Here is a 112,547-nt window from a genome sequence, read left to right on the forward strand (position 1 = left end):
CCTCAGAAAACCCCCAATGAAGCACATGGGTGGCAAGGCACTCTTCAAAGGGAGGGATTTGATGAAACTCAGTAGGGAAGAGGCTAGGAAAATCCAATACACCCAACTCTCAATAATCCCCCAATACGCAATGAACGCACTAAACCCAACAAAGAAGATTAAGGACATAGTCTGGGACTTGGCAAGAGAACACGGTTACGAGGATAGGGAAGAAGTCGAAAAACTCCTAAGAGAGAGGCTCGCAATGGTCAAGCTGAGTCCAAAAGTTGCTGACATGTATCCTGTGGAATTAAGTGGTGGCATGAGGCAGAGGGCCACAATGGTAGTCTCAACTCTCCTCAACCCAGACCTCCTCATTGCTGATGAAATCACCTCAGCCCTCGACGTGACTACCCAGAGGGTTGTTATTGAACTACTCCACCACTTCATGGAAGAGGGTATCGTCAAGTCGATAATCTTCGTGACTCATGACTTGGCATTGCTTAAGCAGATTGCTGACACGGTAATGGTCATGTATGCGGGGAAGGTTGTGGAAATTGGCCCAATGGAGGATGTCATTAACGACCCAGCCCACCCGTACACGCAAATGCTCTTGAACTCCCTCCCGAGAATGGGCGTGCATTATAAGAGGCAGAAGCTTCACGGGATTTCTGGTTATCCAATCAGCCTCCTCAATCCGCCCAAGGGTTGTCGCTTCTACACTCGTTGTCCTTATGCAATGGATATCTGCCCAGAAGTTGAGCCTAGGATGGTTGAGGTTAATAGGAATCACTTCGCGGCTTGTCATATGCTTGGGGGTGAGTGATGATGCCTGGAGGGGAGTTGCTTAAGGTTGAGCATCTTACGAAGGTATTCACCTCGGGATTGATTGGGGGGTTTGAAATTAGGGCTGTTGATGATGTTAGCTTCACAGTGAATGAGGGTGAGATTGTCTCGTTGGTTGGGGAGAGTGGTAGTGGTAAGACTACTGTTGGGAAGTTGATTCTTAGGCTTTTGACGCCGACTTCGGGGAGGATTCTCTTCAAGGGAGAAGACATCATGGAATTCAAGAAGGATAGGTTGAAGAATTATTATTATAGGCAGGTTCAGGCAGTGTTCCAGGATCCTTTTGCTTCTTTCAATCCGCTTCACAAGATTGATAGGGCTTTTGATCTGGTCTTCAGGACGTTCCTTAAGGATGTTTCGGAAGAGGAGAGGGGGGAGCTAGTGGAGAAAGCCTTGGAGAGTGTTGGTTTGAATCCTAGGGAGGTTCTTGGGAAGTTTCCTCATCAGTTGTCTGGGGGGCAGTTGCAGAGGGTTTTGATTGCTAGGGCTCTCTTAGTTAAGCCCTCCTTGTTGATTGCTGATGAGGCTGTGTCAATGCTTGATGCATCGACTAGGATTGATATTCTTAACCTTCTGGGAGAGTTTAGGGACAAGTATGGGACTTCAGTTATTTTCGTGACTCATGATTTGGCCCTCGGGTACTACATTAGTGATAAGACAATAATAATGTATAGGGGAACCATTGTTGAGTGGGGTGATACTGAAAAGGTGTTCCGTAATCCTCTCCATCCTTATACTCAGATGTTGCTTGAGAGTGTCCCCGATCTCAATGTAAAATGGGAGTTTAAGGGCATTGAGCCTGAGAGGGAGGAGGGGAGGGTTTATGGGATTACTGGATGTAGGTACGCGCCAAGATGTGAAAGAGCAATGGATAAGTGTTGGAAGGTTAGGCCACCATTGATTGAGGTTGAAAAAGATCACTGGGTAGCATGCTGGCTCTATTCCAAAGCTTAAATAAGGGGGGTTTGAAATGCACGCAACGTTAAATGAGATTAGGAGAACTCCCGAAGGAATATTAAAGGCTCAGGAAGCATTTGAAAAAGTGAAAGATGTAAAGCTCCCAAGGAAGATCTTGTATACAGGTTGTGGATCTTCTCACTTCCTTTCTCAATTATTGGCAATGGCCACGAACAAACTGGGAGGAAGAGGGTTTGCCCTCCCCTGCTCTGAGCTGATGTATGCAAGGGACTATTATCCGATAGAGCAACCTGGACTTCTAGTTGCAATATCGAGATCCGGAGAAACAACCGAGGTTCTCAAGGCAATGGATATGCTCGATGTTAGAAAGATGGGTATAACTGCATATGAAAGCAGCCTCTCCAAGAAAGCTGACTATGCCTTGGTGGTTGAAACTCCTGAGGACAGCGTTGTAATGACTCATTCTTTCCAGGCGTTTTATTTTGCCTACATACAGCTCCTTCGAAAGTCCTATGATCTTGAGACCTTTAATGCAGAGCATGTTTCAGAATTAACGAAGGATGTTCTTGGGAATGAAAGCTATATCAGAGACATCATCGAGGAGTTTGAATTTTCGAATGTAATATTCCTTGGCTCCGGAATTTTATATCCAGTAGCATTAGAAGCGATGCTGAAGATGAAAGAGATGGCCATTTTCTGGAGCGAGGCTTATCCGATGTTCGAAGTTAGGCACGGATTCAAGTCAATAGCAGATTCAAACTCACTTGTTGTGATGTTTGTTCCCTCTCCATTTGACTGGCACGAAAAACTTGTTAAGGAATTTCAGGGCCAGGGTGCTAAGGTATTCGTGATTGGGAAGGAGGAGCTTGGGGCAGATTATTTCATAAAGTTGCTAGAAGTTGATGAACTGTTGCAACCGGTGATAGTGCTCCCTCTAATTCAGCTCTTGGCATACTATAAGGCGGTAAAGAGGGGAATGAATCCAGACAATCCTAGATTCTTGGACAAAGTGGTTAGGTGGTGAGAATATGAGGGTTACTCACAATGGAAAGGTATACGTTATTGATGGCGAGGAAGTTGTCATCTATGGGGGAACTCTTCAATTCTTTAGAGTTCCCAGGGATGTTTGGAAGGATAGATTAGAGAAAATGAAGTCACATGGCCTAAATACCGTTGATACGTATGTAGCATGGAACTGGCATGAACCTGAAGAGGGCAACTTCGACTTCACAGGTGAAACGCATCCTCAGAGAGATCTAGTAGGGTTCCTTGAACTGGCACAGGAATTGGGGTTATACGTAATAATAAGGCCTGGGCCATATATATGTGGTGAATGGAAAAATGGAGGCATTCCTCAGTGGCTGATCAACAAACATCCAGAAATACTCGCCAAAGGTCCTGAAGGTTCTCTGCCCAACGATATATACTATCCACCTATAACGTATCTCCATCCTACCTATCTCGAATATGTAATGAGATGGTACGATAGGGTTTTCCCAATAATAAAGGATTACCTCTACACGAATGGGGGGCCGATAATAAATATTACAATTGATGACGAGCCATCATATTGGGAAACGATATTTCAGGCTTTCCTAACTGACTATAATGACATTATAGTTAAGGAAAATGGCGTTTGGCATCAGTGGCTTAGGGAGAACTTCAGCATAGATCAGCTTGAGGACAGGTACAAGGTTAAAATTTCAGACTATGTTGAAGTTGAACCTCCCAAGAGCTTCTCAGAACCTCTACCGAAAATAATCGATTGGCACCACTTTAAGGTATGGATGATAAATGAATATGTTAAGAGACTTTATGAGAAAATTAGGGAGTACGTTGATGTACCAATCAGTATACTTGATCCTTACCTCCTCCTAGCTGCCTGGAGGCACTTCTACAACTATGTGAAGAAGAACTCCTTGGACATCCATCTCTGGACCGAGTTCTGGTACTCATTCTACAGGAGCTTTGACTTTAAAGAGGACAGACTTGGTCATATCTACTACAAAACAGGAATATACAGGAACTACATAAGGAAACTTAGGACTCCTCCTTTGAGCATTGAAACTCAAACATCTCTGGCCAACGTGATAGAGCCTGATGAGGCTGAGTTATTATATGGCCTGTTGCCTTCCCTCGGAATACATAATATAAATTATTATCTATACGTTGGTGGAGAGAATCCAAGGGGTTATGAGTCACATAATGGAGTAACCTGGGATGTGTACTCACCGATAAGCTTAGATGGAAAGGAGAGGCAGCATGTTGAGCCTATAAAGTGGATTGGAGAGTTCCTTAAGAGCAACAAAGAGTTCGTTTACGCCCCGTTCCAGGCAGAAGTTGCCTTTGGAACTTATGAACCCTATGAACCGCTGAACCTTTGGGGGTATAGGCCAGAAAACTTCAAGGAAACCGTTAACTTGGACGAGTACCTTTATGGAGAAAGGGGGCTCTTGACGTTACTAGCTATGAGCAATGTTGTATTTGACGTGATAGACCTTGAAAATGCGACAGTTGAGGAAATGCTTAACTACAAGCAACTTTGGGTTTACAGCCTAGACTTCATGGCCAGGGAAGTTCAGGACAAGCTCGTGGAGTACGTGGAAAGAGGTGGGAACCTAGTCATAATGCCCATGCTTCCTTACTTAGATGAGAACATGAATGAGTACAGAAGGCTTGAGGAGTTCCTAGGAGTCAAAGTAGAAGAGAAATCTGCCAGAGATAATTTCAGGCTGATACCCTTCGTAAGCATCGATGCTGAGGGAATTGACAGGATGATAACTAGGAATGTTGCGAGAGAGGTGCGTGGTGGAACTCCAATTGCTTGGGCCAATGGGAAGCCAGTTGCTGCTCTAGTCAGGAAGGGTAAGGGCTCGGCAATAATCCTTGGCTTCAGGCTTCAGTACTTTTCAAGCTATCATGATATGCACAGAAAGTTTGTTGATAAGTTGCTTAAGCTTCAGGGAGTTGAGAGGAGATTTGAGGTCACGGATAGGGATATGATAGTCATTCCGAGGGGTAATTATCTTGCATTGATAAATCCAAGGGGCCACAGAGTCTTTGGGAAGATAAAGTACAGGGGAATAGAAATGCCAAAGCTACTTGAGGGCATTGAGATGAAGACTAGAGGAGTTCTATTCCTGCCAGTGGGTGTAAGGTATGGACGCTTTGAAGTCGTTTACTCAACGGCAACTGTTGTGGGAAGTGATGGGGATAGCATAAGCTTTAGGAACCACCTGAGCAACAAGAGCGAGGTTGCCCTAAGAGGTGTTAACTCGGTTGAGATTAAGGGAGGCAGAATAATCGAGGAGAAGATCGATGGAGATACTAGGATAATTGCAGTTGAACACGGAGACAAGGAGTTCACTCTTCTCCTTCGCTAGTCTCTTTTCTTCCTATTAGCCATGCCTCGTAGAATCTTTTCCACTCCTCTTCAAAGTCCCTTTTAACTCCCCATCTCCTCCTGAATGCATTTAGCAGGACTGTTATGTCTCTTTTCAAAAGATTTAGGCTCTCCGGATTCGCACAGCTTAGGTACTGGGCCCAATCAATTATTAGAATGTCATTTTTATCGGTAAGCACTATGTTGAACTCGCTCATATCTCCATGAACTATTCCAAACTTGACTATTTTCTCATACTCATCGAGAACCTTTCCGAGTATCTCCTCCGCCTCCTCTTTTGTTAAATCAGTGTCCCTAAGCTCGGCAAGCTCTACCCCGCTTATGAACTCCATGACTATAGCGTGTCTGTTCCATGCTATTGGCTTTGGAACCTTTGCGAATGGGCTTAATAAAACTAAAGCTTCATGTTCTTTCTTGGCTATCAGCCTAGAAACGTAAAGCCAGCTCTTGTGATGCTTATCTGCAAAGACGTCGCTGTGGTAGCCGGCCCTTCTTGCGCTTGTTCTCTCACCTATCCTGTTGAACTTAACTGCAACCTTCTCGCCAGATGGAGTCAGCGCAACGTAAACGTCTGCATCCTTTCCAACGCCAATTTGAGTTGTTGAAATTGCCTCTATGATTCCTTTCTTTGCAAAGGCCCTTATGGCAAGTGCGTCGTAACCATGAATTGTTAATTGGTATCCTATATACCCCATGTCGCTCCTCCTTATAACAAGCCCCCAGTTGTCCAGTCTTCCAAGTCTATGACTTGCGCTTTCCACGTCCATTCTAGCAAATTTTGCTATTTCCTCAAGCGGAACCCATTTATAGTACCTCATGTTAAGCTCTACAGCCCTGAGTAGCCTGAAGTCTATGTCCTTGAGCTTTGGATAGGCTTCCAGTGCTAGTAATTTGCTGACCATCGATAAGAGGTTGGGTCACTAATATTTAATCTTAATTGATTAGCACAAAATGCGTGGTAGAAACAAATAATAATTCTTATATTGCAATATTTGATTAGTAATCTTCTAGAATCCTATCAAAAATTGTGTATAGGGTGGTAGTATGGATGCCCTAACATTGGCTAGAATAATGACCCTGGTGGTAAAGCTTGTGGGCTTCTCCTGGTTGTTAATGCTATACGTTAAAGTTCGAAGGAAATCCGCCTTAGTCCTTAGCTTAGCGGTTCTCGCTTACTCCTTCCACACCCTCAGCGACATACTCAGTAACGTTCTAATGAACGAAATTGCCATTGCTATAACCTCTACACTCTTCATGCTGACCGCTAGTATTCTTGTGATTGAGGAAGAAGGAAAAGTTCCATCGATGTTTGTTTATGTTCTTTTCTCATTGACGCCTCTAATTCTCGTCCTATACACGATCGCAATTGGTCACCTTTTTTCATCAAAAGCTTGGGTAATTCTTGGAGTTGTTTATGGGATTTCTGGATTTTTCATAGCGTTTTCTGGGGTTATGATACAGGAACTCAGGGAAGTTTTTGGAAGAAAAACGCTTTGGTTGTCCCTATCGCTTATCTTCATAGGGCTACACCAAATGGACTATCCTTTTCTTAGGCCAGTAAAATGGTTTGCTCCGATTGGCTTTACAATAGCTTCGTTCCTTACTTTGACGTTGCTCTATGGAATAGTGCTCGTCTTTAAGAGCGAGGCCTACTTTAGATATAAGCCCCACGTTGCCTCAGAGCTTAAACCCGGTACAATGATAGTCTCCCTAGAAGACTTCAAGAGGAACATTTATCCAAAGCTTGAGGACTTTCCGGTCTTAGCGTTTGTAAGGAACATCCAGACCCCTGAAACATGGTATAGGTATTTCATAACAAGGGCTATAACGAACTATGAGAGGGATATTAGTCCAACGGATCTCCCCAGGATGCTTGAGCTTTCGAAAAGGTATCTACAGGCTTCAGAGGGAGGTGTCATAGTGATAGACTGTCCTGAGTACCTTTCCTTGTACAATGGTTTTGATGCCGTTATAAAGTTCTTTGCGACGCTTAGGGACATGGTTATACTGAGCAAAGGAACGTTAATCGTGATAACGGAGAAGAGCGTTTGGGATGAGAAGCAATGGATACTCCTCAATAGAATACTCAAAGGAGAGGCTTGATTATTTTCTTTACTTCCTCTCTTAAGTCCTCCAACCCCTTCTCGTTCACAATTACGAAGTCGGCGAACTCTTTTAGCTTAGAAGTTTTGTACAGCCTCTCCTCCCACTCGTCGAACTTGATTAAATCTTCAATTGTTTTTATCCCCCTGTCCTTGCCTGCGTTCCTTGCCTTCAGTCTCTCGAACCTTATCCTTGGGTTTGCCTCCACGTAAATCACGATTCCACCCATGTCCTTTATTGCCTTGGCTTCTCCAAGGGATCTTACGCCATCTATGGCGATGTTTTTGCAATTCCTTCTCTTATCAATGGCCAGCCTTATTAGAATATCCTCCCCGTACCTTTCCTTTAAGATTCTTCCGAGCTCTATTAGGTTTTCTCTGGTTGGTTCCCCTTCAAACTCGACATCGGGGATCCAGGAGTATTCTTCAGTGTTGCCGGTGAGAATGTCCACTAGTGGCTCGCTACAGCTTATCCTACAGAATCCAAACTCTTCCTCAAGGAATTTAGCTACAGTAGTCTTTCCTGCAGCTATTTTTCCCGATATTCCAACTATCACCTTTTCCACCCCCACCTTATAATCCTCGCCCCATCCGTGGCTTCCATCAGCCCTTCGCCAACCATCTCTACAACGTAATCTAAGAGGTCATGCTTGTTGAATACGGCGGGCCTCGACTCGCCAAAGAGGTACTTCAGTTCGAAGTATCCTATCCTGAGGAATCTTATTGGATTCAGCATCACGACGTCATCATACTTTGCGGGAAACTCGAATTCTGACAGCACTATTTCGGTGCCAGATTCCTTTGCCAACCTTTTTAGAAAATCTTCATTTGGAAAGAATATTTCCCTCCAGGGCCTATCGAGTGGGTTAAAGGGTAGCTTTGGGAAGGAGTATCTAACACCGTAGGCCTCAGCATTAATCCCGAAAGCCTTGGCAAATTCAAGAAGTGCAACTGCATTGAACGTTAGAAAAACTATACCCTCCCTATTTCCAGGAACTTTGGGCCACTTCCTTGGTGGAAAGTTGAGCTCTGCCTCTATTATTGGAATGAGGAATTCTAAGCCGTGCTCCTCTGCAAACTCCAGGCTTTTTTCTAGTTGCATCCTTTTTAGTTCCAGATCAAGCTTCGTGTAGACGCTGACCAACTTTACGCCAAGCATCTCTTTTAGCTTCCCTATAACTAAGCTACTCCCAATGATAACGCTCTTGTCCGTCCTATCGTGGGCTATGATGAACAGCTTTTCCTCCTCTTCGTCGAATCTGATCTCATCTATCTCAAAAGGTGAAATTGGGAGCCCGTGCTCCTTCCTGATCTCTATGACAAGTTCTTTGACTTCCTCTGGAGTTATCATCGCATCACCTCACGGGACTGGAAGGTTAAGGGCCTTGAGTATCATCCTGAATGCTAAGATGACCATTACAACTGCGAAAGCGTTCTTTAAGCTTTTGGCCCTTGTTTTCTTTGCGATTTTGGCACCTATTTGGGCTCCTATTATAAGCCCTGGCACAAGTAACGGCAACCACTGCACCTCAACGTTGCCGAGTAAGTAGTGCTTTATTGCACTACTTGTTGAGGTAAATACTATTGCAAAACTTGAGGTTGCAACGGCGTAGTGAATTGGCATTCCCAGCCAGGTGAGGAGGGGAACGTTGATTATTCCACCACCAACTCCCAGCAATCCGCTTGCAATTCCTGAGAAAAATCCTCCGAGTGGGACTATTTTTTCATTTACCTTGACGTCCTCAAGCTTTATCTCAGTTGGCTCCACGGGCTTTTTCTTGTAGATTCTGTAGGCCACGAATATCAAAGTTATTCCGAAGATTATTTTTAGCTCCCTGGCTGGGATATAGGAAGTCATCCATGCCCCTATGTAAGCCCCGACTATGGCAGTGCTCGCGAGGAGGAGGCCGACTCTGTAGTGTATTCTCCTTTGCCTATGGTAGGCATAGGAAGAGCTTAGTGCCGTGAACACTATGCTTGCACTTGATGTCCCAACTGCGTGGTGAATTTCAACTCCTACTATGTTGAGCACTGGTACAAGGAGAAACCCTCCCCCAAGGCCGAAAAGCGCCGCCAGTGTGCCAACAATTATTCCAACGAAAAATGATTGGATAAAGGAGAGCATTTTATCCCTCCTTAAAGCTCAAAGGTTATGGCCTCTATAAGCCTTACTAGCTTTTCTAAGTCTCTCAAATGCAGCATTTCAACCTCGCTGTGAAGGTACTTTATTGGAACGCTCAGTGCGAGAACCTTTGACTTGTGCTGAAATGCTGAAGCATCGGTTCCTCCTCCTGTCACACCAACCTGAATCGGGATGTTATTCCTCTCAGCTACCCCAAGAACTCTTTTGGCCAGGTCCCTAGAGTAAATTGCTGAGTTGTCAACTGCCCTAATGACGGGGCCTTCTCCAAGCTTTACGTCTCCTGTTAACTCATTGCAGCATGCGAAAGAATCTATAGCAAACGCGTATTTTGGAGTGTATGTGTTTGCTAAGAACTTTGCTCCCTTGAGTCCTATCTCCTCTTGAACTGTGAATGCGAACACTACCTTTCTGTCGAGATCGTGGTCAACTAGAGCCTTTATCGCCTCAATCAGCGCGGCAACTCCGAACCTATCGTCGAGGCTCCTTGTGCTCACATACTTGCCATTCAATACCGCGAAGTGCTTCTTGAAGACGGCATAGTCGAGTACCTTTATTCCCAGTTCCTCTACTTCCTCCCTGCTATCTGCACCAACATCGATTACAAGAGAGTGCCAGGGAACTACTGAGCTTTCTCCCTTTATGTTCAAATGTGGGGGTATCGCTCCAATTACACCATCCACCTTCTCTTCTTCAGTAATTACATCAACGTGTCTTCCGTAGAGTAACCTATCATCGATTCCACCAACTTTTCTGAATCTCAACTTCCCGTCTTTCGTTATCCCTGTTATTATCATACCTATCTCGTCCATGTGTGCCATGAACAGTATCTCCTCCTTCCCCTCTCCCAGCTCGACTATTAGGTTTCCGATGGCATCAATCTTATAATCTACGAAATCCTTGATCTCCTCGATTACCACGTTTCTAATTTTCTCTTCGTATCCAGAAATTCCAGGGGTCTGCGTCAGTTTTCTTAAAAGATCCTTCATCACTCACCCCTCCAGCATTTTAACCTCGTCGATTGGCCTAACTTTCAAAACCTCCTTGTTGACTAAATCTTCAGGAATTTCACCTCTAAAGACCTTTAGCAGGTTTTCAACTGCCCTGAATCCCATATCTTCGAGGGCCTCTTTAGCGAGGCCTGCATAATGGGGAGTTAAAACGGTTTCCCACTCAAGCTGGAAGAGCTCGTGCTCTTTAATGGGCTCTTCCTCGAAGACGTCCGTTGCATAACCCTTAATTTTCCCCTCTTTTAGGGCCTTAGTGAGTGCTTTCTCATCTACCAAGGCACCCCTTCCGATGTTGACTAGGTACTTCCCTTCGAGTCTTCTCACCCTCTCCTCGTTTATTATGTGGTACGTTTCCTTTGTGAGGGGGAGTGCTAGAATTACCACGTCCGAGTTCTCTATGAGGTCATCAATGTCCATGAACTTGGCACCAGTAGCTCTCTCTATATCCTCCTTCCTGTGTCTTGACCAGTAGTAGAGCTTCACTCCAAAGGGTAGAAGTCTCTTGGCGATGGCCTTTCCTATAGCTCCCATGCCGATAATTCCAACTTTCTTTCCGTAGAGAGTTTCTATTTCCTTAAAACCGCTCCATACAGTTCTGTGGCTCTCCCATTTTCCCTCCCTTATGAACTTGTCGGCATAGTGTATTTTTCTCATGAGGTTTATGAGTAACCCTATCGTGAACTCCGCAACGGCTTCGCTCAGAACACCAGAGACTTTCGTCACGTATATCCCCCTTTTGGTGGCTTCCTCCACGTCAACGTTGTCGTAACCTGCCGAATGGCAGCTTATAACCTTCAGCTTCTTCGCGTTTTCAAGGACTTTCTTCGTTATCTTGTTGAGGGGTGAAACTATCACTCCGTCAAATTCCCCGATTTTACTGGCAAGTTCTTCTTCGCTTGGATACAAGATAACTTCAACGTCAGCAAACTTTTTGAGTTCCTCTAGGGGTTTGCTTTTCATTTTAAAGAGCACCGCGACCCTTGGTCGCATTGGATCACCGTTCAGATGATTATCGAAAAGAGATATAATAACCTTTCCATGAATGATTTCTGGGGTGAGTTCATGGGTGTGGAGGAACACAAGAAGGAGGCTCCTAGAACGTTTAAGTTCGGGGTGATAACAGTAAGCGATAAGGGCTCGAAAGGAGAAAGAAAGGACGAGGCTGGTCCCCTCATAGTTGAAGAGCTCTCAAAGTTGGGCGAAAACGTGTACTACAAGATAGTTCCGGATGATAAGCTTGAGATTCTCCTATCCCTCTTCGACGCTGTGAAGGCCGGGGCAGATGTCATTGTGACGACGGGTGGTACGGGAATAACCTCTAGGGACGTAACCATCGAAAGCCTGAGACCCTTATTTGATAAGGAGCTAAGCTTTGGGGAGGTTTTCAGAGTTAAGAGTTATGAGGAGGTAGGATACGCTGCTATACTAACGAGAGCAACGGCTGGGGTTATTAGAGGTAGAGAAAGAGTGGTTGTAGTATTTTCCCTCCCTGGGAGCGTCAACGCCGTGAAAACTGGGGTTGAGATAATAAAGAGTGAGGTCTTTCATGTCCTCAAGCATGCTAGGGAATAGCGAAAGGTCAATATACTCATTAGGTTGACCTAACTCTAGGGGTGAGGAAATGAGGAGGTTAATCCCACTACTTCTCATTGTACTCCTCCTTCATCCGGTGGCCGCCCAAGAGAAAAAACCCCTAGTAGTTACGAGTCTCCCCCCACTAGCTTCGATAATAAAGGAAGCCCTTGGAGATTATGTTCAAGTAGTTTATCTAGTCCCCCCAGGAGTTGAGCCCCATCAGTACCAGCTTTCTCCTGACCAGATAAGGGTTCTAAAGGAGGCCGATGTAATAGTCACTACAGGACACCTACCGGCTGAGATGAAGATAATTGAGCTAAAGAAGGAAGGAGAAATAGCCGGAACAGTCCTGACGATAGATGACTACAGGAAGTACGGGTTTAGGTATTTGCCGGAAAGGTGGTATACGGGGAAGAACAACCCTCACGGTATATGGCTTGATCCGACCAATGCAGTAGCGATAGCTGAAGCAACCGCTGAGGCCATTGCAGAGAGAAACCCGGGGATAAGATCTGGAGTTGAGGAGAGCGTTTCAAAGTTTAAGGAGAGGGTAAACTCCATAGTGCTAGCGTACTCTGGAGTCCTTAAGGGAAAGAAAGCTGTAATCGAGTTGCCTTCTCAACAGTATGCCCTTGAATGGCTTGGAGTTGAGGTTGTGGCATCTATAAAGCCCGAAGCAGAGGTTCCGGCAAAGAGCGTTGATGAGCTCTCTAATGTCAATGCCGACGTCATAGTGTATGACGAAGGAACTCCTCAGACATTGAAGAATGCTGCTATAAAGCTTTCCCAGAGGCTCGGAATTCCGGTTGCAAATATAACAGTCCTTTGGACTGAAAAGCCCTATACTAAGGTTCTCCTTGACAACACTAGATCCATTATATCCTCACTAACGAAGGAGAGGAAGGTTGTCATTAAGGAGGGAGGGTTTGGATACCAGTACTCCATATTGGCCCTAATAATAGGGCTAGTAGTGGGAATTTCAATCGGCGTGGTCATAAGGAGGTGTCCCGTTCTTTAGAAGCCTTTATATTTCTTCACTTCCATGCCCCTAGGGGGTTAAAATGGAGATAGGTGTTGTGGGAAAGCCAAACGTTGGGAAATCAACTTTCTTTTCAGCCGCAACCCTGGTTGATGTTGACATAGCGAACTATCCCTTCACGACGATAGACGCGAATGTAGGCGTTACCTATGCCATAGCCGAACATCCCTGCAAGGAGCTCGGTTGCACACCAAACCCTCAGAACTATGAGTATAGGAATGGATTGGCCCTGATCCCAGTGAAGATGATAGATGTTGCTGGGCTCGTTCCCGGGGCTCATGAGGGAAGAGGATTGGGAAATAAGTTCCTTGATGATCTCAGGATGGCCTCGGCGTTGATTCACGTCGTTGATGCCACTGGAAAGACGGATGCAGAGGGTCAGCCAACTGAATTCCACGACCCAATTGAGGATATAGAATTCTTGGAGAAGGAGATAGACTACTGGATATATGGAATACTAAGCAAGGGATGGGACAAGTTCGCCAAGAGGATAAAATTGCAAAGGATGAAGCTTGAGCTCGCGATAGCCGAGCACCTCAGCGGAATTGGAGTAACTGAGAACGACGTGTGGGAGGCTATGCACAGGCTTGGTCTTCCGGATGATCCAACGAAGTGGAGCGATGAGGATTTGTTGACCTTTGCCTCTGAGATAAGAAAGATAAACAAGCCGATGATAATAGCGGCGAACAAGGCGGATGCCACAACGGATGAGCAAATTGAAAGGCTTAAGAAGGAGGGGGAAAAGAGAGGTTATATCGTCATACCTACGAGTGCCGCCGCCGAGCTGACATTGAGAAAGGCTGCAAAAGCTGGCTTTATAGACTACATACCTGGGGCTGGGGATTTCAAAATACTGAAGGACATGAGTGAGAAGCAGAAAAGGGCCTTGATGATAATCAAAGAGAGGGTTTTGGATAGGTTTGGCTCTACTGGGGTTCAGGAGGTCATAAACAGGGCGGTCTTTGAGTTGCTGAACTTAATCCCAGTGTATCCGATCCAGGATGAGAATAAGATGACGGATCAGTTTGGCAATGTTCTCCCGCATGTTTATCTGATGAAAAAAGGATCGACGCCCAGGGATCTCGCCTACAAAGTTCATACGGATCTCGGTGAGGGTTTCTTGTATGCAGTTAATGCTAAAACCAAGAGAAGGGTTGGTGAGGACTACGAGTTGCAGTTCAATGATATAATCAAAATAGTGGCCGTGACGAGGGGTTGATGCCAAATTTTAGAAAAAGGCTGGGGATTCACTTCTTAAGTTGGAAGCTCATTGCCTGCTTTTTCTGAATTTCTTGTGCCTTCTTTGCCACCTCACCGACCTTCTTCTCTATCTCTGCTAGAGCTTCTTGGGTCTTTTTAATGGCCTCGTCATACTCTTTAAGCCTCTCCTCGAGAAACGCTATTGCCTCATTAATGTTCTTCTCAACCGCGTAACCCGAGCCCACGCTCACTATTGCATTCTCCTTATCCACTATAACCCCCTTCAAGAATGAGCCCGCACCTATTGGGACGAGGATTTCTGGTTTTTCCTCCTCAACTTTTTTAAGATTCTCGAGCGTCTCCTTAACGGTCTGAACTTCTGCCCTGGCAAGGTTTAACAGCTCGAGGTTTTGGGCCAAAAGTTGTGCCTGTGCCTGCAGAACCTGATACTCATAAGCGAGTTTTTCCAACTCCTTCTCCGCCATTTATACCACCAAAAAATAAATTTTAGAGCTCGAGGCTGAGCCTCCTAACGATTACGTCCTCCGCTTCCTCGGGCTTTATCTCCTTGATTTCCTTGATGAATATCTTGTTCCTTTTAACCTTATGCTTGCTTCCTATCTCTGAGTAAACAAGTTCCTTTACGTGCTCTTCCTTTACAGCCCTGTACTCCTTGGTGAACTTGAACTTCTTCCCACCCTTTTCGAAGTACCCAAGGACGCGAAAGACCTTTACGTTCATGGGCTCACCCCCTTCATATTAATCCAAGGGCTTCTTCAATCTTAACTATCTCAGGACCAGTAGTAAGGCTTCCAACAACAACTCCATTAGAGTTCGCCAACATGCATGAACCTACGTATGGAACTCCCATATTAGCTGTTCCAACATAAACATCAACCTTAAAGAGCTCGCTCAACCACTTGAGCTCTTCGTCGCTAGTTTCTGGATGTACTAAGCCTCCCTTATTTGTAACGACTCCCGCACTCCCCACGGCATGGAGACCAGCTATGACACCCCTCTCGACTTCTACTCCTAGGATATCTCCTATTTTCCTGGCCTCTTCCCTTGAAAACTTTGTGCTCACTAGTGCTGCCCTGTCATTTGCCAATATTAGGTTCCCAAGTGCTGTGTACTTGGTTTCAAACGGCACTATCTCTGTTTCTATCCCTAGCTCTTTGAATTTCCTCTCTATGCTCTCAAGCTCTGTGTCCCATATGTACCAGGGGACTATTATTGCGTTCGAATTTCCAGCGGCGAGAATGCCTATTATCCTTGATTTCATTATGCTTGCCTCTACAACGGGAACCTTGAGGACTTCCCTAATAACCTCTAACTTCTTTGCCTGGAGGCCTTCTCTAACCAGGACAACTTTATCTGTGGCTACTCCAAACACACCCAAATATGGTGAGTTCTCAAAGTCGAGCCTCTCTATGTGCATTCCTTCCCCTCCAAATTAAAGAGGGGAATCAGGCAAGGGTTACGTAGGCTATCCTAACCTTGCCTTCCTCCCTCTCCTCCTCTTCGACCTTCACCTTTACCCTGAGCCTGCTTGGGGGCTTTTCAATACCCCTTTCCCATATCTTCTCGTTAACCTTTGGGTCTATTATTACTTCCTGAGCCTTTGCGTGCCTTGCCACGAACTCCCTAACGAACTTAACTGCCCTGGGAGCCCTCTTCCACCTTGGGACTATCTTCTTTATCTTCCTTATTGGGATTGTGAATATAACCTCGCTTCCGGGCTCGATTGGCATTTACATCACCTCACTCCTTAAGCTTGGTTCTCCTCCAGAATCTCCTCTTGGGGTGCGTCATAACCCTTCTATTCGTTTTAACTATAACCCAAACAGGAACCCTTCTGTTCTGCTTAAGGGCCTTTGCAAGCCTGAGCTTCTTTGCAAGGGGCTTGTTCCTCGCCATTTTTAATCCCTCCCTGAGGATTTAGCTTAATGAGAATGTCTGTTCACCTTAGCGGTGGGCTACTTAAAAGTATTTCGCCAAAGTGATTAGCGTTTTAAAGTGAAGGAGAGAACTCCGATGGGGTCGCTTATGGTTGGAATAATATTCGATATGGACGGTGTGCTTTACAGGGGTAACAAGCCCATTGAAGGGGCGAGAGAATTAGTTGAGCTGCTGAAGTCTAGCGGCGTTCCTTTCCTATTCCTAACCAATAATTCTACCAAAACCCCCAGAATGTATAGGGAGAAGCTCGAAAGGATGGGAATTGATGTTTCAGAAGAGCGCATAGTTACATCGGGACTAGCAACAAGGCTTTATATGGAGAAACACTTCCCTCCGGGCGAGATATTTGTGATAGGTGGCGAGGGGTTAGTGGAGGAAATGGAAAGGCTAGGCTGGGGAGTTGTTGGCGTTGATGAAGCAAGATCGGGAAGATGGAGGGATGTGAAGTACGTTGTTGTTGGCTTGGATCCTGGGCTTACCTACGAGAAGCTGAAGTATGGGACGTTAGCCATAAGGAACGGGGCTAAGTTCATAGGAACTAATCCGGACACGACATTTCCAGGAGAGGAAGGAATTTACCCCGGAGCTGGCTCTATATTGGCTGCCTTAAAAGCGGCAACTGATGTTGAGCCAATGATAATAGGGAAGCCCAATGAACCAATGTTCGAAATAGTCAAGGACAAGATCGGAGAGGAGGAGCTTTGGATGGTGGGGGATAGGTTGGACACCGACATAGCATTTGCCAAGAGGTTTGGCATGAAGGCGGTGATGGTGTTGACTGGGGTTCATTCATTAGATGATGTTGAGAAAATTGGCATAAAGCCAGACCTCGTGTTGCCCAGCGTGAAGGAGCTGATCGAATACTTAAAGGTGAGGGGAGTGATTGAATGAGGGAAGAGTTGGTTGAGTTTGAGAGGAAGCTTTACAACATCTACAAGCTTGGGGAGCTTTATGCTAGGAATGAAAATCCCAAGCTCGTTGACATATTTCAGTTGTTGGCCGAGGAATCTTTGAGGCACGAAAAAACATTGAGAACAGTCAATTTCAAGATTTCCGGAAATATAACCTTCCCAACTATAAAAGATTCCCCCGAATCTCTGGATGAGCTGATAAGAGAGGCAATAGTTGCCGAGGAGATCCTGGCCAAGGTTTACCTCGAGCTGGCCGCGGGCTTAGACGGTTCTGAGAGGGACATCTTAAGGATGATGGGAGAAGAGGCTTTGAAACATGTCTATCGTCTGAAGCTTATATATTCTCGTTAGCAAATGTCCAGTTTGTCCACCCAAACCTTTAATACTTTCACAACTTTTATGGATTTGAAATATAGTCAGGGGTGATTAGCATGGGCGTTGAGAAGGTTCCAAAGTATGATATTCCAGTTAAGAAGGTTGAGTATGTCTTCATAGAGCTTGATAAGATGAAGCCTCATGAGCAACTCGTTCAAAGGGAACTTGAGGACTTCATAGAAAGCGTAACTGGTTCTGGAATATTCTGGAAGCCGATGCTACTAGCGAAGATCCCCGGAACGGATGAGTACCTCATTGTTGACGGCCACCACAGATGGGCCGGGCTTCAAAAGCTCGGCGCCAAGAGGGCTCCCTCAGTCATCCTGGACTACTTCGATGAGGGTGTTAAGGTGTACACATGGTATCCCGCCTTCAAGGGGGACGTCAATAAGGTCATAGAGAGGCTTAAGGCGGAGGGCCTTGAAGTCGTCGAGGATCCAGAGGCCGAGGAAAAGGCTGAAAAAGGAGAGATAGCCTTTGCACTCGTTGGCGAAAAGAGCTATGCGATTCCGGGGAAGCTCGAGGAGCAGAAGAAGGTTAGCAAGGTTCTTGACGAGATGGATCAGGCGGGAGAAATAGAGCTAGTTTACTACGGCCTCAAAGAGGACGCGAAGGCTGATATGGAGAAAGGTGAGATAGATTACGTCTTTATCAGGAAAGCCCCAAGCAAGGAAGAGGTCATGGAGCTAGTTAAGAGAGGAGAAGTGTTCTCACCTAAAACGACGAGACACGTGCTTCCTTTCATCCCAGATAAAATAGACGTTAAGCTCGAGGATCTCTTCTAGCGAAACTTGTATATTCTCCTCAACACTCTTTTTATTTAGGTGATTCGAGTGGTGAAAGTTTCGAAGCTTGCCGTTAAGATACTTGAGAATGAGGGGATTGTTTACTATGACCCAATATACCACGGGAGGACACTGAAAATAATTGGAATTGACGATGATCCCATCGAGGCCATGCAAATTCTCCTTTCCCAGTACAGGGAGAAGGGGTACGATATCGTTGTCTTTGACACTTCTGGGAGGTTTCCTACGGGATTCTTCGAGAGTGTTCTCAGGATAGAAGAGGGAACACCAGCAGGTTTGGATCCTCTAAAAATGGCGAGGGCCGGGATAATAAAGGATCCCTATTCTGCAGTAACAATAGTTCAAACTATATACGAATTGGACTCCGCCTCCACTGATAAGCTTTACTCGGACTTCGTTACCGGGAAAGTTGGATCAATACAGGATGCAATAAGGGCAAAAAAGACGTACAGCGAAATAATAATGGAAAGCTATACTGAGCTCGATGACATGCTGTTCTCGGGAGATCCCCTCAAGGTCCCCGAAAGTGGGCTGATAGATCTGAGCGGCCTCAACAGCGTGACGCTGACTGGAATAGCTTTCTTAATTTTGGCTGCAGTCTTCGAGGACAAGAGAAGGGTTGTCTATGGGCTTCACGACGTTGCCGTTCTGACATTCACGAACGCTGGAAATGCAGCTCTTCCCCTGCTTACGAGGCCAGCAAGGAGGAGGGTTGCAATCCTCGGCACTAGGTATCCACTAGATCAAGTCCTTTCAATCCCCGGACCAACTCTCATGCTTTACAACGATCCAGACATTCAATCAGCAATCTATGAGAGCCAAGGAGTTCCGGCTGGTCTGAGGACTTTCATATATAAGGGAGAGGGAGCCTACATCTGGAGGAGCCCCGAAACAATAAATATAGAGTTTGGAAAGCTTCCCAGGGAGCAAGGTTCTTAAAGTCCCCTCCTGACCTAATGCCGAAAGTAAGGAAGGAGGTGTGGAGATGCAGAACATTCCTCCCCAGGTTCAGGCGATGCTTGGTCAACTCGAAAGCTACCAGCAACAGCTCCAGCTTGTAATCCAGCAGAAGCAAAAGGTTCAGGCTGACTTGAATGAGGCGAAAAAAGCTCTTGAGGAGATTGAAAAGCTCCCGGAGGACGCGGTAATATACAAGACCGTTGGGACGCTGATAGTTAGAACGTCAAGAGAAAAGGCCGTTCAAGAGCTCAGGGAGAAAATAGAAACGCTTGAAGTTAGGCTAAATGCACTCAACAGGCAGGAACAGAAGATAAACGAGAAGGTTAAGGAGCTGACTCAAAAGATTCAGGCAGCTTTGAGGCCTCCAACCGCCGGCTGATCTACTTTATTTTTGGTGGAGGGAAATGAAGAAAGTTGTCCATATAGGCTTACCCAGGCTTAGTGAGGATCAACTTATAGAAGTTGGTAGCATAGCCCAAGAGGTTATTATAGATTACATATTCGACCACCTCGCGAAGAGCGAGGTTAGGGACATGGAGGTCACGGCCAGAATAAACCAGGGAGAGACCCTGGATTTGGAAATTGAGGTTTATCTCGAGGTTCCAATATTCGTTAAGGTTGACGTCGAGGCCTTGATAGATGAAGCCATAGAGAAGGCCTATGATGCCGTGGAGAAGTACTTGAGAAAGCTCTCATCGGGGGAAAAGAATGAAAGGAGAAAGGAAGCTGAAGAAGTTCTTGAGTAGCTTGGACAAGGATGAGGGGATAATCCTTCTCTGCCATCACAATGCTGATCCCGATTCTCTCGGTTCTGCAATAGCGTTTTCAAACCTCCTCTTAAATTTAGGATTCAAAAACGTTAGAATAGGAGTTGCTCAAAGTATTGCAAGCTATTCTAGGAGGCTTTTAAGCTTTTCAAAGGTTCCCGTAGAGAAGAATCCAGAGATAACTGAGAGCGTTATTTTTATACTTGACACATCATCCCTCGAGCAGCTTGAACCGATTCAAATTCCCAATAATTCTTCAATAATTGTAATAGACCACCACGTTGAGAAGGATAATCCTATCCCGGCTGAGATATCCATAGTTGATCCAAGCAGAACCTCTACGGCAGAGATAGTTTGGGAGCTTTTGAAGAAGTTCAAGTTCGTTGATGAAGATTCGGCAAAAGTCCTTCTCGCTGGAATCGTTTCGGACACATCAAACTTTAGATTTGCAAACTCCAAGACATTTAAGACTGTCTATGAAATCATGAACCTCTACAGCTTCTCGATTGGAGAGATAATGCAGCTGGTGGCCCCGGTTACCGATGAGAATACTGAGCAGGCAAAGAGGATGGCAATACTCAAGGCCTGCCAGAGGATGGAGATACACAAAGTTAAGAAGTTCGTAATAGTCACGTCGAAAGTTTCCGCGTACGAAGCGCTGGCCTGCAAGGTGTTCCTTCAGCTCGGTGCCGACGTTGCGATAGTTGGAAGCGAGAAGGGAGGAGTTAGGATTTCAGCTAGAGCAAGAGACTACCTAGTCAGGAAGGGCCTCCACCTTGGCAGGCTGATGGAAAGGGTTGGCCCAATAATCAAGGGCTCGGGAGGAGGCCACGCAGGGGCGGCTGGAGCGAACGGCAGGGAGAACTTAGATAAGGCTATTAAGTTCCTGGTGAAAGAGGTTGAGAAGTTCCTAAAGGGGGTGGAGTGATGGCTAAGTGCCCCGTGTGTGGTGCGCCATTAGATTGGCGGGAGTTAATAGAGCAGATGCTGGATCTGGAGGGGATAGAGGATATATTAAAGGATAAGGATAAGTTTTTGAAAACCCTCGAGGGCTTCTCCTTCAAGTGTAGCAAATGTGGTGAGGAGTTTTATGGAAAGTATCTCCCGAGAGATGAAGCTGAGAAAGTTTTTGAACTGATAAACGACTTCAAGGGCTCTATAGATTGGGAGAGCAAGAGGGTTAGGATAAGGCTTAACCAGCTGCTGGCCTTAGATAAGATGCTCGAGGAGTGGGACAAAAGGGTGAAGAGGGGATTGTGATGTGGGACACTAGTAAGGATTACAGGTTGCTGGTCGCGGAAAAAGCCGTGGAGCTGTTCCTGAGAACGGTTGAAGGGGCGAAATTTAGAGGGCAGTGGGACAAAAAGAAGGCGATAAAGCTGGCTAAGGAGATGATACCTGAGATACAGGCCATGAGGTACAGCTATATTGATCCAGAGGAGTTGGCGGACACTCCCCAAATGAAGGCTCTTAAGGAAAAGGCTAGGGAAATAATACAGGCTCTGGGCGGTGAGGATTGGCATCACAAGTTCCTAAGCCAGGCGGGCAAGGAGGAGAGGGAGAAGGTTGAGGAGCAAGTTGCCAAGGTGAGGTTCTTCCTAAACACGATTCTGGGCCTTGACAGGAGGCTTAAGCTTGGGAAGATAAACGATCCGGTGATAGCCGTTGACATAGTGGTTGGAGAGGTTATGAGCGTTGGAAAGCATCCAAACGCTGATAAGTTGCTAGTTACCAACGTGAACATAGGTGAGAGGGCAGTTACCGTGGTTACAAACGATCTGACCGTAAAGGAGGGCAACAGGGTTGCTGTTGCACTATTGCCTCCAAGGACTTTCTTTGGGATAGTGAGCGAGGGGATGTTCCTTGGGGCCGGTGAGGGTGTTCTGAAAAACGTTAAGGGAGAGATCGGTGGGCTCCCAAAGGGAATTCCCCTGGAAGCCTTGAATGAGACGAGGAACTTAGTTGAGGCATTCCTGAAGGGATGATATATGAAGGCGGAACTTGGCAAGATTATCGACAGGGGGAGCTATTTAAAAATCCCCCTCTTTGAAGGAGAGCTACCTGAGGGTAGCTACGTCCAAATAGTGGAAATAAAGCCCAGGAGCAGGGTGGGAAGGCACTATCACGAGAGACAGTACGAGCTTTTCTATATAATCTCCGGGACTGCCAGGCTTGGAATAGGGGATAACGAATACGAGGCAAGTCCCGGGGACATCTTCTTGGTTAAGCCGAAAACTGTTCATTGGGTTGTGAACGAGAGGGATGAGCCCTTTAAGCTCCTAGTTATAAAGCTGAACTACCTAGGGGAAGATACAGTCTGGCTGGATTAAGTTTTTAACTTTCCCGTTTTTTATTTCCTCGAGCTGAAATGGGGGAAAGTTTAAAGCTAAGGCTCATAAAGAATGCCAGTTGGCTTTTCATTGCTGAGGTTTTAGCGAGAGGGCTCGCCTATTTGCTCGTAGTTCTGATAGGTCGTTACCTAGGCCCTGAGGGGCTTGGTCAATACTCGTTCATATTCTATTACGTGGGCCTTTTTGCGGTTTTCTCGGACTTTGGAGTTAGCTATTACTTTATGAGGGAGGTTGCGAGGGATAGGAGAAACGTGAAATTGTTTCCTTATCTCCTGAGCTTTAAGCTGTTCGTGGCAACCCTCGATTCTCTAATTGCTATTGGAATAGCTTTCCTCCTTTCGAAACCCCTTGCTGTTAAAATCCTCATAGCCCTCGTAGCCCTTGAATCGATACTCTACTGGACATCTTGGATATTTAGGAACGCAATGTATGCGTTTGAAGTTACAAAGTATTCTGCCTTGACTAGAATTGTGGAGAGGGTTTGGGCCTTCACCGTTGGTGGCTTGGTGCTCGCTCTAACGAGATCATTGACTTGGCTCATAGTTGCCCTAGTCGTGGGTTATGTGATCAGGGATGTTATGATGATAACATTTGCCTTAAGGTTTGTGAGGGTAAGTTTTAAGGTATCTGGAAAAGTTTGGATTAACACGCTAAAAAGATCCTTTCCCTTCTGGCTAATTGGTCTATTCTCGACCATTTACTATAGAACCGATGTTGTAATGCTCAACCTACTGACGAACGACTATCAGACTGGCCTTTACAGGGGGGCTCTCATGCTGATTGAAGCTGCAATGTTCATTCCAACAGTGATAGTAAACACCGTGATGGCTCCAATGGCGAGGTTGCATGGGAGTGACAGAAAGTTGCTGAAACTGCTCTTCAACAAGGTCTTCTTTGCCCTTTTTGGTGTCGGCATCCTTGGAGTGATTGGGTACGAGGTGTTCGCAGGCTTTTTGGTTAAGACTTTCTTTGGAAATAAGTTCGTTCCAAGTGCTCCCATTCTCAAGGTTTTAGCCCTTGCAATGCTCCCAATGTTTCTTAATTCTCTCTTTGGTAGCTACCTCAACGCAACCGGGAGGAAGCTTGAGTTCACGAAGATAACGGGCATTACAGCCCTTACTAACGTTGTCCTCAACTTTGTCCTAATATCCTACATGGGTGCCAGGGGGGGCAGCATTGGCGACCGTAATAAGTCAGTACCTTGCCTCCCTACTATCGTTTAGGATAATACCCAACGAAAGTCTTATAAACCCACCAAAATTGACTAAATAACGGCCAGTGCGGTGGTAGTCTAGCCTGGCCTAGGACGCCACCCTGCCAAGGTGGAGACCCGGGTTCAAATCCCGGCCACCGCACCACAACTTTTCTTGTGATGTTTGCATGTTTCTGAAGATTAAGCTTATAAATTCGCCCTGAGATGAATTCTTGGGTTGCCCCGGTGGCCTAGCCTGGATAGGGCGCGAGGCTGCGGACCTCGAGGTCCGGGGTTCAAATCCCCGCCGGGGCGCCACAACTTTTTTAGCTACCGGGGTGTTAGTTAACTACCAGGGTGGTAGTAGTTGTACTTTGATGAGAGGCCGTTTTAAACTGTTTTTATTTTTGTGGTAGTTTGTAGAAAACTATAGAAAAAGAACTCCGGGCGGGAGGAGGAGAATTCCAGAGAGTGAGATCAAGAGGATTCTTGGAAGAAGCTGAAAAAAGAGAACTTGAAGATTCCGTTGTCGCGAGGATCTTAAAATCCCTGGTGAAAGCGTCTTTTGTGGATAAGGTCGTTGAAGGGAGAAATGTTAGGTACAAAATTTCAGACCCAGTCCTTAAATACCTCCTATTATCGCGACGGCTCTAATTGGACTCCCCGATCCTCGCTTAATTTTTAGTGGAAATCCTATAAAGAGGAACTCTTTTCCTAAAAGCTCCTCAAGGTTGGTTAGCCCTTCAAATATTGGAATCTTGGCAGAAAGAAGTATTTTATGGACTTCCTCGTTCCCAATCGTTAGTGAGTCTGTTCCAACGGCCTTAACGTTCTCCCTCACCAACCTTTCAGATGCCTCTTTCGATAACTCTCTTCCGTTCGTGAGAAGGAGGACAATCATTCCTCTAATATTTTTCGGAATCTCCTCTGCCCTTATGTGTCCTTTTCCTCCCCTCACGTCAACTACAACTCCCTCTCCTACGAACTTGTCGAGGGGAAGCCTGTCAATTGTTTCCCCTCCCATGATAAAGTGAGCGGGGGCATCTACGTGAGTCCCCGCGTGTTCGCCCATCTTAAGGATGTTCATGTAGTATCCATCTTCCTCTATCTTAGCCCATGGAGAAATTTCAATTGGCGGATCACCGGGATAAACTTCGGTCTCCTCACTTATCTCCCTAGACAGGTCAATTATCTTCATGAACCACTCTTGTCGTCTAGTCCTTAAAAACTTCTCCGATTCAGAGGTAGTTCAAAACGTTTTTGAGTGAGGATGATCTTATGCAATTGGTGGTCGATGTGGACTGCACCAAGGATTACTGTGTTAAGGACATAGGGCTCGCCCCGGAGGGGTGGAAAAAGATAGACTGGGTTTCAAGGTTTATGCCGGTTCTCCAGCTTATAAGGAAGGATTTTGAGAAGAGGAAGCCGTTTAAGGGGGTTAAGATAGCTGCAACTCTTCACCTTGAGATGAAGACCGCCTTCTTACTGCTAACACTGAAGGCCGCTGGTGCCGAGGTCTCGGCGGCCGCAAGCAATCCTCTCTCGACCCAGGATGACGTTGTTGCAGCCCTGGCCGAAGCTGGGGTCAAGGTTTACGCCATCAGGGGAGAGAGCAGGGAGGAGTACTATGAGAACATGCACAGGGCGCTGGACATAGGGCCGAACATAATAATAGATGACGGAGCGGACATGATAAGCACGGTTCACCGTGAGAGGCAGGAGCTCATAGAGAACATATGGGGGGCAAGTGAGGAGACCACGACTGGAGTGATAAGGCTGAGGGCAATGGAGAGGGATGGCGTCCTCAAGTTCCCGGTGATAGCTGTGAACGACAGCTACACGAAGTACCTCTTCGACAACCGCTACGGCACCGGTCAGTCAACGTGGGATGGGATAATAAGGAGCACCAACCTTCTAATCGCTGGAAAGAACGTTGTTGTCGTTGGTTACGGCTGGTGTGGGAGAGGGATAGCCATGCGTGCTCGCGGTCTTGGTGCTACGGTTATAGTTGTCGAGGTTGACCCCATCAGGGCCTTGGAGGCCAGAATGGACGGGTTCCTTGTCATGGATATGAAGGAAGCAGCAAAGGTTGGGGACATCTTCGTGACTGCGACGGGTAACATCAAGTGCATCCGGAGGGAACACTTCGAGCTGATGAAGGACGGTGCAATAATGGCGAACGCCGGCCACTTCGACGTTGAGATATGGAAGCCAGACCTCGAGGAGCTGGCAGTTGAGATAACGAATCCAAGACCAAACATAACTGAGTACAGGCTCAAGGATGGTCGGAGGCTTTACTTATTGGCCGAGGGCAGGCTTGTGAACTTAGTTGCCGCTGATGGCCATCCAGCCGAAATAATGGACATGAGCTTTGCCCTTCAGGCTAAGGCCGCCGAGTACATAAAGGAAAACCACGAGAGGCTTGAGCCTAAGGTTTACCTTCTCCCGAGGGAGATAGACGAGATGGTTGCTAGGATAAAGCTACAGTCCATGGGAATTAAGGTTGAAGAACTCACAGAGGAGCAGAGAAAGTACCTTGAGAGCTGGGAACACGGAACGTAGGTGTTTTCTATGTTCTCCCTTATTCCCATAGGCTACATAAGGAAGGAAGGGCCGGAAACTTGGATAGAGATACTTCCGGAATTCGAGGAGGGATTGGAGGGCCTCGAGGAAGGTGACTGGATAAAAGTGATAGCCTGGCTTCACGAGAGTGATACCTCAGAGAAGAGGAAGATCCTCAAGGTTCATCACCATGGTGATCTGAGGAATCCCGTGGTGGGTGTTTTCGCTACTCGTTCTCCCGTGAGGCCTAATCCTCTGGCACTATACGCAGTGAGGATAAATAGAATCGAGGGAAGGAAACTGTACATTCCTCCGGTGGATGCATATGATGGGACTCCCGTGGTGGACATTAAGATACTCGTTGACAGGCTTGATTGTCCCAGGGAGGAGATAGAGCTTGATGAAAATAGTGCCAGGAAGGTTGGTGATTTAACTTTGGTCCCGAGGAGGAGCGAGCATATGGACGAGCTTGAGGAGGTTTCACCAGAGGAGTTCGATGCCTTGATCATTAGCGTGAGAGGGAGGAGTACCGTCCTCACAGCTACCGATCTCGTAGAGCTGATAAAGGCCTTAGTTGATCTCTACGAGCTCCTTCCAGTCGAGGTTAGGGATAAGCTTGGAATAAAGTTTATCTACTCCGAGGGAGTATAGAGTGTGATAGCCATGGAGGAGGAGATAGACATAAGGGAGGCACTGGCGAACGGGGAAGACTTGGATAAGATACTGATAATGGCAAAGTACGAGGAGGATGTGCTGAAGAAGCTTATAGAGTTGCTTGACGACGACCTCTGGACGGTGGCCAAGAACGCTTTGGCGATAATAATGGTGATAGCCAAGAGCAGGGATGACCTTTACGAACCGTTGATCAAGAAGCTCTTCGCGATGATAAAGAAGAGCGAGGCCATCCCGCTAACTCAGGAAATAGCTAGGGCCTTTGGCCAGATCGCAAAGGAAAAGCCAGAGCTCATTAGATCCCTCATCCCAGTGCTATTCGCCAACTACAGAATAGGGGACGCTAAGACCAAGATAAACGTTGGGTATGCGATAGAGGAGATAGCTAGGGCAAACCCCGAGCTCATGAAGTCCATAGCTAGGGACTTCGCGGAAATGCTGGTCTCTAAGAGAAAGGAGGACAAACTTGCGGCTCTTAACTTCATAGAGGCCATGGGGGAAAACAACTTCAGGTTCGTTAGCCCCTATCTTCCCAGAATAATAAACCTCCTCCACGACAAGGACGAGGTCGTGAGGGCCAGTGCCGTTGAGGCCTTAGTTCACTTAGCCACGCTAAACGATAAGCTCAGGAAGGTCATAATACGCAGGCTGGAAGAGTTTGATGATCCCAGTGACCTTGTTATGAAGGCCGTCAAGGAGGGCCTCTCGAAGCTCACCCTTCTTGAGAAGTCTCAGCCTCAATGATTCCTTCCTCGACCAGCATCTTTACTGCTTGTGTTATCCTCTCGAGCTCCTTCCTTAGCCTCTCGTTCTCCTTCTTGAGGTCTTCATTCTCCTTCATGAGGGCTTTTACTGTCTTTGCCAGCTCTTCAACCTTGCTCCTTGGGATGTAGTTCCTCTCTATAATCCTTAGGGCCTCCTTCGGGTCATAGCTACCGGTTATCTTCGCGAGCCTTATCCTTATCTCCTTCATCTCCTCCGCGAGCTTCCCGTACTCCTCAACTTTCTTCTCTATCTCCTCAACCTTCTTCGTTCCCTCCTGGAGCTTGTTGAGCTTCTCCCTAAGCTCCTTTATCACCCTCTCCCTAGCCTCGAGCTTCCTCCTGAGCTCCACGTTCTCCCTGACTATGCTGTCGTACCTCTCTATTATCTCCTTCACTAGCTCTGGACTCGCTGAGTTCATCCTTTCCTCAATTTCCCTAACCTTCTCCCCAACTATCTCCTCGACCCTCTCCTCGATCCTCTCCCTCAACCTCTTCTCAATCCTCTCCGCCACCTCCAGCGGGTAAGAGAGCATCTTCTCCTCCATCTCAGTTAGCCTCGGGAGTATTCTCTCTACGTTAGATATGAGGAGTGTCCTCCTATCGAGCTCGTCTAAGATCCCCTTTATGTCACTAATTTCCTTCTCGATCCTCTTGAAGTTGTTCTCAGTGTCTGTCCTCAACCCATCTAGCTTTGAGAAGAGGGAGTATATCTTCTCCCTGAGGTCATCTATGTCCTGGCTGAGTTCCCTCTTGGTCGCGACGAGGGCCGCGAGGGCAAGTATTGAATAATCCCCAAGCCTCTCTGAATCGGCCAGGGCACTCTTCACGCTCTCCCATTCTCTCAGCTCTTTCAGCCCCTCGACCACTTCAGGATAATGTTCCTGAAAGAAGGCCCAAGTGGCCCTCTCCTCCTTTTTGCCGCCGAACATACCACCATCCCATAACATAATCAGCATCGTTCTATTTAAGACTTCCTAGGATAGTTGCTAATCCTCCCGCAAATTGGTGATAAATTTTCCAATTGGAAATTTCACAACACTGTTGCGAAACCTTTATTAATTTTGCAGTCGTTATAATAATTCGGTAGAGATACTACAACAACGGGCACGGTGATGCCCAGTGCCGCCAGTGATAGATCCCCACGTTCTCAGGTCTTTGCACAGGAGCGAGTTGAGGAGGAGGATACTCCAGTATCTTTATGAGATTTACCCTTCTGCAACTTACCTTAGCGAGATAGCTAGGGTTGTTGGTTCTGATCCCTCAAATGTGAGGGGTGCGTTAGTTGGTTTGGGGAACCGTTACAATGGCGAGAGCTCCCTCGTTTATCTCGGCTTAGTTGAGGAGATAGTTAATAACGGCTTCAAGTATTACCGCCTCACGGAGTATGGAAAGAAGGTCGTTGAGATGCTTAAGGACTACCAAGCCTACTACAGGAAGTTCATGTGAGGTGAGAGCATGGGGAGAACCGAGGACCTAATAAGGATCATCGACACGAACATAAAGCACATGATAAGCCTAAGCGTGCTCAACCTAGCCCAGCTCGGGATAAAGTACGGGATATTCAAGACCGTGGCCTCGAGGCCGAGTTACTCCGAGTTGCTCTCGAGGATATCAGTCCCAAACAAGCCCCTTCTCAAGAAGTTGATAGATCATCTTAAGGCCCTCGGGATAATTGAAGAAACTCCAACTAGCCTAATCCTCAACGGCTTCTCCTACGAGCTGAAGTTCCCCAAGGAGGATTACATGTTACTACTCCCCGACTGGATTCCAATGTTCGAGGAAATGTACAAGATGGTTGACTTCGCCCTGATATCTCCAGACCACCCCTATGTACTCATGGACTTCGACAAGGATGCCGACTTCTGGGACATGAGGCTTTCAACATCGTTCCACGAGGCGTACAGAGAACTCATAATAAGGCTGGCGGGACTAGGGAATGGAACCTACGTCCTCGACCTCGGCTGTGGCTCCGTTTCGCCCGCGTACTTCGGAAAGTTCGTGGGTGAAGATGGAAAATATGTAGGCGTCGACTACTCCCCTGCCCTGCTCGAGATAGCCAAGGCAAGGGTAAGCAAGATGAACTTTCCTGTTGAGCTTAAGGAGCTAGATATAGGCCTGATAAAGCCCAGAACCATGTATGACGTTGCGATCATGAGCTTCATCCTCGAGTACGTGACGAACAGGAGGGAGGTTTTGAGGAAGGTTCTGGACGGACTGTCCCCTGGAGGGAAGGTCATAGTCATAGATGCATTCAGGGATGAGTTCGCGAATGTCGAGGCATTGGAGTTCTTCGAGGGGCTTAACGCATCGTTCGTTGGTTATCCATCAAAGGCGGAGATAAGGGAGATTCTACTTGGGGAAGGCTTCGACGTCAAGTTCGAGGACTACGGGAAGTCAATACTCTTGATACAGAAGCTCTGAGCCTTTTTCTTCTTTTTGTATTATGCACCTACATATGCACCTACATAAGCACTTCAATTTTTACAAGCACTTCCACACGCAAAAAATCGCTTTATATCCAACTATTTTTAGAAGATATTGAAAAAGCTCCAAGGGGGTGGCCAGAGGTGGCCAGGCGCGGTGCGGTTGGTATTGGTACCTTGATAGTGTTCATCGCTATGGTGTTAGTGGCTGCAGTCGCTGCAGCAGTACTAATCAACACCAGCGGCTTCCTCCAGCAGAAGGCTTCAAGCACTGGCAGGGAGAGCACTGAGCAAGTCGCCAGCGGAATACAGGTAATACAGGTTACTGGATACTACAACAACACAACCACTCCTAAGGGAATAACTAAGCTCGCTATATACGTCACTCCGAATGCCGGAAGTGCGGGAATAGACCTTAGCAACACCAAGATAATAATTAGCAACGGAAGTGCCCAGGCAATACTCAAGTACAACAGTGACTACTACGACAACACGGGTAACGACGTGTTCTCATCGTCCGCTTGGCCTAGTGGGACGGACAAAACTACCTTCGGAATTATAGTCGTTCAGGATTATGACAATAGTGTGCAGCAGGAATCACCTACCATAAACGCTGGAGACATTGTTATACTTACAGTCAACGTTGAGGCTCTCTTCGGCCCAATACCGGTCAGGACTCACATCACGGGAGAGGTGGTGCCAGAGTTTGGTGCTCCCGGTGTCATAGACTTTACCACCCCGAGCACTTACACATCTGCAATAGTTAACCTGCAGTGAGGAGGTGATTGAAAATGAGGCCCATTAAGAGGAGGGGTGCGGTTGGTATTGGTACCTTGATAGTGTTCATCGCTATGGTGTTAGTGGCTGCAGTCGCTGCAGCAGTACTAATCAACACCAGCGGCTTCCTCCAGCAGAAGGCTTCAAGCACTGGCAGGGAGAGCACTGAGCAAGTCGCCAGCGGAATACAGGTAATACGGGTCACTGGACACGTCTCAGGGGACTATATTGACAAGCTCGTTATATACGTCACTCCGAATGCCGGAAGTGCAGGAATAGACCTCACCAACACCAAGGTCCTGATCGCCAATGACAAAAAGCAGGTCTACCTTGAGTATAGCGGCAGCCTTGATGGAAGGAATGTTACTGATGTTTTCAGCGTTAACTGGACAAAAGCTACTGCTACCACGTATGTTGCACTTGTCGTGCAGGATTATGACGAGTCTGCCATTAAGGGTAGCACACTCAACAAGGGCGACATAGCCGCGCTCTTGGTCGATGTCAAGGCCGCCCTCTACGAGAATAATGGGGGTATTCCCCCCAGGACTCACATAACCGGGAAGGTTATTCCTGAGTTCGGTGCTCCTGGTGTCATAGACTTTACCACCCCGAGCACTTACACAACAACGATCATTAATCTCCAGTGACTTCTAAGCTTCTCCAAATTTTCCCCTTTTGCTCTTTGGCTATTTTTTAGGAGGTGAGCAAGGGTGAAAAAGGGTGCAATAGGCATTGGCACGCTCATAGTATTTATTGCAATGGTCCTGGTTGCGGCAGTAGCGGCAGGTGTAATTATAGGAACAGCAGGATACCTTCAGCAGAAGGCCCAAGCTGCTGGAAGGCAGACAACCCAGGAAGTTGCCAGTGGCATCAGGATAGTAAACATCTACGGTTACATAAACACAACCCCACCAAGCAACGGAACCATAGTGAAGATGGCCATAATCATAACCCCGAATGCGGGTTCGGCAGGCATTGACCTTAGCAACGTCAAGATAGTGCTCAGCGATGGTGTGAAGCTAGCGGTTTACAACTACAGTGGCACCCTTTACACAGGAAAAATACTCGACCTCTTCAACGGAAGCAACGAAGTTAAGAACATCTGGGATAAACTTCAGAACGGAACGTTCGCGATAGCGGTGATAAACGACATAGGTGCCAAGATGGAGGACAACCATCCAACACTGGAATGGGGTGACACGGTGGCATTGTTGTTGAGGACTGACGATGTGTTCAAGTACGAGGGTAGGGATGGAATTGGGCCTTCAACGAAGATCATCGGTAAGGTCATTCCCGACGCTGGTGCCGCGGGAGTCATAGACTTCACGACACCCCCAACGTTCGGGTATAATGTGTTAGAACTGCAGTGAGGTGGTGAAAGATGAGGAGGGGCGCGATAGGTATTGGAACGCTCATAGTGTTCATCGCTATGGTTTTAGTTGCTGCAGTTGCAGCTGGTGTCCTGATAAGCACCAGCGGTTACCTCCAGCAAAAGGCCATGGCCACAGGTAGGCAGACCACCCAAGAAGTAGCAAGTGGAATCAAGGTGCTCAACGTCTATGGGTACATAAACGGAACTCCTCCTGGTGCCCACAACATTACCAGGCTTGTTATCTATGTTTCGCCAAATGCCGGGAGTGGGGGGATAGATCTAGCTCATGTGAAGATAGTCTTAAGCAACGGGAAGCAAATGGCAGTTTACAGGTACTATGATCCAAATGAGGATTCAAACTTAAGTGCAACGTACTTCCACTATGATGGAGATATCCAGAATATATTTGCATATGATACATCAAAGGAACCATATGGATCAGGATCAATAACAACATGGAACAATTCCTCCTCAGTTGCTGCAGTCTGGGAGAACCTGTACCTAGCGTACAAAAACTACAGTAAGATACTATTCGGTATCGCAGTAGTCCAGGATTCAGATGGATCGCTAAAGAGTGAAGAGCACCCAACGCTAAGCTGGGGTGACATTGCAGCGCTGATGCTGTGGTTGATGCCATTCGACAACGATAACACTTTCAGTGATGGAAGCTTTGGCTTTGAACCAGGTACGAAGGTCGTTGGAAAGGTAATCCCAGAGAACGGTGCGGCTGGAGTTATAGACTTCACCACACCATCGACGTACACCAACAATATAATGGAACTTCAGTGAGGTGGGGCCTATGGCCCTTGAGTTCCTTTCATCTTTGTTCAAGAAAAAGAAGAAGGAGGAAACCCCTGCTGAGGAGACATTTGAGGAAGTCACTGTTGAAGAACTCGAGGAGAGGGTTGAGAACAGGGAGCAGGAGGAGCAGATAAGTCAGATAATGGAGAGACTCAACGAGATAGAGAACGACCTCCCAAGGGTGAAGATCAGTATTGACAACATAAAGAAGCAGATTCAAGAGCTCAGGGAAGAGATCGAGAGGCTTGACAAGACGATAAAGGACATAATGATGCTCTACGAGGTTGTCTCCCAAGAGATAAACCCGTTCAAGGAGCAGTTAAGTCAAGAGTCCTCATTGAGCAGTGAGATACAAGAGCTCAAGAAGCAGATAGACGAGCTGAAGATGGAGCTCGCGAAGGTCAAGAACGATATTAAGGTGCTCGCGGGTTATGGTGTTGATATAGACTCCATACTTTACGAAGTGCTCGCGGAGGTGTGAGGCATGGAGGTCGGCTACGTCACCGATGCAGAGATCAATGCCAAGCTCTCAGAGCTCAAGGGCAAGGTGCCAAGCGTTGTCATAGAGGAGCTCAGGGAAAAGCTCATGGCAAAGAAAGACTCTCTAACGCCCCAGCAGCTTGACGAGATAATAAAGAGGGTGCTCGATGCCTATGGAAGTCAAGCAGCAAAATACGAGCAGATAAGCAAGAGGGTCGATGAGCTCGGTAAGAAGCTTAGTGACCTAAGCGCTCAGCTTGCTAGGCTCGTTGAGGCCCTCGAGGAAAAGAAGTTTACCGTTCATGAGAAGAAGGCTGAGGCCGTAGCTGAAAAAGCTGCCGAGGTTAGTGAGAAGATAGAGAAGATTGAGGAGTTGCTTGAAGAGAAGCCTAGGGAGAAAGTTCCGAGGGAGATAACCGAAAAGATCGAGGAGTTACATGAGAAGCTTGAGAAGCTTGAGGAGAAGATAGCTGGGGAGAAGGTGGAGGAAGCTAAAGCTAAGATTGAGGAGCTTGAGGAGAAGCTGGAGAAGGGTGAGGAAATTACTACCGAAGAGGTTGCAGAAGTTGCAGAGAAGGTTGAGGAGCTAGAGGCTGAGGCTGCTAAGCCTGAGGAAGTTGTCGAGGAAAAAGTTGAAGAAGTGGTTGAGGAGAAGCCCGAGGAAGTTGAAGTTGTTGAGGAGGTTAAGCCCGAGATTGAGGAGGTAACTCCCGAGGTTGTTGAGGAGGAAGTTAAGCCTGAAGAAGTTGAGGTTGTTGAGGAGAAGCCTGAGGAAGTTGTTGAAGAAGTTCCCGCTCATGTTGAAGAAGAAAAGGTTGAGGAGGGTGGTGTTATGGCTGAAAAGATGAAAATACCAGAGGACATCGCGAGCATCCTGTTCGAGGAAGAGCCCAAGAAGGCAAGGCTTGAAGAAATACCAGAAGACGTTGTTTCCATAATGATTGCCTTAAAGTGGCTTGGCTTCCTAATTGACAGGGTCGGTATGCAGAACCTCGAGAAGGTTCTTGAGTTTTACTACGAGATAGGGTGGATAAGCGAGAAGGTTCTCAACCAGCTACTAAGGTTTGCTAGGGGAACGAGGCCACACCACAGGGATCCCGAGTGGAAGCCTGCTGAAAAGTTGACTGTTCAAGACCACTTGATAAGCTTACTCTTCATCGAGAGGCTTAGGGGCCTTAGGATAACAAGGGATGTCCTCGACAAGCTGGAAAGGGAAGTCAAGATGCTAGAGAAGACATTAGACGAGTTCTACGGTGTCTAGTGATGGAGGGGACCTTCATTGGGGTTCAGCGTTTCAGCGAGCGCAGCGATAATCTTTATATCCTTTTTAGTGGCAGCAGCAACGCTTTATTCAGCGTGGGACAGTAGTTACAGCGATGTCCAAGATGCTAGAGATTTTTGGTTTTCTTTGCGGATTTCTCAGGCTCATTTTAATATTGGCCAAGTTTCGATTTCCCCTGTCTCGGGTTCAACTACTAATATCACATTAACGTTCCAATATTTGGGCCAAACTCTCTACGGTAACATTGATATCATCCATAATGGGACGTATGTATCATTCCTAAATCTGGGTTGGTTAGTTCCAAATAATAATTACACCGTTACAATAACTAACGGAGCTGACACTAGCGGTAGCTTAAATAATGTCGTTTTGGCATTTGCAAACGGTTGTCAGTTAATTGTTACATATCATTACGACACGACTAATGAAGTTTATGTTGTTGATGGAAAGTCGGTTCAATGTCCAGCGGAGGTGAGCTGAATGGCAGCAGGGGGTCCAGCGAGCGAGCTCATAATGTTCATAGTGGCAGTAATAGTTGCAGGTAGTGTTGCAGGGGCTTTAGCTTATGTCACCAATGACATTGCCAACGGTATGAAGGCCAGGGGGGCTATCCTCGCTGATAACCTTAGAATAGACTTCGCTATCATAAACGATCCAAACAACATTCCAGTTGCTGGAGCTGGACCATATAACTATACATTTTACGTAAAGAACATAGGAAAGGAGGCATTTGCCTTCGATGCGAATTCGGTTCAGGTTTTCATAGACGGTAACCTGATTCCTTCAGCAAATCTAACATTCACTGATGTTAACGGGAATCCAATATCCTCCCTTGACCCTTACGAGGTTGGGGTGATAAAGGTCACCCTTGGAACTCAGTTGAGTGCAGGCACTCACAGGATACAGGTAGTCCTAGAGAATGGGAAGAGAAGGAGCCTCGTGTTTAGGATAAGCTGAAATCAGTTCCAGGGGGTGATCATCTTGGTCGAGGAGCTGCTTAGGATTGACCTAAAGGGCGATGAGCTTCACAGGAGGCTTGGTGGCGGTATTCCCGCTGGGACAATAATGCTCATAGAGGGTGACAGGGGTACAGGGAAGTCAATCCTATCTCAAAGGTTGCTCTATGGTTTTCTGATGAATGGGTACACCGCAAGCTATATTTCATCCCAATACACGACCGTTGAGTACGTTAAGCAGATGATGTCTATTAGTTACGATGTCATCCCTTTCCTAATAAGGAAGAAGCTCGTGTTTGTATCTCTTTACCCTTTACTTAGCGGTGTTAGTGAGGAGAGAAAGTTCCTTAGTAGGTTGCTTGGTGAGCCCCGTCTATGGGAGCAGGATGTTGTTGTTATAGATTCATTCTCATCCGTGCTCTCGCGAGAGCAGGAAGTTAGGAGCGTGAGGAACTTCCTGATGTATATTAAGAGGTTATCGAGCCTTGGCAAGGTTGTGATCCTTACCGCAAACCCTGAAGAGCTTCCTAGGGACATACTGTTCCTCCTCGAGGAAGCCTCAACCTTACTTATGAGGCTCAACGTTAGGGTGTTCGGTGGCGATCTGAAGAATTCCGCGACAATAGTCAAGTACAACAACGCTAAGGGCGTGTTTCAGAAGATAATACCCTTCAGGGTAGAGCCGAAGGTTGGATTGGTAGTTGAGATTGCGGCTGTAGTATGAAGGCGAGAGGGGGTGGTTGGGAATGGCGGAGGCCGTATCCCAAACTCTTGAAGATGCAATGAGAAGAAATCCCCACCTTAGAAAGTACGTTGAGCAGTTTAGGAAGAAGTATGGTAAAATCCCAGAGTTCCATGTTCAGCTAAGTAGAGATATGAAAGACATCCCTTATCCAAATATAATCTACCCAGTGGGGGATCCGATATTCATCCATATTTATGGGGACCCTCAAACGGAGAGACAGTATATAGTGATAGAGCCGAGGATAGAGACGAGAGAAGAGGAAGAGAAGTACAAAATGATAAAGGATAGAATACTTGAGCTTGCCCCGACAAGGGATATTCCAGAGGAGCAAGAGGAGTTTGAAAGGTTTCTTGACTCTCTCTTTGAAGAGGCTGTTCTCTCTCTTGTTAAGGGGAGGAAGGGGATAACTATAACCAAGGAAGAGATGGAGAAGTTTAGGTATTTGATAAAGAGAGACATCATTGGAATTGGTCCCCTCGAGCCCCTTGCTAGAGACCCCTACATCGAGGATATTCACATCATAGGAGCTCACTACGTTTCCCTCGTCCATAAGATATTCGAGCACCTTCCAACGAACATAAAGTGGAAGGACAATGTTGAGCTTGCCGATTACTTCAAGAACCTTTCAGAGAGAATTGGAAGGCCTGTGAGTGACAGAAACCCAATAGTCGATGGTTCCCTCCCAGATGGCTCTCGTATAAACATAATCTACTCCCCCGACATCTCGCTCAAGGGACCAAGTGCTACGATAAGAAAGTTCGCCGCTACTCCACTTAGCATAACTCAACTTGTAGCATGGGGAACGATGAGCGCTGAGGTGGCAGCATATCTCTGGCTAGCGATAGAGTACGGTATGAGTATTTTCGTATGCGGTGAAACTGCATCTGGAAAGACAACCACACTTAACGCTATAATTCCCTTCATAAAGCCCGGTTCTAAAGTCTTTACCGCCGAGGATACTCCTGAAGTCCAAGTTCCCCATCCAACATGGCAGAGGCTCGTTACAAGAGAGAGGGGCCCCGAGGAGAGCAGAGTTACCCTGTTCGACCTGCTTAAGGCGGCCTTGAGATCGAGACCTAACTACATCATAGTCGGTGAGATCAGAGGTGCCGAGGGTGCTATAGCGTTCCAGGCAATGCAGACAGGTCACCCCGTTATGAGCACCTTCCACGCGGGTGACGTTAAGAAGATGATCCAGCGTTTCACGGGTTCTCCAATAAACGTTCCGATAACCTTCATCGACAACCTCAACATAGCTCTCTTCCAGCAAGCCGTTTACGTTAGGGGCAAGTTCCTGAGAAGAGTCGTCACCGTCGTTGAGATCGAGGGCTACTATGAAGAACTTGGTGGCGTTGCAACTAGGAACGTTTTTGAGTGGGATCCAGTGAGTGACAAGCACATATTCAGAGGTATGAACAACTCGTACATCCTCGAGAGGAAGATAGCTGAGATAGCTGGGTATGAGGATCCCAAAGACATTTATGATGAGCTGTTCCTGAGGGCTAGAATAATCCAAAGAATGATTGAGCTTAAGATATTCAACTACTGGGACGTTTACAGGGAGATTAAGGCCTTCTACCAGAGGGGTATCGAAGGCCTCAGCTTCAGGCTCTGAGGTGGTTTTCAATGCCAGAAGAGAAGATCAGCATCTTCGTCAAGGCAGACCTGGATCCAAAGGAGTACATAAGGAAAACCTTGATTCCTGGCCTTATAGGGTCGGGTGTGATCTTCATAGTTGTTAATATATTCAGCAGGATTGTTGCCCTTCCAACTGGACTTAGGCTTTTCATGTACTTAATCCCAATAATCCTCGCCATATATGTCACTGCATACCCTTACCTTATGGCCGATTCAAAGAGGATAAGCATAAACTCAAAGCTCCCCTACTTCATAACATACTTCGCCGTTCTCTCCACGAGTGAGATCGGGAGGAGTGATCTGCTTAAAGTTTTGGCCAGCGACCCAAAGCTAGGGGCCATAGCAACTGAGCTTAAGAAGGTTTACATAATAGTTGACAAGCTCCACAGATCAATGCCGGAAGCCTTCAGGTTCCTGGCTAGAAGAACTCCGAGTAGGGTTTTTGCAGATTTCCTAGACAGGCTTGCTTATTCCCTCGACAGCGGTGTCGAGTTGAAGGATTACCTCTTCCAAGAGCAACAGACGGTTATGGATGACTATCAAACATTCTACGAGGGAGCCCTCTATGATCTCGACATATTCAAGGAGATATACGAGTCCATCATAATCTCAGTCGTGTTCGCGGCAGCATTCATAATTATAGGGCCATTAATTACAGGTCAGAATATAGGGAGGCTCGCCCTCTACCTTATCTTCCTAATCCTCGCCGCTGAAATAGGAACCCTCTTCGTGATAAAGTACAGGATGCCCGAGGATCCAATATGGGCTGAGGCAAAGGTAAAGACTCCAAGGTATGAAAAGATTAGGAAAGCATTGATAATTTCGATAGCATTGATTCCCGTTGTCTTTTTGGCTTACTTAACGCTGATAAGGCCAAGATTCTCAATTCCAACACCCTTCGTTATAGCCCTCGTCTTAACCCCCCTTATATACGTGGGAAATGTCGTCAGGAAGGAGGAAGCATCGATATTTAGGAAAGATGAGAACTTTCCGGCCTTCATAAGAAGCCTTGCATCTTCTCTAGCTGCGAGTGGTGCCTCTTTGCTCCTCGTGCTCAAGTACCTGAGCGCTCACGACTTTGGAACCCTAACTGAGGATATAAGAGCCCTCTATAGGAGGCTCGCCGTTAGGGTTGATACCCAGAGAGCGTGGGACTTCTTCATAGCGGAAACCGGAAGCTGGCTAATTGGTATATTTTCCGAGATATTCAGGGAAAGCCTGAGGCTCGGTGCGGAGCCCGACTATGTTGGAAAGGTCATAAGCAGAAACTTCGAGAGGCTGGTGAGACTTAGGAGGAAAAGACAGCAGAGCGTTTCAAACTTCATAGGTATAATCCTCGGACTCACCGGTGCATTCGCGTTTTCATTGGCAGCCTCGTTCCAAGTAGCGGTCTCGATAAACGACCTCTTCAGCAGACTACAGATACCCACCGAGTACATTGGTGACATAATTCACGTAATTCCCCCAAGTGGAATGCAGCTACTAACGATTTCAATGCTCGTTATGATGGTTGCCCACTCGCTTCTCTCTGCAATGGCGATAAAGATAGCCGACGGTGGCCACATCTTAGGATCACTCTACTACTTCGTGATACTACTCTGGGTCTTTGCCGCTGGAATGTACGTGGGTCAATCGCTCATGGCGAGGTTCATGAGCCTTGGTGGGGGAGAGATGATAATACACCTCCTAGGAGGGTGAGGGTTATGAGGAAGGCAATGCTGCTCCTCGTACTCCTCTTAATGGTTCCCTGGGTCAGCGCATCATCTTACGTTGGCTGGGTGGGGTTAGGTGATTCGATAACGTTTGGAAACTATACTCTTACTATAATGGACTTTGATCCATCCACAAGGAGCGTGTACCTACAGCTAAGCACGGGGGAGGGAACATCTTACTATTCCATACCCCTGGGTGATACACTTACTGTGAAGAACGCCTCCATTAAGGTTGAGAGGGTGTTCTCGGGAAGTGTGGCTAGATTCTACATTAATGCAATGTTCCCCGGGGTTATGGTTGGTGGGGAGGTTAAGGTTGAGAACCTAACCCTTAAAGTTAAGAGCGTTGAGTGGGACTCCTTTGAAGTGCTAGCCACTTATGAAGGAGAGGAGAAGAGCATAAAGGAATCAAAGGCTGTAATAGGCAACTATTCCGTTTTGATAGGCTCAAAGCCCCTAATCTTCAACGGTGAGCTCAAGATAGGTGACAACGTCACCTATGGAGATTACCTTCTCCACATAGATGGGCTAAATATGACGGTGGTTAATAATGAGACATCCAGCGTTCTAGTTGTATCCTACAATGGAAGTAAATATGAAATTGGGGAGGGAGAGGTTGCGGATATTGGGGTTTTCTTAGTGAAGTACAACGGGTTCAGGTGTGTAATGGTCAACAACCTTTGTGATCCAAGGATTTCCCTAACGGTTTACCTAAAGGCCCTAAACATAGCCATCTCTTACAACCCTGCAACAACTTTCACGGTTTATGAGGGCAAAGATCACGCCATTGGTGATTTCATAGTGAGGGTTAATGGAATTAGCGATAATTACGTTTACCTGTCTATCTTGAACTCTTGTGGAGACGTCTTATACTCTCAAGTTCTAAGGGCCAATCCTGTTGTAATTCCATCGATTACGTACGACGGAATATCTATAGGTGTTGCCAACGTATCTGAGGACTCCAATGGAGAGAAGGCTACATTCATAACCTTCTACAACCCAGAAGAAAGGCCGAGGTATCTAGCTCTATTAAACGTGACACTGATGCCAATCAACGTTACTGAGCTCGTTCCCAAGGAAATTCAGGTCAGGATAAAGAACATTGGAAACTGGAAAGTGTATGGAATGGTTGCGAAATTTGAGCCGGGAGATGGTATTGAGGTTCTCGGGGAGGACATGAAGATAATTAAGGAACTTGACGCTGGAAAGGAGGTTACCCTTAAGTTCAAGATCGTCCCCCTCAAAGCCGGAAACACGACATTGGGGAGGGTAGTTATTGAAGGCCCAGTTCCCTATCCCCTGGCCTGTGGTGGATTAAAGGCCCTCAAGTTCTATTCAAATGAGCCGAAAGTGTACGTATCTCCCCTAAACGTCTCTGTTAGTGTGGGATCACCTAAGGAAGTCGTTGTTGGTTCACCCTTTGACATTAACTTCACGATCGATGCTCCGAAGGGCTTCGCGGGGATCTTGATGCTTAAGCTTCCCCCAGGAGTTGGAGTTCTTTCGGAGGGAGAAGTGAGGAGTGGAACGTACATTCTACAGGTGTCTAATGGCACTCATCCTGTGAAGTTAGTTGCCGTAACACCAGGCAACTACACGGTCTCTCTGAGTCTGCAGGCGTTTGGAAAGGAAGTGTACAAGAGTTCGCTTGAAATCCCGGTTGTGAAATCAAATGGTGGAGTCCAAGTTGTGACTGTAACTAAGACCCTAACCATTGGAAATGGAACTGTGATAACGAAGACGGAAACTGTGACAAAGGAAACTACCGTTACTGAAACTAAGAGCGAAGTAAAGACAACCACAAAGACCAGCGTGAGAACACAGGTACTAACGAGGACCGTAACCCAGACGGTAACTGTAAGTGAGAGAAGCTTTGTTGGTACACTACTAACGTTCCTTATTGGAGCTGGGGTTGGGGCGGGCCTTATAATCCTCATTGCCTGGATTCAGGCCCGTCGCGCATAGCCCACCACTCATAAATAACCTGGCCATCTATGACTCCATATATGTCGGCCCCATCTATACGGTAGTGAATTATAGGGACTCCTAGAATCTTTGATATCTTTTTTAAGCTCTTGTCACTATTCACGACGACCCTAGCACTTATCCCCTTTGGCACTCCTTCAATGGCGCTTATCCTTCTTCTGGGCTTTGGCTTCCATAGCACTAGTGCAAGTACTCCTGATATTAAGGCTAATATCGGGAACACCAGCCTTGCAGTTGAGACGCTCATGCCAAGTAGCGTATTGTTTATTGTTATCTTTCTCACGTCGTTGTGCTTCTTCTCTATATCCGTCCCTTTTATGTAGGTAAGTCCACTTACCGGATCGTTCACTATTGGCATCTCTTGCTTGAACTCTCCAAGGGATGTTCTAACCTTGCTTATTACTTTGATATCGTAGGAAATCCGCGGAAGGCTGAGTGCTTCGGCGAGCCTCTTTTTCTCTTCCTCGATCTTTGTTAAGTTAACCTCGAACTTCCTTGAAAATGCCCCATCGGATAGCTTGCCCTTGTAGTTGAATATTGTTTCATTTATTAAGTAAACTTTCTCTTTCCCTTTCGTGACATAATATGAGACCTCACCATAAATCCAGTAGGAGCCTTCCTTTGCTGGAGTTATTGAGTACGAGTAGTTACCATAAATTGCCTCCGTTATCTTTGTAGGATAGTACCTTAAACTAGCAACCCTCCCAAAGACAGTGTCGTTCTTCAAATAGGCCGAGTGCTCTAAGTGCCCTTCCTGTACTACCTGGGAAACTAGTTCTTGCTTTTCATAGCTAGGGCTTTCGGTGTATGCAAATACTGTTAAAACGAAAAACAGAACGAAAAAACCTGCAAATATGTATTCCTTCCTAACATTTTTCATTATGTCCACAACCACAACTTTTAACAATCCTCGCGCTTCCTCCATTCCATTTGGCAGTTACTATGAAAGTGGAACTCCTGCACCCTCTCCTCTTTAAGACAACCTCACTCTCTCCGGGTTGCAGGAAGAAGGTAGTCGTAAAGTTCCCCTTGCTACAGTCCACCTCAACCTTTATTGTTTCATCTAGATTGTTTGTTACCCTTATCCCTCTCCCATGCCTATGCTTATCCTTGCACGTAGAGTTGAGAGTAAAGTTGAGATGGCAGGGGCAATGGTGATAGTTAATGCACTCCACATCTATGAAAGGATCATCCGAAAATCCAACGACAATGCTCCTCGTTGCGCTGTACTCTCTGAAGTGAGAGCTCACGGATACTGAAGCAAATATAAATCCGATGACTATGAATATTATGCCTAAAGCTTTCCTAATCAAATTCTAAACCTCCCTATAACTTCTGGCTCTCCCAGGAGTGGTTTCAGCAGTAGTAGGGCGAAGAACACTATGAGCCCCTCGACAAGCAGGGGTAGGTAAGGGTTTATGTTGTACATGGAGAGGACGAGGTCTTTGGGTAGTATTGGGTAGTAAGAGTGGACGTTAACTGCTTCCGTATATACTCTAGTCTCGAGGGGAACATCTATATTTGCCTTTACGTTTACCTCCTCTCTACCCTTGAGAATCATTACATCCTTGCTCACAATCTTCCCATCCACTACTAGGACCATTGGAATAAGTGCATTGTTCCTTATCGTGATATTCCTCTCAATGATACTACCGGGTAAATACCAACCTTCTCTCTGTCCCCCTGCCATCGTTGAGGCGTATGTTATCTCCACCTTTCCCCAGTTCATTGAACCTACGAATATCATTGAGAGCACTAGGAGAGCGGATAATGCTGTATAAAGATTCGCGCTATCAATGACGATAACTTTTCTCCTCTTTTTCCTCCTCTGCTCTCCACTTGCAAGGAGTAACCCCCCAACAAGTGTGAGGGCTATTGCTCCTATCGGGGAATTTAGGTGCTTTCCAAGTTCAGGTATCTTAAGTGGCTTCCCTCCTATGGTTATTACCTTCCCAATTATTTGATCCTCCTTAATGGGTGGGTTTTTGCCACCTTGCTGATCTGTGGCAACATTGTTGTCTCCCTTGGTTATGTAGCCTTCGCTAGTTATCGCATAAACTCTATGAACCGTCCACTTTCCCGAGAGGTTGAAGACTATTATATCTCCAACGTCCCCCTTGGCTAGCGGGTTTATGAAGAAAACATCCCACCTCTTTAATGTGGGATACATGCTGTCCGAGTAAACATATGACACGAAGACGGGCCTTCCCACAATGAATCCAATTACAGAAGGAATCAACACCGCCATAACGAATGACATCATAATAACTTCGGAGGCCCGCATCTCAATTCACCAAGAAGGAATATAAAAAGGAGCCGAAGCTCCTCACTGCTGGCATGCACCTGCTTCTGCATTTATGTCTATCTGGATTTGTTCTGAGCCCAGATCCATCCCTGTCGTGTTGAAGATCATTCCAACTTTAACCGGATCGTTGTGGTATACTGTAAACTTGATCTGGTCACTTGGTCCTGCAGTTGGGTTGTCGTAGCTTCCAGTAAATAGCTTAACTCCCTCATCGGCCTTAATAGTAACACAGATTGGGTAATCTCCGCCCTCATTTTCCCAAAGCTCGTTGCTTACCTCAAACATTTCCTCAAACACGTAGATCGTGTCAGGGCTGAGGCCAGCTCCATATCCTGGGTAGTCTGGATGGTTGCTTGAGATCTCGACGGTCATCTTTCCATTGTTCAAGTACACATAGGGTTGCAGTGGGGTTAGGTCTATTAACTCGTTGTCATCCGCCACTATGGCGACGTTAACATCTCTACTTGCCTCAAAATACCTGAAGTTGGCTCCAGCGCCAACTGCCAACATAAGCCCTGCAAGGAACAGGGCAATTCCAAACAACTTATTCATTTCTCATACCTCCTTCACGGCTGTCCGCACTTGCCTGCTAGCTCAGCAGGCTCAGTGCCCAGCCTATATGCTTTAATCTCTAAACTTCCAGTCCAGAAGTCTCCTGGACTGTCTCCATTTGCTGAAAGATCAACACCAATCTTCACTGTCTGTCCGTGTGACACCACAAAGCATACCCAATCTCTAGCTGAGTCGCTTGCTGATGCTAGGGTACCATCATATGCTGAATATACGTCTCCATCTGCTCCATACAGCTCTACGTGTGAGTTGGTGGACTTTATCTCAACGACAATGTCCATATCTTCTTCCCAAAGGTGGTTGCTGACTCCAAAAACTTCGTCAAAGTTGTATTCCGCTGCGGGGCTTATTCCGTTCCCGTAGCCTGGGTAGTTGGGGTTGCTTGGAGAGAAGTCTATGACAAGCTTTCCTGTAGTTGTATTTATGTATGCATATGGCTGAAGTGCTACTAGGTCTATTAACTCAGTATCATCACTCACGATATCCCAATGGACACTTCTGCTTGCGTTGTAGTCCCTAAAGTTGGCCCCAGCCCCTAAAACGAGACCAAAGACGGCCAACAAGCCAAGTATGGCAATTCCAAATCTATTCACTTTTTCCATCTCCTAACCTTCGAGGTCCCACGGTTGTGGAACCTAACATGTGTTTGAACCTTCAAGTATATAGGTAGTTTCAAATTAATTCCCAGGGCACTTCTGGTAACCAGTAGTTACCATAGATAAGAAGCAACGTTAAGGAACAAAATTAAGAAACTGAGGTAGCTGAGCCTTATCTTCTTTCAACAATCTTGCTCCAGTGGGCGAGGGCTAGTCCGAGTAATATGAGGGATATTATAACCCCCTCTCCACTCCCCCTAAGTAGGGAGAATATTAGTCCAATACAGGAGAAGCATGCATATATTATTGGCCACATGCTTGATGACTTCTCAATGTCAATGTACTTGTCAACCTCCTTAGGAACATTTACTAGCATTATCCTTCCCCTTTCAACCTTAATTATCCCTTCTCTCTCCATCTTAGGGAGATGAGTTTGGACAAGGCTTACATATATGCTCTTTCTATGTCTCCTGCTTTCATTCCCTTCCATCTTTGCGATGTAATCAACGAGTTGACTTATTTCGGCTGTATTATTGTTTTTTCTTAAAAATTCAACAACCATAAACCTTCTATCGTTGCCAAGAATGATTGAAGATGAGGAATTCTCTAAGAAAAAATGGGGAATTATCAAGTTTATCACCTTAGTTCTTCTTTGTGTTCCTAAACTATATTAAGGTTTTGGAGTCACTTTCAGTTTTTAAAAATTCTCTAATTCCGTTATTTTCATTGAAATTTTTCAAAATAACCGTAAAGCTTAAAAATTCACTCTCTTGACTAAAAATTGAGCCATAGCCCCGTGGTGTAGCGGCCAAGCATGCGGGACTCTGGATCCCGCGACCGGGGTTCGAATCCCCGCGGGGCTACCAAACCCCTAGGTTTCGGCCTTTAATTTCCTTTCTAACACTCTTTAAAAAGTGAACCTACATTTTCTCCTGAAGTTTTTCCATTTGAAACAGATTGGTGGTTAACTATCAGCACATGTTCGGATAAACTTTATAAGCCGGCATTTAGTGTAAAGTCTAATGAACTGAAGCGGGGGTTGCCGAGCCTGGTCAAAGGCGGGGGACTCAAGATCCCCTCCCGTAGGGGTTCCGGGGTTCAAATCCCCGCCCCCGCACCAATTAATTATTTAACTCTTCTGTGGAGTATATTTTGGTGGTTGCATGAACGTTGTCAGGTTTGGTGTTTCCATTCCAGAGGAGCTTCTTGAAAAGTTCGACAAGATAATTGAGGAGAAGGGTTACACGAACAGGAGTGAGGCTATAAGAGATCTGATCAGGGATTTTATTGTTAGGTACGAGTGGGAAGTTGGGAATGAGGAGGTAGCTGGGACGATAACAATGGTTTACAACCACGACGAGGCAGACGTTGTTAAGGAGCTACTAGACCTCCAGCACGAGTACCTCAACGAGATCGTTGCAAGCCTTCACGTTCACATGGATGAGCATAACTGTTTAGAAGTTGTCGTTGTTAAGGGAGAAGCCAGGAAGATAAAGAAGATCGCCGACAGGCTTCTAAGCCTCAAGGGAGTGAAGCACGGCAAACTAGTCATGACGACCACGGGAAGGGAACTCGTTTAGCGAAACTTTTATTAACCTTTTCTTACTAAAATCTGATTGAAGTCAATAGGTTTAAATTAGCCAAAAACCAAAATAATAATTGTCAGGAGGTGGCAAGGAATGGTCGGAATACAAGTGCAGGAAGTTATGACCGACAAGTACGCCAAGATCGATATAAATGCGCCTCTTTCTGAGGCCATTGGAATTATTGAAAAGGAGGATCCCGATTTAATTCTCGTGTTTGATAGGAATGTGTACAAAGGCGTGCTTACTCAGGACTTGATTATAAGGTCCCACCTAAAATGGGATCCCACAAAGGCCAAGGTTAGGGATGTTTACAAGCCCGCTCCGGTTATTAAACCTAACGATGATCTAAGCCATGCTGCTAAGTTAATGCTCGAGACAGATTTGAGATCCCTTCCCGTCGGTGAAAGCAAGGCTGAGATAATAGGTGTAATAAGTGATATGGCCTTGCTTGAGAGGGTAGTTGCGGAGGAGTTTGGTAAGAGGAAGGTCGAGGAGTTCATGACAAAGGATGTCATAACCTTGACACCAGATGACACTGTTGCGAAGGCCCTGGCCACAATGAGAGATCATGCAATTTCAAGGATTCCGGTTGTTGATGAAGAAGGAAAGCTGGAAGGGCTTGTAACACTTCACGACCTGATAATAAGGTTCATCAAGCCAAGGTTCAAGGCACAGAAAGGAGAGGTCGTTGGAGAAAAAATACCTCCATTCAGCATGAAGCTCAGGGAGGCTATGCTTAAGGGAGTTATCACAATCCTTCCAGACGCCACTGTTAGGGAAGCCGTTTCCACAATGAAGGACAACAACATTGATGGCTTGGTTGTAGTTGATGAAAACAACAAAGTCGTTGGGGTTCTCACGGTTAAAGATCTCCTACTGCCAATATCAAGGATGGTAGAGAAGGAGGCGAGGTTCTACCTCCAGCTTGGAGGCGATGCAACTGCCCTCAGTGAGTTCACCAGGGAAAGGATAATAAATGACATCAAGAGGTTCGTTGATGGCTATTCAGATCTCCTCGGAAACGAGGGAATAATATACCTATACATAAGGAGGTTCAACGAGAAATTCAGGGGAGTTCACCTTTACCAGGCCAGGATGAGGGTTGTAACTGACAGAGGAGTTTTCGTGGCAAAAGGTGAAACTTGGGGAGCAATCCAAGCTGTACATGATGCTATCAGGGCAATTGAGAGGCAACTACTTCAGAAAGCTGAACTCGAAAGGGACATACGCTATGCCAAGAGGTTCATTGAGAAACTTGAGCTATGGCGCTGAGCTCTCTCAAACAACTCCTTTGACTTCGCTATTAGCTCCTTATTTCCAATTTTCTTCCCTTCTTCAAGAAGCTCAAATGACAAGAACTTAAGTATCCTTGAAAACTTCTGGGGGTTTGCTTTCTTAACGTCTTCAAAGATATGTTCGACGATCGGAATGGCATCTTCCCTAGGGAGCAAAAGGAGTATTCTGTACGCTAGGAGTACCTTATCTATCGGTCTAATCACCCTTTCAATATCCTGATTCCTTCCGATAAAGAATAGCAACCTTGGCAGAGGGCCACCTTTTCCAATAATCTTTAAGATTTCAACGGCCTTGTCAACCTCCCCTTTCTCAAGGTAGTCTAGGGCCATATGCTCCAAGAAGGACGATTTGAGGGGCTCGGGTAAGTCCTCGGGGGAAATATTCTCAAAGTCGAGCTCTCCAACGTCTGGACTTTTAACCTCCTCAGGTCTTTCCGTTACATCTACAACCTCATTCTTGAAATCCTCAGTTGTCTTAACTATGTTAGCATCTATGAGGAACTTTCCGTCCTCGTACTTAACCCCCTCTGGAAGGGGCTTCAACAACTCAACGTCCGCCTCCTCTAGCCCGAGATCACTCAGCTTAACTTCGAGAATGTTCTTACTTTTTAAAGCCTCAGCAATCGCATTACTTATCCTTCTAAGGGCCTTTTTCTTCGTGTACGAGTCGGGAATCAGCTTTGCACTCTCCACGGCATCTTTGAATCTTTCTCTCTTCGAGAACTCGTAAGATAAATACAGAAGAGCATCACTCTTTAGAGATGTTATCGGAATTGAGCCTGCTATCTTCCTAGCCCTCTCTGGGTTAATAGGAACAAGCTCTTGAGCTATCCATTTGAGGGCATAGGATCTCCAATAATTATCCTGTATTCCATTGGCTATCTTGAGGGCCTTTTCTATGTCCCCATCTTCAAGTGCTTTCCTTACTCTCAAGAGTTCTTCTATCATCGGGATTATTTATCCCCAGAAAGATAAAAATGTTTCACAATCCTGCCCGCAGATGATTTAAAGCTTTCAGTGAAATGGTAACCTGGGGAGGTTGCATGAGGCCGAGGGTGTTCATAACAAGGGAGATACCCGAAAATGGGATAAGGATGCTCGAAAAGGAGTTCGATGTAGAAGTTTGGGGAGAGGAGAAGGAAATTCCTAGGGAAGTTCTCCTTGAGAAGGTTAAGGACGTAGACGCCTTGGTCACGATGCTTAGTGAGAGGATAGATAGGGAAATCTTTGAGAATGCTCCAAGGCTGAGAATAGTAGCTAACTATGCGGTTGGTTATGACAACATAGATGTTGAAGAGGCCACTAGGAGGGGAATATACGTAACCAACACTCCAGATGTTTTAACTGACGCAACGGCGGATTTGGCATTTGCCCTTTTGCTGGCGACGGCGAGACATTTGATTAAGGGTGACAAATTCGTGAGGAGTGGAGAGTGGAAGAGAAAGGGAATAGCCTGGCATCCGAAGTGGTTTCTGGGATTTGACGTGTATGGAAAGACAATAGGGATCATAGGGTTTGGAAGAATAGGACAGGCAATAGCGAGAAGGGCTAGAGGATTTAACATGAGAATCCTGTACTATTCTAGAACGAGAAAGCTTGATGCTGAAAGAGAGTTAAACGCTGAATTCAAGCCTCTAGAAGAGTTGTTAAGGAAAAGCGATTTCGTTGTTCTCGCAGTTCCCCTAACGAAGGAAACTATGTATATGATTAATGAGGACAGGTTGAGGATTATGAAGAGGAGCGCAATCCTAATCAACGTGGCGAGGGGAAAGGTCGTTGATACGAAGGCCCTCATAAAGGCCTTGAAGGAAGGGTGGATAGCAGGGGCGGGGTTGGATGTTTTTGAGGAAGAGCCCTACTATGATGAGGAGCTCTTTTCCCTCGAGAATGTCGTGTTAACTCCGCACATAGGCAGTGCAACGTTTGGTGCCAGGGAGGGAATGGCCGAGCTTGTGGCGAGAAACCTAATAGCATTTAAGAAAGGTGAAATTCCCCCAACTTTGGTTAACAGAGAGGTAATAAAAATAAGGAAGCCAGGGTTTGAAGAGGGGCGATGATGAGCTCCATCCCTGCCTGAGGTGTGATGAATGTAGCGCGCTCTGAGCTACTCTTTCTTTCCTTCTTTTAGTATCTCCTCTATGTTAAAGCCCTCTTCATATCTCTTGAGCTTCCTTTCGAAGAACTCCATGAACAGCTTGTACCTCTTCATTCTGTGCTTTGGACTTCCCGTAATACTATGTCCGTGTGGCCCCCTCTTGAAGATTGCTATATAGACTTCCTTCCCGAGATCCTTGAGGACATGGTAGAACATGAGGCTTTGGTCTAACGGACAGCGGTAGTCTTCTAGGGAATGGATTAGGAGGAGTGGTGCCTTAACATTCTTTGCATAGAATAGCGGACTCAGCTTCTTGTAGTTCTCGTTTTCAAGTGGATTTGGCCCTATAACTTCCTTGTCAAACCATAACCCTATGTCTGAGAACGCATAGCTTGTAAGCCAGTAGCTTATTCCGTTTTCGCTAATTCCAGCCTTAAATAAATCGCTCTGTGTTAGGGCCCAGTTTGTCATATACCCTCCATAACTTATGCCCGTTATCCCTATCCTCTCCCTATCTGCCTGAGGTTCCAGTTTCAAGAACTCTTCTACACCGTTCAGAATGTCTTGGAAGTCCTCAAGTCCCGTTCTCTCCAGTACTCTAAGTGCGAAGTCCTCACTGTAGCCATTACTTCCCCTTGGGTTAACGAACACTATGTAATATCCCTTGTTGGCCATTAGCTGCATCTCGTACTTGAAGTAGTACCCATACATTCCCTTTGGTCCTCCGTGGACGAACACTATAACGGGAGCCTTTTCTCCCTCCTTAATATCTGGTTTTATGTACCATCCGTCAATCTCCAGGTCGATGCTCTTATAGCGGAAGTGTTTGGGTTCATAAGTTTTTAACTTCTTGAAGATCAGGCCGTTGTAGTCTGTCAGTTGCTTCTCCTCGCCATCCCAAACGTAAAGCTCCCTAAGCCTAGTTGCAGTCTCTTTCAGATAAACTACAACTTCATCAACGTCAAATCCCATTATCCAGTGCTTCCCCTTTGAAATTTCCTTGACTTCTCCATTCCACATGTAAAGGTTGACGCTTCCTTCCTCGTAAAGTGTGAAGTAGACATTCCCGTCTTTTATTTTAGCTTGGCCAGCTTCCCTATCTATTTTGTCCATTATAGGAGTAACCTCTTTTCCGTCGTAAATGTAAAGCTTATCATGCTCACTTATGAACTTCTTTTCTGGCTTCCCGTAGAGTAGTATGCTCCTACCATCTGAGTCTATTGCCGAATATGAAACTTTTTCAAACAACCTCTCCTCTTCCCCATCCTTCCAGATGTAAATATCCCAGAATTTGAAGTACTGAGGTATGCCTTCTCTGTGGGGGACGTTGACGACTATTGAGTCACCATGCCATATACCCGATGAAAACCTTGGCTTCTCGAACTGGTCTATAACCTCTTCTGCTTCGCTGTCAACTATCCAGAAGGTTGTTTTTTCTCCGTCGAAGAAGCCTAGCCTGTCAAACCAGGCGGGGACATCATCTTCAAATATGAAGTCCTCATCATCTCTCCTTTTGAAGCCAACTACGAGAAGTCTTCTGGAGTCTTCGTTCCATTCTATTGATCTTATGTTCTTTGCTTCCAAAACTTTCTTTGCGGAGAGAGTTTCTACCTCTGCAATCCAGATTTCGGAAGTTTTTCTCTCTTCATTAGCTCTCATAAATGCTATCTTTCTTTCATCTGGGGAAAGTCTTGGCATTGTTGCGTTTTCTATGTACTTCTTCCACCTCTTTTCCAAGTCCTCGATAACTATGGTGCTTTCATACTTATTTTTCTCGAGATTGGCCTTTGTTAAGGTGTATGCAACGAGCTTTCCCCTTGTTCTAGGATCCCCAATGTATGCGAATTTTGTAAAGGTTTTCTCGTTCCATTCGATATTGCTCATAACGGTATCACCAATACTTAATTGCATCAGTCCTTATTAACTTTTTCTTTGTACAGCTCTATCCATATCGCTGAGAGGATCAAGAGCGCTCCGATGTATCCCTTTGGGGAAAGAATCTCATGCAGGGTTATTAAGGAAAATAAATGGCCAAATACTGGCTCTGCAGAGTAAAGTATTGCCGCTCTGTAGGACTCTACCTTTGGCTGATACTTAACCTGGGCAAAGAATGCCAGTGCAGTTGCGAACACTCCAGTGTATAGGATGGCCAACATTACATCTGGCTTGCCCGGTAATGGTAACCCTTCCTTAAGTAGGGCATAAATGGTGGAGAATACGCTATTCCAAAATACTTGCCAAAAAGCTATTCCTATTCCATATTTGCTGAAATACTCGACTAGAACTATTTGAAACGCAAAGCTTAGTGCTGAGATTACTGTGAGCATATCCCCGTAATTTAACCTCAAAGATGCGCCAGAGATCAGATAGAGCCCAATGACCGCTAAGACAAGGGCTATGGAATCTTCCCTTGTTATGAATCTTTTTAGGATTAGATACGCTGCGAAGGGCGTGAAGACTACGTAGAGAGAAGTTATGAATGCCGAGTTTGAGGCGGTCGTGTATTTTAGGCCAACTATTTGAAACCCATGACCTAAGAAGAGTGTAAATCCAAGCATCATCCCTGGGATTATTTGATCTTTCGTAAGTTTCTTCCTTAGGAAAATCAACATTATTGCAGAAGCTATGAAAAATCTTAGAGCTATGAATGTTATTGGAGGAAAATCTCCAACTGCAGTCTTCATTACTGGAAAAGTTGATCCCCAAATTACCGAGAGTCCCAATAAGATTAGAGAGGCTTTCGTTTTTTCCTCCATTTCACTCCCTAAGCTGTGATACTAATTCTTTCTTAAATTCTTCCCCTTTTATCTTGGGGAGAATAATCTCAGTAACAGCGTCGATCTCTCCAATTTCCAGAAGTCTTTTTCCAATTTTCACCAATCCCATGTCCCTAATCTTTTGATCTTCTATTTTCTCCGCAACTTCGAGGGCTTTGTCAAACATAGCTAAATCAATGAATATCTCAACGACTCTTAGCTTTTCTTTATCGGATAGACTATCAATGCTTATCTCTCCTAGGGCTTTCTCCAATAGCTCAACCTTTTCAGGCATGTTGTTCTTCTTTGCCCATAGGCTTATCTCTAGGAGTCCAATTCCAACGCTCTTTCTTGGGAATTTGGTGTATATCCGGTAGATTGCTTGGTTGAATCTTCCTTCATATACAAGCTTCCTTATTTCTGGATCCTTTAAAAACTTCAGAGTTCTTGCAAGCTCTATCTTCTTCTCAACTATTCCAGCCCTGTGCCCAATTTTCAACTTATCGAATATGTCATGGGCCCTTTCATAAAAGGGGATCGCGACATCTGAAGGTAAATCGTCTCCAGTTCTCTCCATAACGTCTGCGAGCTGGAGTATCAGGTCTGTTTTCTTTGAGATCTCAAGCTCTAGATCCATTATTGTGTCAAAGGCGTACTCAAAGGTTTCCATTGCTACATCATAGAAGCCTGCCTTTGCAAGCTTATTCGCGAGGAACATCGCTGATATTCCAGAGTTAAGGGGGTCTACTTTATCCAACAATGACAATGCTTTGTCAAAATACTCACTCCCCTCGTTCGGAAAGCCAAGATCCATTAAGGCTGATGCTATTTCCCCGTACCCTAGAATCTTCTCAACATTATCCTCAACATACTTTTCGAGGATATACAAAGCGTCATCAATGAAGTCAACATTACCAACTATCTTTCCGATTTCAGCTAGAGCGAGAACCTTGTCGATGGTACTAAGTTTTTCTATTTGCCTTAAGGCTTCATCAATCATGCCCTTTTTCGCAAGGAGAATAATTTCCCTCACGTCCATACGTATCACAAAAGAATAGTGAGGCTTAATGTTTATTAAATAATTTGGCATTCATTCATCGATGCTAACGATAGCCCTCTACAACACTTACGATGTAAGGAGGTTGCACGAGGCACATATAAGGGCAATAGCCAGAGCTGCTCCCGTGGCTTACGCCTTTAATTTTCACCTAGCATTAGTTGGATTTCCATTTGAGAGTGATGATCCCAATGAAGTTGCTACCGATGTTGCCTCAACAACTACTGTTGGGGAAGGGGGGAAGTATCTGCTTGAACTAGCGAAAACGAATAAGTTTCACCTCCTGGACTTTCCTGAGAGAGGTTTTCCTCCACAATTCGGCATTCCTATAGCTACAACCTCAAGGCCTTCCAAGGATAAGGTCATAAAAACGTTGGATGTTGCTGAGATGGCGCTCTCGGGAAGGAGTGTGCTGTTGATAATAGGTCTTGGTAGGCACGGTCTACCCAAGGAAGTACTTAAAATTTCTAAGTACCATTTGGACATAACGGACGGTATGGGAGTTAGCCTTGAAACATGCACAGCAATCGGCATAATTCCCGTGAAAATTAGAACCTTAATGGAGGCGCTAAAATGGATGAAAAGGTCAAGGAAATAGTATCAACCCTGCTAGTGATCATAGTAACGCTCTCGATTTACTTTGGACTCAAAGTTGTTCTCCATACAAGTAGCCCATTGGTAGTCGTGGTGAGTGGCTCCATGGAGCCCGTATTCTACAGGGGCGATATCGTAGTCTTAAAAGGGGTAAGGCCCGAGGAAGTTAAAGTTGGTGACGTTGTGGTTTATAAGAGCCCAATAGCTAGGTATCCGATAATTCATAGGGTGAGGAAGATAGAGGTTGTTAATATCAATGGAAGGAACGAGCTCTGCTTTGTGACGTGGGGTGATCATAATCCTGTTCCTGACATATATCCAACCCCCTACGGAATCCTCGACTGCGTTCCGGCAGATGCCATAGAGGCAAAAGCTTTGCTGGTAATTCCAAAGATAGGGATAATATCCATAAAAGTTAGGGAGCTCTTTGGCGGTGGATGAGGAAAGGGTAGGTAGCTGAACTGTGATGAACTAATCGGCCCCCGACACCGAGCAAAGGTTTAAATTGGTTGAAGATGTATCCCTCGTGGTGATAACTGTGACTGAGTGGGAGGGTCTGTACAAAGGTGCAATTGAGAGAGCAATAAAATCAGTTCCGAAGGTCAAGGGTGTTCTTCTTGGATACAACACCAACATAGATGCCATAAAGTACCTCGAGAGGAAGGATCTTGAAGAGAGAATTGAAAAGGCTGGCAGGGATGAAGTTCTTAAGTATTCCGAAGAACTCCCAGAGAAGATAACCTCAGTCCCCCAGCTTCTAGGCTCAATACTGTGGAGCATAAGAAGGGGCAAAGCCGCTGAGCTCTTCGTTGAAAGCTGTCCAGTAAGATTTTACATGAAGAGATGGGGATGGAACGAGCTTAGAATGGGTGGACAGGTTGGAATAATGGCAAACTTGCTCGGGGGAGTTTATGGAGTTCCAGTTATCGCCCACGTTCCCCAGTTATCAAGACTTCAGGCGAGTCTCTTCCTAGACGGTCCAATATACGTTCCAAAAGTTGAGAACGGTAAGTTAAAGCTCGTTCATCCAAAGGAGTTCCAGGGGGATGAGGAAAGCTGTATACACTTTATATACGAGTTTCCGAGGGGATTCAAAGTCCTTGAATTTGAAGCGCCGAGAGAGAACAGATTCATCGGAGCAGCCGACGATTATAATACCACAGTCTTTATAAGAGACGAGTTTAGGGAGAATTTTGATGAAATAGTAAAAAAGGTTCAGCTTGCGATAATAAGCGGCCTGCAGGCGTTGACCGAAGAGACATACAAGGAACCTATGGAAATTTTGAGGCAACATCTCGAAGTGTTAAATGATTATAATATTCCAGTTCACTTGGAGTTTGCATTTACCCCCGATGAGAAAGTAAGGAAGGAGATACTTTCCGTTCTCGGCAAGTTCTACAGCGTTGGACTAAATGAGGTAGAATTGTCCTCAATTATGGAGGTTATGGGTGAAAAAGAGCTTGCAGAGAAGTTGCTAGCTCACGATCCAGTGGATCCAATAGCAGTAACCCAGGCAATGCTCAAGCTTGCAAAGGAAACGGGAGTTAAAAGAATTCACTTCCACACGTACGGCTACTACTTGGCACTAACTGAATACAGGGGAGAACATGTTAGAGATGCCTTGTTGTTTGCGGCATTGGCTGCTGCTGCCAAGGCTATGAAGGGTAACATAACTAGCCTTGAGGAGATTAGAGATGCTCTCTCTGTTCCTATAAACGAAAAGGCCAGAATGGTGGAAGAAGCTTTGGCCAAGGAATACTCGATGAATAATGGAATTGCAGAAGTTGAAGGTTATCAGCTCGCTTTCATCCCAACGAAGATTGTTGAGAAGCCCAAATCTACTGTTGGGATTGGAGATACAATATCCGGCTCAGCCTTTGTTGGAGAATTTTCCTTTGTGCTATGATTTTTTATTTTTGCTAAATGAATACTTTTGAAAGCTTTCACCCTTTAGAGCGGGGAGGAGATCAGTCTTTAAAAGAGCCCTGTGTGAGGGTGCAATTCTACGGTAGAAAAGTTTATAAAGGAAGAAATTCTACAGTATAGTGGGGAGAGCAATGCTCAGGGTTAAGGTTCATAAGCACATCAAAAGGCAGAAGAAGAAGGGCAAGATCTACAACGTCGAGCAGAGGGTGATTTACATACCCTCAAAGGCAAATGTTGGTGAGGAAGTTTATATCCTAACCAAAGAAGAGCTCAAAGAACTCATCGAGATAATTCCGCCAGAGAAGAGGCCAAACTGGCTGGTGAGGGAATGAAAAACATAATCATGGCACTTGATAGGAGCATAGGAAAGCGTAAAATGTACTCTCTCGTGATAATAAACGAGATTAATCTTCTTCAATTTAACCAAAAAGCCTCTTGGCTCAAACACATTTCAGAACTGCCAAAAAGAGAACGTGCATCATATCTTCGAAAGTTTCCTGAACGATACCAATACCTCAAACCACTTCTCCATAAAGTTGAGCTAACTCCTTTTTCAGCGATATTGCCCCCACTATTGAAAGTTCAATCCATTCAGTAGGCCTTGTGATCATAGATGATGCAGTACTCAACAAGCAATTGAAAGTGTACTCCAACCGGAAGAATATTTTAAGAGAAAGTATTGCAAAGAACAGGAGGAAATTCCGGTTGCTCGTTTTATTAGCTGATAATCTCGCCTATTATGGGAGAGAAGTCTTTGAGAACACAAAAACTCTCACTACATTTAAAAGGGAACTTAGAAGACGAGGCATACTATGAAAAAGACGTCTTGCACGGGCCCCTCTCACGGTGAGTCCCTGGCTTCATGAGCGTCTGCCAGGGCCACCACTCGAAGGGCCCATTTAATACTAGAATAATAACCATATATAAATATTGCCACTAACTTGGCACTACAACACCCTCCAAAACTCTAGCTTTGTTCATTTACCAGTCGTTTTATAAATAACCTGTTAAGAGTTGTTCTCTTTGGAGAGGAGCCTTCTGTAACTGTGAAGCTAATTCTAGAAAAGCGAATAAAGAAGTTTTGGTGCCCCGGCCGGGATTTGAACCCGGGGCGCGGGCTCGAAAGGCCCGCATGTTTGACCGGGCTACACCACCGGGGCAGACCCATTAGCATGTCCCTAAGATCAGATTTAAAAAGTTTTCGAATATACTCCAAAACTTGAGCTGAAAAATGATATTATAATGTGCGTAAGTTGATGTTTGAGACTTTCCAGAAAGAAAATACAAGTGTTAGCGTTTCAAATCAATGCCCTCAGTATCCAAGGAGCTACTCTAATAAGCTTCGCCAATAGCTTTGGGCTCTTTAAGAGGGCTTTTATAGTTCTCACGTGATCATCAAACTCGGCTCTTTCCTCAATTATTCTCCTCGCCTCTTCTGTGGACAGTATCCCAAAAATCTCCTCTATCTTTTCCTGGGAAAGATCCTTGAACACTTTTCTAACCCTGAGGCCAAAGCTTATCTGTTCTCTCACCCAAGAGCAGCCCTTCTCATACATCTGCAGGTTACCTGTGAGTATCGCCTTTGCAAGAACCCTTGCGCAGTATGCTCCGAATACTATCCCCCCTGCTGTTGTGGGTTTTATTTGAAGGGCGGCATCACCAAGTAAAGCAATGTTCCCCTTTACCCATGGTTTCCTCCATCCAAGGATCACTGCTCCACTTTTGAACTCTAGGATGTTGCCTCCCTTAATCCTCCTCAGCTTTAAGAACTTGGCTAGAGCATCTATAGATCCAAAGGTTCCCACCCTTGCCTCTTCTTCGTTTATTGGGGCCACCCAAAAGAAGAACTCTGGGTTGATGTCTTTATTTACCCATACCTCTACCCTTTCTCTTTTGAAGTTCCCGAGAACTTCGAGCTCCCATCCCTTCAACACTTCCCCTTCGGTTTTTGTTCCTATGTTCCGGGCGACTGCGCTGTTAACTCCATCAGCACCCACATATACCTCTGCCTCTATCTCGAACTGAGAATCCAAATGCTGGACGAGTGCTTTTCCATTCTTGAATCTTAGAAAGTTTGTTGCCAGATAATATTCTGCTCCTCTTCTAATTGCTCTTTTGGCAAGTTCCCTTTCTAGAATTTTCCTGTCTACCAAGTAGGCTTGTGGATTTTTTCTACTTATTTCAAACACACTGCCCTTCGATATAAAATACGCTCCATTGTATGCATTCAGAACTGCTTTCTCTGGAAGTCCAAGTGCCTCATACATTTCCGCCCCGATTATTCCCGTGCAGGCTTTTCCGCCGAATGAGCCTTTCCTTTCAACTACGGCGACATCTAGCTTTCCTGAGAGGAGAGAAGCAAGATAATTCCCTACCGGTCCTCCTCCGATTATTAAGACATCGTACTTCATTCTCGCCCCCTCTTTAGTAGTTTTGTCTGTACACACTCCAAGGTTTATTCTGATTATTAACATAAACTATTTTAGCTTTAAACGAGGAAACTAGTAGTCGGGGGAAAATAATGAAGAAGGCTTGTCCCTTACTTGTACTATTAGTCCTGATGATGCCTTTTGCAATGGCTCAAACTGGAGAATTTGAGGTCTCGGGAAAGATAATCGGTTTAACGAATGCCACGACATCTGGAGAGATAAGCTTAGTTAACACGCTTCCTGTTAAATTCTCATATGTCACGATAAAAGATCTGAAGTTTTTTGATGAGAGTGGAGAGGAAGTTAATGGTTTCAAGATAGAGTTCCAAGAGAGTATAATCAAGAGTTGGTCTCCCGGCGAGAAAAAGGTTTTGATGTATACCTTGTCTTCTGGAAACGTAACTCCAGGTTTATACACATTGTACCTCTTTATGTGGGGTTTTACCGAAGACAATAAGCTCTACTTGCTCAGAGCTTATGTCCCCGTTGAGGTTATGGATAGACCAATAATATTCAAAGAGGCTATTTCCTTGATAAAGGATAGACCACACTCAAAAATAGCACTAACTGGGGATTCAATAGTTGTTTATTCACATGTTGTGAACATAGCCAATGAGAAAATAAAGCTTCAGGCTAAGGCTGAACTCATAGATCCAACTGGGGAAACGGTAGTGAGCAGGCAGGAAACAGTGTTCTTGAACCCTGGAGATAACTTAGTGAGGTTTGAGCTTCAAATTCCAGATCCGGCCCCTCAGGGGAGGTATGAAGTGAAGTACACTCTTACGTATGATAGAGGCACATACGAGTATTCTGAATCATATTGGGTTGAACTGGGGATTGGATTAGCAGATTTATCTGTGGAAAAAACAAATGCTTTGCAGGGAGAAAAGAACAAGGCCTATTTGATAGTCTCGTCAGAAAGAGATACCATTCTTAATGTTTCGTGGAAAGTCTACGATGTTAAGGGCGCTTTACTCTCAGAGAACGAAACAGAGGTTAGTGTTGTTCCTGGATCTAATATAATAGGAATTCCCCTTCCAACGGCATATCCAGGCACGAACAAATTCATCGTTAAAGTTTTCTACAAGGGTGTTTTGATAGGAGAAAAGTCTGGTGAGTATTTGGTAGTTGGTTATCCCTCTCTTCTTGCAAGGGCAGAAAACTCAACCCTACATATAACCGTCTTAAATCCGAATTCCTTCCAGCTTCAGGGTTTATTGATCTATAGAATCTCCTGGGAGAATGGGAACCTCGTAAAGGAAACTAGGGAGCTAAAGATTCCCCCAGGGAATATGAGCCTTAAAATAAACCTTAAGGGGGAGGGCAGGTATTCTTATGATATTGTGCTTCAAATTTTAAATAGAGAGTTCCGGGTGAGTGGAGAGGGGTTTGTTCAGCCAAAACCTTCATCTCCTACCCTCACTCAGGAAAAAACTACCACAACACTAACAACGAGCAAGACAGAGGAGCAGCACTGGACTACAACATCAACATTCTCACCAACCACTACTACGTTTAAAGCTGGAACGTTAGGGACAAAGTGGCTGGTTATTGTAGCGATTTTGGCAGTTGTAGTTTTAGCTGGAGTCTCTGTGTACTATGCTTTAGAGAGAAGTCCGAAGAGAAGGAGGAGAGCTAGAAAGAAACCAAAGAGAAAGTCACCTTTAGGGAGGGTGAAGTAGTGTGGAAAGGGTTGAGAGAATAATAGAGTTTGAGATTGCTAGGATAAACTCTCACCTCCCAAGATCTAGAAAAAGCCTTCGAGAGCTATTATCTATGGATAACCCAAGAATAAAGCTGAGGGACGGAAGTGACCATTACTTCAAAAAGGGAGAGCTTGAGTACTTAAGATCACTACTTGATGAGGAAGATACTGAAAGGCTGAAGCTTCCGATAGTCCTTGAGATAAGCACGGTGGATAGGGGGCACTTTATCGTTAGGGGAAAGGTTGAGGTGAAGGTAATTAAGAGGGTTTTAGGTTTTGAGGAAGGTTACGAGGAGGAGAGTATTCTAAAGTTGCCTAGATATTATCTCTCAACTGTGAGAAGGAAATTGCCAACGACAACGGTACATGCCTTTATAGTGGAGTGGTAAGTATGGACAGGGTTTTGCTTAGATATTATGCCCTCACAATACCCCACGTCACGATTTTTGCTGGGGCACTATTCGGGATCCTTCTTCTTATCGGCGTAGACCTTAAGCTGGCCGTTGGGATATTCGCTACTGTCTATGGTTTAATGCTACTGATAATTGCCCTCATAGTTAGGCAGCACTTCTGGGATTCTCAGATTTACAAGCTAAGTCTACTTGCCTATCTCGGGCTTCTAATCGTAGGAATTTTAGTCATGTTTTCGTCAATATTTGCCCATTAGCTAACTATTCTTGAACATATTCTTGTTAACTCCAATTTGGATGTCCATGTTTTGTCTATTGTTTAATGTTCATGGGCAAAGGCTTATATTAGATATATGTTCACTAAATGCAGGCAAATATTAGATAGACATTCAGCGGAGGGTGAAATAAATGAACAGCACTGTAATGATGAACAAGTTTGAGAGAAAGCCCAAGTTTGTACAGTTGATATTTGTTGACATAAACGGTGTTCCGAAGGGAATGGAAATCCCAATAAGCAGGTTGGAAGAGGCCGTTGACACAGGAATATCCTTCGATGGATCCTCGATTCCAGGGTTCCAAGGAATTGAGGACAGTGATTTGATATTCAAGGCAGATCCAGATACTTATGTTGAGGTTCCCTGGGATAACGTTGCTAGGGTATATGGATACATATACAAAGATGACAAGCCCTATTCAGCTGATCCGAGGGGTGTCCTTAAGAACGTCCTTGAAGAACTTGCAAAGAAGGGCTTTAAGGCTTACATAGGGCCCGAGCCTGAGTTCTACCTATTCAAGAAGAACGGAACGTGGGAGCTTGAGATCCCTGACGTTGGAGGATACTTCGACATCCTCACTCTCGACAAGGCCAAGGAGATTAAGAGGGAGATAGCAGAATACATGCCCGCCTTTGGCCTGGTTCCAGAGGTTCTTCACCACGAAGTCGGAAAGGCTCAGCATGAGATTGACTTCCGCTACGATGAAGCCCTTAAGACGGCTGACAACATAATAAGCTTCAAATACGTTGTTAAGGCCGTCGCCGAAATGCACGGCCTTTACGCAACTTTCATGCCAAAGCCAATCTATGGAATGCCAGGGAATGGAATGCACCTTCACATAAGCCTCTGGAAAGGAGAAGAAAACGCGTTCAAAGGTGAGGAGGGCTTAAGTGAGACGGCCCTCCACTTCATAGGTGGAATACTTAAGCATGCAAAAGCTCTCACTGCAATAACAAATCCAACAGTTAACAGCTACAAGAGGCTTGTTCCTGGATATGAGGCGCCAGTCTACATAAGCTGGGGTTACAGGAACAGGAGCGCCCTCATTAGGGTTCCAGCATTCTGGGGTAACGGGGCTAGGATCGAGTACAGGTGCCCAGACCCAAGTGCAAACCCATACTTTGCATTCGCAGCCATACTCAAGGCGGGCCTTGATGGAATCAAGCACAAGATTGAGCCCTTTGCGTACGTCGAGGAGAACGTGTATGAGATGGATGATAAGAAGAGGGAGAATCTTGGCATAGACACTCTCCCAGAGAGCCTTGGAGAGGCCCTAGATGAGCTTGAGAAGGATAAAGTTGTTAAAGAAGCATTAGGCGGGGCTTACAAGAACTTCATTGAGTACAAGAGGGCCGAATGGGAGAGCTATTTAGAGTACTTGGAGAGCAAGCACCTTCCAAAGGACACTAAGAGGGTTACCGAGTGGGAGCTTGAGAGGTACTTCTTCATCTGATTTCCTTATACTTTTAATTTCCTAAGTTCAGGCTAAATCCAGCTACTTTAACTTTTTAACAAACCTCCTTTACAGTACCTATGGTGGAGTAGTTGAGAATTCTCATGGTTGGGCACTACCCCCCACTTAGGGGTGGAGTTGCGAGACACGTAAAGGAGCTTGTAGATTGCCTCAGAGCGAGACACGAAGTTCACGTTTTAACGTATAAGCTTAGAGGGGAAGAATCTCGTGAAGAAAACGTATACTACGTGAGGGTTCCCAACTTATTCGGCCTCAGAGGATTGTCCTTTTCCCTGTTAGCCTCCAAGAAAATTGTTGATTTGGACAAGAAAAACGACTATGACATAATTCATGCACATTATGTCGGAACTACAAGCTATTCTGCCATCCTAGCAAAAAAGAGAATTGGTAAACCAGTAATAGTGACTGCTCACGGAAGCGACCTTGAATTCATGTCAAAGCTACCTCTGGGAGAGTACTTAGTAAAGATGTCACTGAAAAATGCCGATGCAGTGATTACAGTTAGTCATTACCTTGCCAGGAAGGCAATAGCGCTTGGAGCTAACTCCGTAAAAGTCATCCCCAACTGGACGAACTTAAGTGGAGATGCTACGGGGAGGGCTGTGATCTTCATGGGGAGATTAACGAAATACAAGGGCTTAGATGACTTCTTAAAGCTTGCTGAGATGTTTCCTAATGTTGACTTCCTGGTTGCTGGGGATGGTCCTTTGTTTAGTCTCTCGAAAGATGCTCCAAAGAACGTTAAGTTTCTGGGATACGTAAAGGCAGAGAATGTCCTAAAAGAGGCCAAAGTTTTGGTTCTTCCCTCTAAAAGGGAGGGATTCGGGCTCGTCCTTGTTGAGGCGAATTCTTTTGGAGTTCCTGTTTTGGGCAGGAGCGTGGGAGGGATTGGGGAGATAATTAGGGATGGTAAGAATGGATATCTCTTTAGGGATATCGATGAGGCTGCACGATTCTTGGAAGTTCTCATATCTAACGGTAAGATTCACAAAAAGATGGGGCTAATAGGGAGAAAAGTTTCTAAGATATACACTTTGGAGAGGGCATGTAGAGAAGTAGAGAGAATTTATGAGGAGTTTGCTTCTTCACCTTGAGGGAGGAGACTTCCAAGGAGGTGGTGGCATGACGATAATCATCAATATGAGGGATAAAATCGATATTCGGAAGCTGAGAGTGGCTGCAAGCTTAATAAGGGAGGGAAAACTTGTTGCATTTCCCACTGAAACTGTGTACGGTCTTGGGGCGGACGCCCTGAATGAAAGAGCAGTTAGGAGGATATTTGAAGCCAAAGGCAGACCTCCTGACAATCCATTGATAGTTCATATAGCGGACTTTTCACAAGTTTACGAGCTCGCCAAGGAGGTTCCAGAAGAGGCTGAAATGCTTGCAAAAAAGTTCTGGCCTGGGCCTTTGACGATTGTCCTGCCTAGAAAAGAGCTTGTTCCAAAAGTTACCACTGGAGGGCTTGAAACAGTTGCCATAAGGATGCCTGCTCATGAAATAGCCCTGCATCTCATTAAGCTAAGCGGAAGACCTATAGCAGCTCCTTCTGCAAATATAAGCGGAAAACCAAGTCCTACAACGGCCGAGCATGTCATAGATGATTTCTATGGAAGGATAGAGTGCATAATCGATGGAGGGGAGACAAGGGTTGGCGTTGAATCGACTGTTATAGATCTAACAGAGTGGCCTCCAGTCCTTTTAAGACCCGGAGGACTCCCTGTGGAGGAGATAGAGAAAGTAATTGGGGAAGTTAGAATTCATCCAGCCGTTTACGGTAAGAAAGTTGACCTGGCAAAGGCACCTGGAATGAAATACAGGCACTATGCTCCAGAGGCGGAGGTTATAGTTGTTGAAGGTCCAAGGGAGAAAGTTAAAGAAAGGATTAGAGAACTAATAGCTGAGCTAAAGAAGAAAGGAAAGAGGGTGGGTGTTATAGGCTCAGAAAAGTATGAGGCAGATGAGTTCTTCTATCTTGGGAATAGTATTGAGGAAGTTGCAAGAAATCTCTTTAAGGCGTTGAGGTATATGGACAGGGCGAACGTTGATGTTGTCCTTGCAGAGGGAGTAGAGGAGAAGGGACTTGGCCTGGCGGTCATGAATAGGCTCAGAAAGGCCGCTGGGTACAGGATAATTAAGGTTTGATTTTAGCTACTTTATGTAAATTACACAACTGTTTTAAGGGAGCTATTGACTTAGGAATTGGTAAGAGCCATGCCAAGTATTATAGTTGTTGGTGGGCAGTGGGGAGACGAAGGGAAGGGTTCAATAATAGCCTACCTCGCAATGCATGATGAGCCTGAGATAATAGCGAGGGGTGGCGTTGGAACTAATGCTGGGCACAGCGTTGTCATAAATGGTAAGAAGTATGCAGTTAGGCAACTTCCTACCGGCTTCATGCAAAGGAAGGCTAGGCTCCTTGTGGGGGCAGGGGTTTTGGTTGATCCCGAGGTCTTTTTCTATGAGCTTGAGCATCTAAAGGATTTTGATGTTGCAGGTAGAGTGGGCATAGACTATCGCTGTGCAATAATTGAGCCAAGGCATAAAGAGCTTGACAGAAGCAATGGCTATCTTCACGGGAAAATAGGAACAACTGGTTCTGGGTGTGGCCCGGCTAATGCGGATAGAGCTCTCAGGAAGGCCAAACAGGCCAAGGACATTAAAGAGCTTGAGCCCTACCTAACAGACGTTGCTGCTGAGGTTAATGATGCTCTTGATGAGGGAGCTTTGGTTCTGGTAGAAGGAACACAGGGCTTTGGATTGAGCCTGTACTTTGGAACGTATCCATACGTTACCTCAAAAGACACGAGCGCATCTGCAATAGCGAGCGATGTTGGGATAGGGCCAACAAGGGTCGATGACGTGATAGTCGTCTTTAAGAGCTTCCCAACTAGGGTTGGGGCGGGGCCTTTCCCAACTGAAATGCCAATGGAAGAAGCTGATAGATTGGGCCTAGTGGAATACGGAACAGTAACTGGAAGAAGGAGAAGGGTAGGATGGTTCGACTTTGAGATGGCGAGGTATTCAGCAAGAGTTAACGGTGCAACGATGCTCGCCTTAACTATGCTTGATAAATACGACAAGGAAGCTTATGGGATCACAGATTACGACAAACTTCCGAAGAAGGCGAAAGAGTTCGTTGAAGAAATAGAAGAGAGGGTGGGAGTTCCAGTCGCTTTGATAAAAACTGGTCCCGAGCTCGAGCACATAATAGACAGGAGAGACACTATCTGATTTTCTTTTCTTTTTAATTGAAGTTCTGGATTGCTCTTTCTTGGGTATGCTGTTCTTGTATTTTCGTCTAATTTTTAAGTCTGAACACAGTAAATCAAGGTGGTGTGGGAAATGCTCGCTGAGATAATAACAATCGGAGATGAGCTGCTAACGGGAAACACCGTCGATAGCAACTCTGCTTTTATAGCAAAGAGCCTTACCGAGAGGGGTTATTGGGTTAGGAGGATAACGACTGTTGGGGATGATGTTGAGGAAATAAGCTCAGCAATAAGAGAAGCCCTTTCAAGAAGGCCCAACGTTCTTGTAATCTCCGGCGGATTGGGGCCTACACATGATGACGTGACAATGTTAGCGGTTGCAAATGCTCTAGGGAAAAAGTTGAAGCTGTGTGAAGAGTGTTTGAAAGCAATTGAGGATTTTTATAAGAGATTACATGAAAAAGGCCTAATAGATGATCCAACACTGAATGAAGCTAGAAAAAAGATGGCCTATCTACCGGAGGGTTCACTACCCCTTAGGAATACAGAAGGTGCTGCTCCTGGTGCCTATATAGAATTTGAAGGAACAAAAATATTCATTCTTCCAGGAATGCCTAGAGAGATGAAGGCAATGCTTCAAAATGAAGTTCTACCTAGGCTGGGGAGTTCTAAGTTCATTCAGAAGAAGTTTCTAGCTGAGATAACCGATGAGAGCAAGCTCGCTCCAATTCTAAACGAAGCAATTAGAAAGTTTAATATCAAGATTCACTCCTCTCCTAAAGGGTTTGGAAAGTTTATAGGGATAATACTCTTTGCGGAGTCTGAAGAGAAAATTAATGAGGCAGTAAAGTTCATGGAAGAGAAGGGGATAAAATTCAGGGAAGGTTGGTAGCTATGATTCCCGACAGCGTTCTGAGGATTCTTAAAGAGATGGAAGAAGAGAAAATTAAGGGGGCCAGTTGGCTGGCTAAGCGTGGGGCGGAGGCCTTTATAAAGCTGGCAGAGGAAGTTGAAGACTCTCTCCTAGAAGATGCAGTTAGAGAAGTAAGGGAGAGGATAGTTAGAATTAATCCGAGTATGGCACCCCTTTACAACCTGGTCCACTTTATTCCAATAACGAATAACCCCGAAAAGGTCAAGCACAGGGCAGAGGAATTCTTGAGGAGAATTGAAGAATCAAGAAGGGAGCTGGCCTCAATAGGGGCTCAGCTAATAGACTCTGGGGACGTTATTATAACTCACTCTCTCTCCTCGGCCGTCTTAGAGATATTTAAAGTCGCCAAAATGCGGGGAAAGAAGTTTAGAGTTATTCTAACAGAATCCTCCCCCGATTATGAAGGATTAAAGCTGGCTGAAGAGCTAAATAAGATTGGAATTGAGTTTGAGATAGTAACCGACGCGCAGCTTGGCCTGTTTTGTAAGGAATCTTCCCTGGCATTAGTTGGTGCTGACATGATAACCAAAGATGGCTGGGTTGTTAACAAAGCAGGAACATATCTTTTAGCTTTAGCGTGTCATGATAACTCTGTCCCCCTATACGTCGCCGCTGAAACATACAAAATACATCCTAGAGTCACTCATAAAGAAGTTGAGCTTTTTGAAAGACCCCTATATAGGGGAGAAGTAAGAGTTAGAAATGTGCTTTTCGACTTAACACCCTGGAAATTCATCAGAGGTATAATAACCGAGCTCGGGGTTATAATTCCGCCGAGGGACATACAATGAAACTGAGAGGGGATGCCAGGGAAGTTTATAAGAGGATTAGGAGAATGATTGAGGATGAAATAAGACTTGAAGAGGCTAAAACTTTTCTTGATAAATTTACCCCCACATCTAACCCTGAAGAAATACTTAAGAGACAGGAATACGTTAAAACTGGACTTTCGAGGGTAAACGAGGAACTGTCGCCACTCCTCATCAAGATAAGGCCTATTAAATTCAGGAAAGAATTTCTTCACGATAGGGTTTTGATAGTCGATGAAAGCGAGGTTGAAGAGGCGGAGAAGTTGAATTTGTGTCTTGTTTCTACCGAGCCCATCGAGGGATACGACCTCATATTAAGCACCGTTGGATACGGAATTGATGTAGAACTTAAGCCCTCAGAAGTAGCTCCCGAGCTCTATGTTGAACCTCTCTGGGAGTCGAGAGATGTTTTACAGGCATTGGCAAAGATATTCCCAGGTGGATCTGCTGAAAAAATTTTGACTACCCTAAAGGATTTAGAAGATGTTATGAAAAAGAGAGAGGTCATGGAGAGGCTTGATGAGATAATAGCTAAGGAAGAGGCTGAGCTAAATAAGAAAATTGAGGAAAAGCTGGAGAGGTTCAGATTGACGTTGAGTGGTAAAGAACTTGTTGAGTTCCTTAAGGCCCTAAAGACGGGAGACGTTGAGTTTCTCCTTTCGAGGTTTTCAAGCCTAAATGATGAAATAATAGAAGAGATAAGAAAAGCGGAAGAGAGGATATCAGAGGAGTTGGGGGTTTACCTGGAAATATTTCCCCGTGATTACCCCATAGAGGTTTCACCAGAAGTTATTGAAAATATAAGGAGAACTTTAGAGAGAGAAATAAAAATTGAGCTGTATTTAAAGGCGAGAGAAATTGTCAAGGATATTCTTCCTCATCTTCCGGGCTTGAGGGAGGAAATCAAAAAAGCGTACGAACTTGAATTCTTTTTAGCTTTAAAGAAGTTCAGCGAAGGATTTACATTTCCCGAAATAACTGTTGGGAGTATTGGGTTCGTCGAGGGTAGGAATCTTTTCATAGACAACCCACAGCCAGTTAGCTACTTCGTTGGGGAAGCAAGAGGTAAGTTTAAAGGAGTACAGCCAGCTAGGATTATAATCCTCACGGGAGCCAACAGTGGAGGTAAAACTTCCCTCCTTGAGTTGACGCTCCAAATAGTAATCCTCGCCCACATGGGTCTTCCAGTTCCAGCAAAGGAAGCCTGGATCGAGCCATTGGATGAAGTCTTCTTCTTTAAGAGGAAAAAAGCGGTTTATGGGGCTGGAGCCTTTGAAAATTCACTAAAAGCGTTGGTAAGATCCCTTAAAGGAAAAGGCAAGAAACTGATCCTAATAGATGAGTTTGAAAACATAACCGAACCGGGGGCGGCCGTAAAAATACTGGCGGAACTGTTGAAGATTGCTGAAGAAAAGGGTTTCTATGTTATTATAGTCTCTCACTTGGGAGAAGACCTAAAAAAAGAACTTCCTTCTGCTAGGGTTGACGGAATAGAGGCTAGGGGTTTAGATGAGAACCTAAATTTGATAGTAGACAGGCAACCGAAGTTTGGAGTCATAGGTAGGAGCACTCCTGAGCTAATCGTTGAGAAGCTTGCGAGAAAAGGTAAGGGTGAGGAACGTAACATACTTCTAAGGGTGCTAACCAAGTTTAAGTCTTGAACCTTTTTAGCATACATAGGTACCTACACAAAACTTACTAATATTTCTACACAGTTTTTAAAATTAGGGGTGAGAGGATGGTTAGGATATCCCTTGTTACTCCTGTAATTCCGTTCATATTAACAATAGGACCAGCGGCGATCGGTAACATAACCGCTGCAGCGATAGGAGGAGTAGTGGGGACTGGAATAGCTATCCTATTGAACAAGAGAGAAACAGTGACACCAACAACAGTCACAGAAATTGACGAGTTCAAAAAGAACATAGAGAAGAGGATAGATGAGATCGTTGTTATACTTGAGAGAATAGCCTCTGGAGATCTAAGCGTTGAGGACACTCAGATTTCTGGAGAATTGGCGAGAGTGAGAGAGGCCATAGAGAAGTTGAGAACCTCTATTAGTCAACTTGTCCTCAATATAAAGAATGCTGCAATAGACGTGAGGAACCATACAAAGGTCATCAGGGAGAACATAGAGCAAATAGCAGATGCCATAAACCAGGTTGCAGAAGCAATAAATCAGGTGAGCATAGAGGCGCAGAGAGAGCAGGAGAACATAAACAAAATGACGGAAACAATGAGGTACATAGATGAAATCGGTAAGGAGACAGTCTCAACAATGGAAGAGTTCGAGGCCTCAATGAGAGAGATGGCAGGTCTAGCAAAGGAAGGTGGAGAAAAGGGAAGAGAGGCGGTAACTCAGATCGAAGAAATTAGAACAATGATGGCAAAGATAGAGGAGACAGTGAGAGGAGTTGCTGAAATGGGTAAGAACATTGAAAACATAACCAACGTCATAAGTAACATTGCAGAGCAAACGAACCTTTTGGCATTGAATGCGGCAATTGAGGCTGCTAGAGCTGGAGAGGCTGGAAAAGGTTTTGCAGTTGTCGCTGATGAAATTAGAAAGCTTGCGGAGGAGAGTAAAAAGGCTGCAGAAGACATTAGAGACTTGATCAAGCAGATCGTGGACAAGATCGGGGAGAGCGTTGAGGTAACTCAGCAGGGCGCTGAAGTCGTTGGAACATCAACAGAAGTCATCAAAGAGAGCGTTGCTTACCTAACCCAAATAGCCGATATGATGGAGGAAATGGAAGCAAAGGCAGCTGAGCTCAAGGAGAAAGTGATCCAAGAAGGAGAGAAGATTGAAGAAGGCCTCAGGTTCCTTGAGAACCTTGCCGCAAGTGCTGAAGAGACAACGGCTGCAGCTGAAGAAGTTAGTGCGGCTGCAGAAGAGCAGACTGCGGCCCTTAACGAAGTTAGGGAGAGCGTTAGAGAATTTGAAAGACTTGTCGATATTCTTATGGAGCACATTGGAAAGTTCAAGCTTAGTCGAGAGCACGAAGAGCAGGTTAAAGAACTTACGTGATCCAGCTCCTTTCTCTGTATCTACCTCTCAGCTCTATTTCTCTTATCTTCTCTTCAACTTCTCTCCTCTTCCCCTCTCCCCTGACTTCCTCATACCCCTCTAAAACTGCCTCAAATCCTTTCTCAAACCATGTGTAGTGAGTGCTCTCCATAGCCCTTTTTAACAGGTGAAGATCAACACCTTGAGCTTCGAGCGTGTCATCGAAGTCAGCTAAACCGAAGTCGATGAGGTAAATCTTTTCATCCCTCATAATCATATTTGAGGTAGTTAGATCTCCATGAACGATCCCAGCATTGTGTAGTTTTCCAATTTGTCTCCCTATCTCTCTACAAATCTCAAGCCTCTCTTTCAGGGGAATCCTTTCAAGTAGCTCCTTAATCCTCTCACCCTCGATGAACTCCATAACTATTATCATATTCTTGGTATCGACTTCAAAAACATAGGGCACATTAACTCCTGCCTCCTTTGCCTTATTGAGTATTCTGGCTTCTCTAACAGTCCTTTCCTTTCTGAGCTTAATATCTATCTCTGGAATCCTGTATCTCTTGGATATCCTTTCCTTGACAATCACTTTAATTGGATAATCAAAGTACAGCTCAGAGAAATCAGCCAGGTATATCTTAGCTTCGGCTCCCTGTTTTATCAACCTCATCGTCCTCTCCACAATCCTTATATCTGAGTTGCGCTAATAAAACTTGAGGGATATGAGGCGGGCTCAAACTGCTATTGAGTATTTGTTCATGCTTGCGGCAACATTGATTCTCGTGGCCCTCGTGTTTAGGGTAGTGATGAGTAGTATGCAAAGTTTAAGCACTAATCTTGGAAATTATACGAGGGTTATTAGGCAGAAAGTTCTTGAAAATCTGTAATCAGGAGGTGGCTTAATGGAGACAATTCCTTTGGTCTTCGGGGTTATTGTTGGCTTTCTAACATCATATACTGACATAAGAACAAGCTACATATACGAGGAGCACTTCTTTCCGACGTTTTCCCTCCTTTCAAAGTGGTGGTGCAAAAGAAGGGGTTGCGAGTACCAAACAAAGGGCCCTTACATCCCAATTGTCGAGATCGCTGTTCTTTACTATTTTGTCCTTGGAGTGAAGCAGGGTGACATTTCTCTAGCTCTCTCAGGTTTCATAGGACTTTTGGTTGGTCTAGCGTTAGGAGCTTTACTGTACTATACTGGTGGATGGGCGAGTGGGGATGTTTTAATTCTTGGTGCATTCTCTGCAATCCTTCCATATGCTCCAGCTATAGCCAAATTTAAGGCCCCATATGCCACTTACCTTCCCTTAAATTCGCTAACAATTCTGTTTGATTCTCTCCTCCTAATGTTTCCTCTCCTGTTTGTATACTCTTTGTTTGGCCTGATTTTTATGGGGAAACTTAGAAAGCTTGGTGAGCTGTTTTTAAAGGGGATAAAGATGGTTTTTGAGATCACACTCTGGGTAAACTTTTCGATAATTCTCTTTGTCTGGATTGGGATTTATCTGGGAATGAGCGTGCCAAACTTTGTGAAGTGGATAGTTACCGTGTTGCTCTTAATGATATTTGGAAGGTTTAAGTTGGTAGGGGATGTTTTGGGTGTTGTGGCAACTGTCTATGGTCTCTACTTTGTAGGCCTGCCTTATTTAGTTGCACTAGCAAAGCTTTTTGCCATAATATATGGATTTAAGCTCCTCTTCTCCTCAGTAAAGCTTCTCAGGAAAGAGGTGCTCACAGTCAAAAAGAGTGTAGAAGAGCTGAGGGAGGGTGATGTTCTAGGGGAGAGAATAGTGGAGGTTAATGGTGAGATAGTTAGGGATAGAAAAGATTTCTTTGACAAACTTTCTGAGCTCTTTAAAACTGGAAGTTTGGAAAGGGTTGAGGGAAGAGAAATAGCAGGCTTTAGCGTTGAGGGTCTAACAAAAGAGCAGATAGAGGAGCTGAAATCTCTGGTTTCCGAGGGTAAGCTTGAAAACGAATTCTTAGTTAGAAAGGCGATGCCATTTGCACCGGCTCTCTTTGCCGGGTTTTTAGCCAGCTATTTCTTTGGGGATATCTTATGGTGGCTGATCTTGAAAGTGAGTGGATTAGCATAGTCTTTAAAACTGAAAGCCTAAGTTAAGGTCGATGAGAGTTTACCGCCTCTACCTTAAGGATGAGTACCTTGAGATGATAAAGAGTGGAAAAAAGAGGATAGAGGTTAGGGTGGCGTATCCGCAGCTTAAGGGAATGAAACGAGGAGATAAGATAATATTCAATGATTCTATTCCTGCAGAAGTAATCGAAGTCAAACACTACGAGACCTTTAGACAGGTTCTCAGAGAAGAGCCCATAGAGAAGATATTTCCAGATGAACCAAGCTTTGAGAGGGCACTTAGAAGATTTCACAATATGTATCCCAAGTGGAAGGAATACCGCTACGGAGTTCTTGCAATAAAGTTTAGGTTACTGGGGAGGGATAGAAAGTGAAAAACCTCAAGTTTGACGGCAGGTACAAGGATGACATTTTGACGGGGAGAAAAAGAGCTACGATAAGACTTGGAAGGAAAATAAACTTGAGGCCAGGCGAAGAAGTCCTCATACATGCGGGGGGGTATGTCCTAGGAAAGGCTAGAATAACTAGGGTAGAGACGAAGACTGTTTCTGAGCTTACCGATGAGGATGCAAGAAAGGATGGGTTTAGAAATAGAGATGAGTTGATTGAGGCGTTAAGGGAGCATTACAAGTTCGTTAAACCGAACTCTCCGGCAACTATAGTTGAATTTGAAATGACTAAAGTGTTGGACAAGCCAATCCTTTCAGCTGATTTTCCCTATGAAGGTAATAACCCGATTGAAATTGCTGAAAAGGCTCTGGAGTACCTGGACAATCTGAGCTTTGAGGAAGTAGCCTTACTTAAGCTTTTCCTCAAAGAAGGAAGCTTGAGAAAGGCGGCTATGAAGCTTGGGGGGCTAAACAAGAGATATAAGATTCGAGAAGTCCTTAGAAAGGCATATGAGGAGCTTAAGAAGAGGGGAATTATGGAGCCGAAGATTTAGTCAACTATCTCGATGTCGATTTCTTCTCCATTGCTGGTGAAGGCTTTAGTTGTTTCTGGAATGTAGGGGAAGGCTATTATGACGTGAACTCCCCCAAACTTTGAAAAGAACATGAGGTCACCTTGGGATGGATATGGGTATGGGGAAGGATGCGAGTGTACCGTTCCTTTTATGCTTTCGTCGTGAGGAAGGAGAGATAAATCAAAGTACACAGATCTAGTTCCAAAATAACCTTTGGGAACTATTAAAACTTCTTCAAAAACTCCATCTTTTTCTCTCAAGAGACCTGCAAACTCATTTGGATGAAATGAGCGGGCTAATTCTAGTAGATAGTCAAAGAGCTCTCTTCTAATTTTAACCTTCATATCATACCACTGTTCTCAAACTTTATAAAATCACATTAAAAAGGTTAAGTGGCGAGAGTGTTATGAGCGAGGAGAGAATGGACCTCGGAATTGAGTTTGAAACCACTGAAGAAATTCCCGTTCCTGAAAGATTAATTGACCAAGTTATAGGTCAAGATCATGCTGTTGAGGTTATCAAAACTGCCGCAAAGCAGAGAAGACATGTCCTCCTAATTGGGGAGCCAGGAACAGGTAAATCCATGCTTGGTCAGGCGATGGCAGAGCTTCTGCCAACGGAGAATCTTGAAGATATCCTAGTTTTCCCGAACCCCGAAGATGAAAACATGCCGAGGATAAGGACTGTCCCTGCATGCCAGGGGAGAAAGATAGTTGAGGAGTACAGGAAAAAAGCTAAGGAGCAGGAGAGTATAAAATCTTACCTTCTCCTGTTTGTCTTCTTCATAGTTGCAATGGCAATATTTATGAGTAGGGGAGATCCAAATACATTGCTCCTGGGAGTTTTTGTTATCTTAGTTGCCCTAATGGCAGTCGCTAATATGAGGTTTAAGACGCAGGCTTTAGTTCCAAAGTTACTCGTTGATAACTGCGGAAGGAAGAAGGCACCCTTCGTAGATGCAACTGGAGCCCATGCAGGTGCATTGCTTGGCGATGTTAGGCATGACCCCTTCCAGTGCTTTAGTGGTAGAGAGACAATTATCATTAGAGAAAACGGGAAGGTTAGAGCTGTAAGGTTGAAGGATTTTGTAGAGGAGTATTTAAAGCAGCCCTCTGGAGAGGGGCTTGATGGCGATATTAAGGTAGTTTATCGTGATTTTAGAGAGGAAAACATAGAAGTATTAACTAAGGGCGGATTTACCAAACTACTCTATGCAAACAAGAGGCTTGGAAAACAAAAACTTAGACGTATTGTGAATCTCGAAAAGGATTATTGGCTCGCCTTAACTCCCGATCACAAGGTTTATACTGCTGATGGCCTTAAAGAAGTTAGAGAGCTAGGGGAGAGGGATGAACTCGTTAAGGTTCCAATCACGGTTCTTGAGGATCAAGAAGTGGAGAATATCCTACAATTGACGAGCGAAGACAGAAGGCTAGAGAAAATTGCCCTAATTATGGGAGTTCTGTTTGGTAGCGGGCATATAGATAAGGACACTATTATTGCTACATTAAGCTCTCAGGCCGTTAATTTGATAGTTTCAACTCTTCAAGAGGTTTTTGGAAAGTTTAAGTATGAGATTCAAGAAGTCGGTGGCGAAAAGGTTATCCTTAAAATATCAGATGCAAGAATAGCAAACTTCCTTACGCTCCTTGGAGCACCAATTGGTAATGCTAAATTTGAATTACCATGGTGGATCAAACTTAAGCCATCTCTATTCCTGGCGTTTTTGGATGGTCTCTTTGGTACCTCTCAGGGTCTCGAGATTGTTAAGTTCACTAATAAACCTGAAAAAATTGTTCCATTCTTTGAGGAGATTGCCTGGCATCTTGGTCTCTTTGGAGTTGAAGCTAGGGTTGAGCATGGAAGAACTGAGGATAAATACAAGGTTAAGCTAATAATTCCCAACTTCATAGAAAACATCTTGGCATTCCTAGAGTTTGTTCCGTTGACAAGTTCGCCAACAAAGAGGGAAGCCCTCCTTAGAGAGCTATCACTTAAAGCTAACCTCACTGATGACATGGGAAGATGGATTGAGCGCGTGAAGAGAGGAGAGAAGAGGAAGTTCATTGAGACGTGGGAGGATGTTGAGGTAACGTATAACTTGACTACCGAAAAGGGTAACCTTCTAGCCAACGGCCTCTTCGTGAAGAACTCGGGTGGTCTTGGTACTCCTGCTCATGAGCGTGTTGAGCCTGGCATGATCCATAGAGCTCATAAGGGAGTTCTGTTCATAGATGAAATAGCAACTCTCAGCCTAAAGATGCAGCAGAGCCTTCTAACGGCCATGCAGGAGAAAAAGTTCCCCATAACCGGGCAAAGTGAGCTCTCAAGTGGTGCGATGGTTAGAACCGAGCCTGTCCCTTGTGACTTTATCTTAGTGGCCGCTGGGAATCTTGACACAATAGAAAGAATGCATCCCGCCTTAAGGTCAAGAATTAGGGGATATGGATATGAGGTTTATATGAGGACAACAATGCCAGATACTCCTGAGAACAGGAGGAAGCTTGTTCAGTTCGTTGCCCAGGAAGTTAAGAAGGATGGAAGAATCCCCCACTTTACCAGGGATGCTGTTGAGGAAATTGTGAGGGAAGCTCAGAAGAGGGCCGGAAGAAAAGGCCACCTGACATTAAGGCTGAGAGATCTTGGTGGAGTCGTTAGGGCTGCTGGTGATATAGCAGTGAGGAAGGGCAAGAAGTACGTTACTAGAGAGGATGTTCTAGAGGCTCTTAAGCTTGCAAAGCCATTAGAAAAACAGCTTGCAGACTGGTATATTGAGAGGAAGAAGGAGTATCAAGTGATTAGGGTAGAAGGTGGTGAAGTCGGCAGAGTCAATGGATTGGCTGTTATTGGTGAGCAAAGCGGTATAGTTTTGCCAATAGAAGCTATAGTTGCTCCCGCGGCGAGTAGAGAGGAGGGTAAGATAATAGTAACCGGTAAGCTTGGAGAAATAGCGAGAGAGGCTGTCCAGAATGTCTCTGCAATAATAAAGAGGTATAAAGGTGAGGATATAAGCCGTTATGACATACATGTCCAATTCCTTCAAACTTACGAGGGTGTTGAGGGAGATTCAGCAAGTATCAGCGTTGCAACGGCTGTTATATCAGCTCTAGAGGAAATACCCGTTAGGCAGGATGTAGCAATGACTGGTTCTTTGAGTGTGAGGGGCGAGGTTCTTCCAGTTGGAGGGGTAACTCCAAAGATTGAGGCGGCCATAGAGGCTGGCATAAAGACGGTAATAATTCCAAAGGCTAATGAAAAGGATGTCTTTCTCAGTCCTGACAAGAGGGCTAAGATAAATATAGTTCCAGTTGAGAGGATAGACGAGGTTTTAGAAATTGCTCTTGTTGAGAGCGAGAAAAAGAGGAAGCTTATAGAGAAAGTAAGAAAGAGCCTTCCCATGGGGGTTGTTGAAAATGCTGGTAGCTAAGCCATGTACAAGCATGGGTGGGGTTTTAGTTCAGCTTTACCTCTGGAAGGAGATTAAGTTGGACGTAACTAAGCTTGCTCAGGAGATGAAGAGTAAGGGGTACAAGGTTAAGACCGTAATCCCCGGGATAATGGTCGTCGCTGAGTTTGAGGGTTATGAAGTTAGCGTCTATCCAAGTGGGAAAATAATAATTAAAGAGTTAAGGAACGAAAAGAGGGCGGAGGAAATAGCAAGGAAAATTTATGAGATGGCGGGGGTAAGTGTTGAAGGTTGAGCTGTTCCTCCTTCTGATAATTTTCATCTGGGATGGGTATTTCTTCCTGAGATATATTCTCGGCCTTTTAAAAGGCTATAAAACTGTAAGCTGGAATCCAACGGTTAGCGTTGTTATTCCGGCTTATAATGAAGAGGAAAACATTGAGAGAGCAATTAAAGCTGTTCTTTCCCAGGATTATCCCGTCGGTGAAGTTATAGTAGTTGATGATGGAAGTGAAGATAGAACGTATGAGAAGGCCAAGTCTGTTAACGACCCTAGGGTTAAGGTAATTAGGGTTAGGCATGGAGGAAAGGCGTGGGCCCTTAATCATGGCATAAAAATTGCGAGGGGTGAAGTTATAGTAACGACGGATGCCGATTCTTTCATGGCAAGAGATGCTGTGAGAAGGTTGCTGGAGAGGTTTTACTCTGATGAGGTTCTCGCCGTGGGAGGTCAAATAAGGGTTGTTGTTGAGTCATTCCTGACTTTAGTTCAGGATATAGAGCATCTAAGAATAGCTATGTACAGAAGGGCAAGAGAACTTGATGATCTAACTTTAGCCCCAGGACCTCTTTCTGCCTTTAGAAAGGAGGCCCTTGAAAAAATCGGCGGAATCATTGAGAGTCAGGTGGAAGATTATGCTACAACAAAGGCTCTCAAGAGATTTGGTAAGGTTGTATATTCTCCAAAGGCCAAGCTGTTTACAAGGATGCCGATAACTTTGAGGGAGCTGTGGGAGCAAAGGAAAAGGTGGTTCCTTGGGGATTTGAACCATCTTGAGTTTAGGGACTATGTGATGCTTCTCCTAGGTGACTTCATAGCAATTCTTGACGTGGTTCTTCCAATAGTTTTCCTAACTAAAGGTGAATTTATATTTTTCTTGGTCTTTATAGTATTTGAAGTCATTACAATGCTTCTTCCCATTATATTTGAGGGTGGAAAAGTCATTGAAGCTCTCCTTTTCCCTATAGTGCTTTGGTTTTTGGCCCTATTCTACTTTACACTGCACATGTATGGCTATTTGGCAAAGTTGAGCACAAAAACTTTTAAACAGTTTCATTAAAATCTCGTCACTGGGAGTGGTATAATTCGGGGTGATGCCTCATGAGGTTTTCGGTTCTGAAACTAGATGTGGGTAAGAAGGAAGTAAAGATTGAGGACTTTGAAAGGGAAGATGTCTATGGTATAATCGACTATGGTATCTACGTTCATAACGAACTAAAAACCTATGAAATCGACCCATATGACCCAAGAAATGTCGTCATATTTGGAAAGGGTCCATTTGCTGGTTCAGCACTCCCGGGGTCACATAGGTTAATGTTCTTCTTTAGATCCCCGCTCTACGGAGGTCTCTTCCCTTCTGCGATGGGTGGTGCAGCATATCAATTCCAGCACGTTGGTGTTGATTTCGTTGAAATACATGGGAAGGCTGAGAAGCCTGTCGTTATAATACTTAAGAATGACGGTCAGAACCTGAGTGTCGACTTCTATGAGATAGAACTTGAAAAAGTCCTTGAAATATGGAAGGAATACAAGGGAGAAGAGGGAGTTTATGCTCTCACACAGTACCTCCTGGATAACTTTGCAAATCAATTTGAAGGCATGGAGTTCAGAATTGCCGTTGTTGGTCCAGCGGCATTGAACAGCAACTACGGTGCAATATTCTCCCAAGCACTTAGAAACGGTAAAAGAATGGTAGGAAGTGAAGATTGGGCAGCGAGAGGCGGTTCCGGAAGCGTTCTCCTGAGGGCTCACAACGTCGTGGCCATAATCTTTGGAGGAAAGAAAAGGAAGAAAGAATTCCCGAAGGAGGACATAGGGAACTTCAAGACAGCAAAAGAGATTGTAGAGGGTGTCCATAAGAAGCCGTATAATGATGTTGTAACAAATGCCACCGTCAAGTACAGGTTCAATCCAAAGCTAAACACAGGTGGAACGTTTGGTGGAAACTACCCAGCTGAAGGTGATCTAGTCCCGATACTTAACTGGCAGATGCCGTACATTCCGAAGGAGGATAGGATAAAGATACATGAGCTGATAATGAAACACTACTGGGAGCCATTTAATGAGGAGTCAATAAAGCCGAAGAACTGGACGATGTGTGGAGAACCGTGTCCAGTCGTTTGTAAGAAGCACAGAAAGGGCCATCATGTCGAGTATGAGCCCTATGAGGCCAATGGTCCTCTCAGCGGTAGCATTGTCCTCCATGCAAGTGATATAAGCGTTCATGCAGTTGATGCGATGGGATTTGATGCAATAGAGTTCGGTGGGACTGCTGCATGGGTTCTGGAACTTGTATATAGAGGACTTCTCAAGCCGGAGGAAGTTGGAATAAGCGCAAAGCCAGAGTTTACAAAAGATGCACTGATTCAGAATCCAGTTGAAACCAGTGAACTTAATGCCAAGCTGGTTGCCGAGCTTGCTCATGCAGTAGCTTTCGCTAAAACAGAGGTGGCAAAGATAATAGGCCTGGGTAAGAGAAAGGCCAGCAAAATCCTCGATGAGAAGTTCAAGGACAGGCTTAGCTACGGAGAGTCATTCAAAGATTACGCTGTTTACACTCCCCTAGGTGAAGACGGTGAGATAAATCCAACGATGTACTGGGCGATAGGAAACTACATTCCGCTTCCAATCCAGGGTAGGTACTGGACATTTTATGAATTTGGAGTGTTCTTGGAGCCAGAAGAGCTCGCAAGCAAGATAATATCCTCAGCTCTCTGGGAATTCTGGTACGACAATGTTGGATGGTGTAGATTCCACAGAAGGTGGATGAAGCCAGTCCTCAAGGCATTATTTATGGAAGCCTATGGAGTTAACGTTGATATGGAAGATCACGCAAAGAAGCAACTCAGAAGGCTGATAGAGTTTGCAAAGAGAGCTGGCTACACTCCAGTATTCTGGGACAGCATGAGGGTCATCGATCTAGTGGCCGCTGGAAGCAAAGAATTCGGAAACGAGAAGTGGGCCGAAAAGTTCAAGAAAGATAAGATCGGAACGGCCAGGGAGTACCTTAAGAAAGTTCTTGATGCCTACAGCCAGATGTTGGGAGTTGATTGGAGCATTTAATTTAAATACTTCTTCTTTTTATCATTTTTCTGGGGGTTAGGAAATGATAAAGGCCGTTTTCTTTGACTTTGTGGGAACTTTGCTGAGTACCGAGGCCGAGGCTGAGACGCACCTTAATATAATGAGAGAAGTTCTCAAGGAAGCTAAAGATATATCGCCGGAAGATCTCCTTAAAGAATATGAAAAAATGACTAGGGATGCCTTTTCAAAGTATGCCGGGAAGCCATTTAGACCAATTAGAGATATTGAAGAAGAGATTATGAAGGAGCTCTCTAAGAAATATGGATTTAAATATCCCGAAAACTTCTGGGAAATTCACTTGAAAATGCATCAGACCTATGGTAAGCTTTACCCCGAGGCAGTTGACGTCCTTAAACGACTCAGGGAAATGGGATACCATGTTGGCTTGATTACTGATTCTGACAATGATTATTTGAAGGCTCACCTTGAAGCTTTAGGAATTCTTGACCTTTTTGACTCCATAACTACTAGTGAGGAGGCCGGATTCTTCAAGCCCCATCCGAGAGTCTTTGAACTTGCTCTCAAAAAAGCTGGAGTAAAGGGTGAAGAGGCCATATATGTTGGAGACAATCCTATTAAAGATTGTGGAGGAGCGAGACAACTGGATATACTCTCGGTTCTTGTAGATAGAAAGGGGGAGAAGAGAGAGCTATGGAAAGAGTGTGAATTCATAGTCAGCGACCTTAGGGAGGTTATAAAAATAGTTGAAGAGCTGAGCGGTCAGTAACGGCAGGGCTCATCACGCCTCAGTGGTAGCAAATTTCATCATTCCAACCTCTTTTTTGCTTCACTTATTCTCTGTATAAATGTTATCCATGCCAATACAGTCACGAGATAAACTCCTATTTTAACAAACCCTAGGAGGGCAGAGATTATCAGGATTATAAGCCTTTCTCCTCTCTCAGCTATTCCTACAGCTAAACTTCCAGAACCAGCGAGTTCTGCCCTGCATCTGGTGTAACTTACCATGTACGAGCCAATTAAAGCCATGAAGACTATTCTCCAGTCAGCTAATCCACCAGTAGCTATCCCGAAGAGTATTGCTCCGTCACTTACTCTGTCTAGCGTAGAATCCAAAAATCCTCCAAATTTGGTAACCTTTCCAGTTAACCTGGCCAAACTACCGTCGAGAGCGTCAAGAAACGCCCCAACTATAAGTATTATACCAGCTAACCTTTGATTGCCAAGATAAAACTCATATCCTGCAAGGAGGGTTAATAAAAGACCAAAAACTGTCAGCTGATTTGGTGTTAATCCTGCCCTAGCCAGCGGTTTTGCTATCTTTTCCAATGGTTCTTTCACTATTGGCCTTATCCTGCTCAGCATTTTCCTGAACCTCCACGACTTTCTTTCCCCTGGCCTGTGGGATTATCTTGAGCCTCGCGTTTTTAAACTCCTTCCTAAGACCTTTACCCTCCAACAACCTGTCGAGAAAAACTGCAAGGGCCGCGACTTCACTGTGTGGCTGATTCCCTATTGCAACATTATAATCTGAAAGTTCGTAAACCTCTCTAGGAACTTTTTCAGCTCCCACTATTATCATGAAGTCTTTACCTGTCTTGAGCTTCTCTTTGAGTTCGTCGATTACATCGTCTATATGAAGACCATACATCGTCAGATGAATTTTTATTCCATTAAATTCTTTGATTTTCTTTTTCCAGCTTTTGTCAAACTCTATAAAAAACGGCCCTCCCCACCTTTTCACAACGTCCTCTACGCTAGCTTTAACTTTCTCATCAACATCCTCACTTACTATAATAATACCATCCGCCCCGAATGCCCTTGCAGTAAGGGCTACGTGGGTTGTTATCCTCTTATCTCTTTCAGGTCTATGTCCAAGCCTAAGCACTACTATCACTTTTCCACCTCCTTTTTTAGGCTTTCTAGCTCCTGTATATTTCCATCAGCTTGTTCCAATATACTTTAAAGTCATCTTCCCATGTTATGTCCTTGTAAAACTCGTAGAATGCTTTGATAGTGTTGGCAAGCTTATCGATACTTGTGTTGGTTAGTATGTCTTGGGCTTCATTCTTATCTCCAACTGAGAATAGGAAAAGTGCGAATATTCTCTCATTTTTGTCATTAAGCTTTTTAAGTAATAATTTTAGCCTCAAAAAGGATTCACTATCAAGCTTTTTATATAAATATTCGAGAAGTGCCTTCTCCGTTATGTCCAAATAATCATTGGTTATGTTTTCATGATTGTGGCCAGCTTCGCTTGGTTTTAGTGCTACTAACTTATTCCCAAAGATTTCAATTTGTTGATATATTCTCGGATACCATGGGCTTGTTATATACTCTTCCCTAGTCCCAAAGAACATGTGTCTGAAATCTATAACATACCATTTTTCAGATATGTACGCTTCAACAAAGGGTATTTTAGTGCAATCAAATCCGTCGTAAACGCTAACTATTCTAGCTGGTATATTTAATGATCTAAAGTATCCGACTAACAGAATATCTGCCTCTGTTGGTGAAATTGTCGTACTTTTCTGGATTGCTTGTGGATCTAAACTTCTTATCATCCTATTCTCGAATGTGTAGTGGGTAATGATATAATTGTATAGGACTTTACCTGCTTCTAAATCTGAACTCAAATTCCCCACAAGTGGAAATATTACTTTCCTGAGCTCATTAAAGTTTATATCTGACTTTGAGCCAAACATCCATTCCCAATATCCGTCGACTACCTTATCATATTTTATCCACTCTGTTATATTCCCATAAGCATTCTTCAATTCTTCGTCGTTTAATTCCCAAGGTCTCCATACTACGGTTATCTCCTTTTCTTTTACTATTTTTTCATTCCCAAAAACAGAAGAGTAACTGATTATAACATAGATGCTCCCCTCAAGATATCTTGAAGGCGCTCTAAAGGATATTTCTCCATACACCTTTCCACTTGGAGGGACATGTTTTGGTATTCTTTCATTTACAAGTTGGAATGGCCCGGGGTTAACATCAACCCCTGTTATATAGATTGCAGTTGAGAGGTTATTTTCAATTAGCATTGATATATTGAAAATTTTTCCACCATAGGTCACATTTGGCCCGATTAGATCCACTTCGACATTTTCCCGTGTTGTTTGAATTTTTGTGACTTTTATTGACGTTTCGTATATATTTCCTTTCCACACTCGATGTAACTCGTCTACTATGTCAAGATAAGCCTTGAATGGGTACGTTCCGGGGACTTTTGGTCCTTGAATTGTCCATACAAGTTTAGTTACATTTCCTACTTTCAAAACTGTTGGAAATTTTGGTGACTGCAGAATTATGAAATCATCTCCTTCAATTTCTAAATTTGCTCCTATTATTCCAACCTTCCCAGTATTGTTAATCGTAACTATAAGGTGGAAGACCCCTCCCGGAGGAATAACGTGCGTGTCAACTTCAAACCTAACATGAGCAGGTGACTTTATGAGACATCCAAGTGAGAGTATTATTAGCATTACTACTACTAGCTTTAAATGTCTCATAACTTCACCATATGATTATTGGGGTGATATTTAATAAAGTTTGTGAAGTTAATGATAGCGGTGATGGCATGATAACGTTAACAACAGATTTTGGCTTGAAGGGGCCGTATGTTGGAGAAATGAAGGTTGCAATTCTAAGGGTGAATCCAAATGCTAAGATAGTTGATGTAACTCACGCTATAACTAGGCATTCTATACTTGAAGGCTCCTTCGTTATGGAGCAAGTTGTAAAGTATTCTCCTAAGGGTACGGTTCATGTGGGGGTTATTGACCCGGGAGTGGGGACAGAGAGAAGGGCAATAATAATTGAAGGTGATCAGTATCTTGTAGTTCCAGACAATGGCCTTGCTACATTGCCCCTAAAGCATATAAATCCGAGAAGAGTCTATGAAATAAAGCTTGAAGAGATTAGAAAGTTTACTGGATGGAAAATAAGTTCAACTTTTCATGGAAGGGATGTTTTTGGGCCTGCAGCGGCACTAATCGAGAAAGGTGTTCCAATAGAAGAATTTTCTGAAGAAATTTCTCTGAAAGATATAATCAGACTAAACTTAGAGCCTAAGAGGAGAAATGGAATATGGGAACTGAGGGTAATATACATAGACGATTTTGGAAATGTGATACTAAACTTAGAAAACTATGGAAAACCAAGAGAAGTTGAGTTGGTGGATTACGGATTAACATTGCCTTACCTAGACACCTATGGGAGGGTAAAGCCCGGTGAAATGCTAGCCCTCCCAGGGAGCCATGATTACCTTGAAATAGCGGTAAATATGGGGTCTGCTGCTGAGAGACTAAAGGTGAAGGTTGGAGATGTGATAAGAGTTCGGATGAGGTGAATGAAATGAAAAGGGGGCTCTTTGTTGGTAGATTCCAACCAGTTCACAATGGGCATATAAAGGCGTTAGAATTCGTGTTTGAGCAAGTTGATGAGGTGATAATAGGAATAGGCAGTGCTCAGGCGAGTCACACTCTTAAGAACCCTTTTACGACTGGAGAGAGAATGGAGATGCTTATAAGAGCACTGGATGAATCTGGGCTAAGTGAAAAGAAGAGATACTATCTAATTCCACTACCTGATATAAACTTCAACTCTATATGGGTTCCTTACGTTGAGGCAATGGTTCCAAAATTCGATGTCGTCTTTACTGGAAATTCATTGGTTGCAGAACTCTTTAGGGAAAGGGGATACGAGGTGATAGTTCAGCCGATGTTTAGGAAGGACATTTTATCGGCAACCGAAATCAGAAGAAGGATGATAGAGGGAGAACCATGGGAGGAGCTAGTTCCAAAGAGTGTTGCTGAGTACATAAAAGAAATAAGGGGGGTTGAAAGGATAAGAATGCTGGCAACAAACTTGGAGAGCTCAGAAAAAGAGCTTCAAGCTCCTATCCGGATTCCGGAATATTAGGTGGTAGGCTATGGACGACATTTATAGAAGACTCAAGGAAATGTTGAGGGTCGATATAATAGAAATCGAGTTTGAAGGAGATAAGATCATAGTTTACGTTCCAAAGGATCAGGTGAGGATAGCCGTTGGAACTGGAGGGGCTGCAGTTAAATCCGCTGAATTAGTTCTTGGCAGAAAAATAGAAGTTCGTGCTAGATAAACAATGAATAAAAGCTCGATCTATCTTCGGTTTAGAATTTTCTTCTTCCTAAGCCCTTTTCCTGAGAAGGAGATAGACCAAGTTTAGAGTGCTTCGAAGCTGTAGCTTTTATATCACATTACTCCTAATTCTGATTTTCTTTCAAAGTAAAAAGGCTTTTACAGATATTATTTCACTCAGAATCAATGGAAATTATTTTAAATCCGTAGTTTAGCCTATCTAGAGGTGAAAAGAATGGAAAACATATTTGAAAACGATATAATCCTAAAAATCTTGGAGAAGTACAGGAGGATATGGGCAATAGGCCATGCCCAAAGTGTTCTTGGATGGGATCTCGAAGTGAACATGCCTAAAGAGGGAATAATTGAGAGGTCAGTTGCCCAGGGAGAACTCTCTGTTCTCTCCCAAGAGCTCCTTCTCTCACCAGAGTTCGTCGAATTAGTCGAAAAGGCAAAGAGCAGTGAGGGCTTAAACGAGTATGAAAGGGGAGTAGTCAGGGTTCTCGATAGATCGATCAGAATTATGAAAGCATTTCCCCCTGAGTTCTTAAGAGAGGTTAGTGAAGTAACAAGCAAGGCAACCAAGGCGTGGGAAGAAGCTAAAGAGAAAGATGACTACTCAAAATTCGAGCCATGGCTTGATAAAATCATAGAGCTCGCAAAGAGAGCCGCTGAGTACCTGGGATATGAAGAGGAACCCTACGATGCTCTTCTTGACCTCTACGAGGAAGGGCTTAGAACAAGGGATGTTGTAAAGATGTTTGACACTTTGGAAAAGGAGCTCAAGCCAATCCTTGAAAAGATACTTGAGGAAGAAAAGGTTCCAAGAGAGCACCCTCTGGAAAGGGAGAAATATGAGAAGGAGTGGATGGAGAAAGTAAATCTGTGGGTTCTCAAAAAGTTTGGTTTCCCTCTTGGAGAAAGGGCCAGAATTGACGTTTCTGCTCATCCATTCACAACTGAGTTTGGAATTAGGGATGTTAGAATAACGACTAGATATGAAGGCTACGACTTCAGGAGAACTCTCCTCAGTACCATCCATGAATTTGGGCATGCATTGTATGAGTTACAGCAAGATGAAAGGTTCATGTTCACTCCAATAGCTGGGGGAGTTTCCTTAGGAATTCATGAGAGTCAAAGTAGATTCTGGGAGAATATTATAGGGAGAAGTAGGGAGTTTGTCAGCCTCATATATCCTGTATTAAGGGAAAACTTACCATTTATGCAGAACTATACAGAGGAAGATGCTTACCTATACTTCAACATTGTTAGGCCGGATTTCATAAGAACCGAGGCTGATGTTGTAACATACAATTTCCACATACTTCTCCGTTTCAGACTTGAGAGGATGATGCTGAACGAGGGCGTGAAAGCAAAGGATTTACCTGAACTATGGAATGAAGAGATGGAGAGGCTCCTAGGGATAAGACCAAGAACTTACAGAGAGGGAATACTTCAAGACATCCACTGGGCCCACGGCTCAATAGGGTACTTCCCAACCTATAGTATTGGAACTCTGCTCTCGACGCAATTGTATTATCATATGAAGAAAGAAGTAAACGTCGAGGAGCTCGTTAGAGAAGGAAACTTTGAACCAATAAAGCAGTGGCTGAGGGAAAAGATACACCGCTGGGGAAGCATTTATCCTCCAAAAGAGCTAATTAGAAGAGCTATTGGAGAAGATCTTGATCCAAGATACTTTATAAGATGGGTTAAAGATAAGTACCTCTAGCCCTTCTCAGATTTTTATTCTTATGAGCCATCTGAGCTTTTCTGTGTTTAGGTTTGCAGTTAGGATGAAGTCGCTGTTGAATGCCCAAACGGCGATTTTCAGTACTAAAGCGTTCCATGCAAGAAGATACAGCAGGGCCAAAACCGCATGAAGATATTCCCCGTTAAGTGCACTTGAAAATGCATAAAAAGGTGCATAGCCTGGGTTTAGTGTTACAAGTACGAGCCTATAGAGGTCTGAAATTTTGAACCCTCCCATAATAGTCAGCAAAGGGATTAAATAAGGAAGCTCAACAAGGCCTGCAATGCTCAAGGCGCTCCTGACATCTTGAGTGAATAGAGAAACTATAACGCTTGTAAGAAGCATGAGCATGGAGAGCATGAACACACAGAGAGAAAGCACGCCGATGGGTAAAGCACCAATACTCATAGTCGATGGTGAGGATTTTGAAGAAAAGCGTGAGGCAATTCCAAACGAAACTCCCAGGGATAGCATTACAAGAATGCTGAAAGCAACGGCAGCAAAAATCTTTCCAAGAATGAGGGATCGTCTTGAAACTGGAAGGGTTAGCAGAGTTTCAAGCGTTTTCTGCTCCTTCTCAACCGCTATAGTTGCCGCTATCACCTGGGAGGCATAAATGGCTATCAGAAAGAAAAAGGTTGGGATTATTAGAGCACTCTTTAAGAGCGAATAGAGATAAAGAGAGGGGGCAACATCCATTGTTTTATTCATAAACACAGTTTGGAATTGTGGTTTAGGTGCAGGAATTAAGCTCTCTACAAACCTTTTGCACAGCTGCCCAACGTATTCTCCTGCCTTAGCAGTCTTTACATCAAAAACCGAAGAAAGCTCTACTCGAAGGATAATACTTGATAAACTACCTTCTTCAAGTGCTTTGGAAAATCCTTGAGGGATGATCAGAGTTATGCTACTGCTTTCGTTGATTAAAACACCATTTCTCTGGAGGAATTCAATGAGCATTCTTGAGTACTTTCCTTGATCTTGATCTATCACGTGGGCCGAAACCTGGGGAGTATTTGAAGCTTGAATGCCTCCAAGGACTATGGGGATAATTACGAGCGGTGTAATGATTGCAGTCAGCATTTTCCTATCCCTGAAAATGTTCTTTAACTCTTTCACAAATACAACCCATAAATCGTTCATAGTGTCCTGTCCCCTACACTTCAAATTCGTGAAAATCTTTTCAATTTTTTGTATTTTTGTAAGCCTCTACTTATTCGTGGAGGTTTTAAAGGTTGGATTTTAATGATTCCTCAATCTACACTGTCCTTCAACTTTATAAGAATCCACTTCTCAGGTAAAACCATGCCAAAGCCTAAAGAGATAGTCCTAAAGGAATCTGAGAAAATAGAGGGAACACCAATCGAAGGTCCCTGGTTGGACGATGTGAGGTCTCTAGAGGAAGTTGTTGAAGGGTACACAAAGATAGGCTTTCAAGCCACTCATTTGGGTAAAGCAGTCGAGATATGGAGAAAAGTTGAGGAGAAGAGGAGGAGGGGTGAGGAAGTTAGGGTGTTTCTAGGTTATACATCAAACATAATATCATCCGGTCTTAGGGAGATAATAGCTTGGCTGGTAAAGGAAGGAAAAGTCGATGTGATAGTAACTACTGCGGGGGGCGTCGAGGAGGACTTCATAAAGGCATTAAAACCATTCATTCTTGGAGATTGGATCGTTGATGATGTAAATCTTAGAGAGAGGGGAATAAACAGGATCGGCAACATATTCGTTCCAAATGACAGGTACATAGAGTTTGAAAAGTACATGATACCCTTCTTTGAGAGAGTACTTGATATAGAGGAGAAGCTTGGAAGGCCTCTAACGTCTAGTGAATTCATAAGGGAGATGGGGAAGTATATGGAAGAGACACTGGGGAAAGAAAAGGAGAAAAGTGTGATATACTGGGCATATAAGAGGGACGTTCCAATATTCTGCCCTGCCATAACGGACGGATCAATTGGTGATATGCTATACTTCTTCAAAGAAGAGAGGAGAGACGAAAAGCTTGTCATAGATATAGCTAACGACATAGTAAGGCTAAACAACTTGGCTGTCACGGCGAAAGAAACTGCTTCAATAATTCTTGGGGGCTCTCTGCCAAAACATGCAATAATAAATGCCAATCTCTTTAGGGGAGGAACTGATTACGCGATTTATATAACTACCGCAATCCCTTGGGACGGTTCTCTTAGCGGTGCTCCTCCAACCGAAGGAATTAGCTGGGGGAAAATAAAGGCAAAGGCAGACTACGTTGAGATATGGGCAGATGCTACTTTGGTGTTCCCCATTTTGGTCTGGATGGTTATGAAAAGTTGACTGTTTCGTGTAAATTTTAATTTTGTTACAATTTCCTAATTATGTTTTGTAATTTAAACACAATTTAAACTATTGTCAGTAATATTTATATTCTAATCCAACGATGAAGATAGGAAAAATTAAAGTCTAGGCGGTGAATTAATATGAAAGAGTTAGAACATAGAAAAGTTCTGGGTGTGCTGATTATTCTTGCTGTACTTGCGGTCTTTAGTTTGGCTCATGTCAGGGGAAATTTCTCTGACGTAGCAACATCGGAAGGAAATAAAGTATCGAGCGCTGAGTTCGATGTAAGAATAAGCAAGGATGGCAAAAGGTTCTATGACTCAACAAAGATATTCTCGATAGATGACATGAAGCCAGGGGAAACTAAAGAGTTCACCTTTTATGTGAAGAACTATGGTGAGATTGAGATATCTAATGTTTCCCTATTCCTGAAAGTTAAGGACATAGAAGACGAAATTTCCCCAGCAGAGAAGCCACATGACATGACTGAAGACGTTGGAGAGCTTAGTAGCTGTTTAGTGCTTAGGATTTATTCGAACGGAACTAAAGTCACCGAGGGGAGGCTATCTGAACTTGCTGGGAAGAAAATATCTCTATTCTCGGGAACTCTAAAGAGCGGGGAAAAGTTTCTAGTAAGGCTTCATTTGACCTTCGACAAGAACGCTGGGAATGAGTGCATGACTGACAGTGTTGAGGTTTATATTAAGATCGTCGCTGTTCAATAACCTTCCACCGTTTATTTTATAACCCCTAATTAAAGGCTATATTGATGAAGTTCTATGTAGAGATTCTTGGCACCCTTCCGGAAATGGCAGTTGCTGAAGTAAATGCACTTGCTGAGTTAGGAAAGGGAACGGTTTTGGATAAGGATTATCTACTTGTCTCTGGAGAAATAGAGAACATGAAGATTTTTGAAAGACTTGGAATGGCACACGAGTTTGGAATTCTGCTATTTTCCTCTGAGAACCCTGACGAGATAATCGATTATGTAAAATCTTTCCCGTGGAAGAATGTCATCAATGGAACGTTTGCCGTAAGAAGGGAGAGGATGAAAAACTGCACTCATGAAATTGAGGGGTTGGATAAGCTAATTGGTGGGATAATACACTCCCAAGGATTAAAAGTTAACCTTTCTAGACCGGATGTCGTTGTTAGGGTGTACTGTGGGGAAAATCTGTGGCTAGGCATTAGGATTAGAGAGTTCAAGGGAAAAGAGTTTGAAAACAGAAAGGCCGATAGGAGACCTTTCTCAAGACCAATAGCCCTCCCTCCAAGGATAGCTAGGGCAATGGTTAACTTAACTAGGGCAACTAGAGAGTTGCTGGATCCTTTTATGGGGACTGGGGGGATGCTCATAGAGGCAGGCCTTATGGGACTTAGGGTGTATGGTCTTGATATTAGGGAAGACATGGTTGAAGGGGCTAAGCTAAACTTAGAGTACTATGGAGTTAAGGACTACACGGTTAAAGTTGGTGACGCAACTAGAATAAAAGAAGCATTTCCGGGTAAGACATTTGAGGCTATAGCAACGGATCCTCCGTACGGTTCCTCAACAACCCTTCCCATGAAGAGAGATGAGCTTTACAGGAGGGCTCTTGAGAGTATGTATGAAGTTCTGGATGGGTACCTTGCAATAGCTTTTCCCGCAGACTTCGATGCGGTAAGTGTTGCGGAGAACATTGGTTTTAAAGTCATTGAGGAGTTCTATCAAAGAGTTCATTCTTCATTGGAAAGATATTTTTACGTGATGAGGATCTAGGTCGCTTCATAAGGAAGGGAGATTCAAGGAAAACTTAAAAATATCCACCAAATCTCATCACGTGTAGCGTGAGGACTTCTAGGGAGGTGAGAGCATGGCAGTTAGAGACTGTCCAGAATGTCATGGAACAGGTAAAGTCAAGGTGGGCGAGAAAGAGTGCCCTGTTTGTCATGGATGGGGGTATGTTCCTGCTGATTTCAAGCTTGGTGATCATTTAAAGGGTTACAGGAATCTGGAGAACTTTGGAGTTGATGAGGAGGTAGATGAGATCCCATGCCCCGAGTGTCATGGAAAAGGTGTCGTTCCTGTTTATGATACCTGCCCAACGTGTGGTGGGACTGGAAAAGTTTTAGTGTGTGACATTTGTGGAAGAGTGAAAGGACCCTGGGAGCCTGGGATGGAGACAACTTGGGTGTGCCCCGAGTGTGAGAGAAAGTTCAAAGTTGTTTACGTTTTGGACAATGCGTGTGATTATGAGGATGTTGAGATAGGAAGCTACTACAAGGGAATTATTGACAGGGTTGAAAGATTTGGAGTTTTTGTAAGGCTCAACAAGCACGTTCTTGGCCTTATAAAAAAGAAAGATCTGCTCGGTAAAAGGCAATATGTTCCTGGTCAGGAGATTATAGTTCAGGTTCTTGACGTTAGGCCTGACAAAAGAGAGATAGACTTTCTTGAAGCTCCACTGACAAGGTATAGGGAGGTTCAGGTTAAAAAGGAATTACCAGTCACGCCAATCGGGGATCTTAAAGAAGAGCTTGCAGGTAAAACTGTTAAGATAAGAGGGAAAATAACTCAGGTTCAAGTTACCGGTGGTCCAACGGTATTCACGCTAACCGATGGCACGGGGATAACATGGGCCGCAGCTTTTGAGGCCCCAGGAGTTAGGGCATATCCAAACATAAACGTTGGCGACATAGTGGAGGTCATCGGAAAGGTTTCCTTCCACGCCGGTAAGATTCAAGTAGAAGTAATCGACATGTACAGACTTTGGGGACCTGAAGCCGCAGAGGTTAAGAAGAAAATTGAAGAAGAGCTTGATAGAAAGGCAAAACCTGAGGACGTAGGGTTCTTGGTTGAAAGTGAAGTTCTTGAGAAGCTGAAACCCAAGATAATGCAGGCGGCGTTCCTAATTAGAAGAGCAATATTTGAGGGGAGACCAATAATACTGAGACACCACGCTGATACCGATGGGTACACAGCAGGAGTTGCCCTTGAAACTGCGATAGTTCCTCTAATAGAGCAGGTTGCTCCTGATCCGGAGGCTAGATGGCACCTCTTTAAGAGAAGGCCCTCTAGAGCTCCCTTCTATGAGCTTGAGGATGTTTTAAAGGATATAATCTTCATGATGGAAGATCATATGCGCTTTGGAGATGAGCTTCCGCTGATAGTTATCGTGGACAATGGTGGAACAACCGAAGACATTCCCGCGTACAAGAGATTGAAGGCTTATGGGGTTAAGATAGTCGTAATAGACCACCATGATCCAAGGGACTGGATAAGTGAAGACAAGGCAAAGGTCGATGAATACGTTGATGTCCACGTTAATCCTCACCACATCAAGAGGGGCTATTATGAGCTGACCGCTGGAATGCTTGCTACTGAAGTTGCTAGATATATAAATCCAGAAGTTGAGGACAGAATAAAGCACCTTCCCGCCATAGCTGGTACGGGGGATAGAAGTAAGGCTCCGGAGTTCTATCAGTACCTGAAGTACGCAAAGGAGAAGGGATTGACGGAGGATGACTTGAAGAAAATAGCTGAGGTCATTGACCATGAGGCATTTTACTGGAAGTTCATGGATGGTAGGGGAATAATAGAGGAGATCCTTCTCGTTACTGGAAACCTGCAGAGGCATAGAATGCTTGTTGAGTCTATATACCCAGAGGTCAAGGCGAAACAAGAGAGGGTTCTCAAAGCTGTCTTACCTCATGTGAAGAGCGTTGTTCTTCCCAATGGAATTAGATTCAACACTATCGATGTTGAGCTCTATGCGCCGAAGTTTGAGTACCCGAGTCCAGGAAAGCTTTCGGGAATAATTCATGATCACTTTAAGGAGAAGTATGGAGAAGACTCTCCTATAATAACCCTAGCCTACGGTCCAGATTTTGCGGTGGTCAGGGCGAGTGATGGAATGGCCAAATACAATTTTGACCTGAACAAGATAGTTAAAGTCCTAGAGGAAAAGCTTCCTGATGCTGGAGTTGAAGGAGGTGGCCATAGCTACGCCGGCTCGATAAAATTCTTTGAGGGGAAGAGGAAAGAAGTGCTCGAGGCTTTTGCGAAGGAGATAATAAAGCTAAAGGCTGGTGAGTAAAGTGCATCCACTGTTCGAAGCTTTCTGGTATATCCTTCCCGCCTACTTCGCTAATTCTTCTCCGGTAGTTTTAGGTGGAGGAACCCCAATGGACTTCGGGAAAACTTGGAGAGATGGGAAGAGGATATTTGGGGATGGAAAAACCTGGAGGGGATTTTTTGGAGGCTTAACTGTTGGGACAAGTGTGGGAGTCATTCAGCACTTCATAATCCCTACTTACTATGGCTCTCTGAAGTTGTCGATTCTAGTTGCCTTCCTTCTTTCTCTTGGAACTTTAATCGGAGATTTGATTGGTAGTTTCATAAAAAGGAGGCTTAATCTTCCAAGAGGATATCCAGCCGTTGGTCTAGATCAGTGGGGTTTTTTGATCTCAGCCCTATGCTTTGCGTATCCAGTAAGAACAATCCCGACAGGTGAAGTTCTGTTTTTACTCGTTGTTACCCCTCTAATACACTGGGGCACTAATGTTTTTGCTTACAAGATGGGGTGGAAGAGTGTTCCATGGTAATCATTTAGCATATTGGGCATAATATGCGAGGGCCTTTAAAATCTCGTTGAATCCCTCGTATGTGACGAGAGATAGAAGTATGGGCTTCTGTTCCAGCCTTTTTTCAACGATTTTTGCGAGTTCAAGGACTTTTTCTCTTGGTACAAGATCTATTTTATTTATGACGACTATTATTGGCTTTTCATACCTAAATTTTAACATGTAGTGCAACTTCTCCATTCCTCTATGAAGGCCTTTTGTAGCGTCTATCATGTGGATAATTACGTCTGCACTCACTATCTCTTCAATTAATTCCCTAAATCGTTCTTCACTTAGAACTTTGCCTCTCACTTCCTTTTCTGGATCAAATAATCCGGCCGTGTCAATTAGAACTACTTCATCGGCTCCACCAAAGGGATTTTTCATTGTCTTTGGGAGCTTTACCTTTCCAAAGACTCTTTTTATTGTCCCTTTTGTTGTTCCAGGGACTTCTGAAACTTCTGAAAACCTTCCCCCCAGTAAGGCATTCATCAGGGTGGATTTCCCAACGTTCTCTGCACCGATGATCGCAACCTTTATCATCTTCTCACCCATATTATGATAGCTTGCTAAAGGTTTAAGGGGTTGAGGGAAGATGAAGCGGAGGATTAAACTTGGTCACCACTATTACTACATCGTAACACCTGAAGAGCTAATGAACGGAAAGTATAAGGGAAAAAACGTTGTCATTGAAGGTGAGATTGAAGAGAAGCCGGTAATAGAATTCCTCCCAATGGAGCTTCCAAGCTACAGAACAATATTCAGAATTTTAGGGTTTAAGGTGGAGTTCTCTGGAACTCCAAGCGTCAGGGCTGGTGAGAGAGTTAAGGTGTATGGAGTTTTTGTAGGGGATGGGATAATAGCGAGAGCCATAGAAACGGAAGGTGCAATCTACATAACTGAAGAATGATTTTTAAAGTCGGGGATAAAAATTGGGCCCGATGGAAATACTTGATAAAATCCTAAGAGTAAGCACCTTGAAAAGACTTCCAAGAATGGGATGGCTATTCAAAGATGTCCCCAACCCAGAGAGTATTGCATCGCACTCTTTTTCAGTGGCTTTCATAACTCTTCTCTTGGCTAACGAGCTGAAGAGAAAAGGTGTAAATATCGATGAGGGAAAAGCCATAAAAATAGCCATACTGCATGATATTGCTGAGTCAATTTTAACAGATTTACCACTCTCTGCCCAGAAGTATTTGAATAAAACTGAAGCTGAAATTAAAGTTTTTGAAGACATTTTCCCGGAATTCTTGGATCTATTTGTAGAGTATGAGGAAGGAAAGACATTAGAGAGTCAGGTTGTAAAGCTGGCTGACAAAATTGATATGGTTGTTCAGGCTTACAAGTATATGCTAGCTGGGAACAGGAATTTGGATGAATTTTGGACAGCGTTGGATGAAGTAGAGAAACTTGAAGTTTCAAAATACTTTAAAGATCTTTTAGATGCCCTCAGGAGGTTAAAGCATGTTTGAAGTTGGTGCTCTTCTTTTGTCCTTAGTACTGACAAAATATATCGCTGCTCAAATGAAGAAAGCTGGCATAGTAGGTGTCGATGTCCATAAGTTGGAGAGGGTTGAGGTTCCTGAGATGGGGGGCTTGGCAATTGTATTTACGATAACGCTTTTTGCACTATTTATTGTGGGATTGGAAGGGTGGATTATAGGTGTCTTTCTTCTGGTAGCATTAGTAGGTATTATCGATGATTTAACTAATCTGAGGCAATCTCATAAGGTCATTTTAACGGCTTTAGCTACCTTTCCCTTAATCTTTCATATTAGCAGAGAAAGCATAATCTTGGGAAATTGGGAAATCAACCTCGGAATACTGACTTTAATAATATTCTGGATCTATGTTGTTGCCACTGCAAATCTTGTGAACATGCTGGCGGGTTTTAATGGACTTGAGGTTGGTTCTTCTGTCATAATATTCTTCTTCTTATATTTGCTGAGTCATGAAGGTTGGGCTAAGAGTGTCTCCCTAATAGCGTTCTTTGCTTCATTGGGATTTTTATATTGGAACAAGTATCCAGCAAAAGTTTTCCCTGGAGATACTGGAACTCTGTCTTTAGGTGCCTTAATGGGATTGGTTGCCGTATACCAAGGACTTGAATTCCCCCTTGCGATAATGTTGATCCCCCATGCCATTGACTTCATCCTTAAGCTTGGGGTTAAGTTCCAAGGAAAACAACTTGGAAGGACTAAAGTTCTCAAAGATGGAACACTTGTCCCTCCCCCTTATCTTTCCTTTCTAGGCTTGATAATGAGAGTTAGAAGGGTTAGGGAGTGGGAGCTTGTTGGAATTGTTTGGGTTATGGAAGTATTACTTGGAATATTTGCCTTGTTAATCTATTAACTTCACCATCCCAAACCCAAATCTTGTCTTTTCTCCAAAGCCATTCTCATAACCGAACCTTGCTATCTCTTCCGAGCCAATATACCTAAAGACCATAAGCGATCCTCTTATGTATGAATCTCCAACCATCAGCCTCGTGGGTTTGAACTTTAGAACTTCAATAGTGAATTCCTTGTCTTGGGGTAAATGACCCATTATTTCATTATATCTTAGCAGCATAACTTTCCTTAGCCGATCCATGAACAGATCATCATGGGGATAAAGATCCCAATGTCTAAGCTTCCCGTTCTCAAATTTTACTGTTCTGACGACTATTGGACTTAATGTTGAAAACATATTCTCCCGTCCTATGTTTTTTACTTTAATGACTTTTATATCCCCTACAAGAAACGCAACGTCACCAATTTTGAATTCGGGACTTTTTTCAACGGCTTCAGCTATAGCTCTTATAATCTCCTCGTTGAATGACGAGACATAGAGGGACACGTCATCAGAGAGTATTTCAATACCCCTCTCGGGTAATATCCTCCTCTTTCTCACAATTATCCTAGAAAAAGTCCAATATCCATGGGGAGAGGAGAGTAATTGCGTTAAACTAGGCTCTATTGAGTTTACCTTCTCTAGGATTTGGGAGTATACCTCATAATTGTAATTGAATGGGAGAACAGCATTGTCTTTAAGTGGGAGCAGTTTTATCTCTATTCTCATCTATACCCCTCCTTATTTACACCGGGCCTTATTGATAATTGAGGAGATAAAGAAATAAAAGCGTTCCGTTAGGTTGAGAAGGGAACTGGTACTGCAGAGACTATGAATATTACAACTGCAATTAAGGCGAGTATCTTTCTTCCAAGTGTTAGTGGAGTCACTTCATCTAGGGCTCCAGGGTTTCCTATTCTTCCCATTAAAAGTATTAGCAAACCCCAAAGAAACCATCCGGCCCAGAAGTAGCTAAGTCCTATTGCTATAAAGCCTAACGCGTACGTTAGTATTCTATGAACTTTCTCTGGCAATAGAGCCCTAGCTATGTGACCCCCATCAAGTTGGGCCGCTGGGATAAGGTTAAGGAAGGTCACTAAAATTCCAACCCATCCCGCTATGGCAAGTGGATGGAGCGCTATTCCAAAGCCTTCCTCCAAGTTTCCTATGACGAGCTTTGTAAGCTCATAGAATAGTATGCTCGTTCCAAAGTATATGGTTTCTCCCTGCTTGAAATAGTCTTGGGGAACTATTGCAGAAAGCTTAAGTCCTATTATCGTTACCGGTATAGCCACTATCAATCCAGCTATTGGGCCGCTAACACCAAGGTCTATGGCAGCATTTCTCGTTGGAATTGGAGACTTAACCCTGATAACAGCACCTAATGTTCCTATGAATGAAGGGAAGGGGATAAAGTAAGGGAATGTTGATTTAACACCATGTAAAGTTGCCGCTATTTTGTGTCCCATCTCATGGGTTCCAAGGATTGAGATTATACCTAGTGAAAATGCTAGGGCGTTGAGATATACATTCTTAATACCAGGTAATCCTAGATCCTCAAGAGTCTTTACATAATTGATGGAAAGTATATACCCGGCAAAGAACGTGCTCAAGACAGTTAAGATAAACAGCAAGATACCCACTACTGGATTTTCCTTATTGTCAACGTTTTGGGCTGGAAACACATATAAAACGAGTTTTCCTTCCCTCTTCTTCAATGCCAGCCAGTATCCTAACTTTTCGACCTCCTTTAATACCTTCTCAAAATTCTCCTCTTTTATTGAAATGACTTCATATGCATAAAAATCTCCTCTACTTTCTAAAAGCTGACCAAGCTCATAGTACTTTCTAAGTTCATCTTCTATGCTCGGATGATATTCCTCTTCTACATCTATCTCATAACCAACGAGGATCATGTCCCCTCCACAAACTTTACACGCACCCGGGAGGAGGGGCTTTGTAGTGTCGAAAACTTCTCTGTGTCCACAGTTTATGCACTCATAGATTCCTTTAACCAATAATCTCCACCTCCCCTGTCTCGGCGTTTACCTTCACCCTCATACCAGTTTTGAGTTTTGATATATCAATTCCAGCCACCATAGGAATTCCTGAAATTATCGCTCCAACTGTTACAATTGCTTCCGCCTCTTCAACTATTATTGCCTTAGGCCCGTTTCCACTCCTCGCTAGTGCATAGATTATATAAGATCCAACTGTCGAGCCCTTACCTCGGGGAAATGCCAGGATTTTGTCCTTTATACTCTCTCCCCTAATGTCACTTTCAGCATCTGTAACTATTCCAGTTTCTGGATCTACTCCACCTAGGAAAGAGAGTGGTTTTCTTGACACAATAACTTCCCCTTCCACGATCCCTTTTCCTATTCCCTTTCCCTTTAACTTCATTATGGTGCCCCCATTAGGATTTTCTCGGTATCTTCTAGTCTAACATTCAGTCCAAAGGACTTAAAATAAAAAGCGGCTTTTCCACTGTTTGTGGCTACCCCAGAGTACCACTCCTTTATTGGTGAAACTACTAGACAGACATCGCTGAGTATTTTTCCATTGTACCTCTCTATAATCTCCGTGTACCCGAGATAATCTGCAAGTGATTTAATTGGTCTGCTCGTGGTTACAAAGAGTGGAATTTTAAGAGGCTTGTTTCTCATCCTTAAAAGCTCGGCTATTCTCTTTATCTCCTTCAGGGAAGCATGGGGACAGCCAAGTAGGATTATATCAATATCCTCCCACTCGGTTGAAAACCTTTCCTTGACGTCTTCTAGCTCTTTTCTTCCTATGCTTATCTTTTCTATCTTGTCTGAGATTGCAGTCTTCCATTCTGGAGTTTCCTTTTCCACATGATAGAGGGCTATGCTCCCGCTAGCAGCCATGCTAGCACCCAGAGCTTTTAAGTCATCAACATCGGGCTTCAATCCTTTAAAGTAGGGAACCCCATCTCCCACGATCTCTCCAACTTTGTATCCTAGAAGGGAGTAGTCTGTCGTATCTCTCAGCAATCCATTCTCAACAACGACTAGATGAGTAGCTTTCCTGTTCTCGTCCAGGTGAAGTCCATAGTTTGGCGTTTTTCCGACTATTGCAGCTGCAAGACTTGAAGGTCCCCCCTCTCTATTGGTTCTTGCCCCTAAGACTGAATTTGCAAAGCTTACGGCAGAACTTTCACTCCATGCTAAATGGTCACCGAACTTTGGCAGATTCGGGCCGTAGTAGGGGGTGCATGTTGATGTTATCTCAACTCCCATTTTTCTGTAAAGCTCTAAGATCTCATGCTGCTTCTCTATGAATTCCTCATCTCCTATTCCTGCCGGATTTAGCGTTGTGTACACTGACACCCTGGCTCCCATCTCTACGAAATCTCTAAGGAATTGAATACCGTAATCTCCTAGGTTTTTGTAGCTGACCCCTGCTATCTGGACACTCTTAATTTTAATCAGTCTATCAGCATTGTAAAGATCACCAAGTGCCACGAGAATTTCCATTGCTTTTTGAACTGCTGGCCCGTACTCACCAGATAAAGCAAGCTCTTCTTCCTTTGTTAGGAACATGATCTTAAACACCTCTCTCATTTACTCGAACTTTCAATTTTTATATATGACTATATTAGCAGGCTTTATTATTTGGTGGAATCTGGGAGGTTTTTATATCTAGAACACTATATCGCTAATGCCTCTGCCTTTTATTGCTGAAGGTTTGATCTTACCAGGAGTGATTTATAGTGAACATCTGTGAATATTAAAGACCAAGAATTGCTCTTAGCGATGAGAAAAGAAAGAGAAAAGCTTAGGGGCAGGGTCAGACGACTGTTTAGTCATCATTTTACTCAGCACTCGGCAAAGTCATCATCCCTGGCAAAACGCTAGAGATGCTGAATTGGGGTTTCAGCACCACAAGCTTCACACTTGAGGAAGTAGAACCTATCCCTCTTAATTATCTTGGTATCTGGGCTTCCACATACAGGGCAGATCACGTACTCTTTGATGTACTTCTTCAGCTTGTTTGCTATTAGGTAAGGTGTGAATCTACCTTGGAGAACTACCCTCCTGCCCTCAATTGTTCCTGCTGTAGCGATCTCCCTAAGCAGGAACTTGAGGAGATGCTGTGGGTCTCTATTTAGGGCTTCTGCTATATCCTTGAAGTTCTCAATTATCGTTTTATTGCCTTCTATTGTTACTAAAGCTCCTGGAACTTCAAAACGTGACTTGTGGTGCTTAACGTTTTCAGGAAGTTCTTCATATGCCTTTTCGAGTAGCTTTTCATAATCGTAATAGTCAATCTCCATCTTATCTCACCTCCAAATTCTGAAAGTTGCTTACAATATATAAATCAGACGGTGCTTAGAGGGTCTTGTAGTAGCCGTTTTCTGGCATGTATATTTGCCCCCTCTCGAGCAACTTCTCCACGATCTCTCTAGCTTCCTGTTTTTCAATACCAAATTTCCTCGCTTCCTCAAGTATGTCATCTATGTGGGCTCCTTTCTCACTAGTCTTTTCAAGCTTTTCAATTATGTCAAGAATTCTCTCAACTTTGCTCAGCTTTCTGGCGCTTTGTCCTACCTCCAGAATTGTTACGTCAATTTGCCCGGTTTCATCGGTTGCTATCTGCCTTAGAGTGTACTCCATTAGCTTTATAGCCTCCCTGGCATCTTCCCTTGTGACAATCGGACTGAGCCTCATTCTGGCATGGGCTTCACTCAGCCTTATTAAAGCTTCTAGCTGTCTTGCCGTTATTGGGATTGGTCTTATATCCTCGTTTTCACTACTCCTTTTGGCACTTCTTCTCATCCTAACATAGTATTTCTCTATTTCCTCCATTGCCTCCTCACTAATTACTGGATGAACATTTTTCTTGGCGTAGGCTATGTACTTTCTGAGGAGGTCGTGGGGTATCTTTGGGGTAACAACTTCACTCTCTCCCCTTCTTACCCTTAGAATGTGTCTAGCAATCTCGCTATCCGTTTTCTCATCAGGCTCATCGACCAAAACAAATATCAAATCGAATCTACTGAGCAGTGTTGGAGGAAGATCTATTTGCTCAAAAAATGGTTTCATTCGGTTGAATCTTCCATGCTTTGGATTTGCAGCGGCTATGACGGTTGTTCTTGCATTTAATGTTGCAGTTATTCCAGCTTTTGAAATGCTGATGGTATTATGAAGAACAAGCCCGTGAGAAACGAAGAGGTGATAAGGTTCTACCGTGACATCGTACACCCATCTCGAATCTGTGTTGGGCACTTTCTCAACTTTCACAACCTTGAGGAAATGTATATTCTCCCTCTCTTCAACACTCTCGATGTTTTTATCCCCCGAAACCTCGAAGGCCTCTCTAAGCTTTTCCGATTCGCTATCGTATCCTACTAGTTCAATAAAGCGTTTTATACTCTCTTTCTCGCTGATTACGACTTTGTAATTAAGGTCACTCTCAGCTTTTGCTTCCTCGATAGTGGATAATATTCCAAGGCTTAGAAGAACATCCTGAAGATCTTCGGCAATGCTCCTTGAGTGTGTTAAGAATCCAATGCTTCCATTATCCTTATCAACAAAGCCACTTACCTTGAACAGTCCATTAATGAAAGCGTGTTTTGCCCTTTTATCAGCTCCAATTATTTTTGCAGGAATCCTGTTGAGACTCTCATTCTTTTGGAATCCTTCCTGAAGTTCTTCTCTAAGTCTGTTCTTGATTTCTGTCTGGTCAACTCTTATAATATAAGTCCTTTCGTTGGTACTTTCCATTGTTTCGACTTTATACTCCACATCGAATTCCCTAAGAAGCTCTGTAACCTCATTAACGACATCATAGTCATTAGTCTTAATCTCTCCATTTGCCTTGCTACCTAGTAGAAAACCCACTAACTTTGCAAGACTTTCTCTGAGTTGGATGTTGTCTAGGGAGGTATAACTCTTAACACCAAGGGCAATGTCTCCTTCTTTGACTTCTTCTGCTGGCTTCTCTTTTACTTTTCCCTCCTCCCAAACCATTATTGGATGCTCTGGAGTTACCATAACCTCTCGCCCGTTGGAAAATCTAAGCCTAATAAAATGATCCGGAGCTGTGTGCCTGCTTACTCTATCGGCTTTGACCCTTACTATCTTCTTTTCATCCAAGTTGTATGCCAGCACATATATATTATCGACTGGCAGAATTTCAGTGTCTTTTCCATGGATTATTTTATCTTTATTCTCCTCCATTAGTTTATCAACGAACTCACCTATCTTTACTTTCCTTCCATCGGCAAGGAGAAGCTCGAAATCCTTATGATAGCTTTGTTGTTCAAGAGCTTCGTGAATAACGCTCCTGTCCCTGTCACTCATTTTATCCAACTCGTCGATTAGTGCGTATCCTCCATCTGCAAGAACGAGTGCTCCAGCTTCCAGAACCCATCCTCCCGTAAACTCATCCCTAACTGCCGCTGCCGTTAGACCTGCAGCGGAACTGCTCTTTCCAGAGGTATAAATTGCTCTGGGGGCCAGATTTGCAACATACCTTAACAGTTGACTCTTTGCAACTCCAGGGTCCCCAACTAGAAGTACATGTATATCCCCTCTAAGCCTAGTGCCATCTGGGAGGACTCTTGGGACTCCTCCAAATAGGGCTAAGGCTATTCCCTTCTTAACTTCCCTATATCCGTATATTGCAGGTGCTATTGAATCAACTATTGCATCCACGATATCTTTTCTTTGGGAGAGTTCCCTTATCTTCTGCTCGTCTTCTGGTGTTATCTCCAGTTCCTCGATCTCTTTGCTCACGGGTTCTATGTGGTTGACTTCTAGTATTTTTCTAAAAACGGGTGTTTTTTCTCTTCTTTCTTGAACAACTCTCAGTATTCCAGTTACGAGCACCCTATCTCCAGGCATTGCTGTATCCACAATATCGTCCAGCAGAATACCATCAATGAATCTTGGCATCTGCCCTCCTTTCAGCGTTTCTGGCCTGTCTTGGATTCTGAACATTTGGAAATTTACAAAAGAGCTTTTGTCAACATCGAGCTGAACATTTTTGCTTCCACACTGTTCGCACTTTTTAACTACGGTGAAGCCTTCGTAGGGTCTCTGTTTTACTACCATCTCGTGACCGCAGTCTTTACATACGAAAACTGCCACTGAGACATAAGGTTTTATTTCTGTAACTCTCGTTATAACTCCCTCAACCTGAATTAGCTTGTTTATGTGCTCTGCTCCTATGTCTTTGACCAGTAAGGTTTCTGGGAGGTTGTGGAATCTCGCGTGTATTTTTGGTACGTCCTCTCTTAGGAATTCTTCCTTTAGGATAATCTGAATGGCGTCTTCAGCGGCCCCAATGCTATCCTCCGGGTGTTCCAGTACATAGGAGGCTAGCTCTGGATCATAAGAGTTTAAGTGCATCCAGTTTATTGTAACGGATCTTTTGGGGGTTACGGTTAGTAGGTCGTTTATTTTACCCAAATATAGGGGCTCCTCACCCTCTTCAGTGTATTCTTTAAAAAACTGTATGAACCTCTCAATCATTTCCTCTCTTTCCATTTCTCACTCACCTATCCATTCATTTCTGATACGGGATATTTCGAGATAAACCCTCTTTTCTTCTGGGGATAATCTTGAAAGAATCTCCATGCTGTTCGGCCTAAGTCTCACGGCTTCAAGAATCTTCTTAAATCTTATGTTCTTTAGCATTTTATATTTCTTCTTAAGATTCCTCAGTTTTGTTAATTTTGTCTGGAGAACTTCTATGCTTCCACCTTGAACTTGAACAAACTTCTCAAGGTAATATATGTAGAATTCGGCCTTTTCGTACAGGCCCTCTGGAATTGGGGTTAGAGGAGCATTTTTCTTTTCTTCATTAAGGATCCTATCTATCTCGCCTATAACTTTATCAGCCTCGTCTATAATCTCAACTACTCCCATCTCCCACAATTCTTTGGCCTTCCAATCCTCAAGAAGTATCATATCTCCCTCTTTCCAGTTTCCAAAGGGTTTTAATACTCTCACCGGGATGTAAGCTTTTCCCGCTAACATTATTTCATCACCGATGCTAAAAGAGAAATATGGTGGAGGGCTTAAAATTTCTATGTTAGGTCCCCACATGTACAGTAATGCTCATATGCGAGCGTTTCGAGATCCTCAAATCCTTCTCCCGTCTTCGCTGAGAGATATATTGCTCTAACGGGAGGAGAAACCTCTGGTAGCATTGAACACATCTTGTAGGCTAGCAATCCCTGAGTCGATGGGTCGAACTTTAGTCTGGCAGTTAAATACTCTAGATCTTCGAACATTTTCTTATGTCTTTCGAGTTCTTCCTTGCTGAGGATGTCGATTTTGTTAAGGGCTGGAATGGTAGTTGCCCCGAGTCTCAGGTCTATAAGGAGGGTGAAGAATCTAACGAAGCAGTAGTCATGAGGTTTTTTGAGGATTTCTGGATCTGACAGGTAAACTACAAGGGGGTAAGGAAGATTCTCCATAAGTTTGACGCCAAATTCGTGGAATAAAAACGTTTCCATTTGACCAGGAGTGTCTATTAGAACGTAATCCTTCTCCTCTTCAAGCTTTAGTATTTTGTTGAGATATTCATCGAACTCATTCATTAGTCTGTCATAACTCTCTACTATCGCTCCGTTTGGTCCATATCCTTCTTTCATTATCTCTTCTACCGTTATTGATTCTCTCACATCTATATCTGGTTTGTATGGGAGGAGTTTTACTCCTGTGTCGAGGTTAACATAGCCGACCTTATAGTTTTCTTCCAAGTATTTTCCGAAAGCCCCAGTTATGGCGCTCTTTCCACTCCCCGCAGTTCCCACGAATACCACTATCATCGTCTCTCCCAAATGGCAATAGAATTAGGGTGGCCTAAAAACTTTTAGTACATAACCCTAGCTTTTATTCCGGCTAATCTCTCAATTTCTTCTGCAAGTTTTACGAATGCTTTTGCTCCCTCGCTCTCTGGTTTGTATTTTACCGCAGGTATTCCTTCGAGTGTTCCTTCTCTAATTGCTGGATCCTCTGGGATCACAGCAAGTAAAGGTATTTCCATGACTTCTTCAGCTGCCTCTGGGGGTATGTCCTTCTCAGTTCTTCCATACCTATTTAAGACGAATCCAAGTATTGCTAAGCCCGCCTTTTTAAGAACTATTCCTACTTTCATGGTATCGGTTAGGCATGATATCTCCGGATTCGTTACTAATAGAGCTTCTTCTCCGCTGAGCATTGCACTCATGGCATCTAATTGTAATCCCGCTGGACAGTCTATTAAGATAAAATCATAGTTATCTTTTAGAGACTTTATGACATCTGGCAACTTTCTTGGATCTGCTTTTATCACATGTTCCCAATCTACTGCTCCAGGGAGAACGTAAACATTATCGAATTGAGTCATGTATATTGCATCATCAATTTTTGCTTCTCCAGCTAAAACGTCGTGAAGTGTTACATCAGCGTCATCAACTCCCAGGACTAAACTTAAGTTTGCCATTGTTAAGTCTCCATCAACGGCGAGAACTTTCTTTCCTCTTTCCCCTAGGGCAACAGATAGATTTGCTGTTACTGTTGTTTTTCCTGTACCTCCCTTTCCTGACACAATTGAAATAATCCTGGCCATGTGAAAACCTCCATTTCCTTTATTTTCCATTTCTTATATAATATTTCTTCCATTGAACTATTCATCGAAACGCTAAATTTTTAAGTTAAATGAAGGAGGTGTGAACATGCTAACTGGAGTGCTCTTGGCTTTAACTTCTGCCCTCTGTTGGGGATCTGCATCTGTATTAATCAGAATTGGGCTAAAAGACAAGAGTCCAATAGCGGCAAACTTAGTTAGGTTGTATTTTTCGGCAACAACTTATCTTATTCTCTTCCTTGTTTTGGGCAATTATTCTGAGATAGCTTCAATGCCCCTGAAGTATCATCTGATTGCCTTCATATCGGCCCAATTCGGATTCGTTATAGGGGATTACTTTTACTTTTCTGCTCTCAAGTCTCTTGGAGTGTCTAGAACCGTTCCAATAACATCTACCTATCCCTTGTGGACACTTATTTGGGCATATTTATTTTTAGGAAGAGAGATTACTGTGAAGATAATTCTTGGTGCAGTTTTAGTTGTTTTGGGTATTGTAATTGTTAGACAAGCGGAAAGTGAAGAGCATGCGGATCCTAGAGGAATTCTTCATGCGTTTGTAACACCAATCTCCTGGAGTGTCGCAATAGTTTTAATGGATTGGTTGTCAAGCAAGGTTTCATCTTTAACATTAGCCGGCCTTAGAATAATATATGCTGCTATTGGAGTGACTTTAATTTCGTGGAAAGTTCTTGGTGAAATCAGGAAGGTTACTTGGAGAGAAGTCGGGGTGATAGCATCTGCAGGTTTGTTAGGTCTAGTTATAGCCCAATACACATTTGTATCCTCTGTATCCCTTCTAGGATCTCAAATAGCGACCCCTATAACTGCAATAAATCCCATAATCTCTACGCTATTGGCAGTTGCTCTCTTAAAAGAACCTCCAAATATGAAAATATGGATAAGCTTAGGGCTTGTTGTTGTAGGAATCTTTCTGTTAACAAGCTAATCAAGCTTAATTTTCTTTATCATTTTAACTATAAACGTTTTTCCACTCTTTTCTCTTGCGACTATACCTTTCTTTTCTAAATCTTGAATTATTCTGCTTATTGTAGGTCTAGAATATCCCACCAGCTCAGGCAACTCTTCTTGTTTTATCTCTCCGCCATTTTCAATTATCGCCTTCAGGACGGCTATTTCTTTTTCATTAAATTGTTCGAGTATCTCTTGTTTTCTGCTTACTATTCTCTTGTGCAAATAGAAAATAATTGGACTCATTATTATCAGCATAGCAATCATTCCGAGGAGGAAATAAATTTTCGAACCAGAGGCCGGTGGATGTTGTGGGGTGGACTGTGTAGTCACTATTGGTGGGGGTTCTATGTCTCTTCCTATCCAATAAGTTTCGTATCCCATATCCTCTAAAGTCTTTTCAATGCTTTCATTTAGCCCTAGTCCAACGAGAATCACTATCTTAGCTTTAAGTTGTTTTATTCCAGCTAACGCGGCTGGTGAGAGCTGGTTTTCCCAGGTCAATAAAAGAGGGTATTTATACTTCATTGCAAATTCTGACGCTGCCAAAGTTGAACCATAGTCCCATGCACTAGCAAGTACTACGGTTTTACTGCCATTGGGATAGAAATGTAGTGCCAGCTTTTCAGCAGTTTCAGTTCGATCCGCTCCTCCAATTCTGGTAACTTTGAATCCCATGCTCTTCAGTTTATCTTCAACTTCTAAGCTTACAGCATTTGCATTTCCAACAATTAGAACGCTATTCCTACCTAACTGTATGTAGGAATAGAGTTGTGCTTCTGTTATTTTATCTAGCTTCTTTGGGTTTACGGGGAGAATTGGGATGTTGAGTAAATGAGAATACGGGAGAGCTATAAGATAGTCAATTATATCATCATTTCTAACTATTATTAGGTCATATTGGGGAGGGGATGCCATTACAAGGTTAGAAATTATTGCAATAACCAGGATTATACTTAAAAATTTTCTCACTCTTCTCCCTCCTTTAAACCTCAAGGTTTTTAAACTATTTAAATTTTCATGCCTCTGGGCTAAGGGGCAACCCGATGAATCCCGCTGATGAAAATTAGAGAGGTGGGAGGAAATGGCAACGTTCAAGCTTGTGATATCAGATCCAAAAAGTGGAATTGCCAAGCAGATTGAAATAACTGGAGATGCTGCAGAGAAACTCATTGGAAAGAAAATAGGGGATCAGATCCCAGTAAAGGAACTCGGCATTAACCTAAACGAGCTCTTTGGCAAGGAGTTTCCAGAAGATGTTAAGATGGAAATAAGGGGAGGAACTGACAAGGATGGCTTCCCAATGAGACCCGATGTTCATGGGCCTAGAAGAGTCAGGATACTCCTTTCAAAGGGACCAGGATTTAGACCAAGGGAAAAGGGTGAGAGAAGGAAAAAGACTGTTAGGGGCAACACAATTAGTCCGGAAATTGTCCAAGTAAATGTTAAACTTGTATACTAAATCTTTTTAACTCCCTATTCTATCTATTATTTGCGCGGCTCAGGCCGGCGAGCGCCGATGCAATGGGGCCGCGCTGGACCGGGCTACATCGAGGTGTTGCTTTTTGCTACCTAAATTGCCAATCTTAATACTTGCAATTTCAGTATTCCTCATTATTTTGGTAACTTGGAACTCTAAGGAGTCGTTCTATCTTACAATAATATCCTTAGTATACATCCTCATAGCACCCACTAGATATTATGGTGCAACAGTTCTCTTACCCTCCGTATTTTTATTAGCTCCGAGATTCTGCAGAGAAGCAGGCTTTCTAATTGTGGGCTTGATACTAATTTCTGAAACCGTAAGAGAATCTCTTAGTATTTTCTCTGCCCTAAAATTGTCTGCATTTTCCCTAATTTTGGCTCTCCTACTTCTATCTCCACCTAGAAGGAAGATCATTAGAGAGGGGTGGGCATTAATTCTCTCCCTTTTATCGGCACTTCTTTCCATTGCAATTCCAGTCCTCCCAATCCTTATTCCAGCTTATATTTTAGCGTTCCCTGTAACCACATTTAGTTATATGTATGCCTTTTTCTTTGCATCCGCCCTTTTACCCCTCCATGAGTTGGGATTGTACAGCTTTCCGAAAATAGTTCCATTAGACGTTTTTGACCTAAAATACTTGATCATCCAAGTAGTTATAATAGGGTATGTTTTGTTCAAAGAGAGATTATCAGGTGTTATTAGGAGGAAGCAAACTTTGATGCTTCTCCTACTCTCTATATTCTCCTTACCATTCGCTGGTAAGTTCTTTCAAGAATTCGTTCTTGTTATCTCTGCAGCAAGCGTTAGGCTTTTGGTCACTCTTCCTCATCATGAGGAAACTTAATTGCCCCTATCTTGGCTGGTTTTATGTATGGTCCAATTTCCTTAATTATTCCAGGCGCATGGGTGCCCTTTTTTAGGATAAGCATAGTTTCCATAAGCCCCAGCTCTTCAATCCTTCTTACATCCCTGCTGTGCCCGGTTTCTACGAGGGCTTTTTCTATATTTTCGCTTATTGTTCCAACGATGAATAGCTTGTCATATTTATCGCTTGTCCATCCCTTAATTTTCTTTATCCATCTATCCGTAAGGTGGGCCTCAATTTCCTGAGCAAGTTTTTCCACTTTCTCTATTTTTACCTCAACAGGTAGATAATCTACCCAACCAAACTCTCTTATCATCTGTCTGACCGGTTTTTCTCCGAATGTTCTTTTTAGCCAGTAAAGTGGTATTAGGGCATCTTTAATTCTCGGTTTTAGTATCCCAATGTCCACGTATACTCCATATCCAACTTTTCCTAGATCCACTAACCTACCAGTTAGAATTTGCCCTTCCTCAACATTCGAAAGTGAGACGGGGATTTCTCCGAACTCTTCTTTAATCAAATTAATAGAAACTTCAGAATCTTCACCATCCACAACGATCTTAACCCACTGTCTTTTAGTTATTGAAATTCTCCATCTAACGTCTAGATCTCCTATTAAAGATCTTAACTTCTTCTCTAGCTTATTAAACCCACTTCTGTCTCCGTATATTTTTTGAGGTATTATGATCTCCATAGCACTTCACTTTTTCTTGCTTTTCTTTCCTTTTTTCTTTGGAGGCTTTCTAAGTCCTAGCTCGATTTCAAGTTCCTCTATTCTTCTTTTAAGCTCTTCCACTATCTTGGAGTTATCATATTCTTGAAGAATTTCTCCACAAATCGGGCACGTGAAACCGTACTCAAATGCTTCATCAAAGGTTAACTTTGGATGTCCTGGGGTTCCACAGTGATAATACACCTCATTAGTTTCCTCCTGGAGCATTTTCTTGAGTTTTTCTAACTCCTGCATTTTCCTGGCTCTGATAACTTCGGGTAATCTCTTTGTCTCAATATGCCAGTAATAATAGTACCATCCAGTTTCGTCATCTCTGACTCTCCTAAAATCAGCTAATTTCGCATCGTAGAGGGCGTAGAGAATCTTCCTAACGGTATTAACCCGAATTCCTGTTATTTCAGAAAGTTCTTCGTCTGTAGCTTCTCCTTTCTTTTCCAAGGCTTTTATAACTTCTACAGCCTCTTCCCCTCCAATGTCCCTTGCAATCTCAAGAAGCGCCTTGTTCCTTCTAGCCATTCTTCTTGCCCTCCATTTCTACCGGAGTATCCCTACCAATGAATTACTATGAACATAGGCATATATATACTTTAGGGAAGATGTTCAAGAAAGGTGGAGGGAAGTCATTTAGTTAAATACTCATCGACAAGTTCTTTTGCAGAGGGTTTATAAACTTCTAAAACTTCAATATCCTCTATTACATTTCCCTCTCTAAGCTTTAGCTTTACTTTACCTCCGTAAACTTGGAGATCTAGGAGGCCATAAACGACGTCCTCTGCCTCTATTGGGCTCTTAAACTTCATTATGTACTCCCCATCTTCTGTGATAAGCTTGACCCACCACTCATTCTTTCTCTTAAATGGTCTGGTAACTTTAGGCTTAAACTTTTCAATGATTACTTCCAATTATGTCACCCCCACTATCTCTGAAGTTGCTGGCCCCATTGGGATTTATCAACCTAACTGTCCACAAAAAAACTTATAAAACTTCTGGCGAGTTATCCATCGGGTGGGCCGGTAGCTCAGCCTGGTTAGAGCACCGGGCTTTTAACCCGGTGGTCGCGGGTTCAAATCCCGCCCGGCCCGCCAAAATGATTTCAACTTTTTACTAAGCAAGTTTTTGTGAAAGCCACATCATAACAGCCTCCTTAATGAATTTACTCCCATTCTTTATGGCTTTGTTTAAAATCTCGAGCACTGACAGTTCAAATTTCTTTTTCAAGCCCTGCTTTTTAGAGCTGGGACGAGATGAGAAGGGTGCTAGCCTGCTAGAGACTATTTTATATTTTGGTTTAAATCCATGCAACGTTTTTAAATCCTTTATATAACTCTACCTCTAGAGACGAGATCACTGGATGTTCTTGAGAGGTGGTGTCATATCCTGATTGTTGGGATAGATATAATCAGTGAAAATCCAAAAAAATTTGCTGTTGTAACCTGGTTCAACGGAAGAATAGAGAAGAAGGGAGAGTTTACTCTGTATAGGCTTATTAGGTTCATTAGAGCTAAAAGGCCAGATATAATCGCCATGGATAGCATAACAGAGCTTGGAGATGACTTGCGGAAATTCCTAAGGGCTCTCCCTGAAGGAACGAAACTTGTCCAAGTAACAGGTAGGCCAGGAGAACAGAGATCGTTATGGAGTTTGGCTAAGGAACATGGGATTAGAGTAGGTGATAAGTTTGATCCCTACGAAGAGGCAAAGGTTTCAGCTCTTTTGGCATCAAAAGGTATTGGATATGAGGTTTTAGCCTTTGAGGACGAAGTTTTAATTACTGTAACAAGAGGGAGAAGCCAGGGAAAAGGAGGATGGAGCCAGGATAGATATAGGAGAAGGGTTCATAGCCTTGTGCAAGCAAAAGTGAGACAGATAGAAGAGGCCTTAAGAAGGGCGGATATTCCATTTGATTTGGAAGTTGAGGAGAGAGATTATGGAGTTTCTAGAGGGGAGTTTAAAGTTTATGCAAGCAGAGAAGAATTAGCGGGACTTGTCAAGCCAATGCGGGGAGGAGATGTTGAAATAAGGATAAAACCCGTCGAAAGGAAGGTATTGGAGTTTGTCCCATTAAAGGCTGAAACTGAAATTGAAAAAAGAAGAAGCGTGATAATTGGTCTTGACCCTGGAATAACGGTAGGAATTGCTGCCATAGACTTAGATGGCAAAATAATCTCTGTTTATAGCGAGAAGAATATGGCTCTAAGCGAGATAGTTCGATTCATCAGTGA

124 protein-coding genes, 6 tRNA genes and 2 other RNA genes (2 of these 132 running past the window's edge) are annotated in these 112,547 nt (G+C 44.1%); 86 read left to right on the forward strand and 46 right to left on the reverse strand.

The features are described 5' to 3' along the window. The 4 genes in view from PY04_RS02880 to glmA are tightly spaced (at most 16 nt apart) and all read left to right on the forward strand, a layout consistent with a single transcriptional unit that may run on beyond the window. Positions 1-805: the 3' portion of an ABC transporter ATP-binding protein gene (locus PY04_RS02880; protein WP_014733682.1), read on the forward strand. The gene continues 161 nt to the left of window position 1, outside the view; only the last 805 of its 966 coding nucleotides appear in the window; its start codon lies beyond the left edge, outside the window; the stop codon is at positions 803-805. A gap of 2 nt (positions 806-807) precedes the next feature. Continuing rightward, on the forward strand, positions 808-1,779 hold the full coding sequence (locus PY04_RS02885; RefSeq protein WP_193384570.1) for an ABC transporter ATP-binding protein: 972 nt from the start codon (positions 808-810) through the stop codon (positions 1,777-1,779). A 16-nt stretch (positions 1,780-1,795) separates the two neighbouring features. After that, positions 1,796-2,767, forward strand: a complete 972-nt coding sequence (glmD, locus tag PY04_RS02890) for a glucosamine-6-phosphate deaminase (RefSeq protein WP_014733684.1) — start codon at positions 1,796-1,798, stop codon at positions 2,765-2,767. A 4-nt stretch (positions 2,768-2,771) separates the two neighbouring features. Continuing rightward, positions 2,772-5,126 carry an exo-beta-D-glucosaminidase gene (gene glmA / locus PY04_RS02895; protein WP_014733685.1) on the forward strand — a complete coding sequence of 785 codons (2,355 nt, stop codon included), beginning with the start codon at positions 2,772-2,774 and terminating at the stop codon, positions 5,124-5,126. On the opposite strand, the gene PY04_RS02900 is transcribed toward glmA, so the two are convergent. Then, positions 5,107-6,048 carry a serine/threonine-protein kinase RIO2 gene (locus PY04_RS02900; protein WP_048055928.1) on the reverse strand — a complete coding sequence of 314 codons (942 nt, stop codon included), beginning with the start codon at positions 6,046-6,048 and terminating at the stop codon, positions 5,107-5,109. The genes glmA and PY04_RS02900 overlap by 20 nt on opposite strands. Positions 6,049-6,190: 142 nt before the next feature. Between PY04_RS02900 and PY04_RS02905 the strand changes: the two genes are divergently transcribed. Continuing rightward, the gene (locus tag PY04_RS02905; RefSeq protein WP_014733687.1) at positions 6,191-7,249 is read left to right on the forward strand and encodes a DUF835 domain-containing protein; all 1,059 of its coding nucleotides are present in this window, start codon (positions 6,191-6,193) and stop codon (positions 7,247-7,249) included. On the opposite strand, the gene PY04_RS02910 is transcribed toward PY04_RS02905, so the two are convergent. The 5 genes from PY04_RS02910 to PY04_RS02930 are packed head-to-tail and all read right to left on the reverse strand — an operon-like array spanning position 7,233 to position 11,388. Then, a complete protein-coding gene (locus tag PY04_RS02910; RefSeq protein ID WP_014733688.1) occupies positions 7,233-7,805 on the reverse strand; it encodes an AAA family ATPase in 573 nt (190 codons plus the stop codon). The genes PY04_RS02905 and PY04_RS02910 overlap by 17 nt on opposite strands. Beyond that, a complete protein-coding gene (locus PY04_RS02915; protein ID WP_014733689.1) occupies positions 7,802-8,599 on the reverse strand; it encodes a hypothetical protein in 798 nt (265 codons plus the stop codon). The genes PY04_RS02910 and PY04_RS02915 overlap by 4 nt, the downstream gene beginning before the upstream one ends. A 9-nt stretch (positions 8,600-8,608) precedes the next feature. Then, entirely contained in the window at positions 8,609-9,373 is a 765-nt protein-coding gene (locus PY04_RS02920; RefSeq protein WP_014733690.1) for a sulfite exporter TauE/SafE family protein, read from the reverse strand. 11 nt (positions 9,374-9,384) lie between these two features. Then, the gene (locus PY04_RS02925; RefSeq protein WP_081482828.1) at positions 9,385-10,377 is read right to left on the reverse strand and encodes a M42 family metallopeptidase; all 993 of its coding nucleotides are present in this window, start codon (positions 10,375-10,377) and stop codon (positions 9,385-9,387) included. 3 nt (positions 10,378-10,380) lie between these two features. Beyond that, positions 10,381-11,388: an NAD(P)-dependent oxidoreductase gene (locus PY04_RS02930; RefSeq protein WP_048055930.1), complete on the reverse strand. Its 1,008-nt coding sequence runs from the start codon at positions 11,386-11,388 to the stop codon at positions 10,381-10,383. A gap of 72 nt (positions 11,389-11,460) precedes the next feature. On the opposite strand from PY04_RS02930, the gene PY04_RS02935 reads away from it, so the two are divergent. Genes PY04_RS02935 through PY04_RS02945 form a run of 3 tightly spaced genes read left to right on the forward strand, consistent with a single transcriptional unit; the run spans position 11,461 to position 14,231 of the window. Next, positions 11,461-11,970, forward strand: coding sequence for a molybdenum cofactor biosynthesis protein B (locus PY04_RS02935; RefSeq protein WP_014733693.1), 510 nt, complete (start codon positions 11,461-11,463; stop codon positions 11,968-11,970). Positions 11,971-12,019: 49 nt separating this feature from the next. After that, positions 12,020-12,991, forward strand: coding sequence for a metal ABC transporter solute-binding protein, Zn/Mn family (locus tag PY04_RS02940; RefSeq protein ID WP_014733694.1), 972 nt, complete (start codon positions 12,020-12,022; stop codon positions 12,989-12,991). 43 nt (positions 12,992-13,034) lie between these two features. Then, positions 13,035-14,231: a redox-regulated ATPase YchF gene (locus tag PY04_RS02945; RefSeq protein WP_014733695.1), complete on the forward strand. Its 1,197-nt coding sequence runs from the start codon at positions 13,035-13,037 to the stop codon at positions 14,229-14,231. A gap of 28 nt (positions 14,232-14,259) precedes the next feature. Here the strand turns inward: PY04_RS02945 and pfdA are convergent, their stop codons facing one another. From pfdA to PY04_RS02970, 5 genes are read right to left on the reverse strand one after another with little or no spacing between them, the layout of a single operon-like run. Further along, a complete protein-coding gene (gene pfdA, locus PY04_RS02950; protein ID WP_014733696.1) occupies positions 14,260-14,697 on the reverse strand; it encodes a prefoldin subunit alpha in 438 nt (145 codons plus the stop codon). 22 nt (positions 14,698-14,719) lie between these two features. Then, positions 14,720-14,953: a 50S ribosomal protein L18Ae gene (gene rpl18a / locus PY04_RS02955; protein WP_014733697.1), complete on the reverse strand. Its 234-nt coding sequence runs from the start codon at positions 14,951-14,953 to the stop codon at positions 14,720-14,722. Between the two features lie 13 nt (positions 14,954-14,966). Beyond that, the gene (locus PY04_RS02960; protein WP_014733698.1) at positions 14,967-15,650 is read right to left on the reverse strand and encodes a translation initiation factor IF-6; all 684 of its coding nucleotides are present in this window, start codon (positions 15,648-15,650) and stop codon (positions 14,967-14,969) included. 28 nt (positions 15,651-15,678) lie between these two features. Then, positions 15,679-15,963 carry a 50S ribosomal protein L31e gene (locus tag PY04_RS02965; RefSeq protein ID WP_014733699.1) on the reverse strand — a complete coding sequence of 95 codons (285 nt, stop codon included), beginning with the start codon at positions 15,961-15,963 and terminating at the stop codon, positions 15,679-15,681. Positions 15,964-15,973: 10 nt separating this feature from the next. Then, positions 15,974-16,129: a 50S ribosomal protein L39e gene (locus PY04_RS02970; protein ID WP_014733700.1), complete on the reverse strand. Its 156-nt coding sequence runs from the start codon at positions 16,127-16,129 to the stop codon at positions 15,974-15,976. 129 nt (positions 16,130-16,258) lie between these two features. Here PY04_RS02970 and PY04_RS02975 point away from each other — a divergent pair, with 129 nt between their 5' ends. The 13 genes from PY04_RS02975 (at position 16,259) to PY04_RS03035 (ending at position 23,851) form a co-directional block, all read left to right on the forward strand. Further along, a complete protein-coding gene (locus PY04_RS02975; RefSeq protein WP_048055931.1) occupies positions 16,259-17,062 on the forward strand; it encodes an HAD-IIA family hydrolase in 804 nt (267 codons plus the stop codon). After that, on the forward strand, positions 17,059-17,433 hold the full coding sequence (locus PY04_RS02980; protein ID WP_014733702.1) for a ferritin family protein: 375 nt from the start codon (positions 17,059-17,061) through the stop codon (positions 17,431-17,433). Before PY04_RS02975 ends, PY04_RS02980 begins: the two co-directional genes overlap by 4 nt. A gap of 80 nt (positions 17,434-17,513) precedes the next feature. Next, a complete protein-coding gene (serK, locus tag PY04_RS02985) occupies positions 17,514-18,242 on the forward strand; it encodes an L-serine kinase SerK (RefSeq protein ID WP_014733703.1) in 729 nt (242 codons plus the stop codon). Positions 18,243-18,293: 51 nt separating this feature from the next. After that, on the forward strand, positions 18,294-19,202 hold the full coding sequence (locus PY04_RS02990; RefSeq protein ID WP_048056194.1) for a hypothetical protein: 909 nt from the start codon (positions 18,294-18,296) through the stop codon (positions 19,200-19,202). 46 nt (positions 19,203-19,248) lie between these two features. After that, complete coding sequence (locus PY04_RS02995) at positions 19,249-19,602, forward strand: prefoldin subunit beta (protein WP_014733705.1); 354 nt, start codon at positions 19,249-19,251, stop codon at positions 19,600-19,602. Positions 19,603-19,627: 25 nt separating this feature from the next. Continuing rightward, entirely contained in the window at positions 19,628-19,969 is a 342-nt protein-coding gene (locus PY04_RS03000) for a DUF3194 domain-containing protein (protein WP_014733706.1), read from the forward strand. Next, the gene (locus PY04_RS03005) at positions 19,932-20,918 is read left to right on the forward strand and encodes a bifunctional oligoribonuclease/PAP phosphatase NrnA (protein ID WP_014733707.1); all 987 of its coding nucleotides are present in this window, start codon (positions 19,932-19,934) and stop codon (positions 20,916-20,918) included. The genes PY04_RS03000 and PY04_RS03005 overlap by 38 nt, the downstream gene beginning before the upstream one ends. Continuing rightward, a complete protein-coding gene (locus PY04_RS03010; RefSeq protein WP_014733708.1) occupies positions 20,918-21,250 on the forward strand; it encodes a hypothetical protein in 333 nt (110 codons plus the stop codon). Before PY04_RS03005 ends, PY04_RS03010 begins: the two co-directional genes overlap by 1 nt. Beyond that, positions 21,250-21,975, forward strand: coding sequence for a tRNA-binding protein (locus PY04_RS03015; RefSeq protein ID WP_014733709.1), 726 nt, complete (start codon positions 21,250-21,252; stop codon positions 21,973-21,975). Before PY04_RS03010 ends, PY04_RS03015 begins: the two co-directional genes overlap by 1 nt. 3 nt (positions 21,976-21,978) lie before the next feature. Next, on the forward strand, positions 21,979-22,320 hold the full coding sequence (locus PY04_RS03020) for a cupin domain-containing protein (RefSeq protein ID WP_014733710.1): 342 nt from the start codon (positions 21,979-21,981) through the stop codon (positions 22,318-22,320). Positions 22,321-22,358: 38 nt separating this feature from the next. Continuing rightward, entirely contained in the window at positions 22,359-23,564 is a 1,206-nt protein-coding gene (locus PY04_RS03025) for a flippase (protein WP_081482813.1), read from the forward strand. A gap of 57 nt (positions 23,565-23,621) precedes the next feature. Further along, positions 23,622-23,699 (forward strand) — tRNA-Gly (locus tag PY04_RS03030). A gap of 74 nt (positions 23,700-23,773) precedes the next feature. Further along, positions 23,774-23,851 (forward strand) — tRNA-Arg (locus PY04_RS03035). Positions 23,852-24,155: 304 nt separating this feature from the next. Here the strand turns inward: PY04_RS03035 and PY04_RS03040 are convergent. Continuing rightward, the gene (locus tag PY04_RS03040) at positions 24,156-24,731 is read right to left on the reverse strand and encodes a cyclase family protein (protein ID WP_014733712.1); all 576 of its coding nucleotides are present in this window, start codon (positions 24,729-24,731) and stop codon (positions 24,156-24,158) included. Between the two features lie 98 nt (positions 24,732-24,829). Between PY04_RS03040 and PY04_RS03045 the strand changes: the two genes are divergently transcribed. Genes PY04_RS03045 through PY04_RS03055 form a run of 3 tightly spaced genes read left to right on the forward strand, consistent with a single transcriptional unit; the run spans position 24,830 to position 27,511 of the window. After that, entirely contained in the window at positions 24,830-26,095 is a 1,266-nt protein-coding gene (locus PY04_RS03045) for an adenosylhomocysteinase (RefSeq protein ID WP_048055932.1), read from the forward strand. Between the two features lie 9 nt (positions 26,096-26,104). Beyond that, the gene (gene tsaA / locus PY04_RS03050; RefSeq protein ID WP_014733714.1) at positions 26,105-26,746 is read left to right on the forward strand and encodes a tRNA (N6-threonylcarbamoyladenosine(37)-N6)-methyltransferase TrmO; all 642 of its coding nucleotides are present in this window, start codon (positions 26,105-26,107) and stop codon (positions 26,744-26,746) included. A 12-nt stretch (positions 26,747-26,758) separates the two neighbouring features. After that, a complete protein-coding gene (locus tag PY04_RS03055) occupies positions 26,759-27,511 on the forward strand; it encodes a PH0542 domain-containing protein (RefSeq protein WP_048055933.1) in 753 nt (250 codons plus the stop codon). On the opposite strand, the gene PY04_RS03060 is transcribed toward PY04_RS03055, so the two are convergent. Next, positions 27,480-28,487: a hypothetical protein gene (locus tag PY04_RS03060; RefSeq protein WP_237710138.1), complete on the reverse strand. Its 1,008-nt coding sequence runs from the start codon at positions 28,485-28,487 to the stop codon at positions 27,480-27,482. The genes PY04_RS03055 and PY04_RS03060 overlap by 32 nt on opposite strands. Before the next feature lie 163 nt (positions 28,488-28,650). On the opposite strand from PY04_RS03060, the gene PY04_RS03065 reads away from it, so the two are divergent. The 14 genes from PY04_RS03065 (at position 28,651) to PY04_RS03130 (ending at position 41,682) form a co-directional block, all read left to right on the forward strand. After that, entirely contained in the window at positions 28,651-28,977 is a 327-nt protein-coding gene (locus PY04_RS03065; RefSeq protein WP_014733717.1) for a helix-turn-helix domain-containing protein, read from the forward strand. Between the two features lie 9 nt (positions 28,978-28,986). Beyond that, on the forward strand, positions 28,987-29,952 hold the full coding sequence (locus PY04_RS03070; protein WP_048055935.1) for a class I SAM-dependent methyltransferase: 966 nt from the start codon (positions 28,987-28,989) through the stop codon (positions 29,950-29,952). A gap of 197 nt (positions 29,953-30,149) precedes the next feature. Next, a complete protein-coding gene (locus tag PY04_RS03075; protein ID WP_048056195.1) occupies positions 30,150-30,731 on the forward strand; it encodes a flagellin in 582 nt (193 codons plus the stop codon). Between the two features lie 14 nt (positions 30,732-30,745). Continuing rightward, on the forward strand, positions 30,746-31,378 hold the full coding sequence (locus PY04_RS03080) for a flagellin (RefSeq protein ID WP_014733720.1): 633 nt from the start codon (positions 30,746-30,748) through the stop codon (positions 31,376-31,378). 63 nt (positions 31,379-31,441) lie between these two features. Next, on the forward strand, positions 31,442-32,101 hold the full coding sequence (locus PY04_RS03085) for a flagellin (RefSeq protein ID WP_048055936.1): 660 nt from the start codon (positions 31,442-31,444) through the stop codon (positions 32,099-32,101). Positions 32,102-32,112: 11 nt separating this feature from the next. Next, entirely contained in the window at positions 32,113-32,892 is a 780-nt protein-coding gene (locus tag PY04_RS03090; protein ID WP_014733722.1) for a flagellin, read from the forward strand. 10 nt (positions 32,893-32,902) lie between these two features. After that, positions 32,903-33,385, forward strand: coding sequence for a flagella accessory protein C (locus tag PY04_RS03095; RefSeq protein WP_014733723.1), 483 nt, complete (start codon positions 32,903-32,905; stop codon positions 33,383-33,385). 3 nt (positions 33,386-33,388) lie between these two features. Continuing rightward, positions 33,389-34,645: a FlaD/FlaE family flagellar protein gene (locus tag PY04_RS03100; protein WP_014733724.1), complete on the forward strand. Its 1,257-nt coding sequence runs from the start codon at positions 33,389-33,391 to the stop codon at positions 34,643-34,645. A gap of 18 nt (positions 34,646-34,663) precedes the next feature. Beyond that, positions 34,664-35,146, forward strand: a complete 483-nt coding sequence (locus tag PY04_RS03105) for a flagellar protein (protein WP_048055937.1) — start codon at positions 34,664-34,666, stop codon at positions 35,144-35,146. Then, entirely contained in the window at positions 35,147-35,623 is a 477-nt protein-coding gene (locus PY04_RS03110; RefSeq protein WP_014733726.1) for a flagellar protein G, read from the forward strand. A gap of 24 nt (positions 35,624-35,647) precedes the next feature. Further along, entirely contained in the window at positions 35,648-36,346 is a 699-nt protein-coding gene (locus PY04_RS03115) for an ATPase domain-containing protein (protein WP_048055938.1), read from the forward strand. 22 nt (positions 36,347-36,368) lie between these two features. Beyond that, positions 36,369-37,982 carry a type II/IV secretion system ATPase subunit gene (locus PY04_RS03120; protein ID WP_014733728.1) on the forward strand — a complete coding sequence of 538 codons (1,614 nt, stop codon included), beginning with the start codon at positions 36,369-36,371 and terminating at the stop codon, positions 37,980-37,982. Positions 37,983-37,993: 11 nt separating this feature from the next. Continuing rightward, positions 37,994-39,703, forward strand: coding sequence for an archaellar assembly protein FlaJ (gene flaJ / locus PY04_RS03125; RefSeq protein WP_014733729.1), 1,710 nt, complete (start codon positions 37,994-37,996; stop codon positions 39,701-39,703). Between the two features lie 5 nt (positions 39,704-39,708). After that, positions 39,709-41,682, forward strand: coding sequence for a hypothetical protein (locus PY04_RS03130; protein WP_014733730.1), 1,974 nt, complete (start codon positions 39,709-39,711; stop codon positions 41,680-41,682). On the opposite strand, the gene PY04_RS03135 is transcribed toward PY04_RS03130, so the two are convergent. The 6 genes from PY04_RS03135 to PY04_RS03160 form a co-directional block, all read right to left on the reverse strand. After that, entirely contained in the window at positions 41,651-42,610 is a 960-nt protein-coding gene (locus PY04_RS03135; protein WP_237710139.1) for a hypothetical protein, read from the reverse strand. The genes PY04_RS03130 and PY04_RS03135 overlap by 32 nt on opposite strands. Next, a complete protein-coding gene (locus tag PY04_RS03140) occupies positions 42,570-43,016 on the reverse strand; it encodes a hypothetical protein (RefSeq protein WP_014733732.1) in 447 nt (148 codons plus the stop codon). The genes PY04_RS03135 and PY04_RS03140 overlap by 41 nt, the downstream gene beginning before the upstream one ends. Beyond that, positions 43,013-43,987: a signal peptidase I gene (locus PY04_RS03145; RefSeq protein ID WP_014733733.1), complete on the reverse strand. Its 975-nt coding sequence runs from the start codon at positions 43,985-43,987 to the stop codon at positions 43,013-43,015. Before PY04_RS03145 ends, PY04_RS03140 begins: the two co-directional genes overlap by 4 nt. 42 nt (positions 43,988-44,029) lie before the next feature. Beyond that, entirely contained in the window at positions 44,030-44,560 is a 531-nt protein-coding gene (locus PY04_RS03150; protein ID WP_014733734.1) for a DUF1102 domain-containing protein, read from the reverse strand. Between the two features lie 14 nt (positions 44,561-44,574). Continuing rightward, entirely contained in the window at positions 44,575-45,180 is a 606-nt protein-coding gene (locus PY04_RS03155; RefSeq protein ID WP_014733735.1) for a DUF1102 domain-containing protein, read from the reverse strand. A 166-nt stretch (positions 45,181-45,346) separates the two neighbouring features. Next, positions 45,347-45,814, reverse strand: a complete 468-nt coding sequence (locus tag PY04_RS03160) for a hypothetical protein (RefSeq protein WP_014733736.1) — start codon at positions 45,812-45,814, stop codon at positions 45,347-45,349. A 150-nt stretch (positions 45,815-45,964) separates the two neighbouring features. Between PY04_RS03160 and PY04_RS03165 the strand changes: the two genes are divergently transcribed. The 4 genes from PY04_RS03165 (at position 45,965) to PY04_RS03180 (ending at position 48,032) form a co-directional block, all read left to right on the forward strand. Continuing rightward, positions 45,965-46,040, forward strand: a tRNA-Gln gene (locus PY04_RS03165). Between the two features lie 166 nt (positions 46,041-46,206). Beyond that, positions 46,207-46,294 (forward strand) — tRNA-Leu (locus PY04_RS03170). A gap of 43 nt (positions 46,295-46,337) precedes the next feature. After that, a complete protein-coding gene (nikR, locus tag PY04_RS03175) occupies positions 46,338-46,754 on the forward strand; it encodes a nickel-responsive transcriptional regulator NikR (protein ID WP_014733737.1) in 417 nt (138 codons plus the stop codon). Positions 46,755-46,853: 99 nt separating this feature from the next. Further along, complete coding sequence (locus tag PY04_RS03180) at positions 46,854-48,032, forward strand: CBS domain-containing protein (RefSeq protein WP_014733738.1); 1,179 nt, start codon at positions 46,854-46,856, stop codon at positions 48,030-48,032. Here PY04_RS03180 and PY04_RS03185 read toward each other — a convergent pair. Beyond that, a complete protein-coding gene (locus tag PY04_RS03185) occupies positions 47,990-49,003 on the reverse strand; it encodes a hypothetical protein (RefSeq protein WP_014733739.1) in 1,014 nt (337 codons plus the stop codon). The two genes, PY04_RS03180 and PY04_RS03185, sit on opposite strands and share 43 nt — an antisense overlap. Positions 49,004-49,098: 95 nt before the next feature. Between PY04_RS03185 and gyaR the strand changes: the two genes are divergently transcribed. Together gyaR and PY04_RS09470 are read left to right on the forward strand one after the other, a co-directional pair. Next, positions 49,099-50,112 (forward strand): glyoxylate reductase, encoded by a 1,014-nt coding sequence (gene gyaR, locus PY04_RS03190; RefSeq protein ID WP_014733740.1) that lies wholly within the window; start codon positions 49,099-49,101, stop codon positions 50,110-50,112. Then, positions 50,105-50,161: C/D box small nucleolar RNA (locus PY04_RS09470), an RNA gene on the forward strand. Before gyaR ends, PY04_RS09470 begins: the two co-directional genes overlap by 8 nt. Here the strand turns inward: PY04_RS09470 and PY04_RS03195 are convergent. From PY04_RS03195 to PY04_RS03205, 3 genes are read right to left on the reverse strand one after another with little or no spacing between them, the layout of a single operon-like run. Next, positions 50,160-52,034 (reverse strand): S9 family peptidase, encoded by a 1,875-nt coding sequence (locus PY04_RS03195; protein WP_014733741.1) that lies wholly within the window; start codon positions 52,032-52,034, stop codon positions 50,160-50,162. The two genes, PY04_RS09470 and PY04_RS03195, sit on opposite strands and share 2 nt — an antisense overlap. Before the next feature lie 26 nt (positions 52,035-52,060). Further along, on the reverse strand, positions 52,061-52,906 hold the full coding sequence (locus tag PY04_RS03200) for a DMT family transporter (RefSeq protein ID WP_014733742.1): 846 nt from the start codon (positions 52,904-52,906) through the stop codon (positions 52,061-52,063). Position 52,907: 1 nt separating this feature from the next. Then, positions 52,908-53,945 (reverse strand): hypothetical protein, encoded by a 1,038-nt coding sequence (locus PY04_RS03205; protein ID WP_014733743.1) that lies wholly within the window; start codon positions 53,943-53,945, stop codon positions 52,908-52,910. Positions 53,946-54,006: 61 nt separating this feature from the next. Here PY04_RS03205 and PY04_RS03210 point away from each other — a divergent pair, with 61 nt between their 5' ends. From PY04_RS03210 to PY04_RS03230, 5 genes are all read left to right on the forward strand, one after another. Next, positions 54,007-54,561: a DUF531 family protein gene (locus tag PY04_RS03210; protein ID WP_014733744.1), complete on the forward strand. Its 555-nt coding sequence runs from the start codon at positions 54,007-54,009 to the stop codon at positions 54,559-54,561. Beyond that, positions 54,537-54,998 (forward strand): signal peptidase I, encoded by a 462-nt coding sequence (locus tag PY04_RS03215; protein ID WP_014733745.1) that lies wholly within the window; start codon positions 54,537-54,539, stop codon positions 54,996-54,998. Before PY04_RS03210 ends, PY04_RS03215 begins: the two co-directional genes overlap by 25 nt. A gap of 97 nt (positions 54,999-55,095) precedes the next feature. After that, positions 55,096-56,463, forward strand: a complete 1,368-nt coding sequence (locus PY04_RS03220; RefSeq protein ID WP_014733746.1) for an ADP-specific glucokinase — start codon at positions 55,096-55,098, stop codon at positions 56,461-56,463. A 139-nt stretch (positions 56,464-56,602) separates the two neighbouring features. After that, complete coding sequence (locus PY04_RS03225) at positions 56,603-56,815, forward strand: t26-17p (RefSeq protein ID WP_237710140.1); 213 nt, start codon at positions 56,603-56,605, stop codon at positions 56,813-56,815. Beyond that, complete coding sequence (locus PY04_RS03230) at positions 56,812-57,081, forward strand: hypothetical protein (RefSeq protein ID WP_048055940.1); 270 nt, start codon at positions 56,812-56,814, stop codon at positions 57,079-57,081. The genes PY04_RS03225 and PY04_RS03230 overlap by 4 nt, the downstream gene beginning before the upstream one ends. A gap of 484 nt (positions 57,082-57,565) precedes the next feature. Here the strand turns inward: PY04_RS03230 and PY04_RS03235 are convergent. Both PY04_RS03235 and PY04_RS03240 read right to left on the reverse strand, forming a co-directional pair. Beyond that, positions 57,566-57,643: transfer RNA gene (locus PY04_RS03235), tRNA-Glu, on the reverse strand. A gap of 138 nt (positions 57,644-57,781) precedes the next feature. Next, positions 57,782-58,894 carry an NAD(P)/FAD-dependent oxidoreductase gene (locus PY04_RS03240; RefSeq protein WP_014733747.1) on the reverse strand — a complete coding sequence of 371 codons (1,113 nt, stop codon included), beginning with the start codon at positions 58,892-58,894 and terminating at the stop codon, positions 57,782-57,784. A 110-nt stretch (positions 58,895-59,004) separates the two neighbouring features. Here PY04_RS03240 and PY04_RS03245 point away from each other — a divergent pair, with 110 nt between their 5' ends. The 11 genes from PY04_RS03245 to PY04_RS03295 all read left to right on the forward strand — a co-directional run bounded on the left by PY04_RS03245 (position 59,005) and on the right by PY04_RS03295 (position 70,759). Next, positions 59,005-60,594, forward strand: a complete 1,590-nt coding sequence (locus PY04_RS03245) for a hypothetical protein (protein WP_014733748.1) — start codon at positions 59,005-59,007, stop codon at positions 60,592-60,594. Between the two features lies 1 nt (position 60,595). Next, on the forward strand, positions 60,596-61,006 hold the full coding sequence (locus PY04_RS03250) for a DUF61 family protein (RefSeq protein WP_014733749.1): 411 nt from the start codon (positions 60,596-60,598) through the stop codon (positions 61,004-61,006). A 2-nt stretch (positions 61,007-61,008) separates the two neighbouring features. Further along, positions 61,009-61,284: a hypothetical protein gene (locus PY04_RS03255; protein WP_014733750.1), complete on the forward strand. Its 276-nt coding sequence runs from the start codon at positions 61,009-61,011 to the stop codon at positions 61,282-61,284. Between the two features lie 151 nt (positions 61,285-61,435). Beyond that, positions 61,436-62,755 carry a type I glutamate--ammonia ligase gene (gene glnA / locus PY04_RS03260; RefSeq protein WP_014733751.1) on the forward strand — a complete coding sequence of 440 codons (1,320 nt, stop codon included), beginning with the start codon at positions 61,436-61,438 and terminating at the stop codon, positions 62,753-62,755. 92 nt (positions 62,756-62,847) lie between these two features. Beyond that, positions 62,848-63,870, forward strand: a complete 1,023-nt coding sequence (locus PY04_RS03265; RefSeq protein WP_048055941.1) for a glycosyltransferase family 4 protein — start codon at positions 62,848-62,850, stop codon at positions 63,868-63,870. 28 nt (positions 63,871-63,898) lie between these two features. Continuing rightward, positions 63,899-64,921, forward strand: a complete 1,023-nt coding sequence (locus PY04_RS03270) for an L-threonylcarbamoyladenylate synthase (protein ID WP_014733753.1) — start codon at positions 63,899-63,901, stop codon at positions 64,919-64,921. A gap of 69 nt (positions 64,922-64,990) precedes the next feature. After that, the gene (locus tag PY04_RS03275) at positions 64,991-66,010 is read left to right on the forward strand and encodes an adenylosuccinate synthetase (RefSeq protein WP_048055942.1); all 1,020 of its coding nucleotides are present in this window, start codon (positions 64,991-64,993) and stop codon (positions 66,008-66,010) included. A gap of 111 nt (positions 66,011-66,121) precedes the next feature. After that, positions 66,122-66,880, forward strand: coding sequence for a molybdopterin-binding protein (locus PY04_RS03280; RefSeq protein WP_014733755.1), 759 nt, complete (start codon positions 66,122-66,124; stop codon positions 66,878-66,880). Positions 66,881-66,882: 2 nt separating this feature from the next. Beyond that, positions 66,883-67,713 (forward strand): translation initiation factor IF-2, encoded by an 831-nt coding sequence (locus tag PY04_RS03285; RefSeq protein WP_014733756.1) that lies wholly within the window; start codon positions 66,883-66,885, stop codon positions 67,711-67,713. Continuing rightward, complete coding sequence (locus tag PY04_RS03290) at positions 67,710-69,392, forward strand: endonuclease MutS2 (RefSeq protein ID WP_048055943.1); 1,683 nt, start codon at positions 67,710-67,712, stop codon at positions 69,390-69,392. The genes PY04_RS03285 and PY04_RS03290 overlap by 4 nt, the downstream gene beginning before the upstream one ends. A gap of 77 nt (positions 69,393-69,469) precedes the next feature. Further along, complete coding sequence (locus PY04_RS03295; RefSeq protein ID WP_014733758.1) at positions 69,470-70,759, forward strand: methyl-accepting chemotaxis protein; 1,290 nt, start codon at positions 69,470-69,472, stop codon at positions 70,757-70,759. Here the strand turns inward: PY04_RS03295 and PY04_RS03300 are convergent. Then, positions 70,752-71,411: a Kae1-associated kinase Bud32 gene (locus PY04_RS03300; protein ID WP_014733759.1), complete on the reverse strand. Its 660-nt coding sequence runs from the start codon at positions 71,409-71,411 to the stop codon at positions 70,752-70,754. The two genes, PY04_RS03295 and PY04_RS03300, sit on opposite strands and share 8 nt — an antisense overlap. An 88-nt stretch (positions 71,412-71,499) precedes the next feature. Between PY04_RS03300 and PY04_RS09475 the strand changes: the two genes are divergently transcribed. From PY04_RS09475 to PY04_RS03315, 4 genes are read left to right on the forward strand one after another with little or no spacing between them, the layout of a single operon-like run. Beyond that, positions 71,500-71,628, forward strand: a complete 129-nt coding sequence (locus PY04_RS09475) for a hypothetical protein (protein WP_371136988.1) — start codon at positions 71,500-71,502, stop codon at positions 71,626-71,628. Between the two features lie 15 nt (positions 71,629-71,643). Beyond that, on the forward strand, positions 71,644-72,840 hold the full coding sequence (locus tag PY04_RS03305; RefSeq protein ID WP_014733761.1) for an A24 family peptidase C-terminal domain-containing protein: 1,197 nt from the start codon (positions 71,644-71,646) through the stop codon (positions 72,838-72,840). A gap of 31 nt (positions 72,841-72,871) precedes the next feature. Then, entirely contained in the window at positions 72,872-73,213 is a 342-nt protein-coding gene (locus PY04_RS03310; RefSeq protein WP_048055944.1) for an ASCH domain-containing protein, read from the forward strand. Beyond that, complete coding sequence (locus PY04_RS03315; protein ID WP_014733763.1) at positions 73,210-73,782, forward strand: ASCH domain-containing protein; 573 nt, start codon at positions 73,210-73,212, stop codon at positions 73,780-73,782. The genes PY04_RS03310 and PY04_RS03315 overlap by 4 nt, the downstream gene beginning before the upstream one ends. On the opposite strand, the gene PY04_RS03320 is transcribed toward PY04_RS03315, so the two are convergent. Beyond that, positions 73,779-74,147: a Mov34/MPN/PAD-1 family protein gene (locus PY04_RS03320; RefSeq protein WP_014733764.1), complete on the reverse strand. Its 369-nt coding sequence runs from the start codon at positions 74,145-74,147 to the stop codon at positions 73,779-73,781. The two genes, PY04_RS03315 and PY04_RS03320, sit on opposite strands and share 4 nt — an antisense overlap. A gap of 62 nt (positions 74,148-74,209) precedes the next feature. Between PY04_RS03320 and lonB the strand changes: the two genes are divergently transcribed. From lonB to PY04_RS03345, 5 genes are read left to right on the forward strand one after another with little or no spacing between them, the layout of a single operon-like run. Further along, positions 74,210-77,230, forward strand: coding sequence for an ATP-dependent protease LonB (lonB, locus tag PY04_RS03325; RefSeq protein ID WP_048055945.1), 3,021 nt, complete (start codon positions 74,210-74,212; stop codon positions 77,228-77,230). Then, entirely contained in the window at positions 77,217-77,504 is a 288-nt protein-coding gene (locus PY04_RS03330) for a hypothetical protein (protein WP_014733766.1), read from the forward strand. Before lonB ends, PY04_RS03330 begins: the two co-directional genes overlap by 14 nt. Beyond that, the gene (locus PY04_RS03335) at positions 77,494-78,549 is read left to right on the forward strand and encodes a glycosyltransferase family 2 protein (protein ID WP_014733767.1); all 1,056 of its coding nucleotides are present in this window, start codon (positions 77,494-77,496) and stop codon (positions 78,547-78,549) included. Before PY04_RS03330 ends, PY04_RS03335 begins: the two co-directional genes overlap by 11 nt. 41 nt (positions 78,550-78,590) lie before the next feature. Then, positions 78,591-80,552 (forward strand): glyceraldehyde-3-phosphate:ferredoxin oxidoreductase, encoded by a 1,962-nt coding sequence (gene gor / locus PY04_RS03340; RefSeq protein ID WP_014733768.1) that lies wholly within the window; start codon positions 78,591-78,593, stop codon positions 80,550-80,552. 43 nt (positions 80,553-80,595) lie between these two features. Further along, positions 80,596-81,300 carry a TIGR02253 family HAD-type hydrolase gene (locus PY04_RS03345; RefSeq protein ID WP_014733769.1) on the forward strand — a complete coding sequence of 235 codons (705 nt, stop codon included), beginning with the start codon at positions 80,596-80,598 and terminating at the stop codon, positions 81,298-81,300. Here PY04_RS03345 and PY04_RS09480 read toward each other — a convergent pair. The 4 genes from PY04_RS09480 to PY04_RS03360 all read right to left on the reverse strand — a co-directional run bounded on the left by PY04_RS09480 (position 81,291) and on the right by PY04_RS03360 (position 84,052). Then, positions 81,291-81,346: C/D box small nucleolar RNA (locus tag PY04_RS09480), an RNA gene on the reverse strand. The genes PY04_RS03345 and PY04_RS09480 overlap by 10 nt on opposite strands. Beyond that, a complete protein-coding gene (pgsA, locus tag PY04_RS03350) occupies positions 81,339-81,899 on the reverse strand; it encodes an archaetidylinositol phosphate synthase (protein ID WP_014733770.1) in 561 nt (186 codons plus the stop codon). Before pgsA ends, PY04_RS09480 begins: the two co-directional genes overlap by 8 nt. After that, complete coding sequence (locus PY04_RS03355) at positions 81,835-82,431, reverse strand: tRNA (cytidine(56)-2'-O)-methyltransferase (protein WP_014733771.1); 597 nt, start codon at positions 82,429-82,431, stop codon at positions 81,835-81,837. Before PY04_RS03355 ends, pgsA begins: the two co-directional genes overlap by 65 nt. Before the next feature lie 25 nt (positions 82,432-82,456). After that, complete coding sequence (locus PY04_RS03360) at positions 82,457-84,052, reverse strand: transglutaminase domain-containing protein (protein WP_014733772.1); 1,596 nt, start codon at positions 84,050-84,052, stop codon at positions 82,457-82,459. A gap of 68 nt (positions 84,053-84,120) precedes the next feature. On the opposite strand from PY04_RS03360, the gene PY04_RS03365 reads away from it, so the two are divergent. The 4 genes from PY04_RS03365 (at position 84,121) to PY04_RS03380 (ending at position 87,393) form a co-directional block, all read left to right on the forward strand. Continuing rightward, positions 84,121-84,891, forward strand: coding sequence for an S-adenosyl-l-methionine hydroxide adenosyltransferase family protein (locus PY04_RS03365; RefSeq protein ID WP_014733773.1), 771 nt, complete (start codon positions 84,121-84,123; stop codon positions 84,889-84,891). Between the two features lie 5 nt (positions 84,892-84,896). Beyond that, on the forward strand, positions 84,897-85,463 hold the full coding sequence (locus PY04_RS03370) for a nicotinamide-nucleotide adenylyltransferase (protein WP_014733774.1): 567 nt from the start codon (positions 84,897-84,899) through the stop codon (positions 85,461-85,463). A gap of 10 nt (positions 85,464-85,473) precedes the next feature. Further along, positions 85,474-85,662, forward strand: coding sequence for a KH domain-containing protein (locus PY04_RS03375; protein WP_014733775.1), 189 nt, complete (start codon positions 85,474-85,476; stop codon positions 85,660-85,662). Between the two features lie 234 nt (positions 85,663-85,896). Further along, the gene (locus PY04_RS03380; RefSeq protein ID WP_014733776.1) at positions 85,897-87,393 is read left to right on the forward strand and encodes a carboxypeptidase M32; all 1,497 of its coding nucleotides are present in this window, start codon (positions 85,897-85,899) and stop codon (positions 87,391-87,393) included. 6 nt (positions 87,394-87,399) lie between these two features. Here the strand turns inward: PY04_RS03380 and PY04_RS03385 are convergent, their stop codons facing one another. Next, on the reverse strand, positions 87,400-88,557 hold the full coding sequence (locus tag PY04_RS03385) for an ABC transporter permease subunit (protein ID WP_014733777.1): 1,158 nt from the start codon (positions 88,555-88,557) through the stop codon (positions 87,400-87,402). A gap of 162 nt (positions 88,558-88,719) precedes the next feature. Between PY04_RS03385 and PY04_RS03390 the strand changes: the two genes are divergently transcribed. The 5 genes from PY04_RS03390 (at position 88,720) to PY04_RS03410 (ending at position 94,317) form a co-directional block, all read left to right on the forward strand. Further along, the gene (locus PY04_RS03390; protein ID WP_048055946.1) at positions 88,720-89,730 is read left to right on the forward strand and encodes a deoxyhypusine synthase; all 1,011 of its coding nucleotides are present in this window, start codon (positions 88,720-88,722) and stop codon (positions 89,728-89,730) included. A gap of 143 nt (positions 89,731-89,873) precedes the next feature. Further along, entirely contained in the window at positions 89,874-90,458 is a 585-nt protein-coding gene (locus PY04_RS03395) for a TasA family protein (protein WP_014733779.1), read from the forward strand. 44 nt (positions 90,459-90,502) lie between these two features. Then, positions 90,503-91,492: a TIGR01177 family methyltransferase gene (locus tag PY04_RS03400; RefSeq protein WP_048055947.1), complete on the forward strand. Its 990-nt coding sequence runs from the start codon at positions 90,503-90,505 to the stop codon at positions 91,490-91,492. 94 nt (positions 91,493-91,586) lie between these two features. Beyond that, on the forward strand, positions 91,587-93,809 hold the full coding sequence (locus PY04_RS03405; protein WP_014733781.1) for a DHH family phosphoesterase: 2,223 nt from the start codon (positions 91,587-91,589) through the stop codon (positions 93,807-93,809). Position 93,810: 1 nt separating this feature from the next. Beyond that, the gene (locus PY04_RS03410; protein WP_048055948.1) at positions 93,811-94,317 is read left to right on the forward strand and encodes a CDP-2,3-bis-(O-geranylgeranyl)-sn-glycerol synthase; all 507 of its coding nucleotides are present in this window, start codon (positions 93,811-93,813) and stop codon (positions 94,315-94,317) included. Here the strand turns inward: PY04_RS03410 and PY04_RS03415 are convergent, their stop codons facing one another. After that, complete coding sequence (locus PY04_RS03415) at positions 94,318-94,878, reverse strand: Era-like GTP-binding protein (RefSeq protein ID WP_014733783.1); 561 nt, start codon at positions 94,876-94,878, stop codon at positions 94,318-94,320. A 52-nt stretch (positions 94,879-94,930) separates the two neighbouring features. Here PY04_RS03415 and PY04_RS03420 point away from each other — a divergent pair, with 52 nt between their 5' ends. From PY04_RS03420 to PY04_RS03430, 3 genes are read left to right on the forward strand one after another with little or no spacing between them, the layout of a single operon-like run. After that, entirely contained in the window at positions 94,931-95,245 is a 315-nt protein-coding gene (locus PY04_RS03420; RefSeq protein ID WP_014733784.1) for a hypothetical protein, read from the forward strand. Between the two features lie 31 nt (positions 95,246-95,276). Further along, on the forward strand, positions 95,277-95,810 hold the full coding sequence (locus PY04_RS03425; RefSeq protein WP_193384572.1) for an HD family hydrolase: 534 nt from the start codon (positions 95,277-95,279) through the stop codon (positions 95,808-95,810). Then, the gene (locus PY04_RS03430; protein ID WP_014733786.1) at positions 95,803-96,690 is read left to right on the forward strand and encodes a glycosyltransferase 4 family protein; all 888 of its coding nucleotides are present in this window, start codon (positions 95,803-95,805) and stop codon (positions 96,688-96,690) included. The genes PY04_RS03425 and PY04_RS03430 overlap by 8 nt, the downstream gene beginning before the upstream one ends. Here PY04_RS03430 and cas6 read toward each other — a convergent pair. From cas6 to minD, 9 genes are all read right to left on the reverse strand, one after another. Beyond that, positions 96,679-97,398, reverse strand: coding sequence for a CRISPR-associated endoribonuclease Cas6 (cas6, locus tag PY04_RS03435; RefSeq protein ID WP_014733787.1), 720 nt, complete (start codon positions 97,396-97,398; stop codon positions 96,679-96,681). The two genes, PY04_RS03430 and cas6, sit on opposite strands and share 12 nt — an antisense overlap. Positions 97,399-97,466: 68 nt before the next feature. Next, the gene (locus PY04_RS03440; RefSeq protein WP_048055949.1) at positions 97,467-98,687 is read right to left on the reverse strand and encodes a site-2 protease family protein; all 1,221 of its coding nucleotides are present in this window, start codon (positions 98,685-98,687) and stop codon (positions 97,467-97,469) included. Further along, positions 98,680-99,072 (reverse strand): DUF126 domain-containing protein, encoded by a 393-nt coding sequence (locus tag PY04_RS03445; RefSeq protein ID WP_014733789.1) that lies wholly within the window; start codon positions 99,070-99,072, stop codon positions 98,680-98,682. The genes PY04_RS03440 and PY04_RS03445 overlap by 8 nt, the downstream gene beginning before the upstream one ends. Next, positions 99,072-100,232, reverse strand: a complete 1,161-nt coding sequence (locus PY04_RS03450; RefSeq protein WP_014733790.1) for an aconitase X — start codon at positions 100,230-100,232, stop codon at positions 99,072-99,074. Before PY04_RS03450 ends, PY04_RS03445 begins: the two co-directional genes overlap by 1 nt. 311 nt (positions 100,233-100,543) lie before the next feature. After that, a complete protein-coding gene (locus PY04_RS03455) occupies positions 100,544-100,966 on the reverse strand; it encodes a translation initiation factor IF-2 subunit beta (protein ID WP_014733791.1) in 423 nt (140 codons plus the stop codon). Positions 100,967-101,021: 55 nt separating this feature from the next. Further along, on the reverse strand, positions 101,022-104,183 hold the full coding sequence (locus tag PY04_RS03460; protein ID WP_014733792.1) for an LAGLIDADG family homing endonuclease: 3,162 nt from the start codon (positions 104,181-104,183) through the stop codon (positions 101,022-101,024). 3 nt (positions 104,184-104,186) lie between these two features. Beyond that, the gene (locus PY04_RS03465) at positions 104,187-104,675 is read right to left on the reverse strand and encodes a Gins 23 protein (RefSeq protein WP_048055950.1); all 489 of its coding nucleotides are present in this window, start codon (positions 104,673-104,675) and stop codon (positions 104,187-104,189) included. A 50-nt stretch (positions 104,676-104,725) separates the two neighbouring features. Continuing rightward, positions 104,726-105,472 (reverse strand): ATP/GTP-binding protein, encoded by a 747-nt coding sequence (locus PY04_RS03470; RefSeq protein WP_014733794.1) that lies wholly within the window; start codon positions 105,470-105,472, stop codon positions 104,726-104,728. Positions 105,473-105,516: 44 nt separating this feature from the next. Continuing rightward, the gene (gene minD / locus PY04_RS03475) at positions 105,517-106,254 is read right to left on the reverse strand and encodes a cell division ATPase MinD (RefSeq protein WP_014733795.1); all 738 of its coding nucleotides are present in this window, start codon (positions 106,252-106,254) and stop codon (positions 105,517-105,519) included. Positions 106,255-106,360: 106 nt separating this feature from the next. Between minD and PY04_RS03480 the strand changes: the two genes are divergently transcribed. Next, the gene (locus PY04_RS03480) at positions 106,361-107,218 is read left to right on the forward strand and encodes a DMT family transporter (protein WP_014733796.1); all 858 of its coding nucleotides are present in this window, start codon (positions 106,361-106,363) and stop codon (positions 107,216-107,218) included. On the opposite strand, the gene PY04_RS03485 is transcribed toward PY04_RS03480, so the two are convergent. After that, entirely contained in the window at positions 107,215-108,213 is a 999-nt protein-coding gene (locus tag PY04_RS03485; protein WP_014733797.1) for a cell wall-binding repeat-containing protein, read from the reverse strand. The genes PY04_RS03480 and PY04_RS03485 overlap by 4 nt on opposite strands. A gap of 112 nt (positions 108,214-108,325) precedes the next feature. On the opposite strand from PY04_RS03485, the gene PY04_RS03490 reads away from it, so the two are divergent. Together PY04_RS03490 and PY04_RS03495 are read left to right on the forward strand one after the other, a co-directional pair. Further along, positions 108,326-108,703: a 30S ribosomal protein S6e gene (locus tag PY04_RS03490; RefSeq protein WP_014733798.1), complete on the forward strand. Its 378-nt coding sequence runs from the start codon at positions 108,326-108,328 to the stop codon at positions 108,701-108,703. A gap of 103 nt (positions 108,704-108,806) precedes the next feature. Then, entirely contained in the window at positions 108,807-109,571 is a 765-nt protein-coding gene (locus PY04_RS03495; protein ID WP_014733799.1) for a hypothetical protein, read from the forward strand. Here the strand turns inward: PY04_RS03495 and PY04_RS03500 are convergent. The 3 genes from PY04_RS03500 to PY04_RS03510 form a co-directional block, all read right to left on the reverse strand. After that, positions 109,543-110,286, reverse strand: a complete 744-nt coding sequence (locus PY04_RS03500) for a DUF2110 family protein (RefSeq protein WP_014733800.1) — start codon at positions 110,284-110,286, stop codon at positions 109,543-109,545. The two genes, PY04_RS03495 and PY04_RS03500, sit on opposite strands and share 29 nt — an antisense overlap. Positions 110,287-110,292: 6 nt before the next feature. Then, positions 110,293-110,841, reverse strand: coding sequence for a transcription factor E (gene tfe / locus PY04_RS03505; RefSeq protein ID WP_014733801.1), 549 nt, complete (start codon positions 110,839-110,841; stop codon positions 110,293-110,295). Between the two features lie 104 nt (positions 110,842-110,945). Continuing rightward, positions 110,946-111,227 (reverse strand): hypothetical protein, encoded by a 282-nt coding sequence (locus PY04_RS03510; RefSeq protein ID WP_014733802.1) that lies wholly within the window; start codon positions 111,225-111,227, stop codon positions 110,946-110,948. 105 nt (positions 111,228-111,332) lie between these two features. Between PY04_RS03510 and PY04_RS03515 the strand changes: the two genes are divergently transcribed. Both PY04_RS03515 and PY04_RS03525 read left to right on the forward strand, forming a co-directional pair. Continuing rightward, positions 111,333-111,410: transfer RNA gene (locus PY04_RS03515), tRNA-Lys, on the forward strand. A 439-nt stretch (positions 111,411-111,849) separates the two neighbouring features. Next, on the forward strand, positions 111,850-112,547 hold the 5' portion of the coding sequence (locus PY04_RS03525; protein ID WP_237710141.1) for a DUF460 domain-containing protein. 1,135 nt of this gene lie beyond the right edge of the window; the window shows 698 of its 1,833 coding nt (coding positions 1-698); it begins with the start codon at positions 111,850-111,852; the stop codon falls past the right edge of the window.

The organism is Pyrococcus sp. ST04, from assembly GCF_000263735.1.
Taxonomy (GTDB): Archaea; Methanobacteriota_B; Thermococci; order Thermococcales; family Thermococcaceae; genus Pyrococcus.

Bases quoted from the DNA above. Each gene is read 5' to 3' on its own strand.
- pgsA (WP_014733770.1), bottom strand. From the start codon at position 81,899: ATGCTGAGCAGGATAAGGCCAATAGTGAAAGAACCATTGGAAAAGATA.
- PY04_RS03205 (WP_014733743.1), bottom strand. From the start codon at position 53,945: ATGGACGTGAGGGAAATTATTCTCCTTGCGAAAAAGGGCATGATTGAT.
- serK (WP_014733703.1), top strand. From the start codon at position 17,514: ATGGGCGTTGAGAAGGTTCCAAAGTATGATATTCCAGTTAAGAAGGTT.
- PY04_RS03055 (WP_048055933.1), top strand. From the start codon at position 26,759: ATGGAGGAGGAGATAGACATAAGGGAGGCACTGGCGAACGGGGAAGAC.
- PY04_RS03365 (WP_014733773.1), top strand. From the start codon at position 84,121: ATGATAACGTTAACAACAGATTTTGGCTTGAAGGGGCCGTATGTTGGA.
- flaJ (WP_014733729.1), top strand. From the start codon at position 37,994: ATGCCAGAAGAGAAGATCAGCATCTTCGTCAAGGCAGACCTGGATCCA.
- minD (WP_014733795.1), bottom strand. From the start codon at position 106,254: ATGGCCAGGATTATTTCAATTGTGTCAGGAAAGGGAGGTACAGGAAAA.
- PY04_RS03305 (WP_014733761.1), top strand. From the start codon at position 71,644: ATGGAGACAATTCCTTTGGTCTTCGGGGTTATTGTTGGCTTTCTAACA.
- gyaR (WP_014733740.1), top strand. From the start codon at position 49,099: ATGAGGCCGAGGGTGTTCATAACAAGGGAGATACCCGAAAATGGGATA.
- PY04_RS03210 (WP_014733744.1), top strand. From the start codon at position 54,007: ATGCTAACGATAGCCCTCTACAACACTTACGATGTAAGGAGGTTGCAC.
- PY04_RS03465 (WP_048055950.1), bottom strand. From the start codon at position 104,675: ATGTTAGCGGGAAAAGCTTACATCCCGGTGAGAGTATTAAAACCCTTT.
- PY04_RS03460 (WP_014733792.1), bottom strand. From the start codon at position 104,183: ATGGAAAGAGAGGAAATGATTGAGAGGTTCATACAGTTTTTTAAAGAA.
- PY04_RS03445 (WP_014733789.1), bottom strand. From the start codon at position 99,072: ATGAAGTTAAAGGGAAAGGGAATAGGAAAAGGGATCGTGGAAGGGGAA.
- PY04_RS02940 (WP_014733694.1), top strand. From the start codon at position 12,020: ATGAGGAGGTTAATCCCACTACTTCTCATTGTACTCCTCCTTCATCCG.
- PY04_RS03015 (WP_014733709.1), top strand. From the start codon at position 21,250: ATGTGGGACACTAGTAAGGATTACAGGTTGCTGGTCGCGGAAAAAGCC.
- PY04_RS03300 (WP_014733759.1), bottom strand. From the start codon at position 71,411: ATGAGGTTGATAAAACAGGGAGCCGAAGCTAAGATATACCTGGCTGAT.
- PY04_RS03095 (WP_014733723.1), top strand. From the start codon at position 32,903: ATGGCCCTTGAGTTCCTTTCATCTTTGTTCAAGAAAAAGAAGAAGGAG.
- gor (WP_014733768.1), top strand. From the start codon at position 78,591: ATGAGGTTTTCGGTTCTGAAACTAGATGTGGGTAAGAAGGAAGTAAAG.
- PY04_RS03155 (WP_014733735.1), bottom strand. From the start codon at position 45,180: ATGGAAAAAGTGAATAGATTTGGAATTGCCATACTTGGCTTGTTGGCC.
- glmA (WP_014733685.1), top strand. From the start codon at position 2,772: ATGAGGGTTACTCACAATGGAAAGGTATACGTTATTGATGGCGAGGAA.
- PY04_RS02925 (WP_081482828.1), bottom strand. From the start codon at position 10,377: ATGAAGGATCTTTTAAGAAAACTGACGCAGACCCCTGGAATTTCTGGA.
- PY04_RS03240 (WP_014733747.1), bottom strand. From the start codon at position 58,894: ATGAAGTACGATGTCTTAATAATCGGAGGAGGACCGGTAGGGAATTAT.
- PY04_RS03405 (WP_014733781.1), top strand. From the start codon at position 91,587: ATGGCAGTTAGAGACTGTCCAGAATGTCATGGAACAGGTAAAGTCAAG.
- PY04_RS02915 (WP_014733689.1), bottom strand. From the start codon at position 8,599: ATGATAACTCCAGAGGAAGTCAAAGAACTTGTCATAGAGATCAGGAAG.
- PY04_RS03025 (WP_081482813.1), top strand. From the start codon at position 22,359: ATGGGGGAAAGTTTAAAGCTAAGGCTCATAAAGAATGCCAGTTGGCTT.
- PY04_RS03040 (WP_014733712.1), bottom strand. From the start codon at position 24,731: ATGAAGATAATTGACCTGTCTAGGGAGATAAGTGAGGAGACCGAAGTT.
- PY04_RS03020 (WP_014733710.1), top strand. From the start codon at position 21,979: ATGAAGGCGGAACTTGGCAAGATTATCGACAGGGGGAGCTATTTAAAA.
- PY04_RS03180 (WP_014733738.1), top strand. From the start codon at position 46,854: ATGGTCGGAATACAAGTGCAGGAAGTTATGACCGACAAGTACGCCAAG.
- PY04_RS03490 (WP_014733798.1), top strand. From the start codon at position 108,326: ATGGCAACGTTCAAGCTTGTGATATCAGATCCAAAAAGTGGAATTGCC.
- PY04_RS09475 (WP_371136988.1), top strand. From the start codon at position 71,500: ATGCTTGCGGCAACATTGATTCTCGTGGCCCTCGTGTTTAGGGTAGTG.
- PY04_RS02965 (WP_014733699.1), bottom strand. From the start codon at position 15,963: ATGCCAATCGAGCCCGGAAGCGAGGTTATATTCACAATCCCAATAAGG.
- PY04_RS03290 (WP_048055943.1), top strand. From the start codon at position 67,710: ATGAAACTGAGAGGGGATGCCAGGGAAGTTTATAAGAGGATTAGGAGA.
- PY04_RS03285 (WP_014733756.1), top strand. From the start codon at position 66,883: ATGATTCCCGACAGCGTTCTGAGGATTCTTAAAGAGATGGAAGAAGAG.
- lonB (WP_048055945.1), top strand. From the start codon at position 74,210: ATGAGCGAGGAGAGAATGGACCTCGGAATTGAGTTTGAAACCACTGAA.
- PY04_RS03000 (WP_014733706.1), top strand. From the start codon at position 19,628: ATGAAGAAAGTTGTCCATATAGGCTTACCCAGGCTTAGTGAGGATCAA.
- PY04_RS03480 (WP_014733796.1), top strand. From the start codon at position 106,361: ATGCTAACTGGAGTGCTCTTGGCTTTAACTTCTGCCCTCTGTTGGGGA.
- PY04_RS03200 (WP_014733742.1), bottom strand. From the start codon at position 52,906: ATGGAGGAAAAAACGAAAGCCTCTCTAATCTTATTGGGACTCTCGGTA.
- PY04_RS03130 (WP_014733730.1), top strand. From the start codon at position 39,709: ATGAGGAAGGCAATGCTGCTCCTCGTACTCCTCTTAATGGTTCCCTGG.
- PY04_RS03455 (WP_014733791.1), bottom strand. From the start codon at position 100,966: ATGGAGATTGACTATTACGATTATGAAAAGCTACTCGAAAAGGCATAT.
- PY04_RS03060 (WP_237710138.1), bottom strand. From the start codon at position 28,487: ATGCTGATTATGTTATGGGATGGTGGTATGTTCGGCGGCAAAAAGGAG.
- PY04_RS02995 (WP_014733705.1), top strand. From the start codon at position 19,249: ATGCAGAACATTCCTCCCCAGGTTCAGGCGATGCTTGGTCAACTCGAA.
- PY04_RS03120 (WP_014733728.1), top strand. From the start codon at position 36,369: ATGGCGGAGGCCGTATCCCAAACTCTTGAAGATGCAATGAGAAGAAAT.
- PY04_RS03070 (WP_048055935.1), top strand. From the start codon at position 28,987: ATGGGGAGAACCGAGGACCTAATAAGGATCATCGACACGAACATAAAG.
- pfdA (WP_014733696.1), bottom strand. From the start codon at position 14,697: ATGGCGGAGAAGGAGTTGGAAAAACTCGCTTATGAGTATCAGGTTCTG.
- PY04_RS03080 (WP_014733720.1), top strand. From the start codon at position 30,746: ATGAGGCCCATTAAGAGGAGGGGTGCGGTTGGTATTGGTACCTTGATA.
- PY04_RS03345 (WP_014733769.1), top strand. From the start codon at position 80,596: ATGATAAAGGCCGTTTTCTTTGACTTTGTGGGAACTTTGCTGAGTACC.
- PY04_RS03075 (WP_048056195.1), top strand. From the start codon at position 30,150: ATGGTGTTAGTGGCTGCAGTCGCTGCAGCAGTACTAATCAACACCAGC.
- PY04_RS03090 (WP_014733722.1), top strand. From the start codon at position 32,113: ATGAGGAGGGGCGCGATAGGTATTGGAACGCTCATAGTGTTCATCGCT.
- PY04_RS03310 (WP_048055944.1), top strand. From the start codon at position 72,872: ATGAGAGTTTACCGCCTCTACCTTAAGGATGAGTACCTTGAGATGATA.
- PY04_RS03470 (WP_014733794.1), bottom strand. From the start codon at position 105,472: ATGATAGTGGTATTCGTGGGAACTGCGGGGAGTGGAAAGAGCGCCATA.
- PY04_RS03500 (WP_014733800.1), bottom strand. From the start codon at position 110,286: ATGGAGATCATAATACCTCAAAAAATATACGGAGACAGAAGTGGGTTT.
- PY04_RS03400 (WP_048055947.1), top strand. From the start codon at position 90,503: ATGAAGTTCTATGTAGAGATTCTTGGCACCCTTCCGGAAATGGCAGTT.
- PY04_RS03145 (WP_014733733.1), bottom strand. From the start codon at position 43,987: ATGCGGGCCTCCGAAGTTATTATGATGTCATTCGTTATGGCGGTGTTG.
- PY04_RS03375 (WP_014733775.1), top strand. From the start codon at position 85,474: ATGGACGACATTTATAGAAGACTCAAGGAAATGTTGAGGGTCGATATA.
- PY04_RS02935 (WP_014733693.1), top strand. From the start codon at position 11,461: ATGGGTGTGGAGGAACACAAGAAGGAGGCTCCTAGAACGTTTAAGTTC.
- PY04_RS03185 (WP_014733739.1), bottom strand. From the start codon at position 49,003: ATGATAGAAGAACTCTTGAGAGTAAGGAAAGCACTTGAAGATGGGGAC.
- PY04_RS03420 (WP_014733784.1), top strand. From the start codon at position 94,931: ATGAAGCGGAGGATTAAACTTGGTCACCACTATTACTACATCGTAACA.
- PY04_RS03395 (WP_014733779.1), top strand. From the start codon at position 89,874: ATGAAAGAGTTAGAACATAGAAAAGTTCTGGGTGTGCTGATTATTCTT.
- glmD (WP_014733684.1), top strand. From the start codon at position 1,796: ATGCACGCAACGTTAAATGAGATTAGGAGAACTCCCGAAGGAATATTA.
- tsaA (WP_014733714.1), top strand. From the start codon at position 26,105: ATGTTCTCCCTTATTCCCATAGGCTACATAAGGAAGGAAGGGCCGGAA.
- PY04_RS03320 (WP_014733764.1), bottom strand. From the start codon at position 74,147: ATGAAGGTTAAAATTAGAAGAGAGCTCTTTGACTATCTACTAGAATTA.
- PY04_RS03360 (WP_014733772.1), bottom strand. From the start codon at position 84,052: ATGAGACATTTAAAGCTAGTAGTAGTAATGCTAATAATACTCTCACTT.
- PY04_RS03390 (WP_048055946.1), top strand. From the start codon at position 88,720: ATGCCAAAGCCTAAAGAGATAGTCCTAAAGGAATCTGAGAAAATAGAG.
- PY04_RS02905 (WP_014733687.1), top strand. From the start codon at position 6,191: ATGGATGCCCTAACATTGGCTAGAATAATGACCCTGGTGGTAAAGCTT.
- PY04_RS03100 (WP_014733724.1), top strand. From the start codon at position 33,389: ATGGAGGTCGGCTACGTCACCGATGCAGAGATCAATGCCAAGCTCTCA.
- PY04_RS02970 (WP_014733700.1), bottom strand. From the start codon at position 16,129: ATGGCGAGGAACAAGCCCCTTGCAAAGAAGCTCAGGCTTGCAAAGGCC.
- PY04_RS02885 (WP_193384570.1), top strand. From the start codon at position 808: ATGCCTGGAGGGGAGTTGCTTAAGGTTGAGCATCTTACGAAGGTATTC.
- PY04_RS02900 (WP_048055928.1), bottom strand. From the start codon at position 6,048: ATGGTCAGCAAATTACTAGCACTGGAAGCCTATCCAAAGCTCAAGGAC.
- PY04_RS02945 (WP_014733695.1), top strand. From the start codon at position 13,035: ATGGAGATAGGTGTTGTGGGAAAGCCAAACGTTGGGAAATCAACTTTC.
- PY04_RS02920 (WP_014733690.1), bottom strand. From the start codon at position 9,373: ATGCTCTCCTTTATCCAATCATTTTTCGTTGGAATAATTGTTGGCACA.
- PY04_RS03270 (WP_014733753.1), top strand. From the start codon at position 63,899: ATGACGATAATCATCAATATGAGGGATAAAATCGATATTCGGAAGCTG.
- tfe (WP_014733801.1), bottom strand. From the start codon at position 110,841: ATGGCTAGAAGGAACAAGGCGCTTCTTGAGATTGCAAGGGACATTGGA.
- PY04_RS03110 (WP_014733726.1), top strand. From the start codon at position 35,147: ATGGCAGCAGGGGGTCCAGCGAGCGAGCTCATAATGTTCATAGTGGCA.
- PY04_RS03005 (WP_014733707.1), top strand. From the start codon at position 19,932: ATGAAAGGAGAAAGGAAGCTGAAGAAGTTCTTGAGTAGCTTGGACAAG.
- PY04_RS03425 (WP_193384572.1), top strand. From the start codon at position 95,277: ATGGAAATACTTGATAAAATCCTAAGAGTAAGCACCTTGAAAAGACTT.
- PY04_RS03370 (WP_014733774.1), top strand. From the start codon at position 84,897: ATGAAAAGGGGGCTCTTTGTTGGTAGATTCCAACCAGTTCACAATGGG.
- PY04_RS03275 (WP_048055942.1), top strand. From the start codon at position 64,991: ATGCCAAGTATTATAGTTGTTGGTGGGCAGTGGGGAGACGAAGGGAAG.
- PY04_RS03330 (WP_014733766.1), top strand. From the start codon at position 77,217: ATGCTGGTAGCTAAGCCATGTACAAGCATGGGTGGGGTTTTAGTTCAG.
- PY04_RS03430 (WP_014733786.1), top strand. From the start codon at position 95,803: ATGTTTGAAGTTGGTGCTCTTCTTTTGTCCTTAGTACTGACAAAATAT.
- glnA (WP_014733751.1), top strand. From the start codon at position 61,436: ATGAACAGCACTGTAATGATGAACAAGTTTGAGAGAAAGCCCAAGTTT.
- PY04_RS02960 (WP_014733698.1), bottom strand. From the start codon at position 15,650: ATGCACATAGAGAGGCTCGACTTTGAGAACTCACCATATTTGGGTGTG.
- PY04_RS03215 (WP_014733745.1), top strand. From the start codon at position 54,537: ATGGATGAAAAGGTCAAGGAAATAGTATCAACCCTGCTAGTGATCATA.
- PY04_RS03415 (WP_014733783.1), bottom strand. From the start codon at position 94,878: ATGATAAAGGTTGCGATCATCGGTGCAGAGAACGTTGGGAAATCCACC.
- PY04_RS03150 (WP_014733734.1), bottom strand. From the start codon at position 44,560: ATGAATAAGTTGTTTGGAATTGCCCTGTTCCTTGCAGGGCTTATGTTG.
- PY04_RS02975 (WP_048055931.1), top strand. From the start codon at position 16,259: ATGGTTGGAATAATATTCGATATGGACGGTGTGCTTTACAGGGGTAAC.
- PY04_RS03295 (WP_014733758.1), top strand. From the start codon at position 69,470: ATGGTTAGGATATCCCTTGTTACTCCTGTAATTCCGTTCATATTAACA.
- rpl18a (WP_014733697.1), bottom strand. From the start codon at position 14,953: ATGAACGTAAAGGTCTTTCGCGTCCTTGGGTACTTCGAAAAGGGTGGG.
- PY04_RS03010 (WP_014733708.1), top strand. From the start codon at position 20,918: ATGGCTAAGTGCCCCGTGTGTGGTGCGCCATTAGATTGGCGGGAGTTA.
- PY04_RS03245 (WP_014733748.1), top strand. From the start codon at position 59,005: ATGAAGAAGGCTTGTCCCTTACTTGTACTATTAGTCCTGATGATGCCT.
- nikR (WP_014733737.1), top strand. From the start codon at position 46,338: ATGAACGTTGTCAGGTTTGGTGTTTCCATTCCAGAGGAGCTTCTTGAA.
- cas6 (WP_014733787.1), bottom strand. From the start codon at position 97,398: ATGAGAATAGAGATAAAACTGCTCCCACTTAAAGACAATGCTGTTCTC.
- PY04_RS03195 (WP_014733741.1), bottom strand. From the start codon at position 52,034: ATGAGCAATATCGAATGGAACGAGAAAACCTTTACAAAATTCGCATAC.
- PY04_RS03450 (WP_014733790.1), bottom strand. From the start codon at position 100,232: ATGTTCCTAACAAAGGAAGAAGAGCTTGCTTTATCTGGTGAGTACGGG.
- PY04_RS03230 (WP_048055940.1), top strand. From the start codon at position 56,812: ATGAAAAACATAATCATGGCACTTGATAGGAGCATAGGAAAGCGTAAA.
- PY04_RS03380 (WP_014733776.1), top strand. From the start codon at position 85,897: ATGGAAAACATATTTGAAAACGATATAATCCTAAAAATCTTGGAGAAG.
- PY04_RS03280 (WP_014733755.1), top strand. From the start codon at position 66,122: ATGCTCGCTGAGATAATAACAATCGGAGATGAGCTGCTAACGGGAAAC.
- PY04_RS02980 (WP_014733702.1), top strand. From the start codon at position 17,059: ATGAGGGAAGAGTTGGTTGAGTTTGAGAGGAAGCTTTACAACATCTAC.
- PY04_RS02930 (WP_048055930.1), bottom strand. From the start codon at position 11,388: ATGCGACCAAGGGTCGCGGTGCTCTTTAAAATGAAAAGCAAACCCCTA.
- PY04_RS03385 (WP_014733777.1), bottom strand. From the start codon at position 88,557: ATGAACGATTTATGGGTTGTATTTGTGAAAGAGTTAAAGAACATTTTC.
- PY04_RS03255 (WP_014733750.1), top strand. From the start codon at position 61,009: ATGGACAGGGTTTTGCTTAGATATTATGCCCTCACAATACCCCACGTC.